This is a genomic window from Glycomyces sp. TRM65418 (genome assembly GCF_019710475.1).
GTDB lineage: Bacteria > Actinomycetota > Actinomycetes > Mycobacteriales > Micromonosporaceae > Glycomyces.
Window position 1 is genome coordinate 1 of sequence record NZ_JAJFAX010000004.1, and the last position, 115343, is coordinate 115343.

General features: G+C 71.6%; 95 protein-coding genes, 2 tRNA genes, 1 other RNA gene and 1 riboswitch (1 of these 99 running past the window's edge). Of the genes, 58 read left to right on the top strand and 40 right to left on the bottom strand.

Features of this window, described 5'->3' with window-relative positions:
- Positions 1-1738 (top strand): carbohydrate-binding protein (locus K3N28_RS10370; RefSeq protein ID WP_228092454.1); only part of this gene is annotated, 1738 nt, incomplete at its 5' end.
- A gap of 497 nt (positions 1739-2235) precedes the next feature.
- Here the strand turns inward: K3N28_RS10370 and K3N28_RS10375 are convergent.
- Positions 2236-3015 (bottom strand): class I SAM-dependent methyltransferase, encoded by a 780-nt coding sequence (locus tag K3N28_RS10375; RefSeq protein ID WP_228092456.1) that lies wholly within the window; start codon positions 3013-3015, stop codon positions 2236-2238.
- 440 nt (positions 3016-3455) lie between these two features.
- Between K3N28_RS10375 and K3N28_RS10380 the strand changes: the two genes are divergently transcribed.
- Positions 3456-4568, top strand: a complete 1113-nt coding sequence (locus tag K3N28_RS10380) for a hypothetical protein (protein ID WP_228092458.1) — start codon at positions 3456-3458, stop codon at positions 4566-4568.
- A 363-nt stretch (positions 4569-4931) separates the two neighbouring features.
- On the opposite strand, the gene K3N28_RS10385 is transcribed toward K3N28_RS10380, so the two are convergent.
- Entirely contained in the window at positions 4932-5903 is a 972-nt protein-coding gene (locus K3N28_RS10385) for an anti-sigma factor RsbA family regulatory protein (RefSeq protein ID WP_228092460.1), read from the bottom strand.
- On the bottom strand, positions 5900-6283 hold the full coding sequence (locus K3N28_RS10390; RefSeq protein WP_228092462.1) for an STAS domain-containing protein: 384 nt from the start codon (positions 6281-6283) through the stop codon (positions 5900-5902). Before K3N28_RS10390 ends, K3N28_RS10385 begins: the two co-directional genes overlap by 4 nt.
- Before the next feature lie 618 nt (positions 6284-6901).
- Here K3N28_RS10390 and K3N28_RS10395 point away from each other — a divergent pair.
- A complete protein-coding gene (locus tag K3N28_RS10395; protein ID WP_228092463.1) occupies positions 6902-8101 on the top strand; it encodes a hypothetical protein in 1200 nt (399 codons plus the stop codon).
- On the opposite strand, the gene K3N28_RS10400 is transcribed toward K3N28_RS10395, so the two are convergent.
- Complete coding sequence (locus tag K3N28_RS10400) at positions 8041-8544, bottom strand: TetR/AcrR family transcriptional regulator (RefSeq protein WP_228092464.1); 504 nt, start codon at positions 8542-8544, stop codon at positions 8041-8043. The genes K3N28_RS10395 and K3N28_RS10400 overlap by 61 nt on opposite strands.
- A 59-nt stretch (positions 8545-8603) precedes the next feature.
- Here K3N28_RS10400 and K3N28_RS10405 point away from each other — a divergent pair, with 59 nt between their 5' ends.
- Complete coding sequence (locus tag K3N28_RS10405; RefSeq protein ID WP_228092465.1) at positions 8604-9578, top strand: hypothetical protein; 975 nt, start codon at positions 8604-8606, stop codon at positions 9576-9578.
- A 187-nt stretch (positions 9579-9765) separates the two neighbouring features.
- Here the strand turns inward: K3N28_RS10405 and K3N28_RS10410 are convergent, their stop codons facing one another.
- Positions 9766-11472, bottom strand: coding sequence for a cellulose-binding domain-containing protein (locus K3N28_RS10410; protein WP_228092466.1), 1707 nt, complete (start codon positions 11470-11472; stop codon positions 9766-9768).
- Positions 11473-11776: 304 nt separating this feature from the next.
- Between K3N28_RS10410 and K3N28_RS10415 the strand changes: the two genes are divergently transcribed.
- On the top strand, positions 11777-12379 hold the full coding sequence (locus tag K3N28_RS10415) for a CGNR zinc finger domain-containing protein (RefSeq protein ID WP_228092467.1): 603 nt from the start codon (positions 11777-11779) through the stop codon (positions 12377-12379).
- A gap of 310 nt (positions 12380-12689) precedes the next feature.
- On the opposite strand, the gene K3N28_RS10420 is transcribed toward K3N28_RS10415, so the two are convergent.
- From K3N28_RS10420 to K3N28_RS10430, 3 genes are all read right to left on the bottom strand, one after another.
- Entirely contained in the window at positions 12690-14369 is a 1680-nt protein-coding gene (locus K3N28_RS10420; protein WP_228092468.1) for a DEAD/DEAH box helicase, read from the bottom strand.
- A gap of 80 nt (positions 14370-14449) precedes the next feature.
- Positions 14450-14659: a cold-shock protein gene (locus tag K3N28_RS10425; protein WP_228092469.1), complete on the bottom strand. Its 210-nt coding sequence runs from the start codon at positions 14657-14659 to the stop codon at positions 14450-14452.
- A gap of 5 nt (positions 14660-14664) precedes the next feature.
- A complete protein-coding gene (locus K3N28_RS10430; RefSeq protein ID WP_228092470.1) occupies positions 14665-14886 on the bottom strand; it encodes a hypothetical protein in 222 nt (73 codons plus the stop codon).
- A 240-nt stretch (positions 14887-15126) separates the two neighbouring features.
- On the opposite strand from K3N28_RS10430, the gene K3N28_RS10435 reads away from it, so the two are divergent.
- Positions 15127-15579, top strand: coding sequence for a DUF805 domain-containing protein (locus K3N28_RS10435; RefSeq protein ID WP_228092471.1), 453 nt, complete (start codon positions 15127-15129; stop codon positions 15577-15579).
- Between the two features lie 94 nt (positions 15580-15673).
- Here K3N28_RS10435 and K3N28_RS10440 read toward each other — a convergent pair whose 3' ends face one another.
- Positions 15674-16084, bottom strand: a complete 411-nt coding sequence (locus K3N28_RS10440; protein ID WP_228092472.1) for a VOC family protein — start codon at positions 16082-16084, stop codon at positions 15674-15676.
- 48 nt (positions 16085-16132) lie between these two features.
- A complete protein-coding gene (locus K3N28_RS10445) occupies positions 16133-16897 on the bottom strand; it encodes a helix-turn-helix domain-containing protein (RefSeq protein ID WP_228092473.1) in 765 nt (254 codons plus the stop codon).
- A gap of 77 nt (positions 16898-16974) precedes the next feature.
- On the opposite strand from K3N28_RS10445, the gene K3N28_RS10450 reads away from it, so the two are divergent.
- Both K3N28_RS10450 and K3N28_RS10455 read left to right on the top strand, forming a co-directional pair.
- Positions 16975-17616: a hypothetical protein gene (locus K3N28_RS10450; RefSeq protein ID WP_228092474.1), complete on the top strand. Its 642-nt coding sequence runs from the start codon at positions 16975-16977 to the stop codon at positions 17614-17616.
- A gap of 214 nt (positions 17617-17830) precedes the next feature.
- Positions 17831-19228 carry a cellulase family glycosylhydrolase gene (locus K3N28_RS10455; RefSeq protein ID WP_228092475.1) on the top strand — a complete coding sequence of 466 codons (1398 nt, stop codon included), beginning with the start codon at positions 17831-17833 and terminating at the stop codon, positions 19226-19228.
- 70 nt (positions 19229-19298) lie between these two features.
- On the opposite strand, the gene K3N28_RS10460 is transcribed toward K3N28_RS10455, so the two are convergent.
- From K3N28_RS10460 to K3N28_RS10470, 3 genes are all read right to left on the bottom strand, one after another.
- The gene (locus K3N28_RS10460; protein WP_228092476.1) at positions 19299-20327 is read right to left on the bottom strand and encodes an SAM-dependent methyltransferase; all 1029 of its coding nucleotides are present in this window, start codon (positions 20325-20327) and stop codon (positions 19299-19301) included.
- Positions 20328-20538: 211 nt separating this feature from the next.
- Entirely contained in the window at positions 20539-22746 is a 2208-nt protein-coding gene (locus K3N28_RS10465) for a glycogen debranching N-terminal domain-containing protein (protein WP_228092477.1), read from the bottom strand.
- Positions 22743-23936, bottom strand: coding sequence for a glycosyltransferase family 4 protein (locus tag K3N28_RS10470; RefSeq protein ID WP_374209748.1), 1194 nt, complete (start codon positions 23934-23936; stop codon positions 22743-22745). The genes K3N28_RS10465 and K3N28_RS10470 overlap by 4 nt, the downstream gene beginning before the upstream one ends.
- A gap of 441 nt (positions 23937-24377) precedes the next feature.
- Between K3N28_RS10470 and K3N28_RS10475 the strand changes: the two genes are divergently transcribed.
- Complete coding sequence (locus K3N28_RS10475; RefSeq protein WP_228092479.1) at positions 24378-25757, top strand: glycoside hydrolase family 43 protein; 1380 nt, start codon at positions 24378-24380, stop codon at positions 25755-25757.
- A gap of 164 nt (positions 25758-25921) precedes the next feature.
- On the opposite strand, the gene K3N28_RS10480 is transcribed toward K3N28_RS10475, so the two are convergent.
- Entirely contained in the window at positions 25922-26623 is a 702-nt protein-coding gene (locus tag K3N28_RS10480) for a TetR/AcrR family transcriptional regulator (RefSeq protein ID WP_228092480.1), read from the bottom strand.
- Positions 26624-26741: 118 nt separating this feature from the next.
- Between K3N28_RS10480 and K3N28_RS10485 the strand changes: the two genes are divergently transcribed.
- A complete protein-coding gene (locus K3N28_RS10485; protein ID WP_228092481.1) occupies positions 26742-28289 on the top strand; it encodes an MFS transporter in 1548 nt (515 codons plus the stop codon).
- Between the two features lie 96 nt (positions 28290-28385).
- Here K3N28_RS10485 and K3N28_RS10490 read toward each other — a convergent pair whose 3' ends face one another.
- On the bottom strand, positions 28386-28880 hold the full coding sequence (locus K3N28_RS10490; RefSeq protein ID WP_228092482.1) for a hypothetical protein: 495 nt from the start codon (positions 28878-28880) through the stop codon (positions 28386-28388).
- Between the two features lie 147 nt (positions 28881-29027).
- Between K3N28_RS10490 and K3N28_RS10495 the strand changes: the two genes are divergently transcribed.
- A complete protein-coding gene (locus K3N28_RS10495) occupies positions 29028-29429 on the top strand; it encodes a VOC family protein (protein WP_228092483.1) in 402 nt (133 codons plus the stop codon).
- A gap of 93 nt (positions 29430-29522) precedes the next feature.
- Here K3N28_RS10495 and K3N28_RS10500 read toward each other — a convergent pair whose 3' ends face one another.
- Positions 29523-30008: a GNAT family N-acetyltransferase gene (locus K3N28_RS10500; RefSeq protein ID WP_228092484.1), complete on the bottom strand. Its 486-nt coding sequence runs from the start codon at positions 30006-30008 to the stop codon at positions 29523-29525.
- 141 nt (positions 30009-30149) lie between these two features.
- Here K3N28_RS10500 and K3N28_RS10505 point away from each other — a divergent pair, with 141 nt between their 5' ends.
- Positions 30150-31832 (top strand): metallophosphoesterase, encoded by a 1683-nt coding sequence (locus K3N28_RS10505; protein ID WP_228092485.1) that lies wholly within the window; start codon positions 30150-30152, stop codon positions 31830-31832.
- Here K3N28_RS10505 and K3N28_RS10510 read toward each other — a convergent pair.
- On the bottom strand, positions 31829-33376 hold the full coding sequence (locus K3N28_RS10510; RefSeq protein ID WP_228092486.1) for a peptide MFS transporter: 1548 nt from the start codon (positions 33374-33376) through the stop codon (positions 31829-31831). The two genes, K3N28_RS10505 and K3N28_RS10510, sit on opposite strands and share 4 nt — an antisense overlap.
- A gap of 167 nt (positions 33377-33543) precedes the next feature.
- On the opposite strand from K3N28_RS10510, the gene K3N28_RS10515 reads away from it, so the two are divergent.
- From K3N28_RS10515 to K3N28_RS10545, 7 genes are all read left to right on the top strand, one after another.
- Positions 33544-34482: a hypothetical protein gene (locus K3N28_RS10515; RefSeq protein ID WP_228092487.1), complete on the top strand. Its 939-nt coding sequence runs from the start codon at positions 33544-33546 to the stop codon at positions 34480-34482.
- Positions 34483-34741: 259 nt separating this feature from the next.
- A complete protein-coding gene (gene groL / locus K3N28_RS10520) occupies positions 34742-36370 on the top strand; it encodes a chaperonin GroEL (protein WP_228092488.1) in 1629 nt (542 codons plus the stop codon).
- Positions 36371-36621: 251 nt separating this feature from the next.
- The gene (locus K3N28_RS10525) at positions 36622-38520 is read left to right on the top strand and encodes a right-handed parallel beta-helix repeat-containing protein (RefSeq protein ID WP_228092489.1); all 1899 of its coding nucleotides are present in this window, start codon (positions 36622-36624) and stop codon (positions 38518-38520) included.
- 24 nt (positions 38521-38544) lie between these two features.
- A complete protein-coding gene (locus tag K3N28_RS10530) occupies positions 38545-38745 on the top strand; it encodes a hypothetical protein (RefSeq protein ID WP_228092490.1) in 201 nt (66 codons plus the stop codon).
- An 88-nt stretch (positions 38746-38833) separates the two neighbouring features.
- Positions 38834-41125, top strand: coding sequence for an AAA family ATPase (locus K3N28_RS10535; protein ID WP_228092491.1), 2292 nt, complete (start codon positions 38834-38836; stop codon positions 41123-41125).
- Between the two features lie 51 nt (positions 41126-41176).
- Entirely contained in the window at positions 41177-41992 is an 816-nt protein-coding gene (locus K3N28_RS10540) for a potassium channel family protein (protein WP_228092492.1), read from the top strand.
- Between the two features lie 122 nt (positions 41993-42114).
- Positions 42115-43176 (top strand): glycosyltransferase, encoded by a 1062-nt coding sequence (locus tag K3N28_RS10545; RefSeq protein ID WP_228092493.1) that lies wholly within the window; start codon positions 42115-42117, stop codon positions 43174-43176.
- Positions 43177-43182: 6 nt separating this feature from the next.
- Here K3N28_RS10545 and K3N28_RS10550 read toward each other — a convergent pair whose 3' ends face one another.
- The 7 genes from K3N28_RS10550 to K3N28_RS10580 form a co-directional block, all read right to left on the bottom strand.
- On the bottom strand, positions 43183-44208 hold the full coding sequence (locus K3N28_RS10550) for a GNAT family N-acetyltransferase (protein ID WP_228092494.1): 1026 nt from the start codon (positions 44206-44208) through the stop codon (positions 43183-43185).
- Positions 44209-44673: 465 nt separating this feature from the next.
- Entirely contained in the window at positions 44674-45936 is a 1263-nt protein-coding gene (gene thrC, locus K3N28_RS10555) for a threonine synthase (RefSeq protein WP_228092495.1), read from the bottom strand.
- Positions 45937-45950: 14 nt separating this feature from the next.
- Positions 45951-46054, bottom strand: a riboswitch (SAM riboswitch).
- A 309-nt stretch (positions 46055-46363) separates the two neighbouring features.
- Positions 46364-47227: a dihydropteroate synthase gene (gene folP, locus K3N28_RS10560; RefSeq protein ID WP_374209749.1), complete on the bottom strand. Its 864-nt coding sequence runs from the start codon at positions 47225-47227 to the stop codon at positions 46364-46366.
- A 152-nt stretch (positions 47228-47379) separates the two neighbouring features.
- A complete protein-coding gene (locus K3N28_RS10565; protein WP_228092497.1) occupies positions 47380-48480 on the bottom strand; it encodes a hypothetical protein in 1101 nt (366 codons plus the stop codon).
- A 35-nt stretch (positions 48481-48515) separates the two neighbouring features.
- Complete coding sequence (locus K3N28_RS10570) at positions 48516-49406, bottom strand: HAD family phosphatase (RefSeq protein WP_228092498.1); 891 nt, start codon at positions 49404-49406, stop codon at positions 48516-48518.
- Positions 49407-49749: 343 nt separating this feature from the next.
- Positions 49750-50859 (bottom strand): DUF5667 domain-containing protein, encoded by a 1110-nt coding sequence (locus K3N28_RS10575; RefSeq protein ID WP_228092499.1) that lies wholly within the window; start codon positions 50857-50859, stop codon positions 49750-49752.
- Between the two features lie 455 nt (positions 50860-51314).
- Positions 51315-52142, bottom strand: a complete 828-nt coding sequence (locus K3N28_RS10580) for an ECF subfamily RNA polymerase sigma factor, BldN family (protein WP_228092500.1) — start codon at positions 52140-52142, stop codon at positions 51315-51317.
- 385 nt (positions 52143-52527) lie between these two features.
- Here K3N28_RS10580 and K3N28_RS10585 point away from each other — a divergent pair, with 385 nt between their 5' ends.
- The 6 genes from K3N28_RS10585 to hemB all read left to right on the top strand — a co-directional run bounded on the left by K3N28_RS10585 (position 52528) and on the right by hemB (position 59088).
- Complete coding sequence (locus K3N28_RS10585; protein WP_228092501.1) at positions 52528-52770, top strand: glutaredoxin family protein; 243 nt, start codon at positions 52528-52530, stop codon at positions 52768-52770.
- A gap of 346 nt (positions 52771-53116) precedes the next feature.
- Complete coding sequence (locus K3N28_RS10590; RefSeq protein ID WP_228092502.1) at positions 53117-53866, top strand: redox-sensing transcriptional repressor Rex; 750 nt, start codon at positions 53117-53119, stop codon at positions 53864-53866.
- 146 nt (positions 53867-54012) lie between these two features.
- On the top strand, positions 54013-55440 hold the full coding sequence (locus K3N28_RS10595; protein WP_228092503.1) for a glutamyl-tRNA reductase: 1428 nt from the start codon (positions 54013-54015) through the stop codon (positions 55438-55440).
- 15 nt (positions 55441-55455) lie between these two features.
- Complete coding sequence (gene hemC / locus K3N28_RS10600; RefSeq protein WP_228092504.1) at positions 55456-56424, top strand: hydroxymethylbilane synthase; 969 nt, start codon at positions 55456-55458, stop codon at positions 56422-56424.
- Positions 56425-56434: 10 nt separating this feature from the next.
- Positions 56435-58015, top strand: coding sequence for a uroporphyrinogen-III synthase (locus K3N28_RS10605; protein WP_228092505.1), 1581 nt, complete (start codon positions 56435-56437; stop codon positions 58013-58015).
- Between the two features lie 80 nt (positions 58016-58095).
- Positions 58096-59088: a porphobilinogen synthase gene (gene hemB / locus K3N28_RS10610; protein WP_228092506.1), complete on the top strand. Its 993-nt coding sequence runs from the start codon at positions 58096-58098 to the stop codon at positions 59086-59088.
- A gap of 42 nt (positions 59089-59130) precedes the next feature.
- On the opposite strand, the gene K3N28_RS10615 is transcribed toward hemB, so the two are convergent.
- Positions 59131-60162 carry a LacI family DNA-binding transcriptional regulator gene (locus tag K3N28_RS10615; protein WP_228092507.1) on the bottom strand — a complete coding sequence of 344 codons (1032 nt, stop codon included), beginning with the start codon at positions 60160-60162 and terminating at the stop codon, positions 59131-59133.
- A gap of 350 nt (positions 60163-60512) precedes the next feature.
- Here K3N28_RS10615 and K3N28_RS10620 point away from each other — a divergent pair, with 350 nt between their 5' ends.
- The 3 genes from K3N28_RS10620 to K3N28_RS10630 are packed head-to-tail and all read left to right on the top strand — an operon-like array spanning position 60513 to position 65529.
- Complete coding sequence (locus tag K3N28_RS10620) at positions 60513-62369, top strand: hypothetical protein (protein ID WP_228092508.1); 1857 nt, start codon at positions 60513-60515, stop codon at positions 62367-62369.
- Positions 62370-62404: 35 nt separating this feature from the next.
- The gene (locus K3N28_RS10625) at positions 62405-64567 is read left to right on the top strand and encodes a discoidin domain-containing protein (RefSeq protein ID WP_228092509.1); all 2163 of its coding nucleotides are present in this window, start codon (positions 62405-62407) and stop codon (positions 64565-64567) included.
- A gap of 56 nt (positions 64568-64623) precedes the next feature.
- On the top strand, positions 64624-65529 hold the full coding sequence (locus K3N28_RS10630; protein ID WP_228092510.1) for a DUF1996 domain-containing protein: 906 nt from the start codon (positions 64624-64626) through the stop codon (positions 65527-65529).
- Positions 65530-65550: 21 nt separating this feature from the next.
- On the opposite strand, the gene K3N28_RS10635 is transcribed toward K3N28_RS10630, so the two are convergent.
- On the bottom strand, positions 65551-66222 hold the full coding sequence (locus K3N28_RS10635; RefSeq protein WP_228092511.1) for a TetR/AcrR family transcriptional regulator: 672 nt from the start codon (positions 66220-66222) through the stop codon (positions 65551-65553).
- 96 nt (positions 66223-66318) lie between these two features.
- Between K3N28_RS10635 and K3N28_RS10640 the strand changes: the two genes are divergently transcribed.
- Positions 66319-68505 carry an MMPL family transporter gene (locus tag K3N28_RS10640; protein ID WP_228092512.1) on the top strand — a complete coding sequence of 729 codons (2187 nt, stop codon included), beginning with the start codon at positions 66319-66321 and terminating at the stop codon, positions 68503-68505.
- A gap of 18 nt (positions 68506-68523) precedes the next feature.
- Here the strand turns inward: K3N28_RS10640 and K3N28_RS10645 are convergent, their stop codons facing one another.
- Positions 68524-69588 (bottom strand): UDP-N-acetylmuramate dehydrogenase, encoded by a 1065-nt coding sequence (locus tag K3N28_RS10645; RefSeq protein WP_228092513.1) that lies wholly within the window; start codon positions 69586-69588, stop codon positions 68524-68526.
- A 47-nt stretch (positions 69589-69635) separates the two neighbouring features.
- On the opposite strand from K3N28_RS10645, the gene K3N28_RS10650 reads away from it, so the two are divergent.
- The 7 genes from K3N28_RS10650 to K3N28_RS10680 all read left to right on the top strand — a co-directional run bounded on the left by K3N28_RS10650 (position 69636) and on the right by K3N28_RS10680 (position 78987).
- Positions 69636-70382 (top strand): hypothetical protein, encoded by a 747-nt coding sequence (locus tag K3N28_RS10650; protein WP_228092514.1) that lies wholly within the window; start codon positions 69636-69638, stop codon positions 70380-70382.
- 223 nt (positions 70383-70605) lie between these two features.
- A complete protein-coding gene (locus K3N28_RS10655) occupies positions 70606-71700 on the top strand; it encodes an ABC transporter ATP-binding protein (protein WP_228092515.1) in 1095 nt (364 codons plus the stop codon).
- Between the two features lie 129 nt (positions 71701-71829).
- Entirely contained in the window at positions 71830-73044 is a 1215-nt protein-coding gene (gene amrS / locus K3N28_RS10660; RefSeq protein WP_228092516.1) for an AmmeMemoRadiSam system radical SAM enzyme, read from the top strand.
- 23 nt (positions 73045-73067) lie between these two features.
- On the top strand, positions 73068-73868 hold the full coding sequence (gene amrB / locus K3N28_RS10665) for an AmmeMemoRadiSam system protein B (protein WP_228092517.1): 801 nt from the start codon (positions 73068-73070) through the stop codon (positions 73866-73868).
- A gap of 113 nt (positions 73869-73981) precedes the next feature.
- Positions 73982-75436, top strand: coding sequence for a lysine--tRNA ligase (gene lysS / locus K3N28_RS10670; RefSeq protein ID WP_374209750.1), 1455 nt, complete (start codon positions 73982-73984; stop codon positions 75434-75436).
- Positions 75437-75714: 278 nt separating this feature from the next.
- Positions 75715-76071 (top strand): Lsr2 family protein, encoded by a 357-nt coding sequence (locus K3N28_RS10675; RefSeq protein WP_228092519.1) that lies wholly within the window; start codon positions 75715-75717, stop codon positions 76069-76071.
- A gap of 303 nt (positions 76072-76374) precedes the next feature.
- Positions 76375-78987, top strand: coding sequence for an ATP-dependent Clp protease ATP-binding subunit (locus K3N28_RS10680; RefSeq protein WP_228092520.1), 2613 nt, complete (start codon positions 76375-76377; stop codon positions 78985-78987).
- 320 nt (positions 78988-79307) lie between these two features.
- Here K3N28_RS10680 and K3N28_RS10685 read toward each other — a convergent pair.
- Together K3N28_RS10685 and K3N28_RS10690 are read right to left on the bottom strand one after the other, a co-directional pair.
- Positions 79308-79395, bottom strand: a tRNA-Ser gene (locus tag K3N28_RS10685).
- A 23-nt stretch (positions 79396-79418) separates the two neighbouring features.
- Positions 79419-80777 carry an MFS transporter gene (locus K3N28_RS10690; protein WP_228092521.1) on the bottom strand — a complete coding sequence of 453 codons (1359 nt, stop codon included), beginning with the start codon at positions 80775-80777 and terminating at the stop codon, positions 79419-79421.
- 153 nt (positions 80778-80930) lie between these two features.
- On the opposite strand from K3N28_RS10690, the gene K3N28_RS10695 reads away from it, so the two are divergent.
- The 4 genes from K3N28_RS10695 to K3N28_RS10710 all read left to right on the top strand — a co-directional run bounded on the left by K3N28_RS10695 (position 80931) and on the right by K3N28_RS10710 (position 83154).
- Entirely contained in the window at positions 80931-82361 is a 1431-nt protein-coding gene (locus K3N28_RS10695) for a PLP-dependent aminotransferase family protein (RefSeq protein ID WP_228092522.1), read from the top strand.
- 161 nt (positions 82362-82522) lie between these two features.
- Positions 82523-82616, top strand: an RNA gene (gene ffs / locus K3N28_RS10700) — signal recognition particle sRNA small type.
- A tRNA-Thr gene (locus tag K3N28_RS10705) sits at positions 82614-82689 on the top strand. Before ffs ends, K3N28_RS10705 begins: the two co-directional genes overlap by 3 nt.
- Before the next feature lie 141 nt (positions 82690-82830).
- Positions 82831-83154, top strand: coding sequence for a hypothetical protein (locus K3N28_RS10710; RefSeq protein WP_228092523.1), 324 nt, complete (start codon positions 82831-82833; stop codon positions 83152-83154).
- On the opposite strand, the gene K3N28_RS10715 is transcribed toward K3N28_RS10710, so the two are convergent.
- The gene (locus K3N28_RS10715; protein WP_228092524.1) at positions 83135-84622 is read right to left on the bottom strand and encodes an RICIN domain-containing protein; all 1488 of its coding nucleotides are present in this window, start codon (positions 84620-84622) and stop codon (positions 83135-83137) included. The genes K3N28_RS10710 and K3N28_RS10715 overlap by 20 nt on opposite strands.
- Positions 84623-84860: 238 nt before the next feature.
- Between K3N28_RS10715 and K3N28_RS10720 the strand changes: the two genes are divergently transcribed.
- The 10 genes from K3N28_RS10720 (at position 84861) to K3N28_RS10765 (ending at position 96620) form a co-directional block, all read left to right on the top strand.
- Positions 84861-86909 carry a DNA polymerase III subunit gamma and tau gene (locus K3N28_RS10720; RefSeq protein ID WP_228092525.1) on the top strand — a complete coding sequence of 683 codons (2049 nt, stop codon included), beginning with the start codon at positions 84861-84863 and terminating at the stop codon, positions 86907-86909.
- A gap of 423 nt (positions 86910-87332) precedes the next feature.
- Positions 87333-87671, top strand: a complete 339-nt coding sequence (locus tag K3N28_RS10725) for a YbaB/EbfC family nucleoid-associated protein (protein ID WP_228092526.1) — start codon at positions 87333-87335, stop codon at positions 87669-87671.
- A 409-nt stretch (positions 87672-88080) separates the two neighbouring features.
- Positions 88081-88677 (top strand): recombination mediator RecR, encoded by a 597-nt coding sequence (gene recR / locus K3N28_RS10730; RefSeq protein ID WP_228092527.1) that lies wholly within the window; start codon positions 88081-88083, stop codon positions 88675-88677.
- Positions 88678-89117: 440 nt separating this feature from the next.
- Entirely contained in the window at positions 89118-90860 is a 1743-nt protein-coding gene (locus K3N28_RS10735) for an ABC transporter substrate-binding protein (protein WP_374209740.1), read from the top strand.
- Between the two features lie 23 nt (positions 90861-90883).
- Positions 90884-91891 (top strand): ABC transporter permease, encoded by a 1008-nt coding sequence (locus K3N28_RS10740; RefSeq protein ID WP_228092529.1) that lies wholly within the window; start codon positions 90884-90886, stop codon positions 91889-91891.
- The gene (locus K3N28_RS10745; RefSeq protein ID WP_228092530.1) at positions 91888-92850 is read left to right on the top strand and encodes an ABC transporter permease; all 963 of its coding nucleotides are present in this window, start codon (positions 91888-91890) and stop codon (positions 92848-92850) included. Before K3N28_RS10740 ends, K3N28_RS10745 begins: the two co-directional genes overlap by 4 nt.
- Positions 92850-93959 (top strand): ABC transporter ATP-binding protein, encoded by a 1110-nt coding sequence (locus K3N28_RS10750; protein ID WP_304608711.1) that lies wholly within the window; start codon positions 92850-92852, stop codon positions 93957-93959. The genes K3N28_RS10745 and K3N28_RS10750 overlap by 1 nt, the downstream gene beginning before the upstream one ends.
- Positions 93956-95011, top strand: a complete 1056-nt coding sequence (locus K3N28_RS10755; RefSeq protein WP_228092531.1) for an ABC transporter ATP-binding protein — start codon at positions 93956-93958, stop codon at positions 95009-95011. Before K3N28_RS10750 ends, K3N28_RS10755 begins: the two co-directional genes overlap by 4 nt.
- A 612-nt stretch (positions 95012-95623) precedes the next feature.
- Positions 95624-95965: a peptidase inhibitor family I36 protein gene (locus K3N28_RS10760; RefSeq protein ID WP_228092532.1), complete on the top strand. Its 342-nt coding sequence runs from the start codon at positions 95624-95626 to the stop codon at positions 95963-95965.
- Between the two features lie 109 nt (positions 95966-96074).
- On the top strand, positions 96075-96620 hold the full coding sequence (locus K3N28_RS10765) for a hypothetical protein (RefSeq protein WP_228092533.1): 546 nt from the start codon (positions 96075-96077) through the stop codon (positions 96618-96620).
- Positions 96621-96699: 79 nt separating this feature from the next.
- Here the strand turns inward: K3N28_RS10765 and K3N28_RS10770 are convergent, their stop codons facing one another.
- Positions 96700-97932, bottom strand: a complete 1233-nt coding sequence (locus K3N28_RS10770; protein ID WP_228092534.1) for an amidohydrolase family protein — start codon at positions 97930-97932, stop codon at positions 96700-96702.
- A 167-nt stretch (positions 97933-98099) separates the two neighbouring features.
- Between K3N28_RS10770 and K3N28_RS10775 the strand changes: the two genes are divergently transcribed.
- On the top strand, positions 98100-98585 hold the full coding sequence (locus tag K3N28_RS10775; protein WP_228092535.1) for a cupin domain-containing protein: 486 nt from the start codon (positions 98100-98102) through the stop codon (positions 98583-98585).
- 59 nt (positions 98586-98644) lie between these two features.
- On the opposite strand, the gene sucD is transcribed toward K3N28_RS10775, so the two are convergent.
- The 5 genes from sucD to K3N28_RS10800 form a co-directional block, all read right to left on the bottom strand.
- On the bottom strand, positions 98645-99532 hold the full coding sequence (sucD, locus tag K3N28_RS10780) for a succinate--CoA ligase subunit alpha (protein WP_228092536.1): 888 nt from the start codon (positions 99530-99532) through the stop codon (positions 98645-98647).
- Between the two features lie 4 nt (positions 99533-99536).
- Positions 99537-100715, bottom strand: coding sequence for an ADP-forming succinate--CoA ligase subunit beta (gene sucC, locus K3N28_RS10785; RefSeq protein ID WP_228092537.1), 1179 nt, complete (start codon positions 100713-100715; stop codon positions 99537-99539).
- A gap of 676 nt (positions 100716-101391) precedes the next feature.
- Positions 101392-101823, bottom strand: coding sequence for a cobalamin B12-binding domain-containing protein (locus tag K3N28_RS10790; RefSeq protein WP_228092538.1), 432 nt, complete (start codon positions 101821-101823; stop codon positions 101392-101394).
- Between the two features lie 116 nt (positions 101824-101939).
- Positions 101940-102938: a phage holin family protein gene (locus K3N28_RS10795; protein ID WP_228092539.1), complete on the bottom strand. Its 999-nt coding sequence runs from the start codon at positions 102936-102938 to the stop codon at positions 101940-101942.
- A gap of 153 nt (positions 102939-103091) precedes the next feature.
- Positions 103092-103424, bottom strand: coding sequence for a MarR family winged helix-turn-helix transcriptional regulator (locus K3N28_RS10800; RefSeq protein WP_228092540.1), 333 nt, complete (start codon positions 103422-103424; stop codon positions 103092-103094).
- Positions 103425-103564: 140 nt separating this feature from the next.
- Here K3N28_RS10800 and K3N28_RS10805 point away from each other — a divergent pair, with 140 nt between their 5' ends.
- Positions 103565-105016 (top strand): MFS transporter, encoded by a 1452-nt coding sequence (locus K3N28_RS10805; protein WP_228092541.1) that lies wholly within the window; start codon positions 103565-103567, stop codon positions 105014-105016.
- An 88-nt stretch (positions 105017-105104) separates the two neighbouring features.
- On the opposite strand, the gene K3N28_RS10810 is transcribed toward K3N28_RS10805, so the two are convergent.
- From K3N28_RS10810 to K3N28_RS10820, 3 genes are read right to left on the bottom strand one after another with little or no spacing between them, the layout of a single operon-like run.
- Positions 105105-107555 (bottom strand): FtsX-like permease family protein, encoded by a 2451-nt coding sequence (locus K3N28_RS10810; RefSeq protein WP_228092542.1) that lies wholly within the window; start codon positions 107553-107555, stop codon positions 105105-105107.
- 35 nt (positions 107556-107590) lie between these two features.
- Positions 107591-108358, bottom strand: coding sequence for an ABC transporter ATP-binding protein (locus K3N28_RS10815; RefSeq protein WP_228092543.1), 768 nt, complete (start codon positions 108356-108358; stop codon positions 107591-107593).
- Entirely contained in the window at positions 108355-108585 is a 231-nt protein-coding gene (locus K3N28_RS10820) for a hypothetical protein (RefSeq protein WP_228092544.1), read from the bottom strand. The genes K3N28_RS10815 and K3N28_RS10820 overlap by 4 nt, the downstream gene beginning before the upstream one ends.
- Positions 108586-108770: 185 nt before the next feature.
- On the opposite strand from K3N28_RS10820, the gene K3N28_RS10825 reads away from it, so the two are divergent.
- Positions 108771-110078 carry a sensor histidine kinase gene (locus K3N28_RS10825; protein WP_228092545.1) on the top strand — a complete coding sequence of 436 codons (1308 nt, stop codon included), beginning with the start codon at positions 108771-108773 and terminating at the stop codon, positions 110076-110078.
- A complete protein-coding gene (locus K3N28_RS10830; protein ID WP_228092546.1) occupies positions 110066-110713 on the top strand; it encodes a response regulator transcription factor in 648 nt (215 codons plus the stop codon). Before K3N28_RS10825 ends, K3N28_RS10830 begins: the two co-directional genes overlap by 13 nt.
- 118 nt (positions 110714-110831) lie before the next feature.
- Here the strand turns inward: K3N28_RS10830 and K3N28_RS10835 are convergent, their stop codons facing one another.
- Positions 110832-111269: a thermonuclease family protein gene (locus K3N28_RS10835; protein WP_228092547.1), complete on the bottom strand. Its 438-nt coding sequence runs from the start codon at positions 111267-111269 to the stop codon at positions 110832-110834.
- A gap of 157 nt (positions 111270-111426) precedes the next feature.
- Here K3N28_RS10835 and K3N28_RS10840 point away from each other — a divergent pair, with 157 nt between their 5' ends.
- From K3N28_RS10840 to purH, 4 genes are all read left to right on the top strand, one after another.
- Positions 111427-112770 carry a DUF6350 family protein gene (locus tag K3N28_RS10840; RefSeq protein ID WP_228092548.1) on the top strand — a complete coding sequence of 448 codons (1344 nt, stop codon included), beginning with the start codon at positions 111427-111429 and terminating at the stop codon, positions 112768-112770.
- Positions 112771-112798: 28 nt separating this feature from the next.
- Complete coding sequence (gene purN, locus K3N28_RS10845) at positions 112799-113455, top strand: phosphoribosylglycinamide formyltransferase (RefSeq protein ID WP_374209751.1); 657 nt, start codon at positions 112799-112801, stop codon at positions 113453-113455.
- Positions 113456-113646: 191 nt separating this feature from the next.
- Entirely contained in the window at positions 113647-114285 is a 639-nt protein-coding gene (locus tag K3N28_RS10850) for a VanZ family protein (RefSeq protein WP_228092550.1), read from the top strand.
- 118 nt (positions 114286-114403) lie between these two features.
- Positions 114404-115343: the 5' portion of a bifunctional phosphoribosylaminoimidazolecarboxamide formyltransferase/IMP cyclohydrolase gene (gene purH, locus K3N28_RS10855; protein ID WP_228092551.1), read on the top strand. The gene runs 626 nt beyond the window's last position; only the first 940 of its 1566 coding nucleotides appear in the window; the start codon lies at positions 114404-114406; the stop codon falls past the right edge of the window.

The window sequence follows — 115343 nt, forward strand, 5'->3', positions numbered from 1 at the left end:
CGCCGAGGGCAACATCGGCTCCTGGCGGGTGGTCGACCACGACACCGGCGCCGTCCTGGCCACCGGCAGCGGCGCGGGCGTCATCGGCTTCGACTCGACCTCACTGAGCAAGATCAACTTCGAGATCACCGGCTCGTCCGGAGTGCCCAGAGTCGCCGAATTCGAGACCTACGCCGGATCCGTCTCGGGCCCCACTGATCCGCCCGACCCCACCGACCCGCCCGACCCCGCCGACCCGATGCGGTTCGAGGCCGAGGCGTCGTCGGCGACCTGCGACGGCACGATCGACTCCAACTGGTCCGGCTACTCGGGCACCGGGTTCTGCAACACCACCAACACCTCCGGAGCCGGCTCCGGCTACACCATCGAAGGGGCGAGCGCCGGGGAGGCGACGCTGACGTTCGGGTTCGCCAACGGCGGGACCACCGCACGCGCGGCGAACCTCGTGGTGAACGGCTCGACGGCGGCCACGGTCTCGTTCGAGTCCACAGGCGCCTGGAACACCTGGACGACCAAGACCGTGACCGTGCAACTGAGCGCGGGCACCAACACCGTCCAGCTGGTCGCCACCGGGTCGGCGGGGCTGCCGAACATCGACTACGTGGACGCCTCCACCGGCACTCCCCCGGACGACGGCGGGAACCCCGATCCGCCGACCGGGGCAGCGCTCTACGTGGCTCCGAACGGCAGCGACGGCGCCGCCGGCACCGAGTCGAACCCGACGACGCTGACCTCCGCGATCGACCGCATCGAGCCCGGCGGCACCATCTACATGCGCGGAGGGACCTACAACTTCTCGCAGACCGTCCACATCGAGCCCGGCAACGACGGCCTCTCCAGCGACCGCACCGAGTTGTTCGCCTACCCCGGCGAGACCCCGGTCCTGAACTTCTCGGCCCAGAGCGAGAACTCGGCCAACCGCGGCCTCGCCATCGGCGGCGACCGATGGCACCTGCGCGGCCTCATCGTCGAGCGCGCCGGTGACAACGGGATCCTGCTGGGCGGGAACGACAACATCATCGAACGCGTGGTGACCCGCTTCAACCGCGACACGGGTCTGCAACTCTCGCGGTACACCGCCGGGGCGCCCAGTTCCGAATGGCCCTCGAACAACCTCATCGTGAGCGCGGAGTCGCACGACAACGCCGACTCCGACGGCGAGGACGCCGACGGCTTCGCACCGAAGTTGACCGTGGGCCCCGGGAACGTGTTCCGGTTCTGCGTCGCCCACAACAACATCGATGACGGCTGGGACCTGTTCACCAAGTCCGACACCGGCCCGATCGGCGAGGTCGTCATCGAGGACTCGCTCTCCTACGAGAACGGCACCCTCTCCGACGGCTCACAGGCCGGCGCGGGCGACCGCAACGGCTACAAGCTCGGCGGCGAGGACATCGCGGTCGACCACACCGTGGTGCGCAGTATCGCGATCGACAACGGCAAGCACGGGTTCACCTACAACCGGAACCCCGGCTCGATGACGATCGAGGACAACCTGAGCATCGGCAACCAGGAACGCAACTTCAACTTCGACGCCGGCGACTCGACGTTCCGGAACAACACCTCCTGCGACAGCGGATCGAACGACCGGATCATCGGCGACGACGCCGGCGGCAACCAGTGGTGGTCGGGCTCCAACGGATCGCGGTGCGCCCAGTACTCGGGGTCCCTGGACTGGTCCTTCGCCGCAGACGGAAGTCTCGTCGTCACGATCGGAGGCGATCCCGTCAACCTCTAGCCGCCGCGGTCGGCCGAGCCGACGCCCGCGGCATCCGCCGGCCCGTCCGAACGAACCGGACGGGCCGGCTCCCATCGTCAGCAGCCCGCGTCCAGCGACGCGCTCGGCGCTCTCAGCGCCGCTCCCCTGAAGACCGTCCAGCGTGCCGTCGATCCGGCCGAACCCGGCACCGCGATCCGGATCCGCGGCGGCGCCTACGCGCCCGAGACGAACCTCCAGCTCCTCGAGAGCGGCGCCCCAGCGGACCGCTCCGGGCCGCGAGCTGATCTCGGTCAACGACCCGACGGTGGTCAGCGTGGGCGGCGAGTACCACGTCTACGCCCCCCACCGCGGGCGGCTGGAGCATGACCTACTTCGGCGGGTTCTCCGACTGGTCGCAGGCCGGGCTGGCCCAGCAGCAGCACTTGACGCAGACGGCCATCGGCGTCTGCGACGCGGCCGCCTCGCAACGGTTCTAGCGGGTTTCAGGTGATACCCGACGCCGTGGGCGTGGTGGTTCACAGCCGTTGAACGCGCAGCACCGCGGTCTGCATCGGCAGGGTGAACTCGCCGTCGGCGGTCTCTGGTCGGGTTGCCAGATAGGCGCGGATGCGGCCCAGCGCGGCTTCTCGTTCCGGGTCGGGCATGACCAGCATGCCCGCCCTCGTGGCGAGCGTCGCGACGAGCGATTCGGCAGTGCGGCGCTGCCCGTGCGGGAACGACGCCTGCTCCGGTGAGCCGAACCGAGCGGGCGCGCCGTTCTTCGGCAGGTGCATGTCGGCCGTCTCGGTGCGCCAGCTGGCGGGCGTGTCACGCGGGCCGATGGCCGCGCCGCCGCTGACTCGCGCGAGCCCGGCAGCCCACTCGACCTCGTCGTCGATGACGTTCCACAGGCCGGCCAGGATCCCGCCGGGGGCGAGGACCCTGGCGATCTCGGGGCCTGCGACGGCCATGTCGAACCAGTGCATGGCGTTGCCGGCCAGCACGAGGTCGACCGAGGCATCCGGCAGCGGAATCGCCTCGGCACTGCCCGACTGGGCATCGACCCCTGGCAGCGATCGGCGCAGCTCGGTCAGCATCGCCGGATCGGGTTCGACGGCAACGACATCGACGCCCATCGCGATCAACGTGGCGGTCAGCTTGCCGGTCCCGGCGCCGAGATCGAGCACGCGCGGTCCGGGCGCGGGCTCGAGCGCCCAGCGCACTGCGGCCTGCGCATAGTCCGGCCGGTGCTCGGCATAGGCGCTCGCCGCTGCACCGAACGACGAAGCGTGACGCAGCCCTTCATCCTGGTTCATGCGGTCACCCTATCGGATTTCTGGTTATTTGTTGTGTGCCAACGGCTTGGGAGGTCCGGGCAGGTGTGGTGACAGCTGGCGAGGAGCGCTGGACAGCGCCGTTCTCGAGGCTGCGGCCCAGGAGGTTCGCCCGGCCGGTGCGCCAGCCCGAACGCCGGGGCGACGATGCGCTGCGCCGAGCTCGGTCCTGGAGTCCGCCGCCGGCCGTTCGGGTGCCGCTGGTGGCCGTCTACTGGCGCGCCAACCTCACGCTCCGCCGGCTCGCGCGTCGGTTCGGGGTCTCGAAGTCGCCGCCGATATGGGTCCAAAGGCTGATGGGTCTCGGTCGTTCGACCCAGGGCGGCAACGATTTCCGAGGGAAGGGTAGGGGTGGCGGGCCCGTCCGGGTCCGCGTTTCCCTCAACGGATTGGACGAGACAGTGCCACGCTCACGGACTCTGATGGGAACGGCGTTGCTGACGCTCGCGGCGGCGGCCGCCTCCATCGCACCGGCAGCCCCGGCCGGCGCCGAGCCGCCCGAGGACCAGGGCTTCGAACTGCTCGACCCCACCGGCCCCCGCGAGGTGGGGGTCACCGAACTCCACCTGGTGGACGAGGACCGCGCGGACCTGTGGTTTCCCGAGCAGGACCGGCAGCTGATGGTCACCATGTGGTACCCCACCCGCGACGAGGGCGAGGCCGCGCCGTACATGACCGCCGACGAGTCGGCGGTGTTCGTCGACCAGCTCGGCATCGACGCGCCCGCGGACTACTTCGCGACCGTCCAGACCAGCGCCGTCGCCGGCGCCGAGGTCGCGCGCGGCAAGCTCCCGCTCGTCGTGCTCTCCCCGGGCTGGAGCTTCCCGCGCGCCACGCTCACCGGCCTGGGAGAGGAGCTCGCCAGCCGCGGATACGCCGTGGCCGCGGTCGGGCACCACTACGAGGCGCCGATGGCGCTGCCGGACGGGACCGTGAACGGCTGCCTGGCCTGCCCCACGCGACCTGCCGGGTTCGACGTGACCACGCAGCGGGCCGCGGACCTGTCGTTCGTCCTCGACGAGCTCACCGCCCGCGGATCCCAGTGGCGCGGTCACCTCGACCTCGACCGCGTCGCGGTCGGCGGCCATTCGATGGGCGGCTCGGCCGCGCACACCGTGCTCCAGACCGACGAGCGCTTCACGGCCGGGTTCAACCTCGACGGCGCCCTCCACGACGCGAAGGACGCGCCGGTCGAGGCGCCGTTCCTGCTCGTGGGCGCCGAGGTCAACGGCGTCCCCGGCAACGCCGACGGCTGGCTCTCGGCCTGGCCGCAGATGAGCGAGTGGAAGCGGTGGATCCGCGTCGACCAGACTGCGCACAGCTCCTTCACCGACCTCGCCCCGATCGCCGACGACCTCGGCATCCCCATCCAGGAGATGGACGGCGAACGCGCACTCGCACTCACCCGCGCGTACGTCACGGCCTTCCTCGACCGCACCCTGGGATGCGAGGAGCCACCGATCCTCAACGGCCCCAGCACCGAATGGCCCGAGGTGGCCTTCGAAAACCCGGAGTCGACGGCCCCTGCACCGTGAGCCGGGCATCCGGCAAGGCCTGCCCGCCGTGCGAGTCGCGGCAACAGCACTGGTAGCCCGCCTGCCTAAGCGGGTTTCGGGGGAGACCCGATCTTGGGTTCAAATCCCCTATCCTCCGCCGTTGGGCCCCGCTGACCTGCGCAAATGTAGGAACGGCGGGGCTTTTCGCGTTGCGGCGCCGGGACGAAGCCGGGGTGCGAGGACCGCGGCGGCGATGCCGAGGGGCGTCGAGCCGGCACCGGCAGGCCCGACCGGAGCCCTCGGTGATCATGCCGCCGACGATGGCGGCATCCCGGCCGGCGAGCCCCCCGAGCGCTTTGTCGCCTGCGGGGAAGGCGTTGGCGGGGGCCGCGGCAGGCGGCGTCAACGACGCTGTGACGGAGCGCCGGCGGCGGGCAGGCCGATGTGGAAGCGCATGGTGGTTCCTCGCGGGCCGGTGTGCGTGCGCAGGAGGTCGACGATCTGATTGACCAGCAGGAGGCCGCGGCCGTAGGGCTGGTCCCCGTCCACCGGGCGGCGCCCGGCGAGCGGGTCGGTGATGTGGCCGGCGTCGCTCACCTCGCAGACGAGCCGGTCCTGCTCGGTCCAGATGCTGAGCAGGCCCCCGGCTCCGCCGTGGCAGACGCTGTTGGTGAGCAGTTCGGTGACCGCGATCTCGAGATCGATGAGCCGGGTCGCCGCCAGGCCCGCGCCGCGTCCGTACGAGGTGGTGAACCAGCGCGCGTTGTCGACCGTCTCCCGGTCGAACTCCCTCGTGATGGCCGAGGGAGGCCGTCCCTCGAGCGGCCGGTTGTACTCGGCGACGATGCGGTCGGGGTCGTAGTCGTCGCTGGTGCGGCGCCCGGATCCGTCGATGAGGACGGGGTGCGTGGCGAGGGAGTCGGCGATCACCTGCGGATCGAGGCCGTCCGTGTCGTAGGGGCAGAGGATGGCGACGTCGCGGCCGGTGAAGGCGTGGTTGATGAGCGCTTCGTGCTGGGCGCAGGCGGGATACTCGGCGGCAGTGCGCGAAGCCCAGATCGGCTCGCCGATGATGTGGACACGGCGGTCGGGGTGCTTGTCGGCGAAGGCGCGCAGCACGCCGGGGATGATGCGCCCGGGGTTGGCGCCCGCCTCGGTCATGTCGAGCATCTGGACGCGCGCGGCCGAGGCCCCCAGGGCGCGCCGCAGCAGCGCCAGGTTGGGCCCGGGCACGGAGACGGCGACCGGCGCGTCGACGGCGAGCGCCTCCTCGATGAACGGGATCGTGCCATCGAGGTACTCCTGGTCGCCGGCGTAGTACAGCGCAGGGTGGTAGAACGGATCATCGGTCGCGGGCACGGGAGCTGCGGTCACTGCGCGTCTCCTTTGATCGTGAGCGCGTCCACGCCGTCCGGCCAGAGCACTTCCATCATCCTTCTCATGTGTGGAGGGGAGCCGTGGACCACGATCCGGGCCCCGCTCGGGAGCTCCCCGGCCACGTTGACGAGGATGCTGACCCCCCGCATGTCGATGAACGCCAACTGCGCGAGGTCCAGATGCAGCTCTCCGTCGCCGACCGTCGCCTGGCGCAGCAAGCGCCCCCAGGCTTTGTGGCTGTTCAGGTCGACCGTTCCTGAGACGTGCAGGACCGGCAGCGGTCCCTCGGTCTGATGCGCGCGCAGCGGCCCGTCCTCGGATCCGGACGCGCGCGGAGTATCGGCGTCCCGTTCGCCGCCGTACCCGATCGATGCCATAGCTCCGCCCCGTGCGGCTGGAACTCTGGCTCCGCGCCCCTGGGCCGCCGCCGCTGGTGCGCACTGGTGGGGGAGTGTCGCCTCCCCGATCGCGCATGACGCGATCGAACCCCACTATAGACCGGCGAAACGTCCGACGCTCATGGTCGACCGTGCTCTGACCGGCTAACACACGTTTCATCCCGAAATTTTTGCATGTGCGAGCTGCGTCGCACCGCTCCTCGCGCTCGACACGGACCTCAACGCCTCCCGGCTGCGCGGCCACGAGGAGGCCATCGCGGGCGCGGCCGCCGGGAGCGCGCTCGGACGGGTCGGGCAGCCGTCCGACAACGCCGGGATCGCCGGCTTCCTCGTCTCCGAGGACACCGCCTGCGTCGCCGGCCAGGCGCTCGACGGCACCGGAGGGACGCGGCGCCGATGCGTGCCACGCGGACGAACGCTCAACTGCCCGCGGCCCGGTGCGTCGAGGAGCTCATCGCGCCGCTCCCGCTGGTCCGCCCGGCGACCGGGCAGGCCGGGGCGCCTGAGGCCTCAGTGGACTGTCACCTGGCCGCGGCGGCATGGTGCCGGTGCTCGCTCTGAGAGGGGGCAGTTGCGCCGACCTGGCAAAATCGCACCATGGACCCCTATTCCTCCTACGACCCCAACGCGAGCGTCCCGCCCGACCACGGCCCGAACGGCTCGCCCGCGGACCCCGGCGCGGGATACGTGCCGGGCCAGGCCCCCGCGTACCCCGGCGCCGCTCCCGGTCCCGGCCTGAACTCGGCCCCCGGCATCGGATACGTGCCGACTCCGGAGACGACCCGCAACATCGGGTATCCGCCGCCGGTCGGCCCGCCCGCGCCCGGCCAGGGGCCCTACCCGGGCGCGGGGCCGTACCAGGCCGGCGTCCCCGGGATGCCGCCGCAGTACGCGACGCCCATGCCGCCGCAGCGTTCGGGGATGCCGGCCGCCGGCTGGATCGGGATCGCCCTCGGGGCGGTGCTGGTGCTCGCCCTGGGCATCACGGGCCTGGTCGTCGTCATGGACCGTCCCGAGGCTTCGGAAAGCGCCGCCTCGACCACCGGTGAGGGCTCCGGCGGCGATACCGCGAGCGACACGTCCGGGTCGGATCCGACCGAGGCGGCCGTGGCGGACCCGGTGGCCGACGCCGTGGTCGGCGACTGCTTCTACGACTACGGCGACGAGACCACCCCGGACCTGGAGGCGACCGCCTGCGGGGCCGGGACCTTCGAGGCGATCGACATCGTCGAGGGGACCACCGACCTGTCCTCCTGCGACGGCATGGCCGCCGTCGACACCGCGGTCTCCTCCACCGGGGCCGACCGCGTGCTGTGCCTGAGCTACACCGCGATCGCCGGCGACGACGCGTACCACGCGCAGGTCGACGAATGCGTCTACGGCTCCTCCACCCCGGGCAGCCCGTGGAACGTCATCGACTGCCAGGACGGCGCGTTCAAAGTCATCGAGCGCCTCGAAGGCGAGTCCAGCATCAGCGCGTGCAGCGATTCGACCTACTTCGTCTACGGCGTCGGCTACACCACCGGACAGTCCTATCTGGACGTGACGCTGTGCCTGCAGATGATCTACGCCAGCGGCGACGCGGGGTACGCGGAGATCGACGACTGCCTGTCCATGAACTCCGACTACACGTACTTCGAGTTCGTGTCGGACTGCGGCGACGGCAATGTGTACGTCACCGGCCGCACCAACGAGAGCGTCGACTCCGAGAGCTGGTGCAACGGCTGGGGCTGGTCCTACGAGGAGGTCCCCGACTTCCCCGAACTCTCCTTCACCATCTGCTGGGGGTACCTGTAGCCCCGGCCGCGACCGGCGGCGCCCCGCGGCCGCCCGGACGCGGGACCGCCGTTTCGCCGGGGCGGTTCAGGTTCGACGGATGGCGTCGAGCGCGCGGTCGTAGTAGTCCAGCAGCGGCGCGAGATCCCGGCGGCGGCGGCGATCCGGTCGATCGTCGTCTGCTCGAAGCCTTCGGCGAGGAAGAGGTCCATGGCGACGGCGGTGATCTCCTCGTACGCCTGTCGACGCGACCGCGCCCACAGCCCCGGTGCCTCGTCGCCGGCGACGGGGCCGACGGCGGCGCCGAGCGCATGCATCCCGACGAGGTCGGACGCCGCGTCGGCGGCTCTCGACCGCCCCGACTCCGGGCCGACGGCGATCGTCGGCCGCCGGAACCGGATGACGGCGGCGGTGGCGCCGCTGCTCGGCCGGCGCCGCATGACCGAGATGGTCGGCCGGCTCATGACCGCCGACCGGTGACGAGGACTGGTAAGGAGCGGACACGAGCTCCTATCATCAGATGATGACGCGATCCATCGGCGGCCGAGACGTTCCCCCCGACCTCGCCCAGTGGGGGCTGCATGCGTTCGCGCTCGGCGCCCGGAGCACCCCGCAGGCGGTGGTGGCCATGGACGACAACGGCGTCCTGCTCTACCGCGCCCGGCATGGCGTCACCCTCGACCAACTTGCGGCGCAAGGGGTCACCGCCTCCCAGAGTCAGCTCGCGCTGCTGCGCGCCTATGGCCTGATCGCCATCGACGGCGACCGGATCGGCACCGCGTTCCCCGTGGTCGGCCCCGAAGTCCTCGGTCCGCTGCGGCCCCGCGTCCGCCGGTTCGCCGCCGACCTGGTCCCGCGGATCAGCGGCGAGGTCGCCGCGATCGCCGCGGAACTGCGCCGCCGCGGCCATGCCGGGCACGACTACACCGTGGTCTTCGGGCACGCCGTCGACGGCCTGCTCTGGGACCGCCTCCGGGAACTGGGCATGTCGCCGAGCACCGAGCTGAGCATCGACCGTCCCTATTGGAACGGCGCCTTCTGGGCGTTGTACCCGCCGATCCGGGGAGCCGCCGGCGTCAACGAGGACGCCGGGGCCGAGGCCGCGCTGGTCATGGTCTGGTCCGACGCCACGGGCGAGGCCCTATGGGATCTGGCGCGATCGGAAGCGGGACGCGCGCTCATGGACGACCCGACCGGCCAGACCGATATCCCGGTCCTGGCCCCCCACGACGGCGACGCCCTCCACCGCCACAGCATGGGCATCGCCGACACCATCGCCCGAGTGCTCGGCTCCGACCCGCAGGCCCGGGCACTGCTCGACGCGATCCCGGACGCCACGCCGCAGGAGAGCACGCTCATCGTGGCTCACGAACTCATCTGGGAGCTCATGGAAGCCCTCGTCGCGGCCGATCTCCTGCAGCCGCCCCCGGGGCTTCGCGGCCAGGCCGCCGAGTCGCTGACCGAGCAGCTCCTGCTGCGGCTTCACCCGCGCGACTGACCGCGGGCCGCGACGATGACGCGGCGGTGCGCCGGGATCGTCTCGTCCTCGCTGGGCGCCTCGTCGGCGGCGTGCCACCGGAAGGGGCCGGCCTCCGCGAGGAGGCCGGCCCCGGTTCGCCCTCGGGCCCTGCCGGTACGGGGGGTCGGCTCGGGCCCTCGGGTCGTTCTCCATCCGTGGTCGCGGGTCAGTTGGGGGAGTGGACCGTGCCGTCGTCCCAGTCCTTGGTGGCGCCCCGCATGTACCAGCTCGAGCCGCCGGACGGCGTGCTGCCGGAGAAGTACTGCGCGATGGAGCCTTCGAACGGCGTCGTCGAGGCGTTGCCGCCGTAGGCGTCCGTGTAGACCGTGGTCGAGCCGGAGACCTGCAGGCTGAAGCCGCCCGGCCGGTACTCCCGCAGGGTCCCCTTGAACGGCGACCGAGGATCGTCCCAGGCGAGGCGTTGCCCGCCCCCGGCCTGCAGCGCCTCCTCGCAGTTGGGGCCGCCCAGCAGGTCCGGCTCGTAGCACAGGTCCAAGACCCGGCCCATGCTGTTCGGCAGCGACGGGTCGTAGTAGCGCTGCGAGTCGACGACGTAGAACAGCGGCGAGATGCTGAAGTTCACGCCGGCGCCGTTGACCCGCGAGTTGCCGAACCAGAAGTCGTCCATGTCGGACACGTTGAACGGCTGCGGCGTCGGGTACAGCGGGTCGTAGTGCGTGTCGCCCCGCCGGATCGCGTCGATGCAGCCCGACTCGGCGATCAGCCGGCCCGGCGTCACGTACTCCGAGGGCGAGTCCGCCGGGACCGGAGTCCCGACTTCGATGCGCGGGCCCCCGAAGCCCGGGCATTCGGAGGGGCTGAAGCCGCCGGCCTCGCCGAAGGGCATCATCAACGCGAACTTCGCCTGAACGGTGCGGCCGTTCGCGTTGCACTTGATGTTGCTGATCAGCTCGTGGACGTTGTTCTTGAACGCGTCCGGCGAGTGGGTGCCCTGGTGGATCTTCAGCAGGATGTCGCAGTCGGCGAGGACGTTGCCCTGCGGCGGCAGGAAGGCGGTGCCGTCGTCGCCCTGGATCACGTCGGTGTTCGCGACGAGCACCTTGTGCCCGACGTGGTCCTCGTGCCGGTGGCTGTGCTCGGGCAGGCTGTCGGCCTGCACCTCACTGACGTAGCCGAACGGGGGGAAGCCGCTCTCATCGAAGAGGGGCGAGGTCCGCGGGTCGTCGCCGTGCTCGTGCCCGAACGAGCAGCCGCTGGAGTGCCGCGTGGGGTGCCAGGTCGGGTAGACCTTGCCGTCGGGGCCGTATGCCCAGTACCGGGCGTGGATCTCGTTGGAGCATTCGCCGGACCGGGGCTCGTAGCCCTTCGGGTTGGACTGCTGGATCAGTTCGTACGCCATGCTGAGCTCGGCGTCGGCCGGCGGCAGCCCCGAGCCCCATTCGGGGTTCGTAGGGCCGGGGTCCGTGGGGTCGGGCCCGGTGGGGTCGGGGTCGGTCTGGCCGGTGCAGACGTCGCCGTTGACGGCGATCCGGCTCGGGGCGGCGCTGCTGCCGCCGGCGGTGAAGCCGAAGACCTCGCGGCTCTGGCCGGATCCGATCGAGGCGTTCCAGCCGACGTCGGCGCCGCTGAAGTCGGATCCGCTCTGCGTCCAGTCGACGTTCCACGCGCTGTTGACGGTGGTGCCGGAGGGGAAGGTCCAGTCGATGCGCCAACCGTCGATCGGTTCGTCGGCGGTGATGGTGATGCTCGCCTGGAAGCCGGAGCCCCAGTCGCTGACGACCTGGTAGTCGACGTCGCAGCCCGCCTCGGCGAAGGCCTGGTCCGCCGAGCCGATCGTCAGCGTGCCGGCGCCGAGGGCGGCGACCGCCAAGCCGGTGAGCGCCAGTCGCCTGCGTCTTCGATGTGCTTGCATGGTTCGATGTCCTTTGCTCTTCGGGGCCCTCCGCTCCAACAGCACTCGAAGGGATCCCGTCGGCGCCGCGGGGAGATCGGGGACGACCGTCGCGCCGAGGGAATCGCTCCCAGGCTGTATATCGATGGTTGACGATATGTAAAGAGCATGTCAAGGCTTTCCTGCAACTTTCAGAAACTTTCGGACAGCAAGCGTTTGATGTACCGATAAGGCAATTGGGCAGGGCATGCTTCCCGCCTTGCGCGCCAGCGGAAGCGGACTCCGGCGCGGGGAGCGTCCAGCAGAACCGGTTATCTTGGATTCAATGGTCGCCCTTCCCAAGCCTCGGCCGCGTCCTCCTTGGGAGGACGGGCACTTCGTCGGCGGGCACGTGGTCCTGGACCTGACGAACACGGTGTTCGACCGGGCGCATCCGGTAGCGGACAACGAGCTGCTGAAGACCCCGTCGGCGGCGCTGGCCTGGTGTGCGTCCGTCGGGCTGCTCGAGGACGGTCTGCCGGAGGTGAGCGGTGCCGCGGCGGACGCGCTCGTGTCCCAGCTGCGGGCCGTCCGCGAGGACGCCTGGGCGGTCTTCGACGCCGTGGCGCGGACGGCGCCGATTCCGGAGGCCCCGTTCGGCGCCCTGCTGGAGCGCGGCGGCGCGGGCCTGCGAGACGAGCGCCTGCGCGGCGTCGACGCGAGTCGGGTGCCGCTCGACTTCGACGGCGAGCCCGATGCGATACCGGCGGCGTTGTCCCTGTCGGCGGTCCAGGCCCTGTTCACCTTGCCGCGCGGCCGGATCCGGGCGTGCGCTCGGTGCGGGTGGCTGTTCCTCGACTCCTCGCGCGGCGGCCGGCGCCGCTGGTGCAGCATGGGGACCTGCGGGAACCGCGAGAAGGCCAGCCGCCACCGCCGAGGCAAGCGCTGACCCGCCCCGTTCACCGGCCTCCGCGCGCCGCCGTCGGCGCCCCTCAGCAGTCGCCCCGACTCCTCGACCGCGACTCGCGGACGGTCAGGGCGGGCCGCCTGCTCGCCGCCGTTCGCTCGGTTCGGCCAGTCGCGTCGCGAAGGGGCGCATGAGCGCCGCGCGCTGTGGACGGGGAAAGCGTCCCGAGGCGGTGTCCGACCGGCATCCCGAAACGGTGCAGGCGCGAGCGGGGCGTCCGGGAGCGGCCGGTCGCCGAGGGACGGCGAAGGGCGCACTGCCGGGCCGGGGTTCGACGCGTCGTCGGGGGTCTTCAGCTGCGGCGCGGCGGCGCCGAGTAGCGCTCGCGGCGGGCCGTGGGGCGCTTGCCCTTGATCGTAGTCTGCCGCAGCGCTTCGATCACCTCGTCGGCCGAGGACTCGGGGACCTCCACGAGCGAGAACCGGTCGGCGATCTCGATCGCCCCGATGTCGCGGCCGCTGAGCCGCGACTCTCCGGCGATCGCCCCGACCAGGTCCTTCGGCCGCACTCCGGCCTCGCGCCCGAGGTTGAGGAACACCCGCGTCGTCTCGCCCTCCGTGCGCGGAGGCCGATCGCCGCGCCGGTCGGACTCGCGCCGCGGCCCCCGGCCGCCCGGTTCGGCGATCGCCGGGATCTCCCGCTCGTCGATGTCGCCCCCGGTCGCCTCGTGCGCCAGCTTGACCGCCGCGAGGGCGATGTCCATGACGTCGAACTCGTCGGTGAGCGCCTCCACGACCACGCGGAACTGGTCGAGGTCGTCCACGACAAGGCTCTCCTGCAGCGCGGCCCGGGTCGTCTCCAGGCGACGGGCGCGCAGGTCGGTGACCGTGGGGACCTTCTCGATGGTGATGCGCCGCTTCGTCAACCGCTCGATCGACTTGAGCATCCGATGCTCGCGCGGCTCCACGAGCGTGATCGCCACGCCTTCGCGTCCGGCGCGCCCGACCCGGCCGATGCGGTGGACGTACGCCTCGGCCGCGGCGGGCACGTTGTAGTTGATCACGTGCGTGAGGTGCTCGATGTCGAGCCCGCGGGCGGCCACGTCGGTCGCGACGAGCAGGTCGGCGGCGCCCCCGCGGAGGCGCTTCATGACGCGGTCGCGCTGGTCCTGGCTCAAGCCGCCGTGCAGCGCCTCGGCCCGGTGGCCGCGCCCGTTCAGGGTCTCGGTGAGCTCCTCGACCTCGGCCCGCGTGCGGCAGAAGACGATCGCCGCCTCGGGCGACTCCACGTCCAGCACCCGGCCGAGCGCGTCCGGCTTGTGCGCGCGGGCGACGATGTAGCCGCTCTGGCGCACCAGGGGCGAGTCCTCGGCGGCGGCCGACTCCCGGCCGAGCTCGACCCGGACCGGGTCCCGCAACTGCCGCCGGGCGATGCGGTCGAGGCGCGCGGGCATGGTGGCCGAGAACAGCATGGTCTGCCGGTCCTCGCGGGTCCGGCCGAGGATCGCCTCGATGTCCTCGGCGAAGCCCATGTCGAGCATCTCGTCCGCTTCGTCGAGCACCACCGTGGACACGTCGTCGAGGCGGAGGCTCCCGCGGTCGATGTGGTCGAGCGCGCGGCCGGGCGTCGCCACGACCACGTCGACGCCCCGGCGCAGCACCTGGAGCTGGCGGCCGATCGGCTGGCCGCCGTAGATCGGCAGGACCCGCACGCCCAGCTCGCGGCCGTAACGGTGGAACGCCTGCGACACCTGCACGGCCAGCTCCCGCGTCGGCACCAGCACGAGGGCGTCCGGGTTCGATCCGCCCCGGTCGGCGGGCATCCGCGCGATCACGGGCAGCGCGAACGCGGCGGTCTTCCCGGTGCCGGTCGCGGCCTGGCCGAGCAGATCGCGCCCGGCGAGGAGCGACGGGATGGCCTCCCGCTGGATCGGCGTGGGCTCCTCGTAGCCGAGGTCGGCCAGCACGCGCAGGAGTTCGGGCGCCAAGCCCAGTTCGGCGAAGCCCGCCGCTTCAGCGTTCGTGGCGTTCACGGGCCCTCCGATCGCGATCGCTCTGGTGGCACCCCGAACCGGCCCCGTCCGGGGCCGGCGCTTCGGGCCGCCTTGCTCTTCTACACGGGTTCGACCTGCGTCGCCGCGGGCTTGCCGCGGTCGCCCGTGGTGACCTCGAAGCGGACGCGCTGGCCGTCCTCGAGCGTCCGGAAACCGCCGGTCTCGGCGATCGAGGTGAAGTGCACGAAGTAGTCGCCGTTCCCCTCGTCGTCCTCGATGAACCCGTACCCCTTGTCGGAGTCGAACCATTTGACCGTACCGGTCGGCATGATCCTCACCGCCTTCTGATCTTGCGTTTCGGGATCACCGGGTACCCGCGAACCGCCGCGTCATGCCCGCGCGGGTCCTCCGGTCCGGGCACCGATCCGTCAGGGCTGCTCGGGGCCTGCGGCGAGCCGGTGACGCTGAGCGCGATGCAGGCCGCCGTGCGCACGACCGCGGCGACGAGCGTGGGAACGCCCCCGCCGAGCGCCTCCCGCGCGAGGTACGAGCTCACCGCAGTGCTGATGGCGCCCGCGGCTCCGGCGCCCTGGAGTCGCGGCCGTCGCTCGTCCTGTGCGTGGTCTCGGGACGGCGCCCCTCCTTCCGCGCTGCGGAACGCATCGGCCTCGCCGCGGGCCCGCGCCGGCAAGTGAACGGCAAGCGGGGCCGCCTAGGCTTTCGAGCCGCTGCGGCTTCAGGCGCGCCGTGCCGCCGCGGCCATCATCTACTTGAGACAGAAAACGAGGTCGTCCCCTTGAGCTGGTATCTGGCGGTACTCAAGAACTACGCGAATTTCAGCGGGCGTGCCCGCCGCGAGGAGTACTGGACGTACGTGCTCTTCCACGCGCTCGCGATCATCATGCTGTACGCGATCTCTCTGGCGACCCTCGTGCTCAGCGCCGGTCTGGAAGGCGGCCCCGCCGCCGCCCTGGCCGTCGCCGGGACCCTCCCGCTGATCGCCTACGGCCTCGGGACCGTGGTCCCCACGCTCGCGGTGGTGGTGCGCCGGCTGCACGACACCGGGCGCACGGGCTGGTGGTACCTCATCGCCTTCGTGCCCTTCGGCGGCATCGTCCTCCTCCTCTTCATGGTGTGGCCGGGCGATCCCCACGGCAACCGGCACGGCCCCAGCCCCAAGCCCGTTCCGGAGTCCCCCCTGGCGATGCGCCACCGCGAACCGAACGCGCCCTTCGCTTCTCGGACCTGAGTCCAGGACCGCCCCGGCGTGGCGCCTCCCCTCGGCGCCGGGGCGGCCCGCCTCCGCGGGGCACTGTCCGATGCGGCAGTGCCCCCCGCGGGCGTCACTCCGGCGAGGCGGGCATCGCCGAGGGGTCGTACGCCAGCAGCTCCCAGCTGTGGCCGTCCGGGTCGTCCACGGCCCGGTTGTAGAGCCAGCCCATGTCCTGCGCGGGCCGAGGCTCGGTGCCGCCGGCCGCCACCGCCGCGACGGTCAGCCGGTCGACCTCTTCCTTCGACTCGGCGGCCAGGGCGTTGATCGCCTCGATGCCGTCGGAGGCGATCTTCCGCGACGTGAAGCCGGAGAACTGCTCGTGCGTCATGAGCTGCAGGGCGATCGCGTCGCTCAGGAGCACCTGCGCCGAGGTCTCATCGGTGAACTGCGGATTCAGTGTGCCGCCCAAGGCCTGGTAGAACGCCTTGCTCGCCTCCAGGTCGGCGACGGGGAGATTGATGTAGATCTGCGTGAAAGCCATCGAACGCTCCTCGGTTCGAGCGGCCGGTCCCTCCGGCCCGGTTCGAATCTACGGCCGCACCTCGGCCTCGGTCTTGTACAGAAGCGACAGGACCTCCTCGCCCGTGGGACGCTGCAGCTGCGTCGCCCTGCGGCCGACGAACCGGGCCAGCGACCGCGCCAAATGCGGCTGGTCGTGATAGCCGACCTGGTGCACGACGTCGGCGGCGGCCGTGCCCTGCCGCAGCAGCATCGCGGCCCGCCGCGCCCGCTCGATCTGCCGGATCGTGCCCTGGGTGAGTCCCGTGGCGGCGGCGACGCGGCGCTGCACCGAACGCGGCGTGACCAGCATGGGCGTGTCTCCGGCGAGGACGTCGGCCACCAGCGGGTCCCGGACGAGGAGCCCCGCGCGGACCAGGCGGTCGACGAAGGTCTCCGCGTTCTCGTAACCGGGGATCTCCCACTCGTCGCCCTCCAGCACGAACGTGCGCGCCGTCGCGTGCGGGCTCGCCACGCTCGTGTCGACGAGGCCGCGGACGGGCAGGTTCCGCAGGAACGCGCCGTGCCGGAAGATCACGCCGAGCGTGCGTTCCATCCCGCCGCCCAAGGGCACGGTCGTCGGCCGGGTCTCGGGCCCGCGCACGGAGACGTTCGTGACGCCCCCGGCCGTCCAGGCGATGAGCTCCCAGTTCGAGTTCGCCACGGACACCATGCGCCCGGGCACGGGCGCGCCGTTCACGCTCGCCTCCGACACCTGGTAGACGCGCTCCACGTACGGCGAGTCGGACGGCCGCTGGTCCAGTCCCGGGACGCCGCCGAAATGATCATGGGCCACGTCGTGAATGGTATCGCCACCTCCCGCGATGCCCGAGGGAGTTTCACCGGCGGCGGCCCTGCGCCTATGCTCGGTGCATGGCCGTCATTCACCAAGCCACCCTGCGCCCCACCAAACTCGAACTGCTGGCGGCGTGGCTGCCGGAACGCCCCTGGTACACCGGCCGGACCGGTGACGTGCACCAGGTGGCGGCGTACCGCTTCGACGATCCGGTCGGCGCGGTCGGGATCGAGACGATCCTGGTCCGGGCCGACCACGGGCCCGTCTACCAAGTGCCCCTGACCTATCGCGCCGGACCCATGGAGGGCGGGGACGCGTGGCTGATCGGCACGATGGAGCACTCGGTGCTCGGCAAGCGCTGGGTCTACGACGCCGCCGGGGACCCGGTCTACGCCGCGGCCCTCGCCGGCGCGATCCTCGCGAACACCGGCCAGGCCGAGCAGCTCGTCCTCGTCGAAGGCCGCCTCGAGCCGCGCGAGCTCAGCATGAGCGTCGCCAGCACCGCCCCTGAAGGCGCGCTGGCGGGGAACGTGCCGGGCGTGAACCGAGTCGAGCGCGTCGAGAAGGGCGACCCGACCCGGATCGTCACCGACACCGTCACCCTGTCGGTCGCCCGGCGTCTGAGCCGGGACGCCGAACTCTCCGGGACGGTCCTGACCGGCACCTGGCCCGGCCGGCCCGAGTCGACGCCCCTGGCCTCCGCCGAACGCCGCGACTGAGCGCGGGACCCGCCCTGCGCCGTCTGCTCGCACGCGGCGTCCGGCCGATCAGGAAAGCGCTTGTGGACAATCCGCCCTGCTCCCGTCCTTGACTCCGCGCCGACATATTGGCAGACTTCAATATAGTGGTTGGGAGCGCTTCCCCTCGGGAGGCGTTTCGTGCATCGAGCGGCCGTCGCCCCGGCGCCGCCCGACTGACCAGCGGAGGATCACCATGCAGCTAGACCGAAGACGACGGAGAACGGCGATCACCGGCGCGGCCGTCGCCGCCCTCGGCGCGAGTGCGCTGACGATCGTCGCAGCCCAGGGCGCCAGCGCCGCGGAAGGCTGCGACGTCGACTACCGCATCGTGAGCGACTGGAACTCGGGCTTCCAGGCCAACGTCAGCATCACCGCCGACGAGCCGATCAACGGCTGGACCGTCGAATGGGACTTCACCGGCGCCGTCTCCGGCATCAGCGCCTGGAACGTCACCGACCAGTCGCTCAGCGGCTCCCACTTCTCGGCCTCCGACGCCGGATGGAACGGCTCGATCGCCTCCGGCCAGACCCGCGAGGTCTTCGGCTTCACCGCCAGCGGCACCGCCGGGGACATCGCCAACGTCACCGTCAACGGCGTCAGCTGCGGCGAAGGCGACCCCGATCCGACCGATCCCGATCCGACCGATCCCGATCCGACCGACCCCGATCCGACGGACCCGCCCCCGGACGGCACCCCCGTCGAAGAGCACGGGCAGCTGCACGTCTGCGGCGCGAACATGTGCAACGAGCACGACCAGCCGATCCAGCTGCGCGGCATCTCCAGCATGTGGCTGCACTGGCAGACCCAGCCGTACGCCCAGAACCGCTCGGCGCTGGAGTGGATGCGCGACAACTGGAACATCGAGGTGTTCCGGGTCGCCATGGGCGTGGAGCCCGAGGGCGCCTACCTCTCCGAGCCCGACCGGTGGCGCGCCGAGGTCGAGACCGTCATCCAGAACGCGGCGGCCACGGGCGTGTACGTGATCGTCGACTTCCATGCGCACCACGCGCATGAGCACCGGTCCGAGGCGGTCGCGTTCTTCACCGACCTGGCCGACCGCTACGGTCACCTCCCGAACGTGATCTGGGAGCCGTACAACGAGCCGGAGCAGGTGTCCTGGAGCGGCACGGTCAAGCCGTACCACGAGGCCGTCGTGGCCGCGATCCGCGCGCAGGACCCGGACAACATCATCGTGCTCGGCTCCCCGACCTGGTCGCAGGACGTCGACGTGGCCGCCGCCGACCCGGTGTCCGGCACGAACCTGATGTACACGCTGCACTTCTACTCGTGCACGCACACCGCTTACCTGCGCGCCAAGGCCGACACGGCCATGAACGCCGGCCTGGCCCTGTTCGTCACCGAGTGGGGCGCCAGCCACGCCGACGGCGGGCTCGACGGGCGGGTGTGCCTCGACGAGGCGCAGCGCTGGATCGACTGGATGCGGGACAACCGGATCTCCTGGACGGCATGGAAACTGGACGTCGGCGACGACTCCACGAACCTGCTGTCGCCCGGGGCTCCCGTCACGGGCGGGTGGGACGGCCACCTGCACGGGCACGCGCCCTTCGTCATCGACAACCTGCCGCAGTGACGGCCGACTGAGACGCCGCCCGCCTGTAAGGGCGGGCGGCGTCGCGTCCCATGAGGACCGACCACCGCATTCAGCGCTGCTTGCGCAGCACGACCGTGACCTCGTTCCGGTTGTGCCGCAACTGCCTCGCGAACTCGATGTCGTAGCCCTCGCGAAGCACCGCGAACGACTGCTCGATCTGCGGGAGCACGCCGCGGTCGCCCGTCTTCAGGGTCGTGATCGCGAAGCCGCCCGGCTCGAGCAGGTGCAGGCTGTCGACCATGAGCCGGCTCGACCGGGTGGGGCTCATCTTCATGTCGTTGACGATGAGGTCGAACCGGTCCCGGCTGCTGCGCAGGAAGTTCCCGGCCGTCGTGCGCTCGTGGACCACGTCGGGCAGCCGCAGGACGCGCGGGTCGAGGTCGCCCGGGTCGACGGCAGTGGTGCGGAAGCCGCGGCTCGCGAGGATCCTGGTCCAACCGCCCGGCGCGGCGCCGTAATCCAGGGCGTCCTCGCCGAGATCGGCGGGGAACTCGTAGGTCTTGAACAGTTCTTCGAGTTTGAACTCGGCGCGCGACACCTGCTCGGGGGACCGCGAGAGGCGGATCTCCCCGCCCGGCCACGAACTGAGGCTGTCCTCGACGCGGTTGACGCCGACGACCGCGGTCTTCGGCGTGAAGCAGACCGACACCGCCACCGGGCTGCCGGCGCGGGAGACCCGGTAGCCGCGATCGCTCAGGAGCTGCGACGCGCGCTGCCGGGCGTCGTGCCGGTTGAAGTCATAGTGGACCTTGCCGCTGACCCAGAGCTGCAGCGCGATCAAGGGCTCGCTCGTCAGCTCCCGGATCGCGGCGTCGAGCGTGTCGACCACGGACGCCAGATCCGAGGCGGCGGGGTCGAACTCGGCGACCACGTTCGTCACGTGCCGGGTGAACAGCAGCGGGGTGCGCCGCACGAGCTCGGCCAGGTCCTTCGCGGTCGCGCCCTCGGTCTCGACGATCGCGGCCTCCGCCCCGACCCGGCGGACCGCCACGGCGTCGTCGACGCGGCGGAGCATCTCCTCTTTCGCGAGCGGGAAGGAGTCCTCCGCCATGGAGATCAATGACTGCCGAGACGCCATGCCGAACCCTTCGCCGCGATGCCGAGCCAGATGAACGACCAGGTCGTTCGCGGCCCGGCCGGGGCTGGTCAGTGTAGCCCAGCCGCCGCCGGCGGCGATCGCGTCGCAGACGGCGGGGGAGCGGGGACACCGGTGCCGATGCCCCCGCTCGGCGCCCTAGGCCTTGAGGAGCCGTTCGCTCAGTTCCCAGAGGCGCTGCGCCCACCCGGGATCACTCGTCGCCTTCGGCTCCGTCGATCCGCCTCCAGTCCTCCGGCAGGCCGGCCACTGCCACCCGGTCCGACGTGGCGTCGATTTCCACGTTGGCCGGGCCCAGGGACAGTTCGTGCAGCCGCACGCGGCTCCACCGTTCCGGCAGATGCGGCGCGAGGCGCAGCGTCCGCTTCGGCACGTTCGGCTCGAGGCCGAGCGCCGAGCGCACCAGCAGGAGCGGTGCGGCCGCCGCCCACGCCTGCGGCGAGCACGAGGTCGGATACGGCACGGGCGGGTCGAACCGCTCGCGGTCGAAGCCGCAGAACAGCTCCGGCAGCCGGTCCCCGAACGCCGAGGCGGCGTCGATCAGGCCGTTCAGCAGCCGGTGCGCGAGCGGCACGGCGCCGCGCAGATGCGCGTACCGCAGCAGCCCGGCCACCGCGATCGCCGTGTCGTGCGGCCACACGGATCCATTGTGGTAGCTCATGGGGTTGTACGCCCCCATGGCCTTCGACAGCGTCCGCAGCCCGTACCCGCTGAACATGTCGTCCGTCGCCAGGTGGTCGACGAGGATCTGCGCGTGCTCGTCCTCGGCGATGCCGGTCCACAAGGCGTGCGCGGCGTTGCTGGTCAATGCGTCCACCGGCCGCTTGTCGCGGTCGAGAGCGACGGCGTACCAGCCGCGGTCGGGCAGCCAGAACCGCTCCGCGAAGTCCTCCCGCAGCCGACTCGCGCGCTTGCGGCAGCGTTCGGCCGCCGCCGGATCGCCGAAGGACTCGGCCAGTTCGGCGCGCGCCCGCCACGCCGCGTACGCGTAACCCTGGACCTCGCACAGCGCCAAGGGCGTCCGGCCGATGCCGCCGTCGACGGCGTTGATCCCGTCGAAGCTGTCCTTCCAGCCCTGATTGGCCAGGCCCTGGTCGGTGGCCCGCTGGTACTCGATGAACCCGTCGCCGTCCCGGTCGCCGTATTCCTCCATCCAGGACAGCGCGGCGTCGGCCGCGGGCAGCAGCCGCTCCACCGTCCCGCGGTCGGCGCCCCACCGCCACACCTCGCCCAGCAGCATCACGAACAGCGGCGTGGCGTCCACGGTGCCGTAGTAGTGGTTGCCGCCGAGGATCTGCGCGCTCTCGGGCCCCAGCCGCAGCTCGTGCAGGATCCGGCCGGGCTCCTCCTCCGAGGTCGGCTCGACCTTCGTCCCCTGCGTCGCGGCGAGGTTCTGCAGCGTCCCGACGGCCAGGCCCAGGTCCAGCGGCAGGGTCATCCAGGCCGTGAGCAGGCTGTCGCGGCCGAACAGGGTCATGAACCACGGCGCGCCCGCCGCCACGAACGGCGTGCCCGTCCGGGGGTCGGCGATCTGGAGCGCCCCGAGGTCGGTCTCGGTGCGCGACAGCACCTTCGCCGTCGCCGGGTCGTCCACCTCGATCGGCGTGCTCTCCTGCCGCCAGGCCCGCAGCTTGCGGGCCGCCTCGCTGCTGTCGATGTGCTCGCCGCGCTCGAAGCCGGGCGTGATCCGCTGTCCGGCGACCACCGGCTCGGCCACGATCTCCGCCGACCACTGCCCGCGCGGCGGCACGACCACCCGCCAGCTCAGCGCGCCGGGCGTCGCGAGCGCGTCGACCGAGGTCGTGACGTGGAGCTGCCTGCCGACGTCCTGCCGGGAGGTCAGCCACAGCTCCGAACCGTCCGTCGCCATCTCGGCGCCGCCGTTCGCCGCGCGGCCCTCCTTGACGGCGAACAGGTCCGCGAAGTCCGCGTCGATGAACAGCGTGATCGCGCAGGCCGTGGCCTCCGCGCCGAGGTTCTCGACCGTGATCGTCTCGCGCAGCCCGTCGCCCACCAGGCGTTCCCGAACCAGCAGCAGCGTGCTGTCGTTCTGCCTGGTGAGCGGCGGGCGGCGGCCGACGAACCGGGCCGCGAAGGCCTCCTTGCCGAGCACGGTCAGGGGCTGGACCGGATGGCCGTCCAGATGCAGCTGCCAGCGCGACAGCACCCGGGCGTCCCGCACGAACAGGCCCTGCGCCCCGCCGGGCGTGACGTCCCCGGAGCGGTCGGACAGGCAGAACGTCGTCCCCTCGACGAGGGTGATGACCTCGCCGTCCCGGCCCGTCAGCACCGGTTCTCCCGCGTTGAGCGCCTGGGGTGCGACCGCGGGGTGGGCCGGGGTGGCGATCGCCTCCGGCGCGGGCTCGGGACGGCCCGGCGCCGATTCGTCGGCTCGCGTCATGCCGCGTCCACCGCGCCTTCCCGGTCCGCGAGCGCCGGACCGGTCTCGGTGCGCTCGACGGCGCGCATCAGCCGCCGCCCTTCGTCGAACCGCCGGTCGAGGCCGGCGTCGAGGTCGCCGTACTCGCGCCGGAGCCGGTCGAGCGGGTCGGCGATCGCCTTGGCGCGCAGCGCGTCCCGGTACACCGCCTCGTACCCCTCGCCCAGTCTGGCGACGTCGAAGTGCTCGACCACCCGCGCCCGGCAGGCCTCCGGGTCGATCTCGTCCAACCGCGCGATGGCGCCCGGCAGTTCGGCGGGGTCCTCGCACACGAACCCGGTGACGCCGTCGACGACGATCTCCGGCACGGCCCCGCCGCGCAGCGCGACCACCGGGGTGCCGCAGGCCATGGACTCGATCATCACCATGCCGAACGGCTCCTCCCAGCGCACCGGCATCAGCAGGCAGCGGGCGTTCGCGAGCAGCCGCCGCTTGGCGACCGCGTCCGCGACGCCGTAGACCTGGTCGGCGTCGGTCAGGCGCGGCTCGACCTCGCGTTCGAAGTAGTCCTTCTCGATCGGCTCGGCGCACTTGCCCGCGAGGATCAACGGCATCCCGGCGGCGTGCGCGGCCTCCAGCGCCAGGTGCGGGGCCTTGTCCGGGTGGAACCGGCCCAGGAACAGCGCGTAGCCGTCGTGGTCGGCGCGGAACGGGAAGGTGTCGGTGCGGACGGCGTTGTGCACCATGCCCGCCCAGCGGAGGTCCGGCGCGAGTTCGCGCTGCCGCTCGCTGATCGCGACGAGGTCGATGTCGGAGCCGACGGCCTGGTAGAAGCGGAGCAGGTCCTCCTCGACCGGGCCGTGCATCGTGACCACGGTGGGCAGGCCGAGCGCGGCGTAGCTCGACGCGTTGAGCGGGCCCGCGCACGTGTGCTCGTGCACGATGTCGAGGCCGGGCCCGGCCGCGAGCTCGGCCACGGCCTTGCGGGTGAGGGCGGCGTGCAGGATCTCCGGCATGGGTTCGCCCAGGCGTTCGGGGATCGGGAGCGGCCAGACCGGCACGAGTTCGGCGCCCGTGCCGGTGGTGGTGCCGGCGCCGATGAGCGTGACCTCGTGGCCGCGCGCGATCAAGGAGTCGGTGAGGTCCGCGACCACGGATTCGACGCCGCCGTACGCGCGGGGCGGGATCTCGAAGTAGGGCGGGACGACCATCGCGATCCGGAGCGGTCGGTGCTCCTCGTCGAGCGCCGCGTCCGGGAGCGGGCTGAGCACCGGCTCCGGGGTGCGGTCGGTCGTCGGATCCAACATGCCAGTGAACACAGCTACCTCCCAGTACAGAGACGTCAACTGCTCCCGAGCCAGCGCGGTCGCCTTCGGCCGCGCACGCCCGAAAGCGGGCGTCGACCCGGATTAGCACTCATGCACATAGAGTGCTAACACAGGCGCGTTCGCCAGGGCAAGCACTGGAATTAGGGATGCACGTCACACTCTAATCGGATATCGGCTTCGACATGCGGATATCGAAGGTCTTGACTTTATTGGTGCGGTTGGACACACTGGGCCGAAGCCATGATGTTAGCGATCACTTCCGATTCGCGCCGGTCCCTCGGTCCCCTCGATCCGCGCCGTTCCCTCACCGCAGAAAGGCCGACCATGCCCTCACGTCGCACACTCCTCACCACTGCGATGGCGTCCGCCGTCGCCGCCGCGATCGCCGCGCCGAACGCGGCGCACGCGCAGTCCTATGCGGCCTATGCGATGGCGTATTTCAAGGAGTCGCCGGACATGACCGACGACAGCTACGCCCTCCACCTCGCCGTCAGCCGCGACGGTCTCGACTGGACGCCGCTCAACCAGAACCGCCCCGTCGCCACCCCCACCGCCGGCATGCAGGGCCTGCGCGACCCGTTCGTCCTCCGCAGGCAGGACGGCGCCTTCGTCGTCCTCGCCACCGACCTGAAAGGACGGGTGTTCAACCTCGACAACCAGTACCTCCACGTCTGGGACTCGCCCGACCTCCGCGGCTTCACCGGCTACCGGCGGGTCCGCCTGCACGACATGGCGACCCACACCTGGGCCCCCACCGCGTTCTGGGACCCCGCCCGGGGCCGCTACGCGGTCGTCTACTCGGCCTACAACGGCACCCGCGACGTCCTCATGGTCAACTACACCGCCGACTTCGTGAACATGGGCGCCGCGCAGGTCTTCTTCGACCCCGGCTTCAACGTGCTCGACGGCGACGTCCTCGTCCACAATGGCGCGTTCTACCTCGCCTACAAGAACATGGCCGACGGCAACCTCTACGTCTCCCGCTCGACCACCGGTCAACCCGGCACCTTCACGACCCTCACCGGCGGCCTGCGCCAGGGCGGCGCCATCGAGGCCCCGATCCTCGTCAAGTCCAACAGCGCCAACGCGTTCTGGCTGTGGGGCGACTCCTTCGTCCCCGACAACGCCGTCTTCTACGCCTGGCGCTCGTCCGACATCAACGGCGGCGGTTGGACGCCGCTCGACCAGCGCGACTACACCGCCCCGATCAGCAGCAAGCACGCCGGGATCCTCCCGATCACCGAGGCCGAACGCGCCGCGCTCGTCACCCGCTGGGGTGCGCCGCAGTGGAACCGGCTGAAGTCCTACAACTTCCCCTCCCGCTTCGTGCGCCACGCCGGCGGCATCGGCCGGATCGATCCGTATCCGATGGAGCCGCCCGCCGACCAGCAGTGGCGGCTGCGCGCGGGGCTGGCCGACGCGAGCGGCGTCTCGTTCGAGTCGGTGAACCTGCCCGGCCGGTTCCTGCGCCATTCCGGCTACGCGATGCGGCTCGACGCGAACGACGGCACGTCGCAGTTCGCCGCCGACGCCACCTTCCACCGCGTCGCGGGCCTGGCCGACGCCGCCTGGAGCTCGTTCCGGTCCCACAACTTCCCGGACCGCCATCTCCGCCATTCGGGCTACGCGCTGCGGATCGACCCGATCACCGGCGGCTCGTCCGCGACCGACCGCCAGGACGCCACCTTCAAGGTCACGTCGTAAGGACCCCGTGCGGCGTCCACGCGGCGGCGGGCGCGAAGCAGCCGAGTGCGCTTGCCGGACGGCCCTTCCGGCGGCGGTCCGACACGACCCCGAGCGAATACCGCGACCGCTTCCGGGCCGGACCGAGGAAGACCGCGGTCTGATCCGGCTCGGCCGAACCGGCGTCACGACGCCGCCCGGCCCGGCGGCGGCTGCTCGATGGTCACGTGGTGGGCCCCGCCGCTGTCGCGGTGCTCGCGTTCCAACGCCTCGCTGTGCGCCAGCAGCGCGTCGAAGTCGACGGCCGCGCCCCGGCACAGGGTCTCGATGACCTGCTCGGCGCCCTCGTCGCTCAAGTGCCGGCCGAAGAGCGCCCGGTAATGCGCGAACGAGGCGATGACGTCGAGGAGCTGCTCCACGTCGACGTCGCTGCGCAGGTCCCCGCGCTCCACGGCGCGCACCAGCGTCTCCCGGACGGCCCTCCGCGACGGCTCGATGACGGCGCGCAGGTACCACCGGTGCAGCTCGGGGTCCCGGATGCACTCGGAGTACAACGCACCGAACACCTCCGGCCGGATCGTCCGGTACGCGGCGAGGAAGACCGTGAAGCTGTCGCCGATGTCGCACAGGGTGCAGCCGGTGTCGGGCGGGGACGGCGTGTCGAGCCGGCTCTCGACGGCCGCCAGCACCAGCGCCGCCCGCCCGGGCCAGCGCCGGTAGATCGCCGGCCGCGAGGTCCCCGCCCGGCGCGCGACCTCCCCCAGACTGATCCCCAGGTAGCCGACCTCGTCCAGCAGCTCCAACGTGGACGCCGTCACGGCGGCGTCGATGTGGGCGTCCCGGGGCCGGCCCCCGGACCGGTCTGCAGCACTGTGGTCTCCGGCCATGGTCCCCAGCCTACGCCCCGCGTTACAGGCCGACTCGTAACCGTTGTCACCTTGAAGACGGCCCTGGGCAGTGTTACGTTACGAATTGAAACGTAATCTCGTGCCGAGGCAGGTTCCGATGACGACTGCGACCCTTCCCGAATCCGACCGTGCGACCGCCAGGGAATGGGCCGGGCTGGCGCTGCTGACGATGCCGATGCTCGCCCTGGCGACCGACCTGACGGTCCTGTTCTTCGCGCTGCCCACCCTCAGCGCCGATCTGGAACCCAGCGCCACCCAGACGCTGTGGATCACCCACGTCTACGGCTTCCTGCTCGCCGGATTCCTGCTCACCTCCGGCCGGGCGGGCGACCGCATCGGCCCCCGCCGCCTGATGCTGATCGGTTCCGCGGCCTTCGCGGCGCTGTCCGTGGCGGCGGCGTTCTCGCCGAACGCCGAGACGCTGATCGGCGTCCGGGCGGCCCTCGGCATCGCCGGGGCCTCGCTGATGCCGTCGCTCTTCGCGCTGCTGCGCACCATGTTCCGCGACGAGACGCAACGGCGCCTGGCCATCGCGATCCTCTTCAGCACCTTCACCGTCGGCGGCGCCGTCGGTCCGGTGCTCGGCGGGGCGCTCCTGGAGTACCACTGGTGGGGCTCGGTCTTCCTCGTCAACGTCCCGCCCCTCCTCCTGCTGCTGGCCGGCGGGACCAGGCTGCTTCCCGAACGCGCCGAACGCAACCGATCCCGCATCGACCTCTTCAGCGTGGGGCTCTCGGTGGTCGGCCTCCTGGCCGTCGTCTACGGCCTGCAGGAGCTCGCCGCCAGTCAGCAGGCCGGGCGCGGCGCGGTCTGGCCCCACCTCCTGTGCGTCGTCGCCGGGGCGGGCGTCCTGGGGCTGTTCGTGCGGCGGCAGCGGCGCATCGACGAGCCGCTGTTCGACCTGGGCGTGCTGCTCGGCCGGCGCACGGCGGTGCCGCTGGCGACGCTGGTGCTCATGGGCATCAGCGTCACGGGCATGTTCTACCTGTTCACGCAGTACCTGCAGTGGGTCGGCGGGCTCTCGCCGCTGCGCGCGGGGCTGTGGACGCTGCCGTTCATCGTCCTCAACATCACCGGAGCGCTGCTCGTGCCGGGCCTCGCCCGGCGGCTGCGGCCGGCCGTGGTCGTCGCGGGCGGGCTGGCCGTCGCGGCCGTGGGGGCCGGACTGTTCTCCCTCGCCACGGGCGCCGATGCCGGCCTGCCCTGGGTGGTGGCGTCCGTGTCCGTGGTCGGTTTCGGTCAGGGCTGCGCCGCGGCGTTGGTCTCGGACCTGATCATCTCCGGCGTCCCGGAGGCGCAGACCGGTTCCGCGGCCTCCGCTCAGGAGGTCGGGGGTGAACTCGGCACCGCGCTCGGCATCGCCGCAGGCGGCACGGTCGGTGTGGTCGCCTACCGCCGTTCGCTGGACGCCGACATGCCCGCGGGCGTCTCCGAGAGCGCCGGCGAGGCCGCGAAGGCCAGCGTCCACGAGGGAACCGAAGTCGCGGAGGGGCTGGCCACCGGCGGCGCGCGGCTCCTCGGCGCGGTCCACGACGCCGTGAGCTTCGGCCAGCAGGTCTATGCGGGCGTCGGCGGCGTCGTCCTGGCCCTCACCGCAGCCGTGGTGATCGTCCTCCTCGTCGAGCGGCCCGACCGCACGAGGTGAGCGTTCGGCGCCGCACGTCGGACCGGAGCGGCTGCCGGGCCCCGCCGCGGGCGTCCCGGCACGCCGCCCCCTCGTGCGTGCGCCCCCGTTCGACGGCTAGATCGCCTGGACGGTCTCGAAGGTGCCGTCGCCGTCCGTGTCCGCGGCGTACGTGTCCAGGAAGCCGTCGCCGTCCGTGTCGGCTTCGGTGGTGTCGACCCACCCGTCGTTGTCGGTGTCGGTGGCGTACGTGTCGAGGTACGTGTCGCCGTCGGTGTCGAGCAGCAGGGTCTCGGAATAGCCGTCCGCGTCGGTGTCCGTCGCGACCGTGTCCACCCAGCCGTCGCCGTCAGTGTCGGACTCGATGGTCTCGTTGTAGCCGTCGCCGTCCGTGTCGTAGGAGACCGACTCGTTCACCCCGTCGCCGTCGATGTCGGTGTCGGCGACGGTGGTGTAGACGTCGTCCGAGGAGGTGTCATCGGCGTAGGCGTCCTCGGTGTACGTGTCGTCGGTGTAGGAGGTCGAGTCCTCGGCGGTGAAGTCGTCGGTCGGCTCGGTCCCGTACTCGTCCGTGGTGAAGTCCTCTTCGACCGTGGAGTCGTATTCGCTCATGGCGGTTCCAACCTCGAGTGTGAGAAGTGTCCGGTGCTTACGGGAAGCACCATAGAACCCGCCTGCAAGCCGGGCGCTTTCAGGACGCGGGAACGCGACCGCCGGGCATCGTCATGTCGGCGCGGCGGCCGGGGTTAGCCTGCACTCATGACCGCTCCACGACTCTCCTTGACCGCCGTCACGATCGGCGCCCCCGACCCGCGCGCCCTCGCCGACTTCTACTCCCGCCTGCTGGGGCGGCCGGTGACGACCGAGCACGGGCCGGGCCCGGGCGAGCCGCCCGAAGCCGGATGGGCGCAGATCGCGTCGCCCGACGCGTCCGCCCCGAGCCTGGCCTTCGAATACGAGCACTGCTGGCAGGCGCCGGTCTGGCCCGCCGAACCGGGCCGGCCCGTCGCGACCCAGCACCTCGACATCCAGGTCGACGACCTCGACGCCGCAGTCGAACACGCGGTCGCCGAAGGCGCGACCCCGGCCGCGAGCCAGCCGCAGCGCGACGTGCGGGTCCTCTTCGACCCGGCCGGCCACCCGTTCTGCCTCTTCCTCTAGGGCCTCGGCCCCCGGCAGGTCCGCCCGCTCGGGTCGCGGGCCGCCCGCGCCCTCGACCGGTCGGCATCGTTCGGGAGCCGCGGCGTCGGCGGTTCAGGAGTCCATGCGGCGGCGGGTGTTCAGGCGCATCGCCGGTTCCTCGGAGACCGTGAACCCGAGTTCCCGGTACAGGCCCTCGCCCGGCTTGGAGGCCAGCAGCTCGATCACGGTCACGCTCTGGTCCTCGAACCAGTCGAGCAGCGCCGACGTGCACGCCCGGCTGTGCCCGCGTCCCCGCCACCGCGGGTCGGTGACGACGTTGAAGACCCAGCCGTACCGCCCCGACGGGTTCCCCGGGTTCGGCAGCCGCTCGCTGATCACACCGGTCGCGCAGGACGCCAGCGCGCCCGAGCCGTCCGGGGCGTCGATCACGGTGACCGCCATCGTCGGCTTCGGCTCGTCCAGGCGGCGGTGCAGGATCGCGGCGGTCTCGGCCTTCCATCCGGTGTCGGTCGTGTCGAACCAGGGCGCGAGCAGGATCTCGCGGAGCCGGACGATCTCATCGATGTCGCCGAGGTCGGCGTGGCGCGCAGTCGTCATGCGGGGAGCCTACGACGCCCCGCCGCGTCCGCCGAACGCGTTGTCGCCGCATGCCGGGCCCGAGGCGGACGCGGCGTGAGCCGTGACCGGGAGTGACCGACCGGGTTCCGTCGGCGCGCGGAACGTGCCATGATGGCCTCTATGTCCCACCGCCCCAACGACCTCAGCCCCGAGCAGCTCCGCTTCTCCCCGCAGGGGCCGGTGCGCTGGCTCTCGCCCCGGACCCTGCTCGACACGAGCATGCGGTTCGGACTCGCCCGGCTCTTCGGGGGCTACGTCGACAAGCGCGAGATCATCGGCGGCCGGCGCCAGGAGGTCTTCGACCACACCGCCGCCGAGGAGCTGTGGATCGACTACGTGGCCGACATCGGCGACGGCTTCAACGCCACCTACTCGATCGCGTACCTCATGGCCCAGGACCACCTCGAGGTCGGCGGCGAGCGCCTGCCGCGCGGGTCGATCCTCGTCATGGGCGGCGATGAGGTGTACCCGGCGGGGGACTGGCTCGAGTACGAGCAGCGCACCAAGGGCCCCTACGAGGCCGCGAATCCCGGGCATCCGGTGTCCCTGTACGCGATCCCGGGCAACCACGACTGGTTCGACGGCCTCACCGCGTTCGCCCGCCAGTTCACCGAGGGCCGGGCGATCGGCGGCTACCGCACCTTCCAGAAGCGCTCCTATTTCGCGCTGGAGCTGCCGCACCGCTGGTGGCTGTTCGCAGTGGACGCCCAGTTCGACACGCACCTGGACCAGAACCAGATCGAGTACTTCCGCCGCGCGGCCGAGCGGATGCGCGAGGGCGACCAGGTGATCCTGTGCGTACCGCAGCCCTCGTGGCTGTGGACCGAGGACGACCCGCACTCCTTCGACCGGATCGACCACTTCATCCGCGACGTGATCGCCGCGCGGGGCGCGCGCGTGCCGCTCGTGCTCACCGGCGACCGGCACCACTACGCGCACTACGAGGAGGTCGACGGCAGCCGCCACATGATCACCGCCGGGGGCGGGGGCGCGTACCTCTCGCCCACGCACGACCTGCCCGAGGAGCTGACGGCCCCGCGGAAGTCGATCCCCGAGCCCAACGCGCGCGAGCGGTGCTACCGGCTCACGGAGGTCTACCCGTCGAAGGCGAAGTCGATGGGCTACGCGCTCGGGATCTTCGGGCGGCTGCCGTGGCTGAACAAGGGCTTCGTGGCGCTCATGGCGGTCATCGCCCTCATCGCGACGGTGTGCATCATGGAGGGCACGGGCCCGTTCGTGGCCGTCGCCGCCGTGCTGCTGGGCGCGGGCGTCGGCTTCGCCCACCCCGGCGAGGGCCGGCGCGCCACCCGGCACTACGCGCTCGGGGCGCTGCACGGCGCGGCGCAGGTGGGCCTGGCCTGGGGCGGGGCGTGGTTCCTCAACTCGCTCGAGGAGGTGAACCTCTGGACCTACCTGGCGTACCTGCCCGTGGCCGGACTCGTGGGCACGTGGATCGTGGGCCTCTACCTGGTCGTCGCGAACCGCTTGGGCGTCAACACGAACGAACTGTTCGCGGGCATGTCGGTGATCGACCAGAAGTGCTTCCTGCGGATCCGGATCGACCGGAGCGGCGCGACGGTCTACCCGATCGGCCTCGACCGGGTGGGCCGCCGCTGGGTCGCCGACCCCGAAGGGGGCGAGAGCGACCCGTGGATCAAACCGGCCGAGCCGCTCAAGCCGCGCCTGATCGAGCCGGGCTTCGCCGCCCTGCACCCGGGGCCGCGCAGCGACGAGCCGCCGCCGCAGAGCCCGATGCGCCGCCTGGTCGCCCAGGCCGAGGCGTGGTTCAACGGCCGCGGTTAGCCGCGCCCCTCGAACTCCTGCTCCGGCGGCACCGCCAGCGGCGCGCCCGAGCCGTGCCCGCCCCGGCCCATGAGCCGGTGCAGGGCGGGGCTGCACAGGGCCAGCACGATCGAGGTGAGGATCGCGACCCCCGCGAGGAGGTAGAAGAACCACTGCTCGCCGACCGCGGGGACCAGGAACTTGTACGCCTGCCCGCCCAGCGGCGTGCCCACCGCCGGACCGAGGAACCACACGCCCATCATCTGCCCCTTGAGGCTGGAGGGCGCCAGCTGCGTCGTCACGCTCAGTCCGACGGGCGAGACGCACAGCTCGCCGAACGTGAGCAGCAGGTACACCCAGGCCATCCAGCCGAGCGCGATGAGGACGCCGGTGTCGGCCCGGCCCTGGAGCCAGCCGAGGAAGACGTACGCGAAGCCGACGAGGAACACGCCGCTCGCGAACTTGTAGGCGGCGCCGAAGCGCGAGCCCGTCCACACCCACAGCGCCCCGAAGAGCGGCGAGAAGACCAGGATGAAGATCGAGTTGAAGTTCTGCACCCCGCCCGCGGGCAGGTGGAAGCCCCACGAGTCGAGGTCCACGGACGAGTCGGCGAACGCGGTCAGCACCGAGCCCATCTGCAGGTAGAGCATCCAGAACACGACCGAGGCGATGAACAGGCCCACGTACGCGCGCAGGCCCGCGCGCTCGGCGGCGGTGATCCCCTTGGCCTGGCTGAAGATGTAGACGAAGTACCAGACGGCGGCGCCGATCGAGAGGCCCGTCACCACCGTGGGGACGGTGGCGAGGGTGAGGGTCCCCGTGGAGGCCCAGATCGCGACGGCGACGGCGGTGACGGCGATCGCGATCGCCAGGACCCGCGTCACCTGCTTCTTCTCGGCGTCGTTCAACGGCCGGGCGGGCCCGATCCCGGCGTTCGTCAGCCGCGGCCAGCCGCGCACGTACCACAGCAGGCCCAGCGCCATGCCGACGGCGGCGGCGCCGAAGCCGAGGTGCCAGCGGTCCTCCCCGGCCAGGTACGGGGTGATGAGGATGCCGAGGAACGCGCCGAGGTTGATGCCCATGTAGAACACGGAGAACCCGGCGTCGCGGCGGGCGTCGTCGTCCCCGTCGTAGAGCTTGCCGACCATCACCGAGATGTTCGGCTTCAGCAGGCCCGAGCCGACCACGACCAGGAACAGCCCGAAGAACACCGTCGCCGGGTTCTCGACGGGAACGGCCATCGACAGGTGCCCGCACATGATGACGATGCCGCCGATGAGCACCCCGCGCCGGGGCCCGAGGATCCGGTCGGCCAGCCACCCGCCCGGCAGCGCCGTCAGGTACACCAGCCCCGAGTAGAGGGACGCGATCGGGACCGCCACGGTCGCGTCGAGCCCGAGGCCGTTCTGCGCCAGCGACGCGGTGAGGAACACCAGCAGGATGCCCTGCAGCCCATAGAAACTGAACCGTTCCCACATCTCGGTGCCGAACAGGACGGCCAGACCGCGCGGGTGCCCGAAGAAGGTCCGCTCGCGGCCGACGAGGGGGCGGTCAGGTTGGGACATCGGCGCTCCCGGGTTCGCAGCGACCGGCGCGACGTGCGCCGATACCTGCGTACCGTAATGGCTCTCCGCGCCGCGGGGGAGGAGAACGCGCGATCCTGTCATCCCCGAATTGATGCGATGGCGCCGTTTGTCTGATATATACCCTCGGCTGGTCTACGATCCGGCCTATGAGCGATGATCCGTACTGGAACCCCGGCCGGACGGGCGAGCCCTCGGGCCGTTTCAACGGCGGCGACCCCCTCGTGACCGACACGTTCGAGGGCTGGTGGCACGCCTCGATGGACGTGGTGCAGCGGTCCTGGCGCACCGTCGGGCTCATCCTCCTCATCGGCGTGGTCCTGCCGCGCTGGATCCTCGGCGCCTTCAACAACAACGTGCGCGCGCCCGAGTCCGACGTGGTCGTCACCGACTGGGGCGCGTGGGTCCGCGAGTACTCCCCGGGCGCCGCGGCCGGCGTCATCGGCGCGATCCTCACCCTGGCGGTGCTGTACGTGGCCGGATCGGCCGCGCTCGCGGCGGTGCGCACCGCCGCCGCCGAAGCCGCCGGCGGGTTCCTCGCCCTCGGGGAGGCCTTCTCCTTCGGGTTCAAGCGCGGCCGGAGGTTCTTCCTGTGGCTGCTGCTCGCCTGGCTCACCGTCAGCGTGGGCCTCGTGCTGTGCGTCCTGCCGGGCCTGTGGGCGATCTTCGCGCTCAGCCTCATGGCCCCCGCCGCGGTCTTCGAGGCCCGCCGCAGCCCTTACGCCCGCTCGATCCGGCTGACGCACTCGGCGTTCTGGCCCGCCTTGGGCCGCATCGTCATCGTCGTGCTCGTCGCCGTCGCCGCGAACGTCGTCATCGCGCTGGCGGGCCTGCTCCTGGCCGGCGTCTGGCACGCCCTGTTCGCGCCGTGGCTGGCCGCGGTCCTCACCGTCCTGACGGAGGCGATCATGTCGCTGCTGCTGCTCGTGCCGATGATCTGGATCCTCGCCGCGTCGCTGTGCACCTACGCGTGGCTGCGGGGCCGGGCCGAACCGGTCTCGTCCACGTCGCTGTCGGCCGAGGCCTCCGGCACCGCCGTGGACTCCGCCGATCCGGGCGAGCCGGGGCACCCGGCCCCCGGCCGGTGAGCCCGCGAACGGACCTGTCGAGGACGCCGGGGCGCGCGCCCCGGCGTCCTCGTTTCTCGCCCGCGCTCTTCACCACTTGTTTCGCGCCCCGGATTGGCACTCTCAAGGCGAGAGTGCTATACCTGGTTTTGGCACTCGCCGCTGGGGAGTGCTAACCGCTAAGAACGCGATGAGGTGGTCGAGCCTGCTCAGGCTCACCGTCGCGGGGATGCCGCCTCACCGTCGACCACGAACGTTATCCGAAAGGAAGCCATCAACCATGGCGAAGATGATCGCATTCGACGAGGAGGCTCGCCGCGGGCTGGAGCGGGGCATGAACACCCTCGCCGAAGCCGTCAAGGTGACCCTCGGCCCGAAGGGCCGCAACGTGGTGCTGGACAAGAAGTGGGGCGCCCCCACGATCACCAACGACGGTGTCTCCGTCGCCAAGGAGATCGAGCTGGAGGACCCCTACGAGCGCATCGGCGCCGAGCTGGTCAAGGAGGTCGCGAAGAAGACCGACGACGTCGCCGGTGACGGTACGACCACCGCGACCGTGCTCGCCCAGGCCCTCGTGAAGGAAGGCCTGCGCGCCGTCGCCGCGGGCGCCAACCCGATCGCCATCAAGAAGGGCATCGAGAAGGCCGTCGCCGCCGTCGTTGAGCACCTCCAGTCCTCGGCCACCGAGGTCGACACCGAGGAGCAGATCGCCAACACCGCTTCGATCTCGGCCGGCGACGCCACCGTCGGCGCCATCATCGCCGAGGCGATGGAGAAGGTCGGCAAGGAAGGCGTCATCACCGTCGAGGAGTCGAACACGTTCGGCCTCGACCTGGAGCTCACCGAGGGCATGCGCTTCGACAAGGGCTACCTGTCCGGTTACTTCGTGACCGACCAGGACCGCATGGAGGCCGTGCTCGAGGAGCCCTACATCCTCGTGGCCAACCAGAAGATCTCCGCGGTCAAGGACCTGCTGCCGACGCTGGAGAAGGTCACCCAGACCGGCAAGCCGCTCCTGATCATCGCCGAGGACGTGGACGGCGAAGCCCTCCCGACCCTCGTGGTGAACAAGATCCGCGGCATCTTCAAGTCGGCGGCCGTCAAGGCCCCCGGCTTCGGCGACCGCCGCAAGGCCATGCTCGGCGACATCGCCATCCTCACCGGCGGCCAGGTCATCTCCGAGGAGATCGGCCTCAAGCTGGAGAACACCGACCTGTCGCTGCTGGGCCAGGCCCGCAAGGTCGTCATCACCAAGGACGACACCATCATCGTCGACGGCGGCGGCGAGGAAGAGGCGATCCAGGGCCGGATCAACCAGATCCGCGCCGAGATCGAGAACTCCGACTCCGACTACGACCGCGAGAAGCTGCAGGAGCGCCTGGCGCGCCTGGCCGGCGGCGTGGCCGTCATCAAGGTCGGCGCGGCCACCGAGGTCGAGCTCAAGGAGCGCAAGCACCGCGTCGAAGACGCCGTGCGCAACGCCAAGGCCGCGGTCGAAGAGGGCATCCTCCCCGGCGGCGGCACCGCGCTGGCCCAGGCCGGCGCGATCGCCTTCGAGAAGATCGAGGCCGAGGGCGACGAGGCCACCGGTGTGGAGATCGTGCGCCGCTCGCTGGGCGCCCCGCTCCGCGCCATCGCCGAGAACGCCGGCCTCGAGGGCGGCGTCGTGGTGGAGAAGGTCCGCGGCCTGCCCGCGGGCGAGGGCCTGAACGCCGCGACCGGCGAGTACGTGAACATGCTGGCCGCCGGCATCCCGGACCCGGCCAAGGTCACCCGCTCGGCGCTGCAGAACGCCGCGTCGATCGCCGCGCTGTTCCTGACCACCGAGGCCGTCGTCGCCGACGCCCCGGAGAAGGAGAACGCCGGTGGCGGCGCGCCCGACATGGGCGGCATGGGCGGCATGATGTAAGCAGCCCCGTTCAGGGACTGCGCACTCAGGCCGACTGAGTACTGCGAGGGAGGACCGCTCACGGTAGAGTGAGTGGTTCTCCCTTTCTCTGTACTGGCTGCCAGTGCAGACGGCGCAAGCCACTGCGCTAGCGCGGCATACCATCCCTTCCAGGGACGGTATGCCGCGTCGGCGCCGCCGCCGCTCGCTTTGGCCCCCAAGCGCTTCGCGCGGCCCTTCCCCGAAACGCGCACGCCCCCTACGCTGAGCGCATGCCTCATCCCCGTGCGGCCGCCTTCGGAGCCCTCCTCACCGCGACGGCCATCTGCGCCTCCCTCCTCGCCGGAGCCCTCTGGACCGAACCCCCGCCCGCGCCCCCGGCCCGGCACGCCCTCGACGACGTCCCGTCGGGGGCGGCGCCGCCCGAGTACCGGGAGGACGGCCCCTCCCTCCTCGTCTGCCCGAGCGACCCCGAGGACTTCACCGAACGCAACGAAGGCGTCGGCTACAACAAGCGCATCCAGAACGAGCGGCTCTACGAGGAGTGCCCCGAGCGCGGCTACACCAGCCTCGCCGACGCGGTCGCGGACGCCCTCGCGACCGACGGGACCCGGGTCCTCGTGCTCCCCGGCCACTACCCCGGGACGGGCGTGCAGATCCTCGACGCCCCCGACGACGCCGCCGAAGGGCCCGGCGAAGGCGCCGACCTCCAGATCGAAGGCCTCGGCGACAGCCCCGACGACGTGCAGTTCTCCGCCGGATTCGACCACGACAGCGCGCTCGTGATCGGGTCCCGCATGAGCGTGTACCTCAAGGGCTTCATGCTCACCGAGGCCCGCGTCAGCGGCCTCGACCTCGGCGGCGTCCACAGTGCCGTCGTCGAGGGCGTCGCCGGGGTCGGCAACCGCGCCAACGGCCTCGCGATCGGCGGCGCGGGCCCGGTGGCCGTCCTCGACTGCCGCGCCGAAGGCAACGGCAACGCCGGGATCACCCTCAGCGGGCTCCAGACCACCGTGGACTCCTGCGAAGCCACGGGCAACCGCATCGGGATGCGCGTCGGCGGCCAGACCGACCTGGAACTCACCGGCAACCACCTGCACGGCAACGCCACCGGCCTCCTCATCGCCGAACCCGTCGCGGACGCCGGCCTTCGCGTGAGCGGGAACCTGATCCACGACAACAACGCCGAGGCCGAGATCGACTCTCCGGCCTGTGAACCCGAACGCGGCGGCATCGGCGACGCCGGGGTCCGATGCGTCGACCTCACCGCCCCCGCGGGCGTCGGCGTCGCCATCAGCGGCAGCGGCGTCCACCTCGCCGACAACCACATCTGGGGCCAGCGCCTCGCCGCCGTCGCCGTGTGGTCGCCCACCGGCGGGCCGCGGGCCGAGGGCAACCGCATCGAAGGCAACACCCTCGGCTTCCGCGACGACGGCGCCCGCTCCCGCAACCGCATCGACCTCTGGTGGGACGGGACCGGCTCGGGCAACTGCTTCGACCAGCCCGCCCACCACACCACCCCCGACGTCCTCCCCGGCTGCGGCGCCTCGGTCGACCGCGTCTACGGCGACCCGCTGCGGGCCTACAAGGTCTGGCGCTGCGGCCCCGAGGCCGTCGCCGGCGGCGAGGCCCCGACCGGCTGCGACTGGCTCGGCGCGACCTCTACCGATCGGATCGAGTTCCAGGCCGCGGTCCTCTTCGCCACCTCCCTGCTGTTCCTCACCGGCGCGGGCTGGCTCGCCGCCGCCCGGGCCCCGATCGCGCCCCGGCCGCACCAGATGACGTTCTCCGCCATGGCGACCGGCGCGGGCGCCCTGCTCCTGCTGCTCGCCCTGTGGTCCGGCCGGGCCGACTACGAGGCCATCGCGATCGGCCTGTGGGGCCTCGGCTGGCTCCTCGCGGGCCGCTCCTGGCGCCGGTGCGGCCTGCCGTTCTTCGGGACGTTCACCGGCCTCATCGGCCTCCTCGCGGTCGTGGACGCGCTCGACCGCGGCGTTTGGACGATCGCGCCGCTCCCGGTCTCGCCCGCCTGGCTCTGGCTCGCGCTCCTGCCCTTGTGGACGCTGGTCGCGCTGGGCGTCGCCTTCCGTCCGCGCGCCCGCGAGGAGGAGCCTGCCCCGGTCGAGCGCACACCGGTGACCGCGCCGTCGCACGACCGCTTCGACTGGTAGCCCCCGATCGCGTAATCTGGGCCCATGACTTGGACCTGGAAGCTCGAAGACGCCGACGGCAACGCCATCGAAGCCCCCGACAGCGACCTGGGCAGCCAGGGCGACGCGGAGTCGTGGCTGGGCGAGCGCTGGCGGGAGTTCGCCGAGCAGGGCGCCGCGACCGCGATCCTCATGGAGGACGGCCGTCAGGTCTACCGCATGGAGCTCGCTCCCGCGGAGGAGTAGACCGCGCCCGCCGCGGGCGCGACCGGTGTGGCGACGGGCGCACCGCGACCGTCGCCGTTCGTTCCCGCGCCGTAATAGGCTGGGCGGCGTGACCGACTCTGGTTCCCTCACGTTGACCGCCACCCGCGCCCGCGCCGCACTCGACGCCCGCCGCGGGATCGTCCGCCTCCACCCCGAGGCGCTCACCGCCCTGGGCCTGCGCCCCGGCGACGCCGTGGAGCTGACCGGTCGCCGCGCGACCGCCGCGATCGCGCTCGCGGCGGACCGGTACGCCTCCCGCCGCGCCCTCTACGCCGACGACCTCACGCTCGGCAACATCGGCGCGCGCGACGGCGACGCGATCCGCCTGGCCCCGGTCGAGCTGACCGCGGCCGACCGCGTGGTGCTGTCCGGACCGGCCTCGGCCGTCGCCGTCGTCGACCCCGACACGCTCCGCCTGGCGCTGCTGTCGAAGGTCGTGAGCGAGGGCGACGACGTGTCCCTCCTGCCGATCGAGCTCGGCGACGCCCAGCGCGAGCTCGTCGCCTCGACCCGCCGCACCCTCAACAACACCCTCGGCATGGGCTGGACCACCATGGTGCTCAACGTGGTCGAGGCCGATCCGGCGCACGCCGCCATGATCACCTCGGACACGCGCGTCGAATGGGAGCACGACGTCCCCGACTCGATCGACGTCTCCCTCGCCTCCGGCCGCACGGTCTCCCTGGGCCGCGCCGGCGCCCCGATGCCGGCGTCCTACGGCGGCGAGGCCGCCGCTTCCCGTCCCCGCGCCGAGGCGCGCGAGCCCGTCCGGGCGCCGGCCGAGGCCGTCCCCGGCATCGCCCCGATCCCCTACGACGAGCTCGCCGGGGCCAAGATCCCCGCCGAGGAACTGCGGGAACTGCTCGACCTGGGCTTCAACCACCGCGAGGTCCTCAAGGTCGTCGGCACCGACATGGCCCTCGGGGTCCTCGTCTCCGGCCCCTCGGGGGCGGGCAAGGCCACCGTCGCCCGCTCCGTGGCCGCCGCCGTCGGCGCGCGGATCAGCGAGGTCTCCGGCCACGACCTGGCCGCCCTGGAGGCGAACGCGGCCGCCGACCGGCTCCGCGCCGCCGTCGCCGCGCTCGACGCGCCCGGCGTGCTTCTGGTCCGCGGGGTCGAGGCGATCGCCCCGGCGGGGAAGCGCACGCCCCTGGGCACCATGTTCGCGCAGCTCGTCGACGAGGTCCTCGCCGATCCGGGCGAGCACGCCGTGGTGTGCACGACCGCCCGCGTCGAGGACGTCGACACGGCCCTCCGCTCGCGCCTCGAGCACGAGGTCGTCGTCCCGATGCCCGACACCGAGGCCCGTCGCGACCTCCTCGTCTACTTCACCCGCGGCATGAAGGTGGCCGAGGACGTGAAGCTCGAGTCGGTGGCGCAGCGCGCCCCCGGCTACGTCGCCTCCGACCTCGCCGTCATGGTCCGCGAGGCCGGCGTCCGGGCCGCCATGCGCGCCAAGGACGGCGGCGCGACGGCCCTGCAGCCGTCCGATTTCGACGGCGCGCTCGAATCCGTGCGGCCGACCAGCATGTCGGGCGACTCGGTCGAGCTCGGCGGCCTCACCCTCGCCGACGTCGGCGGCATGGAAGACCTCAAGCAGACCCTCACCGAGACCGTCCTGTGGCCGCTGACCTACCCGGACGCGTTCACGCGCCTGGGCATCGAGGCCCCGCGCGGCATCCTCCTCTATGGACCTCCCGGGTGCGGCAAGACCTACATCGTCCGCGCCGTCGCCGGCGAGGGCCACGCCAACGTGCTCAGCGTCAAGGGCTCCGAACTGCTGAACAAGTGGGTCGGCGAGTCGGAGAAGAACGTCCGCGAGCTGTTCCGCCGCGCCCGCCAGGCCAGCCCGACCCTGATGTTCTTCGACGAGCTCGACGCGCTCGCCCCCGTGCGCGGCGGCGGCACCGACGGCGGCACCGCCGACCGCGTGGTCGCCGCGCTCCTGACCGAACTCGACGGCGCCGAGTCCCTGCGCGACGTCGTCGTGGTCGGCGCGACCAACCGGCCCGACATGATCGACCCGGCCCTCCTGCGGCCCGGCCGCCTCGAACGCCTGGTGTACGTGCCGCCGCCGGACGCCCGCGGACGCGCGGACATCCTGCGCGCCAACGCGAGGAACGTGCCCTTCGCCGACGACGTGGACCTCGACGCCGTGGCCGACGAGCTGTGGCTGTACTCGGCCGCCGACTGCGCCGCCCTCGTCCGCGAGGCCGCGCTGACGGCGATGCGCGAGTCCCTCGAGGCCAGCGTGGTCACCGCCGCCCACGTGGAGCAGGCGATCGAGCGCGTCCGCCCCAGCCTCGACCCCGAACAGCTCGAATACCTGGAGAACTACGCCCACAGCCGCGAAACGTGAGCGAATCGTCACTGAGCGCACGCGGTCGCTCGGCCGGTTAGCCTGGGGGGCATGTCCGCCCTCCCGCCGCCCGACGCTCCCGACGCCCACTGGCCCCCGCAGCTGACCGCCTGGGAACGCGCCACCCACATGCCCCTGCTCGCGCTGGCCCTGCTCTTCCTCGTCGCCTACGCGGTCCCGATCCTCTACCCGGGCGTGCCGGACTGGGCCCGGACGGCCGCGACGGGGGTGTACGTCCTGGTGTGGGCGGTGTACGCCGTCGACCTCGCCGTCCGGGTCGTGATGGCGGGCCGCGGCAACCGCCTCCGGTTCCTCGTCACCCACCCGCTCGACCTCCTCATGGTGCTGCTGCCGCTCCTGCGGCCGCTGCGGGTCGTCCGGGTCGTCGTCCTGCTGACCGAGGTCTTCCGCCGCCACGCGGAGGCCTCGAAGCGCTTCCAGGCGGCGTTCTACGTCGTCACCGTCACCACCATGATCCTGGTGGTCTCCAGCCTGGCGATCCTCGACGCCGAACGGGGCTCGGAGGGCACCCAGATCGCCGACCTCGACGACGCCATGTGGTGGTCGATCGTCACCGCCACCACCGTCGGCTACGGGGACATGGTGCCGCAGACGGTCGAGGGCAGGGCCATCGCGGCGTTCCTGATGTTCGCCGGGATCGGCCTCTTCGGACTGGTCAGCGGCTCGCTCGCGTCGTGGTTCGTCGACCGCGTCTCGTCGGCCTCCAAGACCGCCGAACGCGCCGAGGCCGACGAGCTGCGCGAACGCATGGACCGGCTGGAACGGCAGGTCGGCGAGATCCACGCGGCCCTGGTCCGGGACCGCCCCTCCCCGGTCCGCCAGCGCGCCGAGTCCGATCCGGACTGAACCCGCAGCGCCCTTTCGGCGATTGTTCGTCCGGCGTTCGGGTCCCCGTCACCGGAGTCGGCTAGCGTGCCGGGAGTCCGAGCCGGTGTGGCGCCGTCGCACCCTTCCGGGAGGGATCCCCCATGCGATTGTCGCGACTGCTCCCCGCGCGCCTGCGCCGAAGGCTCCGCACCGCGGCCCTCGCCCGCGACGCCCGCGAGGGGCCCGCCCACGGCCCGCTGCCGACGTCCTCGGACTTCCTGCACGTCATCGCCACACGCCACGGCATCGGCGTCTTCGACGAGCAGTGGTTCGCCTACCGGCAGCTCCTCCTGGAGCACCTCACGCTCGCCTCGCTCGACGCCCAGACCCACCGCGACTTCCTGTGGGTCGTCGCGATCGACCGCAACATGCCCCCGGTCGCCAGGAAGCACCTCGAGGCGCTGGCCGCCGACCGCCCGTACCTGCACCTCGCCGAGACCGAGCTGAAGCGCGACTTCGTCCCGGACCTCGTCGTCCGCGTCCGCGAGGAGGCCAAGGCCCGCGGGAAGGCCTGGGTCCTCACCACGCGGCTGGACGACGACGACGCGATCCACCGCGACCTCGTCGGCCGCCTCCACCAGGAGGCGGCCGCCCACCTCGCCGAAGGACGCGACAACCCCGCGATCCTCGCGCCCACGCTGGGCTGCAACTGGGTGCCGACCGCGGCGGCGGGGCACCGGGCCTACCACCACAGCCCCTCCATCGGCCTGAGCCTCCTCGAGCCGGCCGCGCGCGCCGCCACCGTCTACCGCCGCAACCACAGCACCCTCGGCCAGATGCTCGTCCCACAGGGCGTCAGCGTCCGCCACCTCGACGGCGAGACGCTCTGGTGGCTGTACGCCCACACCGGGCTCTCCGACCAGCAGCGCGAAGGCTCCGAGCGCATGTCCAAAGTGGCCGACCATGCGCACGCCATCGCGCTCGACGCCGCGATGCTCGCCCGCTTCGGCGTCACCGCCGAAGGGGCGCGCCTGCTGCGGCGCACCCCCGAACCCGAGCCGCACGAGACGCTCCACCTCCTGAACCGGCGCGGACTCGACGTCGAGCAGGAGATCCACGAGCTCCGCGAGGCCCTGCGCGACAAGGACGACGAGCGCCTGCGCGAGCGGGTCGCGAAGCTCCACGCCGAGCGCCGCCGGATGCACGAGCGCCTCATCCGCTGAGGACGCTCAGGCGAGCTTCTTCTGGTAGACGTTCTCGAGGCAGGAGATCCGGTAGCCGACCGCCTCGTTGATGCTGATCATGTGCTCGTTGGACACGGCGTTCCCCGTCCACACGTACCGCATCCGCGGCCGCCACTCGCGCACGCGCCGCTGGTTGGCGATCTTGAGGATCGTGCCCAGCCGGTGTCCGCGGAAGCGCGGGTCCACGATGGTGTCCCCCTGGACGCAGTGCCGCTCCTCGCCGCCTTCGACGATGATCTCCGTGAAGCCCGCCACCGCGCCGCTCTCCTTGTGGCGCACGGCGACCTGCAGGTGCAACTCGCCCCGCAGGCGGCGTCGGCGCTCCCAGTCGAGGAGCCGGTCGCGGTCGACGACGGCCTCCTGGAGGTCCCACTCGCCCAACGGCATGTCGGTGTACATGCGGGCGTGCAGGTACGCCATCCCGTCGACGAGGTCCTCGGGCGGGGCGCCGACGAACGCGACGACCTCGAAGCCCTCGGCTCGGGTCCAGGCGTCCTCCCACAGCCGGTCGAGCGCGTCCTCGTCCACGGCGTCGAGATCGCAGACGCGGACCGCGCATTCGAGGGACCGCTTGAAGCCCTTGCCGACGGCGAAGACCGAGCCGACCTCGCCGACGGTCGGATCGCCCGGGCCGGGAGCGGCGAGCCACACGGACATCGTGTCGCGGCCCTCCTCGGCGGCGCGCTGCTCGGCGTGGCGCAGCAGGGCCGAGCCGACGCCGCGGCGGCGCTCGCCGGGACGGACGGACAGGTCGAATCCGGCCAGGTGCGTGTTGTCGAGGTCCGAGAGCGAGAGCGAGAGGCTGCCGAGCACGCGGCCGTCGACGACCGCGGCCCACTGCTCGTTCCGGCCGTCGGCGCTGCTGGTCACCAGGGAGCTCAAGGGCCGCATGGGGTTCCACGGCCGCTGGTGGGGGGTGTCGTGTTCGTGGGCGGCCTGTTGCGCGTCGAGCCAGGACCGGACCAGGGCGTGGTCGGACGGCTCGACCCGCACGATGTCGTAATGCGTCATGGTCCTGAGTGTCGCGGACGGGACCGACGCGGACAAGCCGATTACCGTGCGCGACGATCGGCTCGGACGCGGAAGGTTTGGAGGGGAACGACTCTGGGAACGCCTGGTTCGACGGAGCCGTGAGCGAGAGGGACGCGTTCAAGAGGACGGCGCTCGAAGCGGTTGCGTCACAAGGATGGGCTCAGAAGGAAGCGTGGTCGGGAGACCGCAGTTCCTGACACCGGCTGGCGCTGCTCGACACGTTCTAGCCCCAGGACTCGCAGTCAACCGGGTGAGTGGCGACAGGACGACTGCGGCCTCCCGCAAGAAGAATTCTTGCTCATTCAGTGAATAGGGTCAAGACCCGCACCTGGCTTCTTTTTGTCGGGTATCCGACACAAGCCTTCTCACCGCTCACGCAGAGTGATAATTTCAGGGGTTCGGAAAGCGCTTAAACGCCAACGGTTCCCGAACCCCTCACTCCACTCAGGAGGACAGCAGCCCGGCTTCCTTCGCGGCCTTCAAGGAAGGCTTCACCGTGTGCGTGGGCCCCACCAGGGACGACACGGCGTCCAATGTCTTCAGACCCTCGCCGGTGTTGTAAATGACCGTCTCCGCCTGCGGGTCGAGCTGGCCCGACTCCAGCAGCTTACGGAGCGTAGCGACGACCACGCCGCCGGCCGTCTCGGCGAACACGCCGGTGGTCGAAGCGAGGAGCTTTACGCCTTCGCGGATCTCGTCGTCGGAGACCTTCGCCATCCCGCCGCCCGTGGACCGGCACGCCTCGATCGCGTACGGGCCCGCGGCCGGGTCGCCGATGTTGAGGCTCTTGGCGATGCCCGTGGGCTTCACCGGGGTGATGACGTCGGTGCCCTCGGCGTACGCGTCGGCGATCGGGCTGCACCCGGCCGACTGCGCGCCGAAGACGCGGACCTTGCCCGGCTCGGTCAGGCCGATCTCGGCCGTCTCCTCGAACGCCTTGTGGATCTTGGTGAGCAGCTCCCCGGAGGCCATCGGCACCACGACCTGCTCGGGCAGCCGCCAGCCGAGCTGCTCGGCGACCTCGTAGCCGAGCGTCTTGGAGCCCTCGGCGTAGTAGGGGCGGATGTTGACGTTGACGAACGCGGTCGTCTCGAACTCGTCGGTCTCCGTCAGCTCCGAGCACAGCCGGTTGACGTCGTCGTAGGAGCCCTGCACCGCCACGAGCGTGCCGCCGTAGATCGCCGACTGCACGATCTTGCCCGGCTCCAGGTCGTGGGGGATGAACACGATCGAAGGGACGCCGGCGCGGGCGGCGTGGGCGGCCACCGAGTTCGCCAGGTTCCCCGTCGAGGCGCACGCGAAGCGGTCGAAGCCGAGCTTGATCGCGGCCGAGACGGCCGTGGAGACCACGCGGTCCTTGAACGAGTGGGTGGGGTTGGCGCTGTCGTCCTTGACCCAGAGCCGGCGCATGCCCAGGGCCTTCGCCAGGTGCTTCGCGTCGATGAGCGGGGTCAGGCCGGGGTCGAGGCTCACCCGGTCCTCGGGGTGGACGCCGACCGGCAGCAGCGGCGCGTAGCGCCAGAGGTTCTGCGGACCGGACTCGATCTGCTCGCGCGTGACCTTCGCGAGCGCGTCGAGGTCGTAGTCGACCTCGAGCGGGCCGAAGCACTCCCAACAGGCGTGCTGGGCGATCAGGTCATACGTGGCGTTGCAGTTGCGGCAGACCAAACCCTTGGCAGGGCTGTCGGCGAAAAGCGCGTTGGACATACGAGAAGGCTCCTCCCTCATCTTTCCCGCGCAGCGGGCCGGAATTGGCACCTGCCGACTCGTTCGGTGGTTGCCGCAGCGTCGCAGGGCCGGACCCCTCAGCTGCTCTGGATGAAGTACGAGCCGAATGCTACGGGTGTGACGGGGCGATCTGCAACCGGTGTTCCAGGTTTCGAGATGCGCTCGCGATACGACCCGGCCGACCGGCCAGGCGTGCGAGCGCAGGTCACGGCCCCATGAGCCGCCTCGCGGGCGCCCCCGGATTGTCGTCGATCTGTCAGCGGGCGCGCCGGTCGCGCCCGGGTCCTCGCCGATCCGCCCCGTGCCTCGGCCGTCGTCCTGGGAGCGCCGGTGGCCGATCGCGGCGGCAGCCTCGGCCGGGCCGCGCGAACGTGCTCGGGACCCCGCCCGGACGCTCGCCGATCCGTCAGCGCGCCCGGCGCGTCGCCAGCCATACCGCGCGCGCGTCGGCCGTCCCGGCCACGTCGTGGACGCGCACGCCCCACACGCCCGCCTCGAACGCCAGCACCGAGGTCGCCAGCGTCGCCGCCTCCCGCCGCCCCACCGGGCGCGGCTTGCCGCTCGCGTCCTCCAGGAGCCCCCCGAGGTAGGACTTGCGCGACGACCCGAACAGCACCGGGTAACCCAGCGCCACGAACTCGTCCAGGTGCGCCGACAGCCGCCAGTTGTGCTCGGCCGACTTCGCGAACCCGAGCCCCGGGTCCAGGATGAGCTTGGAGCGGTCCACGCCGGAGTCCAGCGCCGCCTCGACCCGGTCCTCCAGTTCCGCCTTCACGTCCGCGACGACGTTCTCGTAGCGCGCCAGCCGCTGCATGTCGGACGAGTGGCCCCGCCAGTGCATGAGCACCCAGAGCGCGCCGGTGTCGGCCACGACCCGCGACATGTCCGGGTCCGCCAGGCCCCCCGAGACGTCGTTGACGACGCTCGCGCCCGCGTCGATCGCGGCCGCGGCGACGGCCGCCCGGGTCGTGTCGATCGAGACGGCCAGGCTCCGTTCGGACAGGGCGGCCACCACGTCGACCACGCGGGCGATCTCGGTCGCGGCGTCGACGCGCTCGGCCCCCGGCCGGGTCGACTCGCCCCCGACGTCGATGAGGTCGGCGCCCTCGGCGCCCATCTGCTCGCCATGGGACACGGCGTCGTCGAAGTCGAGGTAGCGCCCGCCGTCGGAGAACGAATCGGGGGTGACATTGAGGACGCCCATGATCACCGGCCGGGCGGGGCCGGCGGGCTCGGGCGCGATGCCGCGGTGCGGCAGACCGCCCGGCATCGCGACGCGCGGCGTGGCGTCCGACGCGTCGGACGCCACGGGGTCGAGCCGCGGCGCGGGGTCGAACGGCGGCACCGGGTTGAGCGGCGGCACGGGGTCAAGCGGCTCAGTCACGGCCTCGACGTTACTCCGGCGCGTCATGAGCAGCGCACTCATTCAGCGAGGTCCGTGAGGTCCAGCACGTGCCACACCAGCAGTTCCCCGGTGCCGCTGGACCACCACAGGTGCCGCGCGTCGGCGCCCGTGTCGCCCGCGCTGGAGGCCACCAGGTACGCCGAGTCCGCTTCGAGGTCGAACAGCGTCACCGTCGTCCCGTCCCCTGTGGTCGCCGTGGTCTCGGCGAGCGGCTCGAAGCGGTCGATGAGGCCGACGTCCGGCGAGACCGCCGACGCGAAGCCCTCCGCGACCGTGACCCGCTCGCTCCCGTCTGGACGGACGAGGTCGATGCGGGAGCCGTCGGGGGAGGTGACGACCAGCCGGCACCAGGTGGCCGAGCACAGCGTCAGCTCGTCGGCTCCGGAGAACACCTTGACGCCCGCGCCGGTGTCGGTGCGCACGAGCTGCGCCCCGCCGAGCGAGTCGGACCCGGCGCTGGCGAGCCACGGCCACGCGGCCGACTGCCAGGCGCCGCGGTGGCCGACCACGTCGACGTCGCCGCCGTCCCAGCCGATCGACCGGCGCTCGGTGATCAGCGTCTCGCCGCGGGCGGTGGCGAGCCAGTGGAGGCGTTCGGCGGCGAACTGGAGGTCGTAGGCGCTGCCGGCGGTGATGACGTCGCCGGTGTCGGCGGTCAGGAGCACCGCCTCGCCGGGCCGGCCGTCGGCGTCGCGTTCGGCGGTCCACAGCTCGGACTCGACCCGGCCCTGTTCGTCGGGGACGGACTGGATCCACGCGAGGCGCTCGTCGGTGGCCGCGGTGGCGACCACGCCGGGCACGCCGCCGGGTTCGGCGATCACGGTGGACGAAAGCGCGCCGTCGGCGTCCTGCTCCAGGTAGACGAGGCTCCCGGCCTCGTCGGTCGCCAGGAGGGCGTGCGCGTCCGCGTTCGGTCCGTCGAGCACGGCGAGCGGGGTCCATGGCGCGCCGTCGAGGTGACCGGGCCAGTCGACGGGTTCGGCGTCCCAGGTCTCCCACACGGTCGGCACGGCCTCGGGCGCGGCGATGCTCTCGGGGCGGTCGGGGGAGGGCCAGGCGAGCCACGCGAGGGCGAGCACCGCCGTCCCCGCGAGGGTGAGCCGCTGCCCCGTGTCCATCTGCCCCTTCGTGTCCGACCGGCCTTGCGGCCCGCTCAGTCCCGGTCGCGGGACTTGTACAGGTAGAACAGGCCCGCGCCCACCCCGGCGGCGGCCGCGGTCGGCAGCGCCAGCTTCGCGGCGCGGCGGCCGCGGCGGAAGTCGAGGACGGGCCAGCCGTAGTGCCTGGCCTGGCGGGCGAGGCGCGCGTCCGGGTTGACCGCGATCGCCTTGCCGACCTTGCGGAGCATCGGCAGGTCGTTCGCCGAGTCCGAGTAGGCGGTGCAGGTCTCGAGGTTCAGGCCGCGTTCGAGCGCCAGCTGCTCGATGCCGTCGGCCTTCGCGGGGCCGTGCATGAGGTCGCCGACGAGGCGGCCGGTGTAGCAGTCGTTCTCGATCTCGGCGATGGTGCCGAGCGCGCCGGTGAGGCCCAGGCGCGAGGCGAGGATGCCGGCGAGCTCGACCGGGCTGGCCGTCACGAGCCAGACCTCCTGGTCGGCTTCGAGGTGGCGTTCGGCGAGACGGCGGACGGGCGCGAGGATCCGCGGCGAGATGTCGCGGTCGACGACCTCTTCGCACAGGGCGCGCATCTCCTCTACGGGGAATCCGGCGACGAGTTCGAGCGCGGAGGCCTTGATGGAGGAGATGTGGCCGTGGTGCTCGGCGTGGAACTTGAAGCGGGCCTGCTTCCAGGCGAAGTTGAGGATGTGGCGGGCGGAGAGCACACCGTGCTTGGCGAGGGCGCGGGCCAGCCAGTAGGTGGAGGCGCCGTGCATGAACGTGTTGTCGACGTCGAAGAACGCGGCGGAGGGGAGGTGGGCGAGTTCGTCGTCTCCCGGAGCCGCGGGCTCGACGACGACGGAATGGGTCAGCGCGGTACCGCCGGCCCGTGCTGTAGGCGGACGGGGCGTGGCGGAGGCGGTTGAAGGAGCCTCGATCTCAGACACCCTAAAAGCCTACAAGCCTCAGGCAGACGGCCTGTAACGCGAGCACGCGAGCCCGGTGAATTTCCAGTGTGGGCCCAGTTACGCCGCTTGGCCCCGACCGCCCGGAACGGCCGGTTCACGAGGTTTCCCGCCGTTCGGAGCGAGGACCCGTTCGGGCGACGAGGCGCTGGACGCGGTGCTCGTCGCACTCCCGCGCAACGGTGGAAACCCCTTTCCCGGGCGGGGGCGGCGGTCAGTCGAGCCGCCGCGGCCATGGCGGAGGGCCGGGGGGGCCGTACGGCCCCCCGGCCCTCACTCCGCACCGTCGGATGGTCGGTCGTGCGCGCCGCACCGTCGCGACGACTCAGTTGATCAGGTCCGAGATGATCCCGCTCAGTTCGCCGAGGACGTCGTCGTCCTCGGACATCGGGCTCGGGTCGCCGGTCGTCGCCGGGGCGCTCGTACCGCCCGTGGTCGGATCGGACAGCGGCGCGTCCGTCACCGCACCGCTCGGGCTCTCGCCGGTCGGCTCGGTGCCGCCGCTGTCGCCCTCGTCCTCGTCCGAAGGCTCGACGCCGTTCCCGGTCGGGCCGCTCTCGGCCTCCTCGGGCGTGCCCGACTGCGCCGGGCTCGTGGCGTCCCGGTTGTCCTTCGTGCACGAGCCGGGGATCGGCCCGAGCTCGTCGCTCTGGCCCCCCGGCACGGTGCAGTCCAGCGCCTCGCGCAGCTCCACCGACCGCACCGCGGCGGCCTCCAGGACCGCGATCAGCTCCTCGCCGGCCGTCAACGCCTCGCCGTCGAGCCCGTCCACCAGGTCCTCGAGCACCCAGCGGTGCTCGTTGGTGAACAGGTCGACGTAGTCCAGCGGCGACGCGTCCTCGTTCGCGACCGCGAGCTCGCCCAGGATCGCCGTGCCGCTGCGCAGTTCGCCCGCCGCGTCGCTCAAGGCGCTCGCGACCGCCGCCTCGTCGCCGGTGATCTCGGCGGCCTCCTGGATGCGCGTGCGCGCGAACTCCAGGTACAGCTGGGCCTTCCCGAGATCGTTGCCCGCCAAGGCGAGCTGGGCGCGCTCGGTCGAGCGCTTGACGTTGTACAGCGTGTCGCCCGGCAGCGCGTCCCCCGAGGCCGCGGAGACCCCGGAGACGGCCACCGTGCCGGTGAGCAGCGCCGCGACGATCGCGAGGCGGCGCCCGCCCCGCGGGCGCTTGGGGAACATGTCGTCGGTGACCGGCGCGCGCTTGGGTTCGGGCACGGCGGCGCTGGCGCGGTGCCGCGCCGTGACGCCGATGCCTTCTTCCGCGGCGACGGCCATGAGCCGGCGCCTGGTGGCGTCGTGCCACTGCTGCGACGGCCGACTGGCGGCCATGAGCTGCTCGCCGAGGTCGTCGAGCCGGTCGATGACGCCGACGAGTTCCGCGAACGCTTCCGCGGACTCGTGGTGCGCTGTCGTGCGGCGCGCGGGCTCGTCGTGCATCGACGTATGCGGCACGGACGTGACGTGTACTGACGCGCCCGATGCGTCAGCGCTGCCGCGCGGATGAGGGAGGGCGGGGTCCTCGGAGTCAAGCAGTCGTGCGAATTCCTCCGCGCGACGGCGCTCCATAGGGTTCAAAGTCACCGGGCACACCCCCTCTCACTGCATGGATCCTGCTCCTGTACTGAGAACAACGCACGAGTAGCCCCTGAGGTTACGGTTCGCCGCGAACGAAGCGGCGCGGACTTCATCGGCCGCGTCGCGCTTCGGTCTCGCGACGGTATCGGGCCGGTGAACGACCCTGACCTGGCAGTGTCGGTCCGCCCGGGCAGGGCCCGGCGGATCGCGGATGACGGATTCGCGGGTCGCGGCCCGCGAAGACGGGTTGTTGACGGGTTTCCGACAGCAGCCTGAGCCGCCGGAAGGGGACGGGGAAAGGGGATCGGAGCGCCGCCTCAGCCTCGGAAGCCGTCGGGCAGCAGCCGTGCGAGCGTCCGCACGGCCCGATACTGGAGCGCCTTCACTGCGCCTTCGTTCTTGCCCATGGTGCGGGCCGTCTCGGCGACGGTGAACCCCTGCAGGAACCGCAGGACGATGCACTCCTGCTGGTCCGGGTTGAGTTTCTTGACCGCCGTGAGGAGCGTGGCGTTGGTCAGCTTCTCCAGCGCGGCCGTCTCGGGCGAGGTGCTCGGGTCGGCGTCCTGCGCGTCCGCGCCCAGCACGTCCGGCTTGACGATCTCGAGCCGGTAGCGGCCCGACTTGAAGTGGTCGACCACCAGGTTCCGCGCGATCGTCACCAGCCAGGCCCCGAAGGCCCGGCCCTGCCAGCTGAAGCTGGAGATGCGCCGCAGCGCCCGCAGGAACGTCTCGGACGCGAGGTCCTCGGCGAGCTGGGCGTTGTTCACGCGGAAGTAGATGTAGCGGTAGACCGTCTCGCTGTAGCGGTCGTAGATCTCGCCGAAGGCGCTCGGGTCGCCGTTCTGGGCGCGCGCCACCAGATCCGCGACCTCGTCGCCGTCCACCTGGTCGGCGCTGGGGTCGGACTGCTCGGGCGCGCCGGGTGCGGACGTCTCGGTCGCCCCCGCAGCGCCCGCGTCCCCGCCGCCGCGGCGCACGTGCTGCTGCTCGGCGGTGCCGGTGTCCAGGCTCAGGACCGTCCACACGGCCTGACGGAGCCGTTCGAAGGTCGGGGCCGGCAGCTGCGACAGGGCGTCGGCCACGGCCCCGCCGCTGAGGTAGGGGGCGATGTCGGTGAACAGAGCGGTGTCGTGGCCCGCGAGCATCCTCGGTGACGCTTGCGAACCGTACATGTGGCTAGCCAGAGCTGGTGCAATACCGGGCACTAGTGGCCTCCTCGTGTGAGGGGTCGGGCCGAGTCATGCGATCGGGTCCCGCAGGGACTGACCCGCCTGAGTCTAGAAATCACACAGGGCGCCGTTGCGGATTTGCGATCGGCGTGTCGCGCTCGGTGACGGCTTGGGCCAGGATGATGTCGGCGATCGCCCGGCGCACCGACGTACCCTTCTTCGCGGGGGCGGAATCCCACCATTACCTCCCCAGATATCCAGAAGCCCGCGTTCGCGGGCCCGTTCTGGCTCAATAGTGATCGAGAAATGACGGAGGGTGTCGCACAGATTGTGCGATCTTCCGACGCGCGGAGGGAGCAGGGTGAACAGGCTGACGCTGTTGACTACAAGGGATTGCCATCTGTGCGAGGCCGCGCGCGCCGATCTCGACCGGGTGGCCCGTGAGGCGGGCCTGGACTGGAGCGAGGTCGACGTGGCCGGCGACGCTGCGTTGGCGCGCGAATACGGCGACCGCCTGCCGGTGGTCCTCCTCGACGGCCGCGAGCACAGCTACTGGGACGTCGACGTGCCGCGCCTGAAGCGCGACCTCGGAGGCGCGCAGTAGTCACGTTTCAGCGCGCCGAGGACGACGCGCCGAAAAAACCCGGTTAACGGGCATCCCCGGAGTTTTAGGGCAAAATCGATTCGGACGGCGGCTCGCCGGGACGCACGGAATTCGGTACAGCTGGGCTTCAGCCCGGTGTTACGGGGGTGTACCGCACCGGTCCCGCGAGCCGCCGAGTCCGTTCCCGCACGTCGCGGCCCCCTCTCTCTCCGCTCGGGTGCACGGCCCGGCGCGCGCGGCGCCCTCGTTAGCGTCGCCTGTGCGATTCGCCGCACCGCCCACCTCCTAAGCTGAGTGACGCGCCGGTGAACGACGGCGCGGAACCAGCGGACCTGGAGTTCCACCATTGACGACCACCGGCGAAGGCACCGACCACCGGGCCCCCAGCGGCCCGCCCGCTTCGGCCGTCGACCTCCCGGCCGCCACGGTCAGGCGCCTGCCCGAGTACCTGCGAGCGCTCGGGGAGCTCTCGGAGGCCGGCGTCGAGACCGTCTCCTCTGAAACGCTCGCCGCGGCCACCGGCGTCAACTCCGCGATGCTCCGCAAGGACCTCTCGCAGCTGGGCGCCTCCGGGATGCGCGGCGTGGGCTACAACGTCGCCACGCTCGCCGCCTACATCGCCGGTGTGCTGGGACTCACCAAGGACTCCCGCGTCGCCATCATCGGCCTCGGCCACCTGGGACAAGCCCTCGCCCGGTACCCCGGGTTCTCCCGACGCGGCTTCGACATCGTTGGCCTCTTCGACGCCGACCCGGGCATCATTGGCAAGGACTTGGACGGGATCCGAGTGCGCGACGTCGCGCTCCTCGCTCGCGCGGTGCGTGAAGAAGGCATCAACATAGGGGTCATCGCCACACCCGGCGCGGCCGCCCAACACGTGGCCGACCTCCTCGTAGATGCTGGGGTCACGAGCATTCTCAATTTCGCGCCGTGCGTGCTCGCCGTACCGCAGGGTGTGGCGGTCCGCAAGGTCGACCTGGCGGTCGAGCTGCAGATCCTCTCCTTCCACGAACACCACAAGACGCTCGGTCAAGCGACGCCCGCAGCGCCGTCGGCGGAAGCGGGTCACGAGCGCCACTCGCGGGGGCGGGAATGAACGGCCGCGCCGAACGTTGGTGGAGACGACGCCGGCGGAGACCGCGCTGGTAGCGACCACGGTTGTAGCGACCGCGCTGGTAGCGACGCAGACGAGTGGTCGCGAGGAACGCTTGACGAGTAGGGCGAAGAGACGGGAACGGTGAAGTGAACCTCCTGGTAGTCGGCATCTCGCACCGCAGTGCCGCGGTCGAGACCCTGGAACGCCTCGCGGTGGGCCCCGAGGCCGCCGCGGACCTCGCGCGCGCGCTCCTGCGCGGCGGCGAGGTCAGCGAGGCCGTGGTCCTCTCGACCTGCAACCGCGTCGAGGTCTACGCCGCCGCCACCACCTTCCACGGAGGCCTCTCCGCCGTCGTCGACGAGCTCCACCGCGTCTGGGGCCTGTCCGAGCACGAAGCGGCCCTCGACTTCGCCTCCTGCGGGTACGTGCGCCACGGCGCCGACGCCGTCGCCCACGCCTTCCGCGTCGCCGCCGGACTCGACTCCATGGTCGCCGGCGAACCGCAGATCCTCGGCCAGCTGCGCGACGCCTACGAGACCGCCCGTGAGGCCGACCAGGTCGGCCGTCACCTCCACGAACTCTTCCAGCAGGCCCTGCGCGTCGGCAAGCGGATCCACGCCGAGACCGACGTCGACGCCGCCGCGCCCTCCGTCGTCACCGCCGCCCTCGACCTCGCCGAGGCCGAGCTGGGCCGCGTCGGCTTCCAGAACGGCCTCACCGAGGTCCGCGCCGGCGTCGTCGGCGCCGGGGCCATGGGCGCCCTCGCCACCGCGACCCTCGCCCGCGCGGGCGTCACCGCCCTGCAGGTCGCCAACCGCGACCGCGACAAGGCCGAGCGCCTCGCCGCCGTGTGGGACGCCGAAGCGGCCGACTACGACGACCTCGCCGCGCTCGCGGCCGGCGTCGACCTGCTCGTGTGCGCGACCGCCTCGCCCGAGCCGGTCCTGCGCGCCGCCCACCTCGAGGGCCGCCGCGCCCCGCTCGTCGTCTGCGACCTGGCCCTGCCCAAGGACGTCGCCGAGGACGTGGCGCTGCTCGAGGGCGTCCACGTGATCGGCATCGCCGAGATCCAGCGAGCGGACGCCGCCGGGGCCGCCACCGAGACCCTCGCCGAGGTCGAGGCCCTCCTCGCCGAGGAGATCGCCGCCTACAACGAGAGCCTGCGCGCCGCCGCGGTCACCCCCACGGTGGCCGCGCTCCGCTCCGCGGCGGCCGACATCGTGGAGGCCGAGCTCTCCCGGGTCGCCCGCCGCGGCGACTTCACCGACGACCAGCGCGCCGAGGTCGCCCGCACCGTCCACCGGGTGGTCCAGCGGCTCCTCCACGAGCCCACCGTCCGCGTCCGCGAACTCGCCGGCCGGCCCGGCGCGCCCGACTACGCCCGCGCCCTGCGCGACCTGTTCGCGCTCGACGCCGCCGCGGTGGCCGAGCCGCGCGGCGCGGGCCTCGCCGAGGCGCTCAAGATCACCCCCGCCGTCGACGACCCGTATCGGGCCGTCCCGCCGTCCGCTCCCGCGGACGACGCCCAAGCCGCCCTGCCGCAGCCCGGAGCGGCCTCACCGCACCGGCAGTAAGAAGGGAACGAACCTGTGATCCGAATCGGGACCAGGGGATCCAAGCTCGCGCTCGCCCAGAGCGGCCTGATCGCCGACGAGATAGCCCGCCTCACGGGGGAGCAGGTGACGCTCGTCGAGATCAAGACCACAGGGGACGGGACCTCGGTCCCGGTCGCCCAGCTCGGCGTCGGCGTCTTCGTCAACCAGCTGCGCGAAGCGCTGGAGCGCGAGGACATCGACATCGCCGTCCACTCGTACAAGGACCTGCCGACCGCGCAGCCCGAGCACCTCGTCATCGCGGTCCCGCCGCGCGAGGACCCGCGCGACGTGCTCATCGCCTCGGAGGGCCGCACCCTCTCCGACCTGGGGCCGGGCGCGAAGATCGGCACCGGCTCGCCGCGGCGCATCGCCCAGCTGAACGCCCTGGGCCGCGGCTTCGAGTGCGTGCCGATCCGCGGCAACATCGACACCCGCATCGGCCGCGTCGGCGCCGACCTCGATGGGGTGATCCTCGCGGCCGCCGGCCTGAGGCGGGTCGGCCGCCAGGACGAAGTCACGGAGTACCTGGACCCGCTAGTGATGCTTCCCGCCCCCGCACAAGGGGCGTTGGCGGTCGAATGCCGCAAAGCCGACATGACATCTGCGCGGATCTCAAGTATGCTCAACGACCGGTACTCACAGGCCGCCGTCGCCGCCGAACGCGCGCTTCTGCAACGACTCGAAGCCGGATGCAGCGCTCCCGTCGCCGCACTCGCCGATGTCGCGGAAAGCGCCGAACCAGGCGAGGTCGACCTGTATCTGCGGGGGGCCGTGGGCGCCGTCGACGGTTCCGTCGTCGAGCGGCTCTCGACCACCGCCGCGCTCTCCGATGCAAGCGACCAGGGAGTCGACGACCTGGCCGTCCAGGCCGCCGCAGTCGGGAAGTCGCTCGCCGAGGACCTGCTCGAATCGGGTGCCGAGCAACTGTTGAAGTTAGCCGCAAGCTGTAGACGATTTTGTTGATGGAGAGAACATGACCAGTGCCCGTAAGCCGGTGGGCCGCGTACGTTTCGTCGGGACCGGCCCAGGCGACCCGGGACTGCTGACCAAGCGCGCCCTCGACGCGATCCGCGAGGCCGACCGCGTCTACTACGACCGGTCCCTGCCGCAGTCGCTCATCGAGGCCGCCAAGGAACTCACCGGCGACGACACGAAGCTCAAGCTCATCGAGTCCTCCCCGAGCGACCAGGGCAAGCTCATGGCCGCCGCCGCCCGCGAAGGCGAGAACATCGCCCGCCTCATCGTCGGCGACGCCTACCCCAACCGCCTCGCGAAGGCCGAGATCCGGGCCGCCTCGGCCGAGCAGGCCCGCTTCGAGGTCATCCCGGGCATGAGCCACGCGCAGGCCGTCGCGGTCTACGCGGGCATGCCCCCGGGCGAGGTCCGCACCGTCATCGAGATCGACGACATCGCCTCGCTCGAGCCGCAGCTGCTGGCCGACGCCGTCAAGCGCGGCAGCCTCACCGTCACCGCCGACGTCTCCGACCTCTCGTCCCTGCGCGACATCCTGCTCGCGGGCGGCGTCTCCGGCGAGACCGCCGTGGCCGTGACGGGCGACGCGACGGGCGAGACCGAGTACACCACCACGTCCTCCGTGGACACCTTCGTGGAGGCGGCCCTCGGCTACGCGGGGCAGGTCGTGCTCACCATCGGCCCCGGCGTCGACGACCGCCACGAACTCGCCTGGTGGGAGGGCCGCCCGCTCTACGGCTGGAAGGTCCTCATCCCCCGCACCAAGGAGCAGGCCGGCATCATGTCCGAGCGCCTGCGCGCCTACGGCGCGATCCCGTGCGAGGTGCCGACCATCGCCGTCGAGCCGCCCCGCACGCCCGCCCAGATGGAGCGGGCCATCAAGGGCCTCGTCGACGGCCGCTACGCCTGGATCGTCTTCACCAGCCAGAACTCGGTGAAGGCCATCTGGGAGAAGTTCAAGGAGCACGGCCTCGACGCGCGCGCCTTCGGCGGCCTGCGCATCGCCTGCATCGGCGAGGCCACCGCGAACGCGGTGCGCGAGTTCGGCATCGAGCCCGAGCTCATTCCCACCGGGCAGCAGTCCTCGGAGGGCCTCCTCGAGGTCTTCCCGCCGCACGACCCGGTGCTCGACATGGTCGGCCGGGTGCTCCTGCCGCGCGCCGACATCGCGACCGAGACCCTCGTGCAGGGCCTGACCGAACGCGGCTGGGAGGTCGACGACGTCACCGCCTACCGCACCGTGCGCGCCTCGCCGCCGGCCGCGGACATCCGCGACGCCATCAAGTCCGGCGGATTCGACGCGGTGCTGTTCACCTCGTCCTCCACCGTCCGCAACCTCGTGGGCATCGCGGGCAAGCCGCACCAGCGCACCGTCGTGGCCTGCATCGGCCCGGCGACCGCCGACACCGCGACCGAGTTCGGCCTGCGCGTGGACGCCAAGCCCGACAACGCGTCGGTGCCCGACCTGATCGAGGCCCTCGCCGAGTACGCCACGGAACTGAAGCAGCGCCTCGCGGAGGGCCCGATCAAGACCCGCCGCGGCCAGAAGGTCCAGGGGCCCACGGCCCTGCGCTTCCGGTAGGGCCGCGCGCTTCCGGGCACGACCGCGAAAGCCGTAGAGGGACAACCGAATACCGTTGAACCTTGAGTGAGGAGGCCGCAGTGCCGAACGCAGCGAAACCCGAGTTCCCGCAGATCCGTCCGCGGCGGCTGCGACGCACTGCGGCCCTTCGCCGTCTCGTGGCCGAGACGCGCGTGCACCCCTCGGACCTGGTGCTGCCGGTCTTCGTCAAAGAGGGCCTGCGCGAGCCGGTCGCGATCAGGTCGATGCCGGGAGTCCACCAGCACTCGGTCGACTCGGTGCGCAAGCTCGCCGTCGAGGCCGCGCGGGCCGGGATCGGCGGGCTCATGCCCTTCGGCATCCCGGCGGTGCGCGACGCCGAGGGCTCGGGCGCGACCGATCCGGACGGCATCCTCAACGTCACCATGCGCGCGATCCGCGAGGAGGTCCACGACGACCTGGTGGTCATCCCGGACCTGTGCCTCGACGAGTTCACCGACCACGGCCACTGCGGCGTGCTCCGTCCCGACGGCACTGTGGACAACGACGCGACCCTGGTGCGCTACGCCGAGATGGGCCGGTGCCTCGCCGAGGCCGGCGCGGACCTGCTCGGCGCCTCGGGGATGATGGACGGCCAGATCGGCTACGTCCGCGCCCACCTGGACGCCAACGGCCACCAGGACACCGGCCTCCTCGCCTACGCGGCGAAGTACGCCAGCGCCTTCTACGGCCCGTTCCGGGACGCCGTGGAATCGCAGCTCCAGGGCGACCGCCGGACCTACCAGCAGGACAGTCCGAATGCGACCGAGGCGCTCCTGGAGATCGACCTCGACATCGAGCAGGGCGCGGACATCGTGATGGTGAAGCCCGCGCTGCCGTACCTCGACATCGTGCGGGCGGCGGCCGAGCGCAGCCCGGTCCCGGTGGCGGCCTACCACATCAGCGGCGAGTACGCCCAGCTCATGGCGGCGGCCGAGAAGGGCTGGATCGACAAGGACGCCGCGATCCTGGAGTCCCTGACGAGCATCAAGCGCGCCGGGGCCCGGATCATCGCGACCTACGCCGCCCTCGACGCCGTACGGCTGCTCCGCTAGGGACCCTCGGCGCTTCGGCGTCGGGAGCCCCGCGGCGGCGGCTCACGCCGATTCGCGCACCACCAGCTCCGGTTCGAAGATGACCGACGTCGGCTCCATCGACGGATCGGCGATGCGCTCCAGCAGCAGCCGCACCATCTCGGCGCCCATGTCCTCCAGCGGCTGCCGCACCGTCGTGATCGGCGGTCGGCTCAGCCGCGCGGGGGCGCTGTCGTCGAAGCCGACCACCGCCACGTCCTCCGGCACGCGCCGTCCGTGGTCGTGGAGCGTGTGGATCGCGCCCTGGGCCATGAGGTCGCTGGCGGCGAAGACGGCGTCCACGTCGGGGTGCTCGGTCAGCAGGTGCTTCATGGCGCGTTCGCCGCTGTCGTAGGTGAAGTTCCCTTCGGCGCTCGGCACGAAGGCGCAGCCGCGCCGCGCCCACCGGTCCAGGTATCCGGACTGGCGCTCGTGGGCGGCCGGGACGGCGAGCGGCCCGGTGATCGCGGCGGGTCGGCGCCGTCCCAGCGACGCCAGCCGATCGGCGGCCAAGGCGCCGCCGTCCCGGTTCGCCAAGTCCACATAGCTCACCGGCGCCGCCTGCGGCGGGCGCGCGAACCGCACCGCGGGTCTGCCGGACTCGGCCACGAGCGCCGGGAGCCGGTCCACCGCGTGCGTCGAGATCAGCAGTGCCCCGTCGGCGTTGCCCTGCTTGAGGTGGGCGGCGATCGCCGCCTCGTCGGCTTCGGTCTCGGCGAGCATGAGCGACGGGTAGATGCCGCGCAGCCGCAGCGATCCGATGATGCCCGTGAGGATCCGGCCGAAGAACGGGTCGGTGAGGACCTGGCTCGCGTCGACGTTGTCGCTCGGGCCGGCTCCGGCGACGACCACCCCGATCGCGTCGCTGCGGCGGGTGACCAGCGACCGGGCGGCCCGGTTGGGCACGTATCCGGTGGCGGCGACCGCGCGGCGCACCGCCTCCTGGATCGCCGGGTCGACGTTCCTGGTCTGGTTGATCACCCGCGAGACGGTCGCCCGCGAGACGCCGGCGACGCGGGCGACGTCCTCGAGGGTGGGGGTGGCATCAGCGCTCATGGGCCAGTTATAGCATCCCTTGGCGAGCGCTCTCCGAACCGAACGCGACGAGAACGCCGCGGCAATGCGCAAATCGGTCCCTCTGACTCGGAACGATGTTCCGATCGTCAAGTCGATGTGACCGTTCAGCACACCGTCTCGGTCGTCGCCCCACACGGATCAGAACGTCCCATCCTCCCTCGATATCGCTATTCACCTGCGCATATGCCTCGATCGAGCGATCGTCAAGACAGCGACGTATCGAAGTTCTTGACAATGATGAATCGCCGGCCGTAGCATCAGTGATGGGAGAGCGCTCTCCCATTCGTTCCCGTCGACACTCCACTGCACCACCCTCACAGGAGCCTCTTATGCAGGAAGAACCCTCCACTCGCGGGCCGGCCCTCAACCGGCGCGCGGCCCTCGGCGGGGCCGCCGCCGTGGCCCTCGCCGCCGGCGCCGGCGTCGGCGTGGGGATCGCCCACGCCGAACCGGGTGCGGCCCAGGGCGACTGCGGCGAGCCGCCGGACGTCCTCCCGCCGACGGACGCCTACGCGCCCGACCTCGGCCCGAACACGCACGTGTTCGGCCCCTCCACCCCCGCCGCGGAGATCCAGTCCACCGTGGACGCGATCACCGAGCGGATGCTCACCGACCAGTTCGGACGCGAGCGCCACGCCGTGCTGTTCAAACCCGGCACGTACGAGGCGGACATCGACCTGCGCTTCTACACCCAGGTCGCCGGTCTCGGCCTGCTGCCGGGGGACGTGACGATCAACGGGCACGTCCGCGTCGAGGCCGACTGGCTCGGCCAGGGCGACGACCCGAACTACAAGGGCAACGCCACCCAGAACTTCTGGCGGTCGGTCGAGAACCTCGCCGTGCGCAACCCCGGCGGTCAGATCGCCCGCTGGGCCGTGTCCCAGGCCGCCCCGTTCCGCCGCGTCGACCTCCAGACGCTCGAAATGCACCTGTGGGACGGCTACCAGGGCTGGGCCTCCGGCGGTTACATCGCCGACTCCCGGATCTCCGGCGCGGTCGTCTCCGGCTCGCAGCAGCAGTTCTTCACCCGCAACAGCCGCCTCGAAGGCGGCTGGAACGGCTCGGTGTGGAACATGGTGTTCGTGGGCGTCGAAGGCGCTCCCGCCGACCACTTCCCCGACCCCTCCCACACCACCGTCGACGCCTCGCCGGTGATCCGAGAGAAGCCGTTCCTCTACATCGCCGACGACGGCGAGTACCGCGTGTTCAAACCCGCGATCCGCCGCGCCGCCTCCGGGCTCAGCTGGGGCGGCGGCGCACCGGAGGGCACATCGATCTCGCTGGCCGAGTGCTATGTGGTCGTGCCGGGCGCGGACGCCGCCACCGTCAACCGCGCCCTCGCCGAAGGCCGGCACCTGCTGTTCGCGCCGGGCGTCTACGAGTTCGACCAGACCCTCGAGGTGACCTCGCCGGGCACGGTCGTGCTCGGCCTGGGCCTGGCGACGATCATCCCCACGGCCGGGCAGACCGCCGTCGCGGTGGCCGATGTGGACGGCGTCGTCCTCGCCGGGCTGCTCATCGACGCGGGCGCGAGCGAATCCGAGGTGCTCGTCCAGGTCGGACCGCACGGCTCGTCGGCCGACCACTCGGCGGACCCGGTCTCGCTCCACGACCTGTTCGCCCGCATCGGCGGCGCGCACGCCGGGAAGGCGGCCGTCAGCCTCGAGATCAACAGCCGCCACGTCATCGCCGACCACCTGTGGCTCTGGCGCGGCGACCACGGCGAAGGCATCGGCTGGACCGTGAACACCGCCGCCAACGGCCTCGTCGTCAACGGCGACGACGTCACCGTCTACGGCCTGTTCGCCGAGCACTATCAGGAGCACCAGGTCATCTGGGCCGGCGAGCGCGGGCGCACCTACTTCTTCCAGAACGAGATGCCCTACGACCCCCCGGACCAGCAGACCTGGCGCGAAGGCCCGGCGCTCGGGTGGGCGTCGTACAAAGTGGACGACGGCGTCGCCGAGCACGCGGCGTGGGGCGTCGCCGGCTACTGCTTCTTCAACGCCGACCCCGCCGTGGTCTGCGACCGCGTCTTCGAAGTCCCCGAGACCGAAGGGGTCCGCTTCACCCACCTCGCCGCCGTCTCCCTCGGCGGGGTCGGCACGATCCGCACCGTCATCAACGACCGCGGCGATCAGGTCGACGAGTCGACCTTCACCAGTTACGTCGTGAGGTACCCGTGAGCCGCTTCCGCCCCAGATCCCTTGAGGAGTCATCGATGCCGTCAACTCTGCAACGGTCGGGCCGGCGGGCCGCCGTGCTCGCCCTCGTGGCGATCACCGCGGCCGCGTCCTGGCTGCTCGCCGTCAACACCGCCCAGGCCCAGCCCGAGGACGTGGCGCTGCTGTCGCAAGACCGCCCCGCTTCGGCCTCGTCGGTCGAGAACCCCGACTACACGCCCGCTTCGGCCGCGTTCGACGGCGACCCGGGAACCCGCTGGTCCAGCGAGTTCGCCGACCCGCAGTGGATCCAGGTCGACCTCGGGGCCGTGTTCGACCTGAAGCGGGTCGACCTGGTCTGGGAGGGCGCCTACGCGTCCTCCTACGCGATCCAGGTGTCCACCGACGGGACCGACTGGTCCACCGCGTACCGCACCCAGTCCGGGAAGGGCGGTTCCGAGACGATCGCCCTCGACGCGCCGGGCCGCTACGTCCGCATGCACGGGCTCGAACGCGCCACCGGCTACGGCTACTCGCTGTGGAGCTTCGACGTCTACGGCTGCACGGCCGGCGACGGCGGCGGCTCCGGTGGAGCCGCGGCCGTGGAGGTGACCGGGACCCAAGGCGACTGGCGGCTCACGGTCGACGGCGAGCCGTTCACCGTCAAGGGACTCACCTGGGGCCCGTCCACCGCCGAAGCCGAGCGGTGGATGCCCGAGCTCAAGTCGATGGGCGTCAACACGCTGCGCACCTGGGGCACCGACGCCTCGTCGCTGCCGCTGCTCGACGCGGCCGCCGCCCACGACATCAAGGTCATGCTCGGGTTCTGGCTGCTCCCCGGCGGCGGCCCGGGCTCGGGCGGCTGCATCGACTACGTCACCGACGACTCCTACAAGTCGCAGACGCTGGCCGACATCGTCGGCTGGGTCGAGACCTACCGCGACCACCCCGGCGTGCTCATGTGGAACGTCGGCAACGAGTCCGTCCTCGGCCTCCAGAACTGCTACGGCGAAGGCGAGGTCGACGCGCAGCGCCACGCCTACACGTCCTTCGTCAACGACGTCGCCGTCGCGATCCACGCCGTCGACGACCAGCACCCCGTGACCTCCACGGACGCCTGGACCGGCGCCTGGCCGTACTACAAGGCCAACGCCCCCGACCTCGACCTGCTGTCCGTCAACGCCTACCAGGTCGTCTGCGGCGTCGAGGAGGCCTGGAACGAGGGCGGCTACGACAAGCCCTACCTCATCACCGAGACCGGCCCGGCCGGCGAATGGGAGGTCCCCGACGACGCCAACGGCGTGCCCGACGAGCCCGGCGACATCGCCAAGGCCGAGGCCTACACGCAGGCGTGGGAGTGCATCACCGGCCACGAGGGCGTCGCGCTCGGCGCGACCATGTTCCACTTCGGCACCGAAGGCGACTTCGGCGGCGTCTGGTTCAATCTCATCCCCGGCGGCAACCGCCGGCTCGCCTACTACGCCGTCGCCGAGGCCTACGGCGGCAGCCCGCAGGCCAACACCCCGCCCGTGATCGCCTCGATGGACCTCGGCCTCGACGGCCCGGTCACCGGCGGCGAGGAGTTCACCGTCCGCCTCGACACCGTCGACCCCGACGGCGACGCCGTCGAGTACATCCCGATGGTGAACAGCGCCTACATCAACGGCTCCTGGGACATGCTCCTCGCCGACTACACCGTCAACGGCGACGGCACCATCACCGTCCGCGCGCCCGAGATCCTCGGCGTCTGGAAGCTCTACGTCTGGGCCGAGGACGGCCACGGCAACGTCGGCGTCGAGTCCGCCTCGTTCGAAGTGACCGTCCCCGACGTCGAGGGCCGGAACGTCGCCGCCGGCAAGCCCACCACCGCCTCCACGTTCCAGGAATGGGGCGGCCACACCCCGGACCAGGCCACCGACGGCGACCTCGCCACCCGCTGGGCCAGCGAATGGGCCGACCCGCAGTGGATCCAGGTCGACCTCGGCGAGCGCACCGAGTTCCACACCGTGCAACTGGTGTGGGAGACCTCCTACGCCGCCGCCTACCAGGTCCAGGTCTCCGACGACGGCCGGACCTGGACCACCGTCCACGAGACCTCCGGCGGCGACGGCGGCGCCGACACGATCACCGACGGCGGCGCCGGCCGCTACGTGCGCGTGCTCGGCACCGAGCGCGGCACCGAATGGGGCTACTCGCTCTACGAGTTCGGCGTCTACGCCTGACCCGACCCGGGCGGGCCGCCGCGCGCGGCCCGCCCCGCACCGAAAGGAGCACGACCATGAAACGAACACTCGCCGCAGCGGCGGCCGCGGCGCTGGCGCTGGCCGCTTCCGCGGCCGCCGCAGTCCCGACGGCCTCGGCCGACGAGCTGGTCACCCACCACGAGTTCCAGGCGAACTGCACGATCAGCCACACCGCGCACGACGACCCGATCGTCTTCCCCGACCGGCCGGGGGCCTCCCACCACCACACGTTCCTGGGCAACACCGGGACCGACGCCTACTCGACGCCGGCGTCGCTGCAGGAGGGCGGCACCACCTGCCTCGTGCCGGCCGACCGGTCGGCGTACTGGTTCCCGACGCTGTTCAACGGCGACGAGCCGGCGCTGTCGACCTGGCACCAGGTGATCTACTACAAGTCCGGAGTGGAGGACTACACCACCGTGGTGCCGTTCCCCGCGGGCCTGCGGTTCGTCGTCGGCGACCCGCGCGCGACCACGGAGGAGTTCCAGAACGCGCCGGGCACGGTCGAAGGCTACGAGTGCGGCGAGAGCGCCCACAACTACACGTTCCCGGCCCACTGCCCCGACTATTCGTGGCTGAACATCCGCTACCAGGCGCCGAGCTGCTGGGACGGGGTGAACCTCGACTCGCCGGACCACAGGAGCCACATGGCCTACCCGGTCGGCGGGACGTGCCCGGCCTCGCACCCGGTCCCGGTGCCGATGCTGGAGTTCAAGATCCACTTCCCGGTCAACGGCGACATGTCGCAGGTGCGGCTCGCGAGCGGCGCCGGGGCGTCGTGGCACTACGACTTCATGAACGCCTGGGAGCCGGAGACGCTCGCGGCGCTGGTGGAGCACTGCGTCAACGGCGGCCTCCAATGCGACTCGCGCGGCTACGACCTGTACAAGCCGGACCGGGGAGCGGTCCTCGACGAGGACTACGAGTTGATCGACGGCTAGGGCCCGCTCGGTGCGCCGACGCTAGGCCGACGCCGGCCGGTCCCCGCCGGCCTGCGTTCCTTCGCTCGGGCCCGTGCCGATCACGGGCCCGAGATAGGCGCCGATCGCGCGCTTCGCCTCGGCGGTGACGGCCGCCAGCTCGTCGCCTTCCTCCGCGGCCATGATGAGCGGCAGCAGCCCCCGGAAGAGGTGCACGGCGACTTCGGCCGTGCGCCGACGCTCGGCCTCGGGGAGCCGGGGCGCCCGGGCCGCGAAGATGGCGTCCAAGCGCTCGAACATCGCCTGCTGGGCGGGCCGCTTCGCGGCCGCGAGCTCGGGCGAGAGGTGCGGGTCGGCCAGCAGCACCGCGAAACCGGGGTGCGCGCGGTCGAACGCGATGAGCGGATCGACGACCCGGTCGAGCAGTTCGTCCAGCGGCAGGCGGGCCACCCTGAGGTCGAACGCCTCGCCGTGCGCTTCGCGCAGCCGCTCGACGTACCGGGCCATGAGCGCCTCGGCGAGGGCTTCCTTGTTCTTGAAGAACTGGTACAGCGTCCCCGGCGAGGCGCCCGCCCGTGCGGCGATCGCGTTCGTGCTCGCGCCCTTGAAGCCCTGCTCCGCGAAGACCTCCGCCGCGGCGTCGAGCAGCTGGGCGATCCGCTGCTCGCCCCGCGCCTGCCGCCTGCGCCCGGACTTCGGCGTGTCGTCGGTCACTAACCGTCCCTCGCTCTAGGAAACACGAGCAATCACTCGTATTTTAAATACGAGTATTCGCTCGTATTTTCAGTCTACGCCGGTCGGGAGACCTCCATGACCTCCACCACCGCCCCGAATCCTAAGCTCCGGCCCGCCGCGGGCGATGCGGCCATGCACCGGCTCGGCCGGTTCGTCGTGCGCCGCTGCCGACTCCTCCTCGCGGCGGCGGCGCTGGTCTTCGTCGCCTCCGGCGTCATCGGCTCCGGCACCCTGGACGCGCTCGTGCTCTCCCGCTTCGAGGCCCCCGGCTCGGAATCCATCGTCACCGGCGACCGCCTCCACGACCGGTTCGAGACCGGCAGCGCCAACTTCCTCCTCCTCGTCACCGCCGACGACGTCGACTCGGCCGAGACCGCCGCGGCCGGAGCCGCGCTCGCGGCCGAACTGGCCGCGCACGACCGCGTCGCCGGGGTGCACTCCTATTGGGACGGCTCCTCGCCGACGCTGCGGAGCGAGGACGGCACCCAGGCGCTCATCACCGCCTACGTCCCCGGCGACGTCACCGACGTCCGCGAGAACGTCCTGCCCGGACTCAAAGCGACCTTCACCGGCGACCGCGGGCCGCTCCACGTCGCCGTCGGCGGCTCCGACGAGCTCTTCCGCGAAGCCGCCGAACTCGCCCGCCAGGACTTCCTGCTCGCCGAGGCCATCGTCCTGCCGAGCCTGCTGATCCTGCTCATCGTCCTCTACCGCCGCCCCGTCGCCGCGTTCCTCACCATCGGCGTCGGCCTGTTCTCGCTGGCCACCTCGCTCGCCCTCATGCGGGCGGTCGCGGCGGCGACCGAGGTCTCCACCTTCGCGGCCAACCTCATCCTCGTCATGGCCGTCGGCCTCGCCGTCGACTACTGCCTGTTCATCGTCAACCGCTACCGCGAAGAGGCCCCCGCGGGCCGCGCCCACGCCGTCGCCGCCACCGTCGCGACCGCCGGGCGCACGGTGGCGTTCAGCGCCGTCACCGTCGCCGCCGGCCTCTCGGTGCTGCTGGCCATGCCCTTCCCCTTCCTGCGCTCCTTCGGCTACGCGGGCATCATCGTCCCGCTCACCGCCCTGCTCGGCGCCGTCGTCGTCCTCCCCGCCGCGCTCGCGATCTGGGGCCACCGCGTCGAACTGCGCCGACCCGCACCCGCCGTCCACGAAGGACGCTGGTACCGCCTCGCCACCGCCGTCATGCGCCGCCCGCTGCTGTGGGGCGCGGGCGCGCTCGCGCTCGTCCTCCTGCTCGCCTCACCGATCCTCGGCGTCCGCTTCGGCGTCCCCGACGAGCGGGCCCTGCCCGAGGACGCCGACTCCCGCGTCGTCGCCGACCAGATCACCGCGAACTTCACCGCCGAGGCGACCGACGCCCTCCAGATCCTCGCCGCCGGCGCCGAACCGGACGCGCTGGCCGCCTACGCCGCCGCGGTCTCGGCCGTGCCCGGCATCGCCCAGGTCGACTCCGCCGCGGGCCGCTTCGTCGACGGCGACCTCGCCGCCGCACCCGAACCGGCCCGCTTCGCTCACGACGGCGACGACACGTGGCTCTCGGCCGTCCCCACGGTCGAGGCCATGCGAGCGGACCCGTACGCCCTCGTCGGCGACGTGCGCGCGGTCGAGGCGCCCTTCGCCGTCGCCGTCTCCGGCTACCCGGCCGACCTCGCCGACTTCCGCGACGCCCTGCTCGACCGGCTCCCGCTCCTCGTGGCGCTCATCGTCCTGGTGACGTTCGCGATCCTGTTCCTCATGACCGGCAGCGTCATCGCACCGCTCAAAGCGACAGTCCTCAACGGACTTTCCCTTGCGGTGATGTTCGGCGCCCTGGTGTGGGTCTTCCAGGACGGCCACCTCTCGGCGCTCATCGGCTTCACCCCGCAGGGCTCGTTCGAACCGAGCATCCCCATCCTCATGTTCTGCATCGCCTACGGCCTGTCGATGGACTACGAGGTGTTCATGCTCGCGCGCATCAAGGAGGCGTACGACCGCACCGGCGACCGCACCGGCTCCATCGCCACCGGCCTGCAGCGCAGCGCCCCGCTCGTCACCGCCGCGGCCCTCGTGCTGGCGTTCACCTTCGCCGTCTACGCCACCGGCCAGGTGGTGTTCCTCCAGATGCTCGGCGTCGGCATGGCCCTGGCGATCGTCGTCGACGCCACGCTCATCCGCGGCGTCCTGCTCCCCGCGGCCATGCGGCTCACCGGCAGGTACAACTGGTGGGCGCCGCGGCCCCTGCGGGCCCTCCACGCGCGCATCGGCCTCCGCGACTGAACGAGCCCCGAAGCGCCCCTAATCGAGCCGCGCGCCGACCATGACCGGCTCCGGGTGCAGCCGCACGCCGAACTTCGCCTCGACCGCGTCCGCGACCTCGCGGGCCAGCGCCAGCAGTTCGCCCGTGCTCGCCCCGCCGCGGTTCGTCAGCGCCAGCGTGTGCCTGGTCGAGAGGCCGACGTTGCCGCGCCGGTGGCCCTTCTCGAACCCGGCCGCGCCGATGAGCCACGCGGCCGAGACCTTCACCCGCTCGTCCCCGAGGGGCCAATGCGGCGGTTCGCCTCCGGCCCGCTCGGCCAGATCGCGATAGTCGTGCGCGCCGATGATCGGATTCGTGAAGAACGAGCCCGCGCTCCACGTGTCGTGGTCCCGCTCGTCGAGCACCATGCCCTTGCCTCGGCGCAGTTCGACGACCGCCTCGCGGGCCTCGGCCAGCGGCACCCGCTCGCCGACCTCGACGCCCACCCGCTTCGCGAGCTCGGCGTACGCGACCGGCTGCGACAGCGGCGAGGCCTCCAGCCGGAAGTCGACGCTCATCACGAAATACCGGTCGTCGTGCTTGAACACGCTGTGCCGGTACGCGAAGGCGCACTCCTCGGGCGTCCAGTCGCGGACCTCGTCGCGCTCGCGGTCCCACACCCGCACGGCCGCGATGGTCTGGGCGACCTCCTGCCCGTACGCGCCGACGTTCTGGATCGGGGTCGCCCCGGCCGAACCGGGGATCCCGCTGAGGCACTCCACGCCCGAGAAGCCCTCGGCGACGGTCCACGCCGCGAAGTCGTCCCACACCTGACCGGCCTCGACCCGGATCGCGTCGCCGACCGGTTCGATGCCGCCGCCGCGCAGCAGCACCACCGTGCCGTCGAAGCCGTCGTCACCGATCACCACGTTGCTGCCCCCGGCGAGCACCAGCGTCGGGCCCTGCGCCTCGCGCAGGACCTCGACCGCCTCCTCGGAGGAGCGGACCTCGACCAGCTCCCGGGCCGGGCCGCCCAATCGCAGGGTCGTGTACTCGCTGAGCGCCGTACCGGGCGCCCGGCGGGGGACGGAGCGCTCGCTCGGCGTCGGACTGGCGTGTGTCACACCGAAAAGCCTAAGCTTTACGGAGGCTACGAGGAACGGCGGTCACCATGGCTAAGCTGCGCATCACCGACTACCTCACCGAGTTGAAGACCGAGGCCGCGGGCCTGCGCTCGGTCTGCTCGCCCGACGTGCTCGACCGCGTGGTCCCCTCCCGTCCCGACCTGAGCGTCGCGGAGGTCCTCCTCGAACTCGTCCGCCTCTACCGGTGGACCGTCGAGGTCCTCTTCACCCCGCCCGCCGGCGACGCGGCGATCCCCGAACCGGCCCCCGTGGACGCCCCGGGCCGTAAGGCGCTCGACGTCTTCGATCAGTCCCTCGCGGCCGTGCTCGACGCCGTCGAGGCCCGCGGCCCCGACTCGCCCGCGTGGACGTGGGCGCCGGTGCACTGGCGGGCCGAGTTCTGGCACCGGCGCGTCGCCGTCGCCACCGGGCTGGCCCGCTGGGACCTCCAAATGGCCGTCGGCGCCACCGCCCCGGTGCCCGCCGCGCTCGCCGCCGAGGCCATCAGCGAGGTCTTCGAGGCGTTCATCCCCGCCGGCGTCCGCCGCGGCGTCCACCCCGGCGCCACCGGGCTGGTGCAGCTGTTCGCGCAGGACGCCGACGCGACCTGGTTCGTGCGCCTGCGCGAGGGCCGCGTCGCGCTGCTCGACCACCCCGACGCGCGCACCGAGCTCCAGGCCCGCGCGGCGGGCTCGGCCTCGGACATCGCCCTGGCGCTGTGGGGCCGGCTCCCGTTCGGGATCTGCGACGTCGTGGGGGACGAGCGGCTCCTGCAGGCCGTGCGCGTGGAATAACGTTTCGGTAAACCTTGCGCGGAAACCGGACAAACGTTCGGCGCCCTCTTGGCAAAGGCATTCAACCGCGGTTACGCTCACCACACGAGTCGCGGTGCTCACATCGCGGCTCGTATCGCAGCGCAGGGCCGCGCCGCATGCGCGAGGTCCCGATCTGTGATGACACAACCGCCTTTTACCACGGATCGTCTGGCACGTACCTGCCAGTGAAAGGGACCACATCATGGCCACAGTGACGTACTCGGGTGCCACGCGCATCTACCCGGGCTCCGAGAAGCCCGCCGTCGACAAGCTCGACATCGAGATCCAGGACGGCGAATTCCTCGTCCTCGTCGGCCCCTCCGGCTGCGGGAAGTCCACCTCCCTCCGGATGCTCGCCGGCCTCGAAGAGGTCGACGAAGGCTCGATCTACATCAACGACACCGACGTGTCGAACCTCCCCCCGAAGTCCCGCGACATCGCGATGGTCTTCCAGAACTACGCGCTCTACCCGCACATGTCCGTCTTCGACAACATGGCGTTCGCGCTCAAGCTGCGCCGCATGCCGAAGGCCGACATCAAGCAGCGCGTGGAGGACGCCGCCAAGCTCCTCGACCTCTCCGACTACCTCGGCCGCAAGCCGAAGGCCCTCTCGGGCGGTCAGCGCCAGCGCGTCGCCATGGGCCGCGCGATCGTGCGCGAGCCGCAGGTGTTCCTCATGGACGAGCCGCTGTCGAACCTCGACGCCAAGCTCCGCGTCCAGACCCGTTCGCAGATCGCCTCGCTCCAGAAGCGCCTGGGCATCACCACCGTGTACGTCACGCACGACCAGATCGAGGCCATGACCATGGGCCACCGGATCGCGGTCATGAAGGACGGCCTGCTCCAGCAGTGCGACACCCCGCGCACCCTCTACGAGAAGCCGGGCAACACCTTCGTCGCGGGCTTCATCGGCTCCCCGGCCATGAACCTGAAGACCGTCAGCCTGACCGAGGCCGGCGCCCTGTTCGGCGACGTGACCCTCCCGCTCTCGCGCGAGGTCCGCGACGCCGCCACCCAGGACGGCGGCGACCAGCAGGTCACCGTCGGCTTCCGCCCCGAGCACTGCAAGCTCGGCGCCGAGGGCTCCGGCGGCATCCCCGTCGAGGTCGACCTCGTCGAGGAGCTCGGCTCGGAGGCCTACGTCTACGGCCACGCCGCGTACAACGATTCGTCGGAGCGCTTCGTCGTCCGCACCGAGTCGGCGCACGTGCCGCGCCTGTCCGAGACCGTGTACGTCGTGCCCGAGCCGGGCCACGAGCACGTCTTCCACGCCAGCACGGGCCAGCGCCTGAACTAGCACGACCCCGGGCAAGGGCCGCACCGAGCCGCTCCACGGCTCGCCAGCTTCACTGAGAAGCGGTGCGGCCCTTTCCCCGTGCCCACACCGAAACGCGGCCGCAACGCGCATAGCGCTACGGTAGTGAGTATGGCCGCCCTCACTCCCAGTAGGCCCCTCGCGGAAGGCGCCGACGCGTTCACCGTCGGCACCCGGTTCCACCGCGCCCTGGGCGACGGGCGGATCGAGTGCACGGTCTGCCCGCGGGCCTGCCGCCTGCGCGAGGGCCAGCGCGGCCTGTGCTTCGTGCGCGCCCGCCGCGGCGACGAGGTCGTCCTGACCTCCTACGGCCGCTCCTCCGGGTTCTGCGTGGACCCCGTCGAGAAGAAGCCGCTGGCCCACTTCCTGCCCGGGACGCCGGTCCTCTCGTTCGGCACCGCCGGATGCAACCTGGCCTGCCGGTTCTGCCAGAACTGGGACATCTCCAAGTCCCGCGAGACCGACACGCTCACTTCGGAAGCCGAACCGGAGACGCTCGCCACCACCGCGAAGCGCCTGGGTTGCAAGTCGATCGCGTTCACCTACAATGACCCGACGGTGTTCCTCGAGTACGCGGCCGACTGCGCGGACGCGGCCCGCGACGCCGGGCTCAAGGCGGTGGCCGTCTCGGCGGGGTACATCCGGCCCGAGGCGCGCCGAGAGCTCTACGCGCACATGGACGCCGCGAACATCGACCTGAAGGCGTTCACCGAGGAGTTCTACCGCACGATCGCGTTCGCGGCTTCGCCGCCTGCAAGCCGTCAATCCGCAGGGCTGAGGACCGTCCTCGATACACTCGAATACCTGGTGCACGAGACCGACGTGTGGACCGAGATCACCACGCTGCTCATTCCCGGCCGCAACGACTCGGACGCCGAGATCGCGGCCGAATGCGCATGGATCCACGAACATCTGGGCCCGGACGTGCCGCTGCACTTCACGGCGTTCCACCCGGACTTCAAGATGCGCGACGTGCCCCCGACGCCGGTGGCCACCCTGCGGCGGGCCCGGGCGATCGCGCGCGACACGGGACTGCGGTACGTCTACACCGGCAACGCGCACGATCCCGAAGGCCAGACGACCACGTGCGCGGACTGTGGGGAAGCCCTCATCGTGCGTGATCGATACCGAATCGTCCGTTATGCGGTGTCGGATAACGGACACTGCAGCGGTTGCGGCGCGGCCGTTCCCGGGATCTTCGACGGGCCGCCGGGAGACTGGGGTCCCAAGCGGCAACCGATCCGCCTCCCCGACCCGTCCCACAAGCGAGCACCGGCACAGGGACCACCACCGGCTCACCGACCAGAGCCGTCACACCGACCATAGGAACCACCACCGGAAGACCTGCGATGCCTACGATCAAATCAGACACCGTGCGGCCCCCGGCCGTCGCCGGACGCTTCTACCCGGCCGACCCCGGGCAGCTCCGCGCCGACATCGAGCGCCTCATCGACACCGTCGGACCGGTGAGCGAACCGCTCGCCGCCGCCTACATCGCGCCCCACGCCGGATACGGCTACTCCGGCCCCGTGGCCGCCGAGGTCTACGCCCGCCTCGCCGCCCACCGCGGCCGCGTCAAGCGCGTCGTCCTCGTCGGCCCCTCCCACCACTCCCCGCTCCGCGGGCACGCCGCCGCGCCGTACGCGCGCTGGGACACGCCGCTCGGGCAGGTGCGGGCCGTCCCCACGACCGTCGTCGGCTCCTCCCGGCTGCCGCACCAGTCCGAGCACTCCCTGGAGGTGCAGCTGCCGTTCCTGCAGGTCGCCCTCGGCGAGGACATCGAGGTCACCCCGGTGGCCTGCGGGATGAGCCAGACCCCGGACACGGCCCGGGTCATCGCGGCCCTGCTGGAGGAGGCCGGCGAGGACGCGGTCCTCATCTGCTCCACGGACCTGTCGCACTACCACGACCAGGCCACGGCCGACCGCGTCGACGCCGCGACCGCCGAGGCGATCCGGAGCCTGCGCCCCCGCGAGATCGCCCCGCAGCACGCCTGCGGCGTGTTCGCCCTGCGCGGCACCCTCGCCTGGGCCGACGCGACCGGGCGGCGCCCGCGCCAGCTCGCGCTCGCCACGTCGGCGGAGACCGCCGGCCGCCCGGACCGCGTCGTCGGCTACCCGGCGTTCGCGATCGAGCGCCCGGTGGTGTGACACGCCGCGATGCGGCGAAACTCGCATGCCGCGCCGCGGCCGGGACATTTACCCTTGAACACGTGACCGAGCACGAGCAGACCACCGATTCCGGCGACGACCTTCCCGAGCAGATGCAGATCCGGCGCGAGAAGCGCGCCGCCCTCCTCGCGGAAGGCAAGGAGCCGTACGCGCTCGGCTATCCGCGCACCCACACGCTCGCCGAGCTGCGCGAGCAATTCGCGGGCCTCGCGGACGGCGAGTCCTCGGGCGTCACCGTCAGCACCACCGGACGGGTGATCTTCGTCCGCACGGCCGGGAAGCTCTGCTTCGCGCGCCTGCGCGACGGCGACGGCGCCGAGTTCCAGGTGATGCTCTCCCAGGCCCGCATCGGCGAGGACGCGCTCGGCGAGTGGAAGCGCCTGGCCGACATCGGCGACCACATCGGCGTCACCGGCGAGGTCGTCACCTCCAAGCGCGGCGAGCTGTCGGTCATGGCCGACTCCTTCACGATCACCTCGAAGGCCCTGCGCCCGCTTCCCGTGGCCCACAAGCCGCTCGCCGAGGAGACCCGCGTCCGCCAGCGGTACGTGGACCTCATCGTGCGCCCCGAGGCCCGCGCGAACGCCCGCAACCGCGCCAAGGTCGTCCGCTCGCTGCGCGAGCAGCTCGACGACCGGGACTTCATCGAGGTCGAGACGCCGATGATGCAGGTGCAGCCGGGCGGGGCCACCGCGCGGCCGTTCGTGACGCACATGAACGCGTACGACATGGACCTGTACTTGCGCATCGCCCCGGAGCTCTATCTGAAAAGGTGCGTGGTCGGCGGGATCGACCGCGTATTCGAGATCAACCGGAACTTCCGCAACGAGGGCGCCGACTCGTCGCATTCGCCGGAGTTCGCGATGCTGGAGGCTTATCAGGCCTACGGCGACTACCGCACCATCGCCGGGCTCACCCAGTCGCTCATTCAAGGCGCGGCCCGGTCGGTGTTCGGCTCCGAGACCGTGGAACTCGCCGACGGCGCCCAGTACGATCTCGGCGGCGAGTGGGCCGAGATCACCGTGTTCGGGTCCCTTTCCGAAGCCCTCGGAGAAACCGTGACCGTCGACACCCCGCTCGAGACGCTCCGCGCTTACGCGGACAAAGTCGAACTCGGCGTCGACCCCATGTGGGGACCGGGGAAACTCGCCGAGGAATTGTTCGAGCTGCTGGTCGCCGATCACCTCCACGAGCCCACGTTCGTCTTCGACTACCCCGAGGAGACCTCGCCGCTCACGCGCGGTCACCGCACCACTCCCAGGCTCACCGAGAAATGGGACCTGTACGTCCGCGGCTTCGAACTCGCCACCGGCTATTCGGAGCTGATCGACCCGGTGATCCAGCGCGAGCGACTGGAGGCGCAGGCCAGACTGGCCGCGAAGGGCGACGCCGAGGCGATGTCGGTCGACGAGGACTTCCTCCGCGCGATGGAGTACGGGCTGCCGCCGCTGTGCGGCATGGGCATGGGAATCGACCGGTTGCTTATGGCGCTCACCGGACTCGGTATCCGAGAGACCATCCTCTTCCCGCTGGTGAAACCCGAATAGCGAGCCAATGCGACCGCGCCGGCAGTGACGGGTCAATTCCCCGTCCGGCCTCCCCGACTTGCGACCGGTAAGTCGGCCCGGCCGCCGGCGCGGTCCCTTTTCGCCCTGACCCGGGAGCATGGACGCTTTCGATTCAACGGGACCGCCGCCGTAGCCGCGTATTCACAAATAGATGCGCCCACCCTCTTTCCCTTCGCTAATGGACTCGTATATGCTCTGGCACTAGCAAGACGGTTGTCCCGGCAGCGGTAGTCGCTACAGTTCGAGAGGAATTTGCCATGGCGAAGAAGACACAGGTCATCCTGATCGACGATATCGACGGCAGCAAGGCTGAGGAAACCGTCAAATTCGCCATCGACGGCCAGGCCTACGAGATCGATCTTTCAGCGTCGCACGCGAAGGAACTGCGCGATGCGCTGGAGAAATTCCAGGAGGCCGGCACTCGCCTCGGCCGCTACAGCCTCGGCGCGCCGCGCGGCCCGGTCCGCGGGGGCGGCGCCCCCCGCCGCCAGACCGTGGACCGCGAGCAGAACAAGGCCATCCGGGAGTGGGCCGAGCGCAACGGCAAGCGCGTCTCACCCCGTGGACGCATCCCGCAGGCGATCGTCGAGGAATACAACGCGGCGCACAACTAGTCCCGCAGTCCGGCGACCCGAATCGGTGCCCGTTCCCCGCCAGGGGAGCGGGCGTTTTCGATGCGGGCTTCGGCGGGCGTGTCGCACCCGCGCGGCGCCGTCAATTGGATTGCCGCGGCGGCGGGCGGGTATTGCGCTCACAGCGAACGTTTTATCACTGGGAATGGTCGAAGGTGCACGCTTGTTGTCACCCACGTGGCACCCGTCGTCCGCGGACCCGGGAGATAAGGTGTACCCACAGGGTTTTGCAAGCCACGACCAGTATCGACGACAAGTAGCGGCGGACGCGAGGAGCAGAAGCGCATGTTTGAACGGTTTACGGACCGTGCCCGACGCGTGGTCGTCCTGGCCCAAGAAGAAGCCAGGATGCTCAACCACAACTACATCGGCACGGAACACATCCTGCTCGGTCTCATCCACGAGGGCGAGGGCGTGGCGGCGAAGGCCCTGGAGAGCCTGGGCATCTCCCTCGAAGGCGTCCGCCAGCAGGTCGAGGAGATCATCGGCCAGGGCCAGCAGGCCCCGTCCGGGCACATCCCCTTCACCCCACGGGCGAAGAAGGTGCTCGAGCTGAGCCTGCGCGAAGCGCTGCAGCTGGGCCACAACTACATCGGGACCGAGCACATCCTGCTCGGCCTCATCCGCGAGGGCGAGGGCGTCGCCGCCCAGGTCCTCATCAAGCTCGGCGCCGACCTCAACCGGGTGCGCCAGCAGGTGCTGCAGCTCCTGTCCGGCTACCAGGGCAAGGAGCCCGCGGGCGCCACGTCCGGCGGCACCTCCCAGGAGGCGCAGCAGTCCGGCTCGCTCGTGCTCGACCAGTTCGGCCGCAACCTCACGCAGGCCGCCCGCGACGGCAAGCTCGACCCCGTGATCGGCCGTCAGCGCGAGATCGAGCGCGTCATGCAGGTGCTCTCGCGCCGCACCAAGAACAACCCGGTGCTCATCGGCGAGCCCGGCGTCGGCAAGACCGCCGCCGTCGAGGGCCTCGCGCAGGCGATCACCAAGGGCGAGGTCCCCGAGACGCTCAAGGACAAGCAGCTGTACACGCTGGACCTGGGCGCCCTGGTGGCCGGGTCCCGTTACCGCGGCGACTTCGAGGAGCGGCTGAAGAAGGTCCTCAAGGAGATCAAGACCCGCGGCGACATCATCCTCTTCATCGACGAGATCCACACGCTCGTCGGCGCGGGGGCCGCCGAGGGCGCGATCGACGCGGCCTCGATCCTCAAGCCGATGCTCGCCCGCGGCGAGCTGCAGACCATCGGCGCGACCACGCTCGACGAGTACCGCAAGTACCTCGAGAAGGACGCCGCCCTGGAGCGCCGCTTCCAGCCGATCCAGGTGGCCGAGCCGTCCCTGGCGCACACCATCGAGATCCTCAAGGGCCTGCGCGACCGCTACGAGGCCCACCACCGCGTCTCCATCACGGACGGCGCCCTGGTGCAGGCCGCGACGCTCGCGGACCGGTACATCTCGGACCGGTTCCTCCCGGACAAGGCCATCGACCTCATCGACGAGGCGGGCGCGCGCATGCGCATCCGCCGCATGACCGCTCCGCCGGACCTGCGCGAGATCGACGAGGAGATCGCCGAGACGCGCCGCCAGAAGGAGTCGGCGATCGACGCCCAGGACTTCGAGGCCGCCGCGCGCCTGCGCGACACCGAGAAGCGCCTCCACGAGAAGCGCGCCAAGCGCGAGCAGGAGTGGAAGGCCGGCGACCTCGACCAGGTCACCGAGGTCGACGAGGAGATGATCTCCGAGGTCCTCGCGAACTGGACCGGCATCCCGGTCTACAAGCTGACCGAGGAGGAGACCTCCCGCCTGCTGCGCATGGAGGAGGAGATCCACAAGCGCATCATCGGGCAGGAGGACGCCGTCAAGGCCGTCTCCAAGGCCATCCGGCGCACCCGCGCGGGGCTCAAGGACCCGAAGCGCCCCTCCGGTTCGTTCATCTTCGCCGGCCCGTCCGGTGTGGGTAAGACCGAGCTGGCGAAGGCGCTCGCGGAGTTCCTGTTCGGCTCCGAGGACGCGCTGATCCAGCTCGACATGTCCGAGTTCCACGACCGCTACACGGTCTCGCGCCTCGTCGGCGCGCCTCCCGGCTACGTCGGCTACGACGAGGGCGGGCAGCTCACCGAGAAGGTCCGCAGGAAGCCGTTCAGCGTGGTCCTGTTCGACGAGATCGAGAAGGCCCACCCGGACGTGTTCAACACGCTTCTGCAGATCCTGGAGGACGGTCGCCTGACCGACGGCCAGGGCCGCATCGTGGACTTCAAGAACACGGTGCTGATCCTGACCACGAACCTCGGCACGAGGGACGTCGGCAAGGCCGTGTCGCTGGGCTTCCAGGCCGACTCGAGCGAGGGCGGCGACTACGACCGGATGAAGGAGAAGGTCAACGAGGAGCTGAAGAACCACTTCCGCCCCGAGTTCCTGAACCGCATCGACGACACGATCGTGTTCCCCAAGCACACGCAGGAGGCGATCGTCGCGATCGTCGACCTGATGGTCAAGCGCATCGAGGACCAGCTCGCGAACCGCGACATGGCCTTGGAGCTGACCGACAACGCGAAGCTGTACCTGGGGCACAAGGGCTACGACCCGGTGCTGGGCGCGCGGCCGCTGCGCCGCACGATCCAGCGCGAGATCGAGGACACGCTCTCGGAGAAGATCCTCTTCAACGAGTTCGTGGCCGGGCAGATCGTCATCGTGGACGTCGACGGCGACCCGAAGGACATCGAGAAGACCAACCTCGTGTTCCGGGGCGCCGACAAGCCCGCGGGCGTGCCGGACACGCCGCCGACCGAGCTGGCCGGTGAGCGGGCGCCCAAGAGCCCGAGCGCCGGAACCGGCACGATGCCCCCCAAGAGCCCCGGTGCGGGCCCCAGGGGCGGCATGGCCGGCGAGGGCGGCGCCTAGCCGGTAGGGCTGCAAGCGCGAGGCACGCAGTGAGAGGGGCGGGACCGAGGGTCCCGCCCCTTTCGCGTGGGCCGACGGGACGGTGAGCGTCCCGCGAGGCAGCCGCAGGAGAGCAGAGGGCTCTTCGCCGCCGCAAGCGGCGGCTCGGTGGCGAGCCGGGTACCGGCGTCTGGGGAGTCGATGAGTCCCATGCGGTTCGCAACCCTGGCGCGTCCTCAGCGGGGGACGACAGCGGAAATCACCGGGCGCGCACAGCAAGAAGCCGACCGGCTCGCAAGAACCGGTCGGCTGCTGTTTCCGCAGGTCGACCCTGCTGCTCGTGGCGGAGGATAGGGGATTCGAACCCCTGAGGGCGTTAACCCAACACGCTTTCCAAGCGTGCGCACTAGGCCACTATGCGAATCCTCCGCGGGGAAGCTTACCGGATCGCCTCAGCGGTCCTGAGCCGGGCCGTCCGGCGTGACCTGCGTTGCACCGTCACCGGGCGCTTCCGGCTCGGTGCCGTCCGCCTCGGTTGCACCGGGAGTCGCCGGCAGGTCGCGCAGGCGGATCACGGGGGACAGGACGAGGGCGACCAGGACGGCCGCGGAGCCGATCGCCGCCACGGTCAGCGCGCTGTGCGCGCCGATCCGGCCGGCGAGCAGGCCGGCGGCCAGTCCGCCGAGCGCGCCGCCGCCGAACAGCAGGGTGCGGAAGACCGCGGTCATCCGCCCCATCATCGACTGCGGCGTACTGGCTTGGCGGAGGCTGACGATGACGACCCCGGCGACGCCCAGGCCGAGGTAGGTCGTGAAGAAGGAGAGGATGAACATCCCCACCATCACCGGCCGGGGCCCGCCGGCGACGACGATCAGGGCCGGTCCGACGAGCAGGGCCGACTGGGCGACGAGGTAGACCAGTCCGAGCCGGAACCGCCGGATGACGCTGCGGGAGATCGCCGCTCCTATCAGGCCGCCCACCGAGGCGGTGGCGAGGATGCCGCCGAGGGTCGCCGAGTCCAGGTGCAGGTCGCGGGTGCCGTACAGCAGGAACATGGTCCATACGGTCACCATGGAGAAGTTGCAGCAGCACCCGATCAGGGCGAGTGAGCGCAGGACCGGGCTCCCGATCACCCAGCGCAGGCCCTCGCGCAGCTCCGTCGGCAGGTGCCGCCTCGGGGGCGGTGCGGGCCGGGGCTCGGGCGCGCGGATGAGCAGCAGCGAGACCAGGGACAGCAGGTACGAGCAGGCGTCGACGATGAGCGCGACGGGCGCGCTGACGGCGCTGATCAGCAACCCCGCCAGCCCCGGGCCCGCCACATCGGCCGCCGACGAGCTCATGCCCATCTTGGCGCCCGCTTCGACGTAGTGCTTCGGGTCGCGCACGAGCGCGGGCACGTACGCCATCCAGCTCACGTCGAACAGCACCGAGGCGATGCCGACGGCGCAGGCGATCACCAGGAGGAAGGCCATGCTGAGCGCGTCGGTCCAGTAGAGGAGGGGCACCAGCGCGAGCAGGACCGCGCGTGCGAGGTTCGCGCCGAGCATGATCGGCCGGCGCCGGACCCGGTCCGCCCACACCCCGAAGACCAGCGCGAGGCCGAGGTACGGCACGAGCTGCAGGAATCGCAGGACGCCGACCTGCTCGTCGCCGGCGTTGAAGGCGAGGATCGCGGTCAGCGGCAGGGCGAGGTTCGTGACCTGGGTGCCGAGCAGCGAGACGGACTCGCCGAACCAGAATTTGAGGAAGTCGCCGTTGTGCCAGAGGCTCCGCTCGGACGCTGCCGTGGGTCGCGTCTGCGTGGCGGTCATCGCGGCCTCCGGCCGCCGGGACGGCGCGAGGGCGCTTCGCGGTGCAGGCGGACGAGCGCCGGCCCATGGTCCGCGCGGAGAACCCGGCGGCGATCGGCTGCGCGGGAGTGAAGTGCTTCCGGCACCGATCCAGAAGCGCTACTATGATCTCTCATGAATAACAGTAGCACTTCTGCGGATCTGGCCGCCGGTCTCCGCGCGCTGCTCTCCCGGCTCCGACCCGGCGACCGCCTGCCGAGCAGCCGGGAACTGGTCAGGGAATACCGGGTCGGGCCGGCGACCGTGGCTCGGGCCATCGCCGCACTCGCCGCCGAAGGCGCCGTGGTCACCCGCCCCGGCAGCGGCACCTTCAAAGCACCGCAGGGCCGACCGCGCGACCGCGCCGCCGACGGCGCCGCCGACACCGACTGGCAGACGGTCGCCCTCACCGACCGCGCCGTCGACGTCAGCCTCGTCGCCGACCCGCTCGGGCCGGCCCCGGCCGGCGCCATCGCCATGGACGGCGGCTACGTGCACCCCTCGCTCCAACCGACCCGGGCGTTGAGCGCGGCCCTCGCACGCGCCGCACGGCACCCGCAGGCCTGGGAGCGCGCCCCGGCCGCCGGCCTGACGGCCCTGCGCACGGTCCTCGCCCGGACCGTCGGCGCTGGCGTGGCCGCCGACGACGTCCTGGTCACCGCCGGCGGGCAGAGCGCGCTGTCGATCGCGTTCCGGGCCATCGCCGGACCCGGCAGTCCGGTCCTGGTGGAGTCGCCGACCTACCCGCTGGCGCTGGCCGCCGCCCGCGCCGCGCAGCTGCGGCCCGTCCCCGTGCCGATCGACGCCGACGGACTGCGCCCGGACATGCTGGCCGACGCCTTCGCGATGACCGGCGCGCGACTGCTGTACTGCCAGCCGACCTTCCAGAACCCCACGGGCGCCGTGCTGGCGCCCGAGCGACGCCGCCAAGTACTCGACATCGCCCGCGCCGCGGGCGCGTTCGTGATCGAGGACGACTTCGCGAGGCACCTGGGGCACGGCGGCCCCGTGCCCCGGCCCCTGATCGACGACGACGAAAACGGCACGGTCGTGCACGTCACCTCGCTCACCAAGCCCACCGCGCCGAGCATGCGGATCGGCGCGCTGGTGGCCCGCGGACCGGTCATGGAGCGGATGCGCGCGGTGCGCCTGGTCGACGACTTCTTCATCGCCCGGCCGCTGCAGGAGGCCGCGTCCGAAGTGCTCAGCTCCCCGTCCTGGGACCGGCATGTCCGCACCCTCGGCGCGGCGCTGCGCGAACGGTGCGCCGTGCTGGCCGCCGCCCTGGCCCGGGAGGCCCCTGGAGCGGTGGTGGCGCGGATGCCGACGGGAGGGCTGCACCTGTGGGTCCGCCTGCCGCCCGGGGCCGACGACGCCCGCCTCGCCGGCGCCGCCCGGATGCGAGGCGTGGCCGTGAGCGCGGGCGGGCGCTACTTCGCCACCGAGTCGCCGGCGCCCCACCTGCGCATCGGGTTCGCCGCCACGGCCGATCTCGCGGAGTTGACCGAGGGCGCCCGCCGGCTGGGGGCCGCGCTCGCGGAACTCGACCTGGAGCCTCAGGAGTGAGGCCGACCCGCTGCCGGCTCGGGGGCCTGCGGTCGGACTCGAAGTAGGTGATCCCGCGGGGAGGGCGGCGAGGCCCGGTCCGCCCGATCGGGGGCCGTGACCTCGGTGACCCTCGGGGCTCGCCCGCTTCGGGTTCGCCGCCGGGGTGCGGTAGGCTATTGCCCGTCCCTCATGCGGCGTCATCTTGTGAACCTCCCCAGGGCCGGAAGGCAGCAAGGATAAGCGAGCTCTGGCGGGTGCGTGAGGGACCCAGCCGCCTTAGCTCAGTCGGCAGAGCGATTCACTCGTAATGAATAGGTCGTCGGTTCGATTCCGACAGGCGGCTCCAGCAGCAGAAAGACCCTGGTCACCCAGGGTCTTTTTCTCTGCCCGAGAAGCCCGCTCACGCGGCCGCGCCAGGTCGGCCCGCGCTCACGCGGCCGCTCCCGGCAGGACCGCCCGCCCCTGGGGCCGCCGGCGGGCAGGCCCGATGCCGCTCCTCGCCGAATCGCTCCTCCCGTCCAGGCTCGGCGGCCTCGGCGGAGTGCTCATCGGGACGGCCGTGACCGCGCTGCACGCGCCCTCGCGGGCGCGGCCGGCGGTCGTGCCGCACTGGGCGACCGCAGGCGGTGCGGCCGCCACGCTGTTCATCGGCACGGTCGCCGGGCTCGACCCGGCGGTGCGGGCCTCCCGGCCCTCGCCGACCGAGACCCTCCCGCGCAGTGACGAGAACACCCGCCGCCGCAGAGCCGATCTGCGGCGGCGGGCGCTCGCCGTGAACTCAGTTCACGGTACTAAATGTACTGATCGATGATCGGCGTCAACCGGTTCGCGATCTTCCGGTGCCCCTGATCGCTGGGATGGACGCTGTCGACGAGGTCCCCGGAGTCGGGGAGCCAGCCGGTCGTGTCGACGAAGTGCACCTTCGCGTCGCCCGCGCCGACGCGGGCGTTCACGGCCGCCTGGGTCTCGGCGCTGTAGCGGCCCCGGAACGTCTCCATCGCGAAGATCTGCGCGTTCGGGTACGCCTGGCGGACCCGTTCGAGCATCACGATGTAGTTCTGCTGGAACTGCGCACCCGAGACGCCGTGCCCGACGTCGTTCGTGCCCAGGTTGATCACCACGGCCGTGGCCTGGTAGCGGGAGAAGTCCCAGTCGTCGCCCGAGACCCACGCCGACGAGCGGCGGAACCAGTCCATCATCCCGTAGCAGTCCTGGCTGACCAGGCACGCGCCGCCCTGCGCGACCTGGGTGTGCCCGGCGTTCAGGTTGTCGCCCACCAGGTACCCGTACGCGGTGAAGGGCCGATCGCCGTTCGGCTGGCCCACGGTGATCGAGTCGCCGATGAACTCGATGAAGTTCGCCGGCCGCGCGCTCGCCGCCGTCGAACCGCCCGGGGCGAGGAGGAACCCGCCGAAGGCCGGGTCGCCGTTGTAGGAGCCGGCGCGCTCGCGGAAGCCGATCCGGATCGTGTGCGCGCCCGGGCTCAGGCCCGTCCGGACGGTCGCGTTCCCGGAGACGCCGCGCATCCACGTCTCGGCGCCGCCGTCGATCGAGTAGTACATGTCGATGGTGCCCCGCAGCTTGACGCCGATGGAGGAGCCGGTGAAGGCCGTCTCGACGTAACCGCCGGCCCAGCCCATCGTGTACCAGGACGCGTCGGCGGTGTTCCAGCGCCCGTAGTACTGCACGTTCGGGTCGGTGAGCGAACCGTTCCCGGTCGCCCCGCCGGACTCGACCGGCACGAGCTTCCAGTGCTGCGTCTCGCGGTTGTTGCGGTCGTACTGGGAGACGCGGCTGCCCGGGGTGGTCGCCGCGGCCCAGTTGTCGAGGGCCTTGCCGGAGTTGCGGTTCACCAGTTCGACGCTGCCGTCGGACTGGTCGTTGACCTGCCACTGCTGGTTGGCGCCGTTGTTGTCGGCCCACTGGACGACGTCGGCGCCGTTCGCGGTCGACTTGGCGTAGACGTCGAGTACCTGATTCGAGTGCCGGGCTTGGATCCGGTAATGGCCGCCGCCGGAGTCGACGAAACGGAACTGCTGGTCGGCGGCGTTCGACGGGGAGGCGAGGACCGCCGTCGCGCCGGCGGTGGTCGAGCCGTTCTGGATGCTGACGGCCAGACCGGAGTGGTCGTTGACGATCCGGTACCAGACGTCGGTCTCCACGGCGGCGGCCGGAGCGGCGGTGAGGACGGTGAGGCCCGCGGCGGTGCAGACGGCGACCGCGGCGGCGGCCAGCCAGCGCGCGAGGCGCGGGCGGCGAGGTGGAGCGGGAGAACGCAAGGGGGAACTCCTTAGATTGAAACGTTTAAATACGTTGTACTGCTAGAGGATACCGCTTGCAGATCAGTGAGACCACCCCTCGAGACGTCCGAGATCAGAGGATCGCCGAACCGTCACCACGCCGACCGCTCCGCCGCGATGTGCCGCCCGCACCAACACCGACGGTCGCGCCGCCGAACGTCGGACCCAGGCCGTACCCTGGCATCAGACCCAAGAGCCCGGCTAGCTGGAGGACGACGTGGCACTCGCGCTGTACCGCAAATACCGGCCGCAGACCTTCGCCGAAGTCGTCGGCCAAGAACACGTCACCGAACCCCTCATCAACGCCATCCGGGCCGGACGCCTCAACCACGCGTACCTGTTCTCCGGACCCCGCGGCTGCGGCAAGACCTCCTCGGCGCGCATCCTCGCCCGCTCCCTCAACTGCGCCCAGGGCCCCACCCCCGAACCCTGCGGCGAATGCAACTCCTGCCGCGCGCTCGCGGCCGACGGACACGGCTCGGTCGACGTCATCGAGATCGACGCCGCCAGCCACGGCGGCGTCGACGACGCCCGCGAACTGCGCGAACGCGCCGTCTTCGCCCCCGTCGACTCCCGCTTCAAGATCTACATCATCGACGAAGCGCACATGGTCACCGCCGCGGGCTTCAACGCCCTGCTCAAGCTCGTCGAAGAACCCCCGGACTACGTCCTCTTCATCTTCGCCACCACCGAACCGGACAAGGTCCTCCCGACCATCCGCTCCCGCACCCACCACTACCCGTTCCGGCTCATCCCGCCGCCCGCCATGCGCGAACTGTGCCGGAAACTCTGCGACGAAGAGGGCGCGGTCGTCGCCGACGACGTCCTCCCGCTCGTCGTCCGCGCCGGCGGCGGCTCCGCCCGCGACACCCTCTCCGTGCTCGACCAGCTCATCGCCGGCGCCGGGCCCGAAGGCGTCACCTACGAACGCGCGGCCGGCCTCCTCGGCGTGACCGACGCGGGCCTCCTCGACGAGATGTGCGAGGCCTTCGCCGCCGCCGACGGCGCGGCCGTCATGGAAGTGGTCGAACGCGTCGTCGAAGGCGGCCACGACCCCCGGCGCTTCGCCGGCGACCTCCTCGAACGCCTCCGCGACCTCATCGTCCTCACCCAAGTTCCCGACGCGGGCCCGGCCGGACTCGTCGACGCCCCGGCCGACCAGCTCGCGAAGATGACCAGCCAGGCCACCCGCATGGGCACCTCCACCCTGACCCGCATGGCCGAGGTCATCGCCGCCGGCCTCGCCGGCATGCGCGGCGCGACCGCCCCGCGCCTCCTGCTCGAACTCGCCTGCGTGCGCGCGATCCTGCCCGGCTCCGACGAGTCGATGGCCGGACTCATGCAACGCCTGGAGACCCTGGAGCAACGCGCCGCCGGCGCCGCATTCGCCGCGCCGCGCGACGCGAGCGGACCGACCCCGACCGGCCCCGCCGCCGCACGCACCGCGCTGGCGAGGGCCACGGGCGGCACCGCCCCGTCGCCCCGGCCCGCACCCGCCGCGGCCGAGACGGCCTCCGAACCGGTCGCGCCGCCGTCTGTCGAAGCCGTCGAGCCGGTCCGTGTGGCGACCGCCGTCGAAGCCACGGTCGAGGCGGTCGCCGTCACGGCCGAGCCGACGCCGCCATGGGACGAGGAACCCGAAGCGCCGTCGGCGAGCGCGCCGGCGCAGGCGCCGGCCGACGACTGGGCCGACGCGGAGCCCGTCCCGGCGGCGGCCCCTGCGCCTGCTGAGGGGCCTGCGGCCGGTGGCGGCATGACGGCCGCGTCGATCCGCCGCCAGTGGGACCGGATCATGATGGCGGTCAAGGACCGTAAGCGGACCACCGCGGCGCTCCTGCAGGAGGCGACGATCGCCGACGCCACCGACAGCGAAGTGGTGCTGGCCTTCAAGCACGCCTTCCACGCCGAGAACCTGCAGAAGGAGCCCGCCTACGGGATCGTGGTGCAGGTCTTCAACGAAGTGCTCGGCGGGAACTGGAAGATCCGGTGCGAAGTGGGGGAGGCGGCGAACCTCCCAAAAGCGGGGACGGGGGCGGCGCGGGTCCCCGCGCCTAGCAGCGCCGCGCCCGCGCAGCGGCGCGCCGCGAGCCCTCCGCCTCGCCAGTCCTTCCCGCCGCAGGCGCCGGAGTCGTTCGAGGAGCCGCCGCCGGAGGACTTCGACGAGCCGAGCCCGGACGACCCGGTCGCCCCGGGCGGCTTCGGCACCAGCGAGGAGCAGGCCGTGAAGCTCCTGACGACCGCCTTCGGCGCCAAGCAGATCGCCTGACGCCGCGCCGAGTTATCCACAAGCAACTGACCTGCGGATACGCCGAACTCCCCAGAGTTATCCACAGGAGGGAAACTCGCTGTTGTCGCTTGACTACGGGGCATGTTGTAGTAGATAGCAAAAAAGCCATCTGGCTCTTGCGGGATGGCGGCGACATAGGGGATTCGCGAACGTCGCCATACCGAGGCCGCGCGCGGGAAGCCGCCCGCGTGCGGTCCCTGCAGGAGCCTCCGCCTCCATGGGGGCACGCGTGGCGGCCGAGTCCGGACTCGGCCGCCACGCGAATACACAACGCTCGCGCCGAAACGCGCGCCGATGGGCCGGCTCTCGGCCAGGCGTGCTCAGCGGGTGCGTGTCGTGCCGGGCGGCTAGGCTGGCAGGGAACCGAGGAATCCCGAAGCCGACCGGCGAGGAGTGATCGAGATGTTCCCAGGCGGAGACATGGGCAAGCTGCTGCAGCAGGCGCAGCAGATGCAGGCCGACATGATGCAGGCCCAGGCCGAACTGGCCGAGACCGAGGTCAGCGCCTCTGCGGGCGGGGGCCTGGTCACCGCCACGGTCACCGGCGACGGTGAGCTCCGCGGGGTCAAGATCGACCCGAAAGCCGTCGACCCGGAAGACGTCGAGACCCTCGAAGACCTCATCCTCGCCGCGGTTCAGGCCGCGACCGAGGACGCGAAGCGTCTCGCCGCCGAGAAGATGGGCCCGCTCGGCGACGCCCTCGGCGGCATGACCGGCGGCCTCGGCCTCCCGGGCATGTAACCCCGATGCCCTAGGGCCGCCAGGTCATAGCGCAGCCGGTCCCGAAGCGCCAGGCAGTACGGCAACGGCGCATCGTGACCACGACGCACCAGGGCCGCTGAGCATTGGCCCCTTGCGACCGCCGTCACTGGGGCCGCATGGCAACGGTGTATCGCGACCCGGGAGCGCCGGGGGTCCATCGGCCAAGGCGTGTCGCCGCCGTGAATCGCTGTGGTCCAACGGTGGAAGTGCATCGCGAACCGCCGGGGCTTTACGGCTTCGGTGCATCGCGACCGTGATCCACCGGGGCCGGCGCGGCAGAGCCGGTTTCCGGCTTTGCGGCGCGTCTGCCGCGACTGATCGCGTGGCCGCCGCGCTGACCGTACTTGTCCATATTGACCACGCTTGAGCTGCAGGAAAAGAGAGATCCTTGTACGACGGGGCTTTGGGCGATTTGATCGAAGAGCTGGGCCAGCTCCCGGGCATCGGCCCGAAGAGCGCTCAGCGGCTCGCCTTCCATCTGCTCGCCTCCGACAGCGCCGACGTCGAGCGCCTCACTTCCGCGCTTGAGCGCGTCAAGGCCCAGGTGCGGTTCTGTGAGAACTGCGGCAACGTCACCGAGGCCGAGCAGTGCGGGATCTGCCGGGACCCCCGGCGCACCGAGACGCTCATCTGCGTCGTGGAGGAGCCCAAGGACGTGCTCGCCGTCGAGCGCACCGGCGAGTTCCGGGGCCGCTATCACGTGCTCGGCGGGGCGATCAACCCGCTGGAGGGCATCGGCCCCGACGACCTGCGCATCCGCCAGCTCATGGTGCGGCTCCAAAAGGGAGAGACCAAGGAGCTGATCCTCGCCACCGATCCCAACACCGAGGGCGAGGCCACCGCCACCTACCTGGCGATGCTCGTGAAGCCCATGGGCTTCAAGGTCACCCGCCTCGCCAGCGGACTGCCCGTCGGCGGGGACCTCGAGTACGCCGACGAGGTGACCCTCGGGCGGGCCTTCTCCGGCCGCCGCGACGTGGACTGAGGAGGTGCTCGTCCGCCTTTCCAGTGGGTGGGATTCGCGGTCGTGTCGCTTCGGTCTATCGCCGGGCGCGCTTGGTCCGGGCACTGCGCCGTATGCCGTCTCCTGGCGTGTCGGATCCGTGGTCCGATCGCTTCGGGTTCCCGGCGGTGCGTGCTTGCTTCGGTCGCCCTGACTTGGACCGGTTTGGTCCCTCTGGTCCTCCGCGCGGCAGGTCGCCTCGGCGGGGCCTTCCGGTGGCGAGGGGCTTCGGGCGCTCCGCGGGTTGAACTTCCGATGCGTTGCGGCGCAATGAATTTCGTGTGAACGCGTTGCGTGCGAATCAGGTAACAATATTCGCCGAAATGGTCACGATCACATAACGCTTAACAGTGGTGCAGCTCACCTGGTCTTAGGCTGTGGGCAACCTCCGTATACCCAACGACCGACGGGTGAGACAACCTATGCGCATGTCACCAACCCCAGTCAGGCGAGCCCTGGCCGCAGCGGCGGGCGCCGCCATGGCAGTGGGCCTGTTCACGGCCTGCGGCTCCGACGGCGACTCCGGTGGGGACGCCGACACCGCCGAGGACTTCGACTTCTCCTGTCCCGAGCGCACCGACGGCTCCCCTGAGGCCGACACGGCCGCCAACGAGTCGCAGCCGTTCGTCTTCGGCACGCCCGGCGACCCGACGAGCCTGGACCCGGTCCTGGCGTCCGACGGGGAGACCTTCCGCGTCAACCGCCAGGTCTTCGACACGCTCCTCGACGCCGACTGCACGGACACCGTGCCCGGTCTCGCCGAGTCCTACGAGCAGAACGAAGAGGGCACCGAGTGGACGTTCCACCTGCGTGAGGGCGTGACCTTCCACGACGGCGCCGCCCTCGACGGGGCCGTCGTCTGCAAGAACTTCGACCGGTGGGCGAACTTCACGGGCGGCTTCCAGTCCCCGAACTTCACCTACTACTACTCGTCGGTCTTCGGCGGCTTCGCCGAGAACGACCCGGCGATGGGCATCGAGACCGAGTCGATCTACGAGGGCTGCACCGCCGACGGGCTCGACGTGACCATCAGCCTGAGCAAGTACACCTCCAGCTTCCCGGGGGCGTTCACGCTGGAGTCGCTCTCGATCATCAGCCCGAACTCCATCGACGCGATCGCCGACGTCGAGCTGCCCGCGGCCGACTCGCCGCTGCCGGAGTACACCCAGACCGTCGGCACCCTCGCCGGCACGGGCCCGTACATGCTCGAGGAGTGGAACCACAGCGAGCAGCAGGTGACCCTCACCCGCTTCGACGACTACTGGGGTGAGCCGGCGAAGGTCAAGACCGTGATCTTCCGGACCATCTCGGACGAGACCGCCCGCCGCCAGGCCCTCGAGGCCGGCGACATCCACGGCTACGACCTCGCGGCCCCCGCCGACGCGCAGACGCTCATGGAGGCGGGCTTCCAGGTCCCCGTCCGCGGCGTCTTCAACCTGCTGTACCTCGCGTACACGCAGGGCCACGCGCCCCTCGACGACCACGCGGTCCGCGAGGCCCTGTCGCACGCCATCGACCGCCAGCGCATCGTCGACTCGGTGCTCCCGGCGGGCGGCATGGTCGCGACGCAGTTCATCCCGCCGAGCCTGGAGGGCTACTCCGAGGACGTCGCCACGTACGACTACGACACCGAGAAGGCCACGGAGCTGCTCGCCGAGGCGGGTGCGGAGGACTTGACGCTCACGTTCTGCTATCCGACGGACGTGACCCGGCCGTACATGCCGGCGCCGAAGGACATCTTCGACATGATCTCCTCCGACCTGGAGGCCGCGGGCGTCACGGTCGAGGCCCGTCCGATCACGTGGGTGGAGTACATCCCGGCGACGCGCAGCGGCGAGTGCCCGCTGTACCTGCTCGGGTGGACCGGTGACTACGCGGACCCGTACAACTTCCTGGGCACGTGGTTCGCCACCGAGTCGACCGAGTGGGGTTTCGACAACCCCGAGGTGTTCGACGCGATCGCGGCGGCCAACACCGAGCCGGACGAGGCGACCCGCGTGGAGCTGTGGAAGACCGCGAACGAGGTCGTGATGGAGGAGCTGCCGGGTCTGCCGATCTCGTCGTCGCCGCCGTCGATCGCGTTCGCGCCGAACGTGTACCCGCCGGACGTCTCTCCGCTGACGCGGGAGGACTTCTCGCAGGTCTACTTCACCACCGGCTCTTGACCGACATCGATCAATAGCGAAATATGCTGCGCTACACCGTTAAGCGCCTCCTGCAGTTGTCCGTGGCGCTCTTGGGGCTGACGCTGCTGCTGTTCGCGTGGTTCAAGGCCCTTCCGGGCGGACCCGAGAACCGGCTGCTTCCCGAGAACGCCACGGACCAGCAGCGGGAGGCGCTGCGGGCCTCCCTGGGGCTCGATGAGCCCGTCTGGGTCCAGTACGGCGAGTTCCTGGCCAGGATCGCCCGTTTCGACTTCGGTTCCTCGTTGTCGAGCGGGCGGCCCGTGGCCACGGAGCTCGCCGACCGGCTGCCCGCCACCATCGAACTGTCGTTGGCCGCGATGATCATCGCGGTCGGTCTCGGCATCCCGCTCGGTTATCTCGCGGCGAAGCGCCGGGGGACGTGGCTGGACTTCGCCGCGGTCTCGGGTTCGCTGCTGGGCACGTGCATCCCGATCTTCTTCTTGGCGGCCATGTTGAAAGTGGTGTTCGCGCAGGAGCTCGGGTGGCTGCCGACGGCGTTCCGGCTGTCGGCGGGTGCCGATTACACGGACGTCACGGGCCTGCGGGTCCTGGACGGGGTGATCACCGGCGAGTTCGGGGTCGCCTGGGACGCCGTGCGGCACTTGATCCTCCCGGCGATAGCGCTGTCGTCGATTCCGCTCGCGGTGATCGTGCGGATCACCCGCGCGAGCGTCCTCGACGTGGTGGGGGAGGACTATGTGCGCACGGCGGACGCGAAGGGCCTCAAGCCGTCGACGATCCGCGGGCGGCACGTCATGCGCAACGCGATGCTGCCGATCGCGACGATCATCGGCCTCCTGCTGGGGAGTCTGTTCGCGGGGGCGGTCCTGACCGAGAGCGTGTTCTCCTTCGGCGGCATCGGCTCGTTCGTCTATCAGGCGACGACCGAGCGGGACTATCCGGCGCTGATGGGCTTCATCCTCGTCATCGCCGTGTTCTACGTCGTGATCAACCTGATCGTGGACCTCTCTTACGGCCTCCTCGACCCGAGAGTGCGGGTGCGGAAATGACGATCGCGAAGATCGAGAAGCTCGACCGGCTCATCGAGGCCACCGCGACGGCCCGGGACGCCCGGGGCGGTTCGCTGTGGCGTCAGTCGATCCGGCGGATGCGCCGTTCGCCGATGGCGATCTGCGGTGCGGTCCTGGTGGGCCTGTTCGTGGTCGTCGCGGTGCTGGGGCCGTTCATCGCCCCGCACGATCCGACGGCGCAGACGTGGGGCCGGGAGGTGTTCCTCAACCGGAACGTGTTCCCGGGGCCGCGCGCGGAGAACTGGTTCGGGCTCGACCATCTGGGCCGGGACATGTTCTCCCGCATGATCGTGGGGGCCCGCCAGACGTTGATGGTCGGCGTGGTGGCGACGCTCATCGGCTTCGTCGCCGGGGCGGTGGTCGGCGGCGTCGCCGCGGCGGCGGGCACGTTCGGGGGCCGGTGGGGGGAGCGCGTCGAGGCGGTCATCATGCGTGCCGTCGACGTCGCGCTCGCGATCCCGATGCTGCTGTTGGCGCTCAGTGTCGCGGCGCTGCTGGGGCCGTCGCTGCGGACGGTGATGATCGCGGTCGGGGTGGCGCAGATCCCGATCTTCGCGCGGTTGCTGCGCGGGTCGATGCTGGCGCAGGCGCATTCGGACTACGTCCTCGCGGCGATCTCGCTGGGTGTCCCCAAGGGACGGATCGTGGTGTCGCACATCCTGCCGAACTCGCTGGGGCCGGTGATCGTGCAGGCGACGCTGGTGCTCGCGACGGCGATCATCGAGGCCGCGGCCCTGTCGTACCTGGGTCTGGGCAATCCCGATCCGGGCAGTCCGGAGTGGGGGACCATGCTCGCCGACGCGCAGCGGTTCCTCTCGGGCGCGCCGCAGCTCGCGATCTACCCGGCGGTGGGCATCATCGTCACCGCGCTGGGCTTCACCCTCCTGGGCGAGGCCATGCGCGAATCGCTCGACCCGAGGCTGAGGAGGCAGGAGTAGTGGCACTGCTCGAAGTGGAGGACCTGCGGGTCGCGTTCGGCCCGGCCACGGCCGTCGACGGCGTCTCCTTCGCCGTGGACGAGGGCAAGGTCGTCGGCCTGGTCGGTGAGTCCGGGTGCGGCAAGTCCGTGACGAGCCTGGCGATCATGGGCCTGCTGCCGAAGCGCAGCCGCGGCAACGGCCGCCTCGCTCCCGACACGGAGGCCCGGGCCGTGACCGTGGAACCGGCCGGCGGCGCCGAAGCGGCCGAGTCGTCGCCGGCGGTCCCGTCCGCGCCTGCGCCCCGGACCGCCATCGGCGGTGAGGGCCGCCGCCGGGGCCGGGGCGCGGACGTCGACGGCCGTGCGGTCTTCGACGGCGTCGACCTCCTGTCGCTTCCGTCCGCGGCGATGCGCCGCCGCCGCGGCAGGGATCTCGCGATGGTCTTCCAGGACCCGCTGTCGAGTCTCAACCCGGTCGTGCCGATCGGCCGGCAGATCACCGAGGTCCTCGAACGCCACCGGGGTCTCAAGGGCGACAAGGCCGTCAAGGAGGCCTCGCACCTGCTCGACCGGGTCGGCATCCCCGATCCGGCCCGGCGGTTGCGCGAGTACCCGCATCAGCTTTCGGGCGGCATGCGCCAGCGCGTGCTCATCGCGATCGCGGTGGCGTGCGCGCCGCGGCTGCTGATCGCGGACGAGCCGACGACGGCGCTCGACGTCACGATCCAGGCGCAGATCCTCGAACTGCTCAGGGACCTGGTCGAGTCCGAGGGGACGGCGCTGCTGATGATCACGCACGACCTCGGGGTCGTGGCGGGGCTGTGCGACGAGGTGAACGTGCTCTATTCGGGCCGCGTGGTCGAGTCGGCGCCGGTGCGGGAGCTCTTCGCGCGGCCCACGCACCCGTACACGATCGGTCTGCTCGGGTCGATCCCGCGTCTGGACCTGCCGATGGACGAGCCGCTCAGGCCGATCCGCGGTTCGATCCAGGACGTGATCCGCTGGAGGGACGGCTGTGCGTTCGCGCCCCGCTGCGACCGTGTCACCGAGAAGTGCGTCGCGGGGGAGCCCGCGCTGGTCGGGGCCGTGCACGCCCATCGCTGCGTCATGGCCGAGGAGGTCGCATGAGCACTGAGCCGGAGGCGCCCGGGGGCGCCGCATCGCGGCCGCCGCTGCAGCGCGCGGACGAGCCGGCGGTGCCCGCGAAGGCGCCGCTGCTGGAGGTGGAGGACCTCGAGGTCCATTTCCCGATCCGGCGCGGCATCCTCGTGGAGCGCACGGTCGGGCACGTCCGGGCGGTCGACGGGGTGAGCTTGAGCGTCCAGCCCGGCGGCACGTTCGGTCTCGTGGGCGAGTCCGGTTGCGGGAAGACCACGTTCGGCCGGGCGGTGCTGCGTTTGGAGGAGCCGACGGCGGGGCGCGTGCGCCTCGGCGGCGACGAGGTGACGGCGCTGCGCGGGGAGCGCCTGCGGCGCTTCCGTTCGAAGATGCAGATGGTCTTCCAGGACCCGCTCGGTTCGCTCAATCCGCGGCACAATGTGGACATGCTCTTGGCGGAGCCGTTGAAGGTCCACGGCGTCGGTTCCAGGGAGGAGCGCCGCAAGCTCGCGGTCGAGACCTTGGACGCGGTGGGGTTGCCGAAGTCGGTGCTGGAGCGGTATCCGCACGAGTTCTCGGGCGGGCAGCGCCAGCGCCTGGGGATCGCGCGGGCGCTCATGCTGCGGCCGGACCTGATCGTGTGCGACGAGCCGGTGAGCGCGTTGGACGTGTCGATCCAGGCGCAGGTGATGAACCTGCTCGACGAGCTGCAGGACGAGTTCGGGCTGACGTACCTGGTGATCGCCCACGACTTGGCGGTGGTGCGCCACCTCTCCGACCGCGTGGGCGTCATGTACCTCGGCAAGCTCGTCGAGGAGGCGGACTCGTCGCAGATCTACGAGCGTCCGCGGCATCCGTATACGAAGGCGCTGCTGTCGGCGGTGCCGCAGCCGGATCCGGAGGTCGAGGCGACTCGGGAGCGGATCATCCTGAAGGGCGACCTGCCGTCGCCGGCGAATCCGCCGAGCGGCTGCCGGTTCCGCACGCGCTGCCCGTGGGCGGAGGACATCTGCGCCGAGGTCGAGCCCGAGTGGCGGGAGGCGGCGACCGGCCACAGGGTGGCGTGCCACTTCGATCTGTGAGCGATCGCCGTTCGACGTCGTGTTCCCGACGGCGGACCGGCAGCGGCCGGGAAGGGTCTCCTTCCCGGCCGCTGCCGTTGTCGGTGCGGTCGTCGCTGTCGGGTGGGCCGCGGGCCGGTCTCCTCGGCGACCGGGCGGGCGCCGTTGACGGCGGGGCCGCCGATATCGCCTCGTAGTCGCACTGCAGGCGGGTCCCCGGCTCGGGGGAGGCGTCGACGCCGCCCGTCTCCGCTGGAGCGCGCCCGGGGAGTGCGGCGAGGGTGTGTTGGCCGCTTGGTGCTGCGGCCGGCGCGGCGGTCGCCCGCCCTGGTGCAGGACCGCCCCGTCGTCGTTGACGCCTCGCCGGTCGGCGCACGGTGACCGCCGTGTCCGGTGGAGGGGCACCGGCTCGGCGGGCGTCCGGTTGCGGCCGCTCGGTGGCGCCTCGAAAACTGTCGGGAACCCGACACTATCCGGTCCGACTCCCGCCTGGAGGCGCTCGTCCGCCTCCCCGGGCATCGTGAAACTCCCTCCACGGTCGAATACTTTCAGTAACTTGTTGGTGACCACAAGTAGTGGCATCGAGATCCAATTGCCCCATCGCATCGATGGGAGCGGAAGGAGTACCAGATCATGCGCAAGCGCATCATGGCAGGCATCGCCTCAGGGTTCTTCATCGTCGGCGCACTGGCGTCGCCCGCGGCGGCCGGCGGCGGCCACGACCACGACGACCCCGAAGACTGCCCGTACAACGCGGTCTGCTTCTGGGAGCACAAGCACTTCGAGGGCGACATGTCGATTCGCTGGAACCCCGGCACTGAGTGCGACAAGGCTCCCGACGGCAAGATCGGGTCGGTCGTGAACAACCTCCACCAGGACGTCTGGCTCTACAGCGACTGGGACTGCGACAACGTGACCGAAGTCGTCGAGGCCCACAGCTGGGACGCGAAGGTCCACGCGCACAGCTGGATCTGACGCGCAGTGCGTCTGCACGTCCGACAGGCCCCACTTCGCGGGAGCGAAGCGGGGCCCTGCTGTGCCCACCGGGTCGTGAACACTCGTCTCGTTCCGTCACACTGGGGCGATGGAAACCTTCACCGCCCCTCCCGAGTTGAGTGCCGGCGTTCGCCGCAACGGCGTCATGATCTGCGCGTTCTTCGGCCTCGGCTGGTACTTCGCGGGCCATGGCGTGCTCAGCGACGGCCCGGCGGCCTGGATCGGGCTCGCCGTCGCCGTCGCCGTGACCGTCGCGCTGGCCGTGGCGAGCGGGCGGGTCGCCTCGACCCGGAGGCGCCCGCGTGAACTCCCGAAGGACTGGCTGCGCCGCAACGGCCTGTGGATCGGCTTCGAGGTGGTGCTCATCGTCGCCGCGATCCTGGTCTTCCGCGCCCTCGGCCTCGTCGAATTCCTGCCGGGCACGATCGCGATCATCGTCGGCGTGCATTTCATTCCGCTCGCCCCGACGTTCGACGAGCCGATGTACCGGTGGACCGGGGCCGCGGTGATCGTCGCCGGCATCGCGGGTCTCGTCGCCGGCGCCGGCGATGTGGCGCTCGCGGGAGCGGTGGCCGGGTTCGGTTGCGCCGCAGCCCTGTGGCTCACGGGTGCGGCGGTGGTCAAGCGCGGCTAGGCGCCGTGCCGTCTCGGCCCGATGCGGAAGGCATCGGGCTTTTCCTCTCCCGAATCGGGCGGGCGCGCGGCGTCGCGGCTCAGGTAAGGCGGTCGGCCTTCACCGCGCCGCCCTGCATGACGAGCCTCAGGTGCGTGTCCGGGTCGGTGAGCAAGCCCAAGTCCGCGAGCGGGTCGCCGTCGACCACCAGCAGGTCCGCCAACGCGCCCGGGGCGATCCGGCCGATCCGGCCCTCCTCGCCGAGCAGCCTCGCGGCGGTCACCGTCGCCGACCGGATCACGTCCGCCGCGGGCAGGACCGCGCCGCGGATCCTGAACTCCTCCAGCTGATGCCGCCGCATGCCGCCGAGCAGGTCCGAGCCGTAGCAGAGGTTCACCCCGGCCTCGTGCGCCATCCGCAGGGCCTGCAACCCCGCGTCCAGCACGAACGCGTTCTTCTCCAGGTTCCGCGCGGGCAGGCCGAACTCGGCGCCCTCGACCGCCATCCGCTCGTAGGTCACCAACGTGGGCACCAGGAACGCGTCGTACTCCAGAAACAGCTCCACACTGGACTCGTCGAGGAGGTTGCCGTGCTCGATCGACCGCACGCCCGCCTCCAGGCCCCGGTTGATCGCCCGCGCCGTGTAGGCGTGCCCGGCGACGTACCGGTTGGCGGCCTCGGCCTCCTCCACGATCGCGCGGATCTCCTCCATGGCGAACCCGGTCGAGTCGATCCGGTCGGTCGGCGACGCGACACCGCCCGAGAGCATGATCTTGACGTGGTGCGCGCCGGTGCGCAGCTGCTCGCGGGCGGCCTTGCGCACCTCGTCCACGCCGTCGCACACCACCCCCAGGTCCGGGCAGCATTGATGGTCGTCGCGCACGCTCCGCCCGCGCGGGCGCATGTCGACGTGCCCGCCGGTCTGCGAGAGCGCCTTGCCGCCGAAGAACAGCCTCGGCCCGTCGATGAGCCCTTCGGCGACGGCGTCGGCGATGCCGAAGTCCGCCCCGCCCGGGTCGCGGACCGTCGTGAACCCGCGGTGCAGCATCGCGCGCAGCTCGACCGCGGCCTTCACCGCCACGTACGCGGGCGACTCGTCGGCCAGGCCGGACAGATCCCCGCTGTGGGCGTTCACGTGGACGTGGCAGTCGATGAGCCCGGGCATGAGGGTCTTCCCGGCCAGGTCGATCACCCTGGCCCCTGCCGGGGCCTCGATGCCGGCGCCGACGGCGGCGATCGTCTCGCCCCGCACCAGCACTCGCCGGTCGCGGGCGAGCGCGCCCGCGACGGGGTCGAGCACGGCGGCCCGGTCGAACAGCACGGTCTCGGTCATCGGCCTCTCCTGTCCCTGCACGCCCCGCGCGCTTGCCGATCGGCCGGCGCCGGGTATCAATATGCCGGACCGCCCGGTACGGTCGGACACGGGCCCGGCAGGCGGCAGGCGATGCGTTCTCGCGACCGGATCGTCTGCGCCCGTGACGTTGAGAGAGAGCGAGTGCCATGTCCTATCCCGAACCGAGGTACTTCGGCGACGACGGCGAGATGAGCGCCTATTTCCGGCCGGTGTCGGCCCCGCCAGACCTGGTCTACCCGAGCGGCGTCTCCGTCGACTACCTCGCGACCGGTGCGACCACGAACGGCCAGTTCGGGCTCTACCAGTGGAACACGAGCGGAGGCCGCTCGGGGCCCGAGCCGCACTTCCACCGCACGATCTCCGAGTCCTTCTACATCCTCTCGGGGACGATCACGATCTACAACGGCGCCGAGTGGGTCGACCATGAGCCGGGCGATTTCGTCCACGTTCCCGAAGGCGGGGTCCACGGCTTCCTCAACGAGTCCGGCGCTCCCGCCTCGATGCTGCTGATGTTCCACCCCGGCGCGCCCCGCGAGGCCTACTTCGAAGGCCTCGCCACGCTCGGTGAGATGTCCGAAGAGGAGCGCAAGGCGTTCTTCATCGAGCACGACAACTACTGGATCGACGACTGACGCCGGGCGCACGACGAGGGCCGGACGCCTCCGCCCGGCCCTCGACTCGTATGGCGCCCTTAGAGGTTCTCGATGACCTCGCGCATGAGGCGGGCGGTCTCGCTCGGGGTCTTGCCGACCTTGACGCCGGCGGCCTCGAGGGCCTCCTTCTTGGCGTCCGCGGTCCCGGCCGAGCCGGAGATGATGGCGCCGGCGTGGCCCATCGTCTTGCCGACGGGCGCGGTGAACCCGGCGATGTAGCCGACCACGGGCTTGGTCACGTTCGCCTTGATGAACTCGGCGGCCCGCTCCTCGGCGTCCCCGCCGATCTCGCCGATCATGACGATCGCCTTGGTCTCGGGGTCCGCTTCGAACGCCTTGAGGCAGTCGATGTGGGTGGTCCCGATGACCGGGTCGCCGCCGATGCCGACGGAGGTCGAGAAGCCGATGTCCCGCAGCTCGTACATGAGCTGGTAGGTCAGCGTGCCCGACTTGGAGACGAGGCCGATCGGGCCCGAGCCGGTGATGTCGGCGGGGGTGATGCCCGCGTTCGACTTGCCGGGGCTGGCGATGCCGGGGCAGTTCGGGCCCACGATGCGGGTCTTGTTGCCCTTGGACTCGGCGTAGTTCCAGAACGTCACCGAGTCGTGCACCGGGATGCCCTCGGTGATGACGATGGCCAGTTCGATCTCGGCGTCGATCGCCTCGATGACGGCGTCGCGGCAGAACGCCGGCGGCACGAAGACCACCGAGGTGTTCGCGCCGGTCTCGGCCATGGCCTCCTGCACGGAGGCGAACACCGGCAGGCTGGTGCCGTCGACGTCGACCTTGGTGCCGGCCTTGCGCGGGTTCACGCCGCCGACGATCTCGGTGCCGGCCTTGAGCATGCGGCGGGTGTGCTTCATGCCCTCGGAGCCGGTCATGCCCTGGACGATGACCTTGCTGTTCTCGTTGAGGAAGATCGCCATTGGCCTAGGCCCCCTTGTTCGCGAGCTCGGCGGCCTTGTCGGCGGCCGCGTCCATGGTCTCGACCACGGTGATGAGCGGGTGGTTCGCGTCGGCGAGGATCTGGCGACCCGCCTCGGCGTTGTTGCCGTCGATGCGCGCGACGAGCGGCTTGGTGACGTCCTCGCCGCGGTCGGCGAGGGTCTGGAGCGCGCCGAGGATGCCGCGGGCGACCTCGTCGCAGGCGGTGATGCCGCCGAAGATGTTCACGAACACGCTCTTGACCTGTGGGTCCGAGAGGACCACTTCGAGGCCGTTCGCCATGACCGCGGCGGAGGCGCCGCCGCCGATGTCGAGGAAGTTCGCGGGCTTGACGCCGCCGTGCGCCTCGCCGGCGTAGGACACCACGTCCAGCGTGGACATGACGAGCCCGGCGCCGTTGCCGATGATGCCGACCGCGCCGTCGAGCTTGACGTAGTTGAGACCGGAGTCCTTGGCGCGCTGCTCGAGCGGGTCCACGGCCGACTTGTCCTCGAACTCGGCGTTCTCGGGGTGGCGGAACCCGGCGTTCTCGTCGAGCGTGACCTTCGCGTCGAGCGCGAGGACCTTGCCCTCGGGCGTGCGCACGAGCGGGTTGACCTCGACGAGCGTGGCGTCCTCGGCCACGAACGCGCCCCACAGCTTGACGAAGACGTCGACGAGCTGATCACGCAGGTCCTCGGGGAACCCGGCCTTGCTGACGATGTCGTTCGCGATCTCCGGGGTGACGCCGACGCCGGCGTCGATCGGGAGCTTCACGACCTTCTCGGGGTCGGTGTGGGCGACCTCTTCGATCTCCATGCCGCCCGCGGTCGACGCGATGCACAGGAAGGTGCGGTTCGCCCGGTCGAGCAGGTAGGAGAAGTAGTACTCCTGGTCGATGTCGGCGGTGACCGTCAGCATGACCTTCTCGACGGTGTGGCCCTTGATGTCCATGCCGAGGATGTTCTGGGCATGGGTCTGGGCCTCGGCGACGGTGTCGGCGAGTTTGACGCCGCCCGCCTTGCCTCGGCCGCCGACCTTCACCTGCGCTTTGACGACCACCCGGTCACCGAGGCGCTCCGCGAGTGCCACGGCCTCCTGGGGGGTGGTGGCGACGCCGCCGTCCAGTACCGGCACGCTGTGCCGGGCGAACAGTGCGCGGCCCTGGTATTCGTACAGATCCACTGTAGAGTCCGCTCCGCTAGCTAGTCTTCTTTGACCGGACGGCCTGGCCCTCCCACGGCGAGCGGGTTCGGGTACAGGAGCCCGTTAGCGCAGGGTAACCCCGCGCGAGCCCGCCTAGACGCCCGGCGGGCGGTCGGTGTGACGAGTTCGAAGATCGCACGGCCGAAACGGCAGGCCGTGCGGTGCGACGGCCCCGGGGCCGGGGGCGCCGGAACGCGGTCGCCACGAGTCGAGCATGCCGCGCGGGCGCTCCTGCCCGCGGGCATGAAGGAAGGCGCCGGTCGCGATCGGCATGGGCGCGGTGCGGAAATCGGGGGTGAAGAGGCGGGGACCGGACGCACCCCTCAGGCGTCCGGTCCCCTTAGCGGAAATCAAGCCCACCCCTCAAAGGCTTGATTCCCTCAGGCACGATGCCCTATCGCCACCCCTCAATCGACAGGGCATCGGCAGTATGTGGCATAGCTCAATGAACCATGCTAAATGCCGCGGTCTTGAACCGGGAGTGAACTCCCGGTGTCCCGGCTGTCTTACTCAATAGCGGCCTTTCGGCCGGCTGCCGATGCGTCTCGCGCCGTTTTCCACTGCGTCCGACACTTATAAGAACGAGGGCGCTCGCGGGCGGTTACGGCGTTCCCAAAGAATTTTTTCGCCTCGGCGTTCGCGCTGGCAGCAGCCGTTATACGGTCGTCGCGCGCCCCTGATCGGGTGAGGCGACGTGCTCGCGGACCCATTCGGCGATCGCCTGGGTCGTCGCGCCGGGGCCGAATATCGCGGCCACTCCGGCTTCGCGCAGTTGCGCGGCGTCCTCTTCGGGAATGATGCCGCCGCCGAACACCACGATGTCGCGGGCGTCCGCCTCATCGAGGAGTCGCAGCACTCGCGGGAACAGCGTCATGTGCGCGCCGGAGAGAATGCTCAGGCCGATCGCGTCGGCGTCCTCGGCGAGCGCGGTCGCCACGACCTGCTCGGGGGAGTTGTGCAGGCCCGTGTAAATGACCTCCATGCCCGCGTCGCGCAATGCTCGCGCCACGACTTTCGCGCCCCGGTCGTGCCCGTCGAGCCCGACCTTAGCGACGACCACCCTGATCGGTGCGCCTGTTGCGGACATCCCTGTACCTCCTCGTACGGAGGCCGCGGCACCCACGGCGCTCTTGGCGAACCGTGCGTGCCGCGGCCGTTGCTGATACGAGTGAGCTTAGTCGCGACCGGCGTGGGGCGGTAGGCCTAACCGCCGTAGGGCGGTTGCGGCGGCTGCTGCCCCTGGTGGGGGTAGCCGGGGGGCGGGGGCGGGTACGCGCCGGGCTGGCCCTGCGGCGGGCCGGGCTGCTGCTGCGGCTGGCCGTACTGCTGCTGCGGATAGCCCGGAGGCGGGTAGCCGCCGGGTGCCGCCGGAGCGCCCTTGATGTAGGCCTTGACCGCGTCGTCCTTGATGTAGAGGAAGGACGCGTAGCCGTAGACCCCCGCGGCGGCCAGGTTGAGCAGCAGGCCGAGGACCGCCGCGCCGCCGACGACCGCCAGCGAGCCGAGGCTGCCGAGGACGCCGAGCAGGGCGAAGCCGGCGCCGATCATGATGAGGACGATGCCGGTCATGCGCAGGCCGCTCGAGGCGATCTGGCCCTTCGGGAGCGCCCAGCCGTACCAGCCGAACGCCAGCGCGAAGAGGATGCCGATCGACGCGGAGAAGATGGCGAAGCCGCCGAGCATCACGAGGGAGACGATGCTGCTGACCAGGCCGACGCCCGCGCCGATGAGCACGATCATGCCGATGCGCTTGATGCCTTCGGGGACCGGGCCCTGCGGGCCGGCGGGCGGCGCCTGCGGGTAGCCGCCGGGCTGCTGCTGGGGCGGCGGGCCCGGGTAGGGCTGCTGCTGCTGGCCGTACGGCTGCTGGCCCATGGGCGGCGGCTGCGTCTGGCCGCTGCCGAGCGGGTTGGGCTGCGGCTGCGCGGGCTGGTGGCCGGGCTGGAAGCCGGTCTGGGAACCGCCCTGCTGCGGCATGACGGTGGTCTCGGCGTAGGACGCGGCGGGCGGGTCGGCCGGGCCGGTCGGGTTGCCGAGCGGGGAGGGGGGCGGGGGCGGCGGGGAGCCGGCCTGGCGCTGGATCTTCATCGTGCGGTCGAGGCCCGATTCATCGCTCGGGGCGGCCGGTTCGGAGGCGCCGGGTTTGAGCTTGAAGGTGCCGCCGTCCTCGTCCTCGGGTCGGTCGTTCTCTGGGGGAGTCATTGGTCCACGCTCCTGCCGGATCGGTTGTGACTGCTCTGGGTCTCACCTTACCGACCGTGACCCGGGTCGGGGAATCCGTCTTGCGGTACGGACGGGGACGCGCGAGGGGCCTGGAGGCGCCGCGCGGTGCGGGGCCGGGGCGGACTTCGGGCGTCAGCCGAAGTGCTTGATGAGGACGCTCCGGTGCGTCGGGGCGGCGGCCTCGAAGCGCTCCTTGCCGGCGGGCGTGAGCATGAGGAAGTTGGCGCGGCGGTCGAAGTCGCAGGCGGCGCGTGTGACGAGTCCGGCCCGCTCCAGGCGGGTGACGGTGCGCGAGAGGGCGCTCTGGCTCAGGTACATCGCGGCCTCGAGGTCCTTCATCTTGGCCTTGCCGCCGGACTGCCCGCAGCACTTGGACAGGTTGAGGAGGACCTCGAACTCGCTGAGCCCCAGGTCGTGCCGTGACTGCAGCTCGTTCTCGAGCTCGCAGGATGTGGTGTGGTACACGCGCAGTGTTTCAGACCACTTGGCGCATACGTCTCCGTCGCTTCCAGCCTCCATAACCAGGACTTTACCATGTCAAGACATTTAATGTCCACTCATTAGATGTGTTGACATCCAATGCGCGTGCATGTAAGTTCTTCGGCATGACGATCACCGAAGTCCAACCGCACACCGACGACGCTGCGAACCTCCCCGATCCCAAGTCACACGCCCCGAGCCGATGGGGACCCAAGCTCTGGGCCATCCTCTTCGTGGCCGGCCTCGCGATGTTCCTCGACGCGCTCGACGTCTCCATGGTCGGCGTCGCGCTCCCGTCGATCGGCGCCGAGCTCGGCCTGGAGACCTCGTCGCTCCAGTGGATCGTCAACGGCTACATCCTCGGCTACGGCGGCCTGCTCCTCCTGGGCGGACGCATGGCCGACCTGCTGGGACGCCGCCAGGTCTTCCTCACCGCGCTCGTCGTCTTCGGCCTCGCCTCCCTCGTCGGCGGCCTGGTCGACAACGAGGCCCTCCTCATCGCCTCCCGCATCGTCAAGGGCGTCGCCGCCGCCTTCACCGCCCCGGCGGCCCTGTCGATCATCACCACCACCTTCAAAGAAGGCCACGACCGCAACAAGGCGCTGTCGATCTTCACCGTCTTCGGCGCGACCGGCTACGCCTCGGGCCTCATCGCCTCCGGCCTGCTCACCAGCGTCGACTGGCGCCTGACGTTCTTCGCGCCCGTCGTGGTCGTCACCGGCGTCATCATCGCCGCCTTCTTCGTCGTGCCCCGCAACGCCGAGCGCGAACGCGGCGGCATCGACTTCGCCGGCGCGACCACGCTCACCGGCGGCATGCTCGCCGCCGTCTACACGATCGTGACCGCACCGGAGACCGGCTTCACTCCGGTCGTCATCACCACCACGGTCGCCGCGGTCGTCCTGCTCGGCGCGTTCTTCGTCATCGAGAACAAGGTCGCCCACCCGCTGGTCCGCCTGAGCATCTTCAAGGTCAAGTCGATCGTCCGGGCCAACCTGGCCGCGCTCGCGATCTTCGGCTCCTACATCAGCTTCCAGACGATCGTGTCCCTGTACCTGCAGAACACGCTCCAGTGGGAGCCGATCCAGATGGCCCTGGCGCTGGCCCCCGCGGGCATCATCGTCGCGTTCCTGTCGCCGGTGGCCGGCAAGTTCATCGACCGCTACGGCACCAAGTCGATGATCATCGCCTCGATGGGCTCGTTCGTCCTCGGCTACCTGTGGTTCATCCTGCGCGGCGGCAGCGCCCAGCCGAACTACTTCGCCGACTACCTGCCCTCGTTCCTGCTGCTGGGCCTCGGCTTCGCGATCGGCTTCTCCGCGGTCATGGTGCAGGCGACCGAGGGCATCGCCGACGACGAGCAGGGCCTGGCCTCCGGCCTGGTCCAGACCTCCGGTCAGATCGGCGGCGCGGTCGTCCTGGCGATCGTCACCGGCCTGATCTCCGGCGGCGTCGCCACCGGCATCGGGCAGTACACGCCCGGCCTGTACTTCGTCGAGATCGTCGCCGTGGTCGGCCTGATCGCCAGCGCCACCGCGCTGCTGACCCGCCGCCAGGCCGCGGTCGAACCGGCCTAGCGCCACCGAACCGCCGCACACCGCCGACACCCGCACGGGAGGGGCCGCCGTCTTCGGACGGCGGCCCCTCCCGCGCGTCGTCGGGAATTCAGTCCACGGCCAGCGCCGCCGTCGGCGGCCCCGCGAGCGCCCGCCGGACCGGGATCGCGGTGGCGGCCCAGGCGAGGAGCACGGCCGCGCCCGCGGTGACCGGGATGACCCACCATGGACCATGCGGCCACGGTTCCCCGAGGAACCCCAGGCCGAGCACGGCCATCGGCGGCACCGAGAACGCGAGCCCCGCGCCGACGGCGATGGCGGCGGTGACGAGCGCTTCGCGGCCGACCATCGCCCGCACCTGGCGGGGCGTGGCGCCGACCGCGCGCAGCGCGGCGAACTCGCCGCGGCGGCGGCCGGTGGCGGCGACGAGGCCGTTGGCCGTGCCGAGGAGGACGTACCCGGTCATGGCGAGCGTCGCCATGAGGCTGATCCACTGATCAGGGGTCATCCCGGTCGGCGCCTGCGGCACCGCCGCGCCCTCGGCCGTCGTCAGCCCCGGCACGCCCGAGGCCCAGCCGGCCACCGCCGCCGGGTCGCCCGCGACGAGCACGGCGTCGTAGAAACGCGGCCCGGCGAGCAGATCGGCGGCGAGGACGATGGACCCGAACCCCAGCCCGCGCTCGTACGTCGCGGTGATCTCGGGAGCGGCCTCGGTGCCGTCGGCGAGGACGAGGTCCAGTCGGTCCCCGACGCCGACCCCCCACAGGCGCGCGGCGTCCGCGCCGACCGCGACGGCGTCCCCGCGCAGGTCGGCGAGGTCGCCGTCGACCACGCCGAGGTCGGCGACCGCGGCGACGCCGGGCGTGAACGCCAGGGCCGCATAGGGTTCGGCGCTGCCGATGTCGTCGAGGACGCGCAGGACCGTGGTCGGCGCGACGCCGACCGCGGCGTCCACGCCCGGCCGGTCGCGGAGCTCGGCGAGGTCGGCCGCCCCAACGGGCCCGGTGACCGTCGCGTCGGCGGTCGCCCCGTCCTCGATCTCGGCGGCGGTCACCTCGGTGTACGTCGTCTGCGAGAACACCTGCGTGATCGTGAGGCCCACGGCCAGGGCGAGGACCGCGACGGCCCCGGCGGTCCGGCGCGCGAACGCGCGGCTGTTCTGCACCGCCAGCCACTTCGGCGCGGGCGTCCGGTCGTCGAGCCGCCGCGCGGCCCGCCGCGTGAGCGCGCCGACGAGGACCGGTCCGGCGAGCGCGAAGCCGATGACGGCCACGATGGTCGCGGTGACGGCGGCGATGAACGCGGTCTCGCCGGGGGTCACGAGCGGCAGCAGCGCCTGCGCGCCCGCCATGACGAGCAGGACGAAGCCGATGACGGTGCGGACGCGGCCGGGCGCTTTCGGTTCGACCCGGGCCTCGGCGACCGCTGCGGTCGCGGGCAGGCGCGAGGCGCGCATGGCGGCGCCGCGCGCGGCCAGCTGCACCGTCAGCAGCAGCAGCGAGGCGACGATCGCCGCGCTGATCGGCGTGCGCGCCAACGGGAGTCCTGCGGGGAGCATCCCCGAGTCGGTGAGGAAGCCGGTGAAGCCGCCGGCGAGGAGATGCCCGGCGGCGATGCCGGGGATGAGCGCGATCGCGGCGGCGGCGCTCGCCTGGGCGGCGACGAGGCGGCGCACTTGGCGCGGGGTCGCCCCGACGGCGCGCAGGAGCGCGAGGTCGCGGCGCTGGTTCGCGACGGCGACGGCGAGCGCTCCCGCGGTGATGAAGCCGACGAGGAGCACGATGGTGCCGGCCATCGCGATGGCCAGTGCGATGAGGTCGGCACTGGCGGTCGCGTCGCCGAGGCGTTCGACGTCCCCGCGCGCGTCGCCCACGGCCACCTCCAGACCGGGCAGCGTTTCGCGCAATGCGTCGGCGACGGCGTCGACGTCGGCCCCCGGTTCGGTGCGCACGGCGATGACGTCGGCCTCGTGCGCGTCCAGCCCCGCGAGGCCCTGCGCGGTCGCGGCGTCGGTGTGCAGCCCGGGCGCGTCCGTGAGGCCCACGACGGTGAACACGCCGGTGCCGGTGGGCGTGGTGACTTCGGCGGTGTCGCCGACCGCCAGCCCCGCGGCGTGCGCGGTCGCGTCGCCGAGGACGATCTCGTCCGGCCCGGCGGGGGCGCGTCCGTCCACCTCGGCGCCGGTGAGCGCGGCGGTGTCCCAGCTGTGCCCTGCGACCGCCCCGGCCGTGAACGGCTCATCGATCCGGGCGGTGAACGCGACGTCGGCGGCGGCCGCCTCGACGCCGGGCACCGCCGTGACCGTGTCGACCAGATCGGCGTCGATCGGGACCCGTTCCGGCAGCGGCGGGTCGACGTCCTCGGGCACGGGATGCGACTGCGTGGCGGCGACCAGCACCTCGGCCGCCTCCAGCCGTTCGGGCCCGATGTGCGACGTGAGCCCCGTTTCGGCGAGGATCGCGGCGACGGTGATCATCGCGGCCCCGCCCGCGACGGCGAAGCCGACCGCCACCAGTCCGGCGAGCCGCCGCCGCGCCATGTGCAAGGTGGGGGCGGCCATGCCGAGCCTGCCGGACGGGAGGTCTCGGGCCACGGTCAGCGCAGCCCGAGGGTCGTCAGCCGCTGCGCGAGCTCGGCCGCGTCCGGATGCGGCAGGTACGCGTCGATCCGGCCGTCGACCATCACGCAGGTCGCGTGCGCGCGGGCCGCGGCGGCCGGGTCGTGGGTGACCATGACGACGGTCTGCTCCCACTCGTCGACCAGCTCGCGCAGCAGGTCGAGCACTTCGGCGGCGGTGTCGACGTCGAGCGCGCCGGTCGGCTCGTCGGCGAAGACCACGGCCGGCCTGGCGGCGAGCGACCGGGCGATGGCCGCGCGCTGCTGCTGCCCGCCCGAGAGCTCGGCGGGCCTGCGGTGCAGGAGCTCGGCGATGCCGACGCGTTCGACCAGATGCCGCAGCCAGCGCCGGTCCGCGTCGGCCCCGGCCAGGCGCAGCGGCAGCGTCAGGTTCTCCTCCACGGTCAGCGACGGCAGCAGGTTGTAGGACTGGAACACGAACCCGACCCGGGCGCGGCGCACCCGGGTCCGTTTCGTCTCGCTGAGCCCGGAGATCCGCGTGCCGCCGATGCTCACTTCGCCGCCGGTCGGGTCGTCGAGCCCGGCCGCGCAGTGCAGCAGGGTCGACTTGCCCGACCCGGACGGGCCCATGACCGCCAGGAAGGTGCCGCGGGCGACTTCGAGCGAGACGCGGTCGAGCGCGGTGTGGGCGCCGTCGTAGGTCTTCGTCACCTCGTCCATGAACAGCGCGGGCGGCCGGGCGGTGCCCGAACGCAGATGCTCGCGGGGCGCGGTGAGGGTGCTCATCGGCGCTTCCCGCCGGCGACGGCCCGGACGACGAGCGCGACGGCGGAGCCGACGGCGATGAGGCCGAACGGGACCGCGAGGATCCACAGCCCGGCGGCCTGGAGGCCGACGTTGAACACGGCTCCGGCGGCCAGGCCGATCCACAGCGCGGCGCTGGTGAGCTTGTGGTGGTCGGGCGCGTCCTTGCGGGGCGGCGCGGGGGCGGCGATGCGGTACTGGTCGTTCACGGTGTTCCCTCCGATGGATCGGTTGTGAACGACGCTATGGCGAATCGCCCTCGCGCCCAATGCAGTCACCTGGCGGATTCGGGGTGGGGCCAGGTGCAGGCCCCGAGGTACAGCCAGCTGTAGCGACGATCGACGCCGCCGCGGGTAGGTTTCTGGAGCCGGAGGCGACGACACGGGAGGTGCGCATGGCGAACGACCGGTCCGAGCGTTGGCGCGCCCGGTTCGAGGCGCTGGTGCGCGTCGAACGGGAGGACACCGACCTGCGCTCGCTGCTCCTCGCGGCTCTGCGGGCCACCGGCTACGGCACAATCGCCGCCGGTTTCGCGATCCTCGCGCTCTACTCCATCCCGATCCTGCTGCTCACCGGCTTCCTCGCCCTCCTCGGCGTCGGCCGCCCGCTCATCGCCCCCATGATGCAGTGGGTCCGGATCGTCGCCGGCCTGGAACGCCGCCGCCTGCGCCGCCTCGGCTACGAGGTCCCGGCCCCGTACACGGCCCCGATCGCCGACCCGCCCCGCACCTTCGGCGAGCTCAAGGCCGACCCGAGCGCCCGCCGCGACCTGGCGTGGATCGGCCTCCACGCCACGTGGGGGCTCATCCTCGGCGCGCTGGTCCTGCAGATGCCCATCATCTCGGTCCGCGACGTCACCTACCCGCTGTGGTGGGCCGCCGCGCCCACCACCGAGCGGCAGATCCTCAACGGCCTCATCGCGGCCGACACCCAGGCCCTCGCCAACCTCGGCTGCGCCACCGGCGTCGCCGTGTTCGCCCTGTGGCTCCTGTTCGCCCCCAAACTCCTCGACCTGCAGGCCCGCCCCGGCGTGAACCTCCTCGGCCCCGACCCCGAAGTCGACCTGTCCGAACGCGTCGCCCGCCTCACCGCCACCCGCGCCGCCGCGCTCGACGCGCACGCCGTCGAACTGCGCCGCATCGAACGCGCCCTCCACGACGGCGCCCAGAACCGCCTCGTCGCCGTCGCCGTCCTCATCGGCGCCGCCCGCCGCGAGGTCACCCGCGCCCCCGAACGCGCCGACGAGATCCTCGAACGCGCCCAGACCACCGTCGAGGGCGCGCTCGCCGAACTGCGGGCCGTCGTCCGCTCGATCCTCCCCCCGGTCCTGGAGGACCGGGGCCTCGCCGGCGCGCTCAGCGCGCTCGCCTCCGACTGCGCCGTGCCGTGCACCGTGGAAGTGGACGTCGCGCATCGCTGCCCCGCGAGCGTCGAGGCCACCGCCTATTTCGTGGTCGCCGAGTCGCTCACGAACGTGGCGAAGCACTCGCACGCGTCCAACGCGTCGGTGGAGGTCCGACTCAAGGGGCATACGCTCACGGTCGCGGTCGTCGACGACGGCCGCGGCGGCGCCGACGCCGCCTCCGGGTCCGGGCTCGCGGGGATCGCGCGCCGCGTGGAGGCGCTCGACGGCACCGCCACGGTGACCAGCCCACCGGGTGGGCCGACCGAGATCAGAGTGGAGCTGCCATGCGGATCGTGATCGCCGAGGACGACACCCTCCTGCGCGAGGGCCTGAACCTGGTGCTGCAGGGGGAGGGCTTCGAGGTCGTGGCCTCCGTCGGCGGGCCCGAGGAGTTCCTCGCGGCCGTGGAGGAGCACCGGCCCGACGTGGCGGTGGTCGACGTGCGGATGCCGCCGACCCACACCGACGAGGGCATCAAGGCCGCCGTGGCGGCGCGCCGCGCCCACCCGGGCCTCGCGGTGCTCGTCCTCTCGGCCTATGTGGAGCAGAGCTTCGCGACCGACCTCCTCGCCGACGGCGCCCGCAGCGTCGGGTACCTGCTCAAGGAGCGGGTGGGCCGCGTGGACGCGTTCGTGGAGGCCCTGCGCCGGGTCGCCGGGGGCGGCACGGCGATCGACCCGGAGGTCGTGGCGCAGCTGTTCGCGCAGCGGCGCGCCGACGACCCCGTCGAGCGGCTGACCCCGCGCGAGAAGGAGGTCCTGTCGGTCATGGCCGAGGGCCTCGGGAACGGCGCGATCGCGCAGCGGCTGTTCATCACCGAGAACGCCGTCCACAAGCACATCCGCAACATCTTCCTGAAGCTCGACCTGACCCCCGACGACCAGACCGACCGCCGCGTCGCGGCCGTCCTCCACTACCTGGAACGCACCTGACCGACTGCAGGCGTCCGCGTCAGGCCGGAGCCATGGGACGATGCGGGATTCGCACCGACCCGGAGGCGGAGCGGGCGCCGGCGGCCCCGACCGCGGACGGCCGCACCGCCCCGCCGTGTCAGTCGAGGGCCCTCGCCGACCACATGCCCCGGCGTTCGGCCTTGGCGAGCTTCTCGGCCTTGCGCAGCGTGTCGCCGATCGTCAGCTCCTGGTGCCGCAGGATATAGGTGTGCGCCATGCCCTCGGCGACGGCGAGAACGGCGTAGTTCATGCCGTTCTCCATCACCACGTGCATGAGCAGCCGGTCGTACTGGTCCTTCGACGGATCGCCCGGGTCGCTGAACAGGTGCACCGTGCGGCCTTCGAGCTTCCTCCTCGCGTACGCCTTCGCCTCCGCGCCCCAGTCCTCCTCGTCGCGGTAGCCGCCCGACTCGGGGGAGTTGATCCCCATGATCCGCACGCGGACCTTCTCGCCGTCGATGAACGCGCGGAACGTGTCCCCGTCGACCACGTCGTGGACCTCGACCGTCGCGTAGAAGTCGCCCGGACCTTCCATGTGCTGCCTCCAGCTTCCCGACCCCCGGCACCGGAGGTTTCGCGGACATCCTCGCATTGCGAAGCCGTGGACGGGAACCGTCCTCGACGTGCCCGGCTGTGACAGACTGGTCGGCGTGGAGCGACGACCGAACCGACGCCCTGGCAGAACAGGGTCAGTGCAGCGAAGCACCGTGCGCATCTCCACGGCCGCGCCCGGCGACGCCCCGCCGGCCGCGAGCCGCACCGCCGACACCGCAGTGGTCGACACCGCGGCGTCCGTGAAGCGCGCCAAGGCGAAACGCCCGCGAACGCTCTTCGCGTCCGCGCTCGCCACCACGGTCTGGTGCGCCACGGTCGTGTTCACCCCGATCCTCGTCGTCGTCATCCTCGGCTGGTGGCAGGCCGGACGCGAAGGCGCCGTCGCCGCGGTCGCGGCCGCCGCCGGGATCGCCTGGCTCTCCGGCCACGGCGTCCCGGTCGACATCGGACCGATCCACCTGAGCGTCGCCCCGCTCGCGCTCACCGCCCTCATCGCCTGGCGCCTCGCCAAGGCCGCCGCGGGGACCACCCGCGCCATCGGCGGCCGCGACGCCGCCGCCGTGCGCGCCGCCGCAGGCGTCGTCAGCATCCTCTACACCGGACTCCTCGCCGGGGCCGTCGCCTTCTGCAACACCGGCCCCTTCGGGGTCGACATGCTCCCCGCCCTGCTGCACGCCGTCCCGCTCATCGCCGTGGCCACCGCCTTCGGCGCGGCCCGCGAAGCCGGGATCCTCCCGTGGGGCGCCGCCTCGGTGTGGCTCCGGCGCGGCCTGCGCACCGGCATGATCACCGCCGGGGCGCTGCTGGCCTGCGGCGCGGCCGCCACGGGCGTCGCGTTCGCCGTCCGCGGCCCGCTCGTCGCCGACACGCTGCGCCTCTACGGACCCGAGTCCTGGATCGTCGCCCTCCTGGCCCTGATCTACCTGCCGAACTGCGCCGTGTGGGCCGCCGCGTACATCACCGGGCCCGGCTTCGCCGTCGGCGCCGGCACCGCCGTGCAGGCCGAGATGGTCGAACTCGTGCCGCTCCCGGCGTTCCCGGTCTTCGCGGCCGTCCCGAACGGCCCCCTGCCCTCCTACGCGACGATCCTCATCGGACTGCCGCTGATGCTCGCGGCGGTCTTCGGCGTCATCCTCACCTACCGGTCCCCCGACCTGCGCGTCCCGCGCATCACCACCGCCGCCACGGTGGCCGCCGCGACCGCCGCGGTGGTCCTCGGCGGCCTCGCCCACCTCTCGGGCGGCGCGGCCGGGCAGCACCTCATGGCGGACCTCGGCCCCGACCCGCTCGCGGTCGCCGGAATCGCCGCGGCGCAGTTCGTCATCGGCCTCGTCGGATCCGCGCTCATCGCGCGCCTGTTCGCCGTGCACCGCCGCGCCGCCGAATCCGAGCTGGTGCGGAGGGACACGGTGGTCATCCCCGAACCCGCTTCCGGCCGCGACGACGCGTTACCGTACTCCCGTGACCACTGCGCCAATTGACGGCTCGCCAGCATCGCCGAAGGGGCCAATTGACGGCTCGCCAGCATCGCCGAAGGGGCCGACCGACGGCTCGCCGGCATCGCCGAAGCGGCTCGTCGTCCTCGTCTCCGGCTCCGGCTCCAACCTGCAGGCCCTCATCGACGCCTGCGCCGACCCCGCCTACGGGGCCGAGGTCGTCGCCGTCGGGGCCGACCGCGAGGGCACCTACGGCGCCGAACGGGCCGCCGAGGCCGGCGTCCCCACGTTCGTCCACCGCGTCAAGGACTACCCGACGCGCGAGGCCTGGGACGAGGCCCTGACCGCCGAGGTCGCCTCGTACGAGCCCGACCTGGTCGTCTCCGCCGGATTCCTGAAGCTCTGCGGCCCGCGCTTCCTGGCGACCTTCCCCGGCCGGTACATCAACACGCACAACTCGCTGCTCCCCGCGTTCCCGGGCATGAACGGCCCCGGCGAGGCCCTCGCCGCGGGCGTGAAGCTCGCGGGCGCGACCCTGTTCATCTGCGACTCGGGCGTGGACACCGGCCCGATCATCGCCCAGTGCGCCGTCCCCGTGGAGGACGACGACACCGTCGACACGCTGACCGAGCGCATCAAGGAAGCCGAACGCGCGCAGCTGGTCGAGTCCGTGGGCCGCATGGTCCGCGACGGCTGGAAGGTCGAAGGCCGCCGAGTCCGCCTCGGCTAGCCCGCCTCCCCTCAAGCAAGAGGCGGACAACGACATCCGGGCCCCGCTGTCGGCGGGTTCGTTCGGAAGTGACGACGGTCGAGCGCCGGCCCCGAACTGGTTGGCGACTGCGCCGCTGATACCACCTTCACGGCATCGGCGAGCCCGATCGCCGGAGCGCCGTGTCGGTGCAGTCCGGCTAGGGTCGCTGCATGACCGCTCCCCTCGCCGTCAACGCGCTCGAGACCGCCACCGTCCTCGTCTCCTTCGCCCTGGCGCCGCTGGCGTTGCTCCTCGCCTGGGGGCTCGCGTCCTTCCGGGTCCGTCGCGGCGTCCCCTCCGGAACCGCTTGGCGCCGCTCCGTCGCCGAGGTCGGGATGGTCGCCGGGACGCTGCCCTGGCTCTTCCTCGTGCTCACGCCCCGCGGCGGCTCCGGCGGCGTCCAGCCCGTGCCCTTCGCCGACCTCATCGACCTGGCCTCCGCCGACCCCCGCACCATCGTCGAGCAGCTCGTCGGGAACCTGCTCCTGTTCTTCCTCGCCGGCGTCTTCGTGCCGCTGCGGTTCCGCGTCGGCCTCCTCGCGGTCTTCCTCGGCGGGGCCCTCGGGGCCGCACTCGTCGAGACCGCCCAGTTCGCGTTCGGCACCGGCCGCGTCGCCTCGATCGACGACGTCCTCCTCAACGCGATCGGCGCCCTGCTCGGGGCCCTCGCCTCGCGCCGCTGGTGGCGGGGCTCACCCTCGCGCGTCGCGCCGACGGCCGAATCGACCGTGTTACGCTCGGCTGGTCGCGACTGGCGAGTGACGTCTTTCGAGGTTTCCCGTGGCACGGACCGGGCAGCTCGTTGTTGAGGGGAAACCTCCCGAGACGGTCGCAGGTGGAGCACCACCAGGGAGCGGCACTGCTGAACCTGTTACTGCGGTCGAACGCCTGGGCCGCAGTCATTACTCGATCAGGAGCAGTGCATTCATGTCTGAGCGGAAGCGCATCAAGCGAGCCCTCATCTCGGTCTTCGACAAGACCGGCATCGTCGAACTGGCCGCCGATCTCCACACGGCGGGCGTCGAACTCGTCTCGACCGGCTCGACCGCCGCGCGCATCAGCGAGGCCGGCGTCCCCGTCACGAAGGTCGAAGGCCTCACGGGCTTCCCCGAGATCCTCGACGACCGCGTCAAGACCCTCCACCCGAAGGTCCACGCCGGCATGCTCGCCGACGTCCGCCGCGAGTCGCACCGCGCGCAGCTCGCGGAGCTCGGCATCGACGCCTTCGACCTGCTCGTGGGCAACCTCTACCCGTTCGCGGCCACGGTCGCCTCCGGCGCGGGCTTCGACGACATCGTCGAGAAGATCGACGTCGGCGGCCCCTCGATGGTCCGCGGCGCGGCCAAGAACCACGCCAACGTCGCGGTCGTCGTCGACCCCGCCGACTACGCGCTCGTCCGCGAGGCCGCCACCGAAGGCACCACCGCCGCGCAGCGGCTCCGCTTGGCCGCCAAGGCCTTCGCGCACCTCGCCACCTACGACGCCGCCGTCGCCACCTGGCTCGCCGAGCAGGTCGACGGCCCCGAAGGGGAGCAGTCCGCGGACGCCGGACTCCCCGACTTCCAGGCCGTGCCGATGACCAAGCTCGCCGACCTGCGCTACGGCGAGAACCCCCACCAGCCGGCCGCCGTCTACGCCGCGCCCGGCGCGCCCGGTCTCGCGCAGGCCGAGCAGCTCCACGGCAAGGCCATGAGCTTCAACAACTACACCGACGCCGACGCCGCCTGGCGCGCCGCGCACGACTTCACCGACCCGTGCGTCGCGATCATCAAGCACGCCAACCCGTGCGGCATCGCCGTGGGCGGCTCGATCGCCGAGGCCCACCGCAAGGCCCACGAATGCGACCCGGTGAGCGCCTTCGGCGGCG

Excerpts from the sequence above, each read along its gene's own strand:
- K3N28_RS10375 (WP_228092456.1), bottom strand. The coding sequence starts at position 3,015 with ATGAACCAGGATGAAGGGCTGCGTCACGCTTCGTCGTTCGGTGCAGCG.
- K3N28_RS10380 (WP_228092458.1), top strand. The coding sequence starts at position 3,456 with ATGGGAACGGCGTTGCTGACGCTCGCGGCGGCGGCCGCCTCCATCGCA.
- K3N28_RS10390 (WP_228092462.1), bottom strand. The coding sequence starts at position 6,283 with ATGGCATCGATCGGGTACGGCGGCGAACGGGACGCCGATACTCCGCGC.
- K3N28_RS10395 (WP_228092463.1), top strand. The coding sequence starts at position 6,902 with ATGGACCCCTATTCCTCCTACGACCCCAACGCGAGCGTCCCGCCCGAC.
- K3N28_RS10400 (WP_228092464.1), bottom strand. The coding sequence starts at position 8,544 with ATGAGCCGGCCGACCATCTCGGTCATGCGGCGCCGGCCGAGCAGCGGC.
- K3N28_RS10405 (WP_228092465.1), top strand. The coding sequence starts at position 8,604 with ATGACGCGATCCATCGGCGGCCGAGACGTTCCCCCCGACCTCGCCCAG.
- K3N28_RS10410 (WP_228092466.1), bottom strand. The coding sequence starts at position 11,472 with ATGCAAGCACATCGAAGACGCAGGCGACTGGCGCTCACCGGCTTGGCG.
- K3N28_RS10415 (WP_228092467.1), top strand. The coding sequence starts at position 11,777 with ATGGTCGCCCTTCCCAAGCCTCGGCCGCGTCCTCCTTGGGAGGACGGG.
- K3N28_RS10425 (WP_228092469.1), bottom strand. The coding sequence starts at position 14,659 with ATGCCGACCGGTACGGTCAAATGGTTCGACTCCGACAAGGGGTACGGG.
- K3N28_RS10440 (WP_228092472.1), bottom strand. The coding sequence starts at position 16,084 with ATGGCTTTCACGCAGATCTACATCAATCTCCCCGTCGCCGACCTGGAG.
- K3N28_RS10450 (WP_228092474.1), top strand. The coding sequence starts at position 16,975 with ATGGCCGTCATTCACCAAGCCACCCTGCGCCCCACCAAACTCGAACTG.
- K3N28_RS10455 (WP_228092475.1), top strand. The coding sequence starts at position 17,831 with ATGCAGCTAGACCGAAGACGACGGAGAACGGCGATCACCGGCGCGGCC.
- K3N28_RS10460 (WP_228092476.1), bottom strand. The coding sequence starts at position 20,327 with ATGGCGTCTCGGCAGTCATTGATCTCCATGGCGGAGGACTCCTTCCCG.
- K3N28_RS10465 (WP_228092477.1), bottom strand. The coding sequence starts at position 22,746 with ATGACGCGAGCCGACGAATCGGCGCCGGGCCGTCCCGAGCCCGCGCCG.
- K3N28_RS10470 (WP_374209748.1), bottom strand. The coding sequence starts at position 23,936 with ATGGTCGTCCCGCCCTACTTCGAGATCCCGCCCCGCGCGTACGGCGGC.
- K3N28_RS10475 (WP_228092479.1), top strand. The coding sequence starts at position 24,378 with ATGCCCTCACGTCGCACACTCCTCACCACTGCGATGGCGTCCGCCGTC.
- K3N28_RS10480 (WP_228092480.1), bottom strand. The coding sequence starts at position 26,623 with ATGGCCGGAGACCACAGTGCTGCAGACCGGTCCGGGGGCCGGCCCCGG.
- K3N28_RS10485 (WP_228092481.1), top strand. The coding sequence starts at position 26,742 with ATGACGACTGCGACCCTTCCCGAATCCGACCGTGCGACCGCCAGGGAA.
- K3N28_RS10490 (WP_228092482.1), bottom strand. The coding sequence starts at position 28,880 with ATGAGCGAATACGACTCCACGGTCGAAGAGGACTTCACCACGGACGAG.
- K3N28_RS10495 (WP_228092483.1), top strand. The coding sequence starts at position 29,028 with ATGACCGCTCCACGACTCTCCTTGACCGCCGTCACGATCGGCGCCCCC.
- K3N28_RS10500 (WP_228092484.1), bottom strand. The coding sequence starts at position 30,008 with ATGACGACTGCGCGCCACGCCGACCTCGGCGACATCGATGAGATCGTC.
- K3N28_RS10505 (WP_228092485.1), top strand. The coding sequence starts at position 30,150 with ATGTCCCACCGCCCCAACGACCTCAGCCCCGAGCAGCTCCGCTTCTCC.
- K3N28_RS10510 (WP_228092486.1), bottom strand. The coding sequence starts at position 33,376 with ATGTCCCAACCTGACCGCCCCCTCGTCGGCCGCGAGCGGACCTTCTTC.
- K3N28_RS10515 (WP_228092487.1), top strand. The coding sequence starts at position 33,544 with ATGAGCGATGATCCGTACTGGAACCCCGGCCGGACGGGCGAGCCCTCG.
- groL (WP_228092488.1), top strand. The coding sequence starts at position 34,742 with ATGGCGAAGATGATCGCATTCGACGAGGAGGCTCGCCGCGGGCTGGAG.
- K3N28_RS10525 (WP_228092489.1), top strand. The coding sequence starts at position 36,622 with ATGCCTCATCCCCGTGCGGCCGCCTTCGGAGCCCTCCTCACCGCGACG.
- K3N28_RS10530 (WP_228092490.1), top strand. The coding sequence starts at position 38,545 with ATGACTTGGACCTGGAAGCTCGAAGACGCCGACGGCAACGCCATCGAA.
- K3N28_RS10540 (WP_228092492.1), top strand. The coding sequence starts at position 41,177 with ATGTCCGCCCTCCCGCCGCCCGACGCTCCCGACGCCCACTGGCCCCCG.
- K3N28_RS10545 (WP_228092493.1), top strand. The coding sequence starts at position 42,115 with ATGCGATTGTCGCGACTGCTCCCCGCGCGCCTGCGCCGAAGGCTCCGC.
- K3N28_RS10550 (WP_228092494.1), bottom strand. The coding sequence starts at position 44,208 with ATGACGCATTACGACATCGTGCGGGTCGAGCCGTCCGACCACGCCCTG.
- thrC (WP_228092495.1), bottom strand. The coding sequence starts at position 45,936 with ATGTCCAACGCGCTTTTCGCCGACAGCCCTGCCAAGGGTTTGGTCTGC.
- folP (WP_374209749.1), bottom strand. The coding sequence starts at position 47,227 with ATGCCGGGCGGTCTGCCGCACCGCGGCATCGCGCCCGAGCCCGCCGGC.
- K3N28_RS10565 (WP_228092497.1), bottom strand. The coding sequence starts at position 48,480 with ATGGACACGGGGCAGCGGCTCACCCTCGCGGGGACGGCGGTGCTCGCC.
- K3N28_RS10575 (WP_228092499.1), bottom strand. The coding sequence starts at position 50,859 with ATGCACGACGAGCCCGCGCGCCGCACGACAGCGCACCACGAGTCCGCG.
- K3N28_RS10580 (WP_228092500.1), bottom strand. The coding sequence starts at position 52,142 with ATGCTCGCGGGCCACGACACCGCTCTGTTCACCGACATCGCCCCCTAC.
- K3N28_RS10605 (WP_228092505.1), top strand. The coding sequence starts at position 56,435 with ATGACCAGTGCCCGTAAGCCGGTGGGCCGCGTACGTTTCGTCGGGACC.
- K3N28_RS10615 (WP_228092507.1), bottom strand. The coding sequence starts at position 60,162 with ATGAGCGCTGATGCCACCCCCACCCTCGAGGACGTCGCCCGCGTCGCC.
- K3N28_RS10620 (WP_228092508.1), top strand. The coding sequence starts at position 60,513 with ATGCAGGAAGAACCCTCCACTCGCGGGCCGGCCCTCAACCGGCGCGCG.
- K3N28_RS10625 (WP_228092509.1), top strand. The coding sequence starts at position 62,405 with ATGCCGTCAACTCTGCAACGGTCGGGCCGGCGGGCCGCCGTGCTCGCC.
- K3N28_RS10630 (WP_228092510.1), top strand. The coding sequence starts at position 64,624 with ATGAAACGAACACTCGCCGCAGCGGCGGCCGCGGCGCTGGCGCTGGCC.
- K3N28_RS10640 (WP_228092512.1), top strand. The coding sequence starts at position 66,319 with ATGACCTCCACCACCGCCCCGAATCCTAAGCTCCGGCCCGCCGCGGGC.
- K3N28_RS10650 (WP_228092514.1), top strand. The coding sequence starts at position 69,636 with ATGGCTAAGCTGCGCATCACCGACTACCTCACCGAGTTGAAGACCGAG.
- K3N28_RS10655 (WP_228092515.1), top strand. The coding sequence starts at position 70,606 with ATGGCCACAGTGACGTACTCGGGTGCCACGCGCATCTACCCGGGCTCC.
- amrS (WP_228092516.1), top strand. The coding sequence starts at position 71,830 with ATGGCCGCCCTCACTCCCAGTAGGCCCCTCGCGGAAGGCGCCGACGCG.
- amrB (WP_228092517.1), top strand. The coding sequence starts at position 73,068 with ATGCCTACGATCAAATCAGACACCGTGCGGCCCCCGGCCGTCGCCGGA.
- lysS (WP_374209750.1), top strand. The coding sequence starts at position 73,982 with ATGCAGATCCGGCGCGAGAAGCGCGCCGCCCTCCTCGCGGAAGGCAAG.
- K3N28_RS10675 (WP_228092519.1), top strand. The coding sequence starts at position 75,715 with ATGGCGAAGAAGACACAGGTCATCCTGATCGACGATATCGACGGCAGC.
- K3N28_RS10680 (WP_228092520.1), top strand. The coding sequence starts at position 76,375 with ATGTTTGAACGGTTTACGGACCGTGCCCGACGCGTGGTCGTCCTGGCC.
- K3N28_RS10690 (WP_228092521.1), bottom strand. The coding sequence starts at position 80,777 with ATGACCGCCACGCAGACGCGACCCACGGCAGCGTCCGAGCGGAGCCTC.
- K3N28_RS10695 (WP_228092522.1), top strand. The coding sequence starts at position 80,931 with ATGAATAACAGTAGCACTTCTGCGGATCTGGCCGCCGGTCTCCGCGCG.
- K3N28_RS10710 (WP_228092523.1), top strand. The coding sequence starts at position 82,831 with ATGCCGCTCCTCGCCGAATCGCTCCTCCCGTCCAGGCTCGGCGGCCTC.
- K3N28_RS10725 (WP_228092526.1), top strand. The coding sequence starts at position 87,333 with ATGTTCCCAGGCGGAGACATGGGCAAGCTGCTGCAGCAGGCGCAGCAG.
- K3N28_RS10735 (WP_374209740.1), top strand. The coding sequence starts at position 89,118 with ATGCGCATGTCACCAACCCCAGTCAGGCGAGCCCTGGCCGCAGCGGCG.
- K3N28_RS10740 (WP_228092529.1), top strand. The coding sequence starts at position 90,884 with ATGCTGCGCTACACCGTTAAGCGCCTCCTGCAGTTGTCCGTGGCGCTC.
- K3N28_RS10745 (WP_228092530.1), top strand. The coding sequence starts at position 91,888 with ATGACGATCGCGAAGATCGAGAAGCTCGACCGGCTCATCGAGGCCACC.
- K3N28_RS10755 (WP_228092531.1), top strand. The coding sequence starts at position 93,956 with ATGAGCACTGAGCCGGAGGCGCCCGGGGGCGCCGCATCGCGGCCGCCG.
- K3N28_RS10760 (WP_228092532.1), top strand. The coding sequence starts at position 95,624 with ATGCGCAAGCGCATCATGGCAGGCATCGCCTCAGGGTTCTTCATCGTC.
- K3N28_RS10765 (WP_228092533.1), top strand. The coding sequence starts at position 96,075 with ATGGAAACCTTCACCGCCCCTCCCGAGTTGAGTGCCGGCGTTCGCCGC.
- K3N28_RS10770 (WP_228092534.1), bottom strand. The coding sequence starts at position 97,932 with ATGACCGAGACCGTGCTGTTCGACCGGGCCGCCGTGCTCGACCCCGTC.
- K3N28_RS10775 (WP_228092535.1), top strand. The coding sequence starts at position 98,100 with ATGTCCTATCCCGAACCGAGGTACTTCGGCGACGACGGCGAGATGAGC.
- sucD (WP_228092536.1), bottom strand. The coding sequence starts at position 99,532 with ATGGCGATCTTCCTCAACGAGAACAGCAAGGTCATCGTCCAGGGCATG.
- K3N28_RS10790 (WP_228092538.1), bottom strand. The coding sequence starts at position 101,823 with ATGTCCGCAACAGGCGCACCGATCAGGGTGGTCGTCGCTAAGGTCGGG.
- K3N28_RS10795 (WP_228092539.1), bottom strand. The coding sequence starts at position 102,938 with ATGACTCCCCCAGAGAACGACCGACCCGAGGACGAGGACGGCGGCACC.
- K3N28_RS10805 (WP_228092541.1), top strand. The coding sequence starts at position 103,565 with ATGACGATCACCGAAGTCCAACCGCACACCGACGACGCTGCGAACCTC.
- K3N28_RS10810 (WP_228092542.1), bottom strand. The coding sequence starts at position 107,555 with ATGGCCGCCCCCACCTTGCACATGGCGCGGCGGCGGCTCGCCGGACTG.
- K3N28_RS10815 (WP_228092543.1), bottom strand. The coding sequence starts at position 108,358 with ATGAGCACCCTCACCGCGCCCCGCGAGCATCTGCGTTCGGGCACCGCC.
- K3N28_RS10825 (WP_228092545.1), top strand. The coding sequence starts at position 108,771 with ATGGCGAACGACCGGTCCGAGCGTTGGCGCGCCCGGTTCGAGGCGCTG.
- K3N28_RS10830 (WP_228092546.1), top strand. The coding sequence starts at position 110,066 with ATGCGGATCGTGATCGCCGAGGACGACACCCTCCTGCGCGAGGGCCTG.
- K3N28_RS10835 (WP_228092547.1), bottom strand. The coding sequence starts at position 111,269 with ATGGAAGGTCCGGGCGACTTCTACGCGACGGTCGAGGTCCACGACGTG.
- K3N28_RS10850 (WP_228092550.1), top strand. The coding sequence starts at position 113,647 with ATGACCGCTCCCCTCGCCGTCAACGCGCTCGAGACCGCCACCGTCCTC.